The organism is Streptomyces sp. NPDC005435, from assembly GCF_040703155.1.
Classification (GTDB): Bacteria; Actinomycetota; Actinomycetes; order Streptomycetales; family Streptomycetaceae; genus Streptomyces.
The window spans coordinates 57,672-167,901 of record NZ_JBEXEQ010000011.1; the positions used below are offsets into that span (position 1 = coordinate 57,672).

At 72.2% G+C, this 110,230-nt stretch carries 113 protein-coding genes, 1 tRNA gene and 3 riboswitches (2 of these 117 only partly in view); of the genes, 57 read left to right on the top strand and 57 right to left on the bottom strand.

Annotation, left to right across the window (positions count from 1 at the left end):
• The 4 genes from AB0898_RS15705 to AB0898_RS15720 form a co-directional block, all read left to right on the top strand.
• Positions 1-104, top strand: the final stretch of a protein-coding gene (locus AB0898_RS15705; RefSeq protein ID WP_366803473.1) for an NADP-dependent isocitrate dehydrogenase. Its footprint begins 2,116 nt before the window's first position; only the last 104 of its 2,220 coding nucleotides appear in the window; its start codon lies off the left edge, out of view; the stop codon is at positions 102-104.
• Between the two features lie 207 nt (positions 105-311).
• Positions 312-1,676, top strand: a complete 1,365-nt coding sequence (locus AB0898_RS15710; protein ID WP_366803474.1) for a bifunctional o-acetylhomoserine/o-acetylserine sulfhydrylase — start codon at positions 312-314, stop codon at positions 1,674-1,676.
• On the top strand, positions 1,673-2,860 hold the full coding sequence (locus tag AB0898_RS15715; protein ID WP_366803667.1) for a homoserine O-acetyltransferase: 1,188 nt from the start codon (positions 1,673-1,675) through the stop codon (positions 2,858-2,860). The genes AB0898_RS15710 and AB0898_RS15715 overlap by 4 nt, the downstream gene beginning before the upstream one ends.
• On the top strand, positions 2,857-3,654 hold the full coding sequence (locus AB0898_RS15720; protein ID WP_366803475.1) for an N-formylglutamate amidohydrolase: 798 nt from the start codon (positions 2,857-2,859) through the stop codon (positions 3,652-3,654). The genes AB0898_RS15715 and AB0898_RS15720 overlap by 4 nt, the downstream gene beginning before the upstream one ends.
• A gap of 188 nt (positions 3,655-3,842) precedes the next feature.
• On the opposite strand, the gene AB0898_RS15725 is transcribed toward AB0898_RS15720, so the two are convergent.
• The 9 genes from AB0898_RS15725 to AB0898_RS15765 form a co-directional block, all read right to left on the bottom strand.
• Positions 3,843-5,219, bottom strand: coding sequence for an NtaA/DmoA family FMN-dependent monooxygenase (locus tag AB0898_RS15725; RefSeq protein WP_366803476.1), 1,377 nt, complete (start codon positions 5,217-5,219; stop codon positions 3,843-3,845).
• Positions 5,220-5,244: 25 nt separating this feature from the next.
• On the bottom strand, positions 5,245-6,492 hold the full coding sequence (locus AB0898_RS15730) for an LLM class flavin-dependent oxidoreductase (protein ID WP_407078347.1): 1,248 nt from the start codon (positions 6,490-6,492) through the stop codon (positions 5,245-5,247).
• A 127-nt stretch (positions 6,493-6,619) separates the two neighbouring features.
• Positions 6,620-6,832 carry a putative leader peptide gene (locus AB0898_RS15735; protein ID WP_366803478.1) on the bottom strand — a complete coding sequence of 71 codons (213 nt, stop codon included), beginning with the start codon at positions 6,830-6,832 and terminating at the stop codon, positions 6,620-6,622.
• A gap of 47 nt (positions 6,833-6,879) precedes the next feature.
• Positions 6,880-7,902: an ABC transporter substrate-binding protein gene (locus tag AB0898_RS15740; RefSeq protein WP_366803479.1), complete on the bottom strand. Its 1,023-nt coding sequence runs from the start codon at positions 7,900-7,902 to the stop codon at positions 6,880-6,882.
• Between the two features lie 62 nt (positions 7,903-7,964).
• The gene (locus AB0898_RS15745; protein ID WP_366803480.1) at positions 7,965-8,774 is read right to left on the bottom strand and encodes an amino acid ABC transporter ATP-binding protein; all 810 of its coding nucleotides are present in this window, start codon (positions 8,772-8,774) and stop codon (positions 7,965-7,967) included.
• Positions 8,771-9,745, bottom strand: a complete 975-nt coding sequence (locus AB0898_RS15750) for an amino acid ABC transporter permease (protein WP_366803481.1) — start codon at positions 9,743-9,745, stop codon at positions 8,771-8,773. Before AB0898_RS15750 ends, AB0898_RS15745 begins: the two co-directional genes overlap by 4 nt.
• 146 nt (positions 9,746-9,891) lie before the next feature.
• Positions 9,892-10,038 (bottom strand): hypothetical protein, encoded by a 147-nt coding sequence (locus tag AB0898_RS15755; RefSeq protein ID WP_366803482.1) that lies wholly within the window; start codon positions 10,036-10,038, stop codon positions 9,892-9,894.
• A gap of 35 nt (positions 10,039-10,073) precedes the next feature.
• Positions 10,074-10,183: riboswitch (SAM riboswitch) on the bottom strand.
• Positions 10,184-10,260: 77 nt separating this feature from the next.
• Positions 10,261-11,163: a glutathione S-transferase C-terminal domain-containing protein gene (locus tag AB0898_RS15760; RefSeq protein ID WP_366803483.1), complete on the bottom strand. Its 903-nt coding sequence runs from the start codon at positions 11,161-11,163 to the stop codon at positions 10,261-10,263.
• 91 nt (positions 11,164-11,254) lie between these two features.
• On the bottom strand, positions 11,255-11,395 hold the full coding sequence (locus tag AB0898_RS15765; protein WP_366803484.1) for a putative leader peptide: 141 nt from the start codon (positions 11,393-11,395) through the stop codon (positions 11,255-11,257).
• 200 nt (positions 11,396-11,595) lie between these two features.
• On the opposite strand from AB0898_RS15765, the gene AB0898_RS15770 reads away from it, so the two are divergent.
• Positions 11,596-12,450, top strand: coding sequence for an alpha/beta hydrolase (locus AB0898_RS15770; protein ID WP_366803485.1), 855 nt, complete (start codon positions 11,596-11,598; stop codon positions 12,448-12,450).
• Between the two features lie 38 nt (positions 12,451-12,488).
• Here AB0898_RS15770 and AB0898_RS15775 read toward each other — a convergent pair whose 3' ends face one another.
• From AB0898_RS15775 to AB0898_RS15815, 9 genes are all read right to left on the bottom strand, one after another.
• The gene (locus AB0898_RS15775; RefSeq protein ID WP_366803486.1) at positions 12,489-13,502 is read right to left on the bottom strand and encodes an SDR family NAD(P)-dependent oxidoreductase; all 1,014 of its coding nucleotides are present in this window, start codon (positions 13,500-13,502) and stop codon (positions 12,489-12,491) included.
• A 90-nt stretch (positions 13,503-13,592) separates the two neighbouring features.
• Positions 13,593-14,024: a gas vesicle protein K gene (locus AB0898_RS15780; RefSeq protein ID WP_366803487.1), complete on the bottom strand. Its 432-nt coding sequence runs from the start codon at positions 14,022-14,024 to the stop codon at positions 13,593-13,595.
• Positions 14,014-14,289: a gas vesicle protein gene (locus AB0898_RS15785; RefSeq protein WP_366803488.1), complete on the bottom strand. Its 276-nt coding sequence runs from the start codon at positions 14,287-14,289 to the stop codon at positions 14,014-14,016. The genes AB0898_RS15780 and AB0898_RS15785 overlap by 11 nt, the downstream gene beginning before the upstream one ends.
• The gene (locus AB0898_RS15790; protein WP_366803489.1) at positions 14,286-15,098 is read right to left on the bottom strand and encodes a GvpL/GvpF family gas vesicle protein; all 813 of its coding nucleotides are present in this window, start codon (positions 15,096-15,098) and stop codon (positions 14,286-14,288) included. Before AB0898_RS15790 ends, AB0898_RS15785 begins: the two co-directional genes overlap by 4 nt.
• Complete coding sequence (locus tag AB0898_RS15795; protein WP_407078348.1) at positions 15,091-15,702, bottom strand: gas vesicle protein; 612 nt, start codon at positions 15,700-15,702, stop codon at positions 15,091-15,093. The genes AB0898_RS15790 and AB0898_RS15795 overlap by 8 nt, the downstream gene beginning before the upstream one ends.
• A gap of 66 nt (positions 15,703-15,768) precedes the next feature.
• A complete protein-coding gene (locus tag AB0898_RS15800) occupies positions 15,769-16,020 on the bottom strand; it encodes a gas vesicle protein GvpG (RefSeq protein WP_366803490.1) in 252 nt (83 codons plus the stop codon).
• Positions 16,021-16,030: 10 nt separating this feature from the next.
• On the bottom strand, positions 16,031-16,744 hold the full coding sequence (locus AB0898_RS15805; protein ID WP_366803491.1) for a GvpL/GvpF family gas vesicle protein: 714 nt from the start codon (positions 16,742-16,744) through the stop codon (positions 16,031-16,033).
• A 3-nt stretch (positions 16,745-16,747) separates the two neighbouring features.
• Positions 16,748-17,215 (bottom strand): gas vesicle structural protein GvpA, encoded by a 468-nt coding sequence (locus AB0898_RS15810; protein WP_366803492.1) that lies wholly within the window; start codon positions 17,213-17,215, stop codon positions 16,748-16,750.
• A gap of 38 nt (positions 17,216-17,253) precedes the next feature.
• Complete coding sequence (locus tag AB0898_RS15815; RefSeq protein ID WP_366803493.1) at positions 17,254-17,571, bottom strand: gas vesicle protein; 318 nt, start codon at positions 17,569-17,571, stop codon at positions 17,254-17,256.
• A 274-nt stretch (positions 17,572-17,845) separates the two neighbouring features.
• Between AB0898_RS15815 and AB0898_RS15820 the strand changes: the two genes are divergently transcribed.
• The gene (locus AB0898_RS15820) at positions 17,846-18,685 is read left to right on the top strand and encodes a histone protein (protein ID WP_366803494.1); all 840 of its coding nucleotides are present in this window, start codon (positions 17,846-17,848) and stop codon (positions 18,683-18,685) included.
• Positions 18,686-18,688: 3 nt separating this feature from the next.
• Positions 18,689-19,624, top strand: coding sequence for an SRPBCC family protein (locus AB0898_RS15825; RefSeq protein ID WP_366803495.1), 936 nt, complete (start codon positions 18,689-18,691; stop codon positions 19,622-19,624).
• Positions 19,625-19,661: 37 nt separating this feature from the next.
• Here the strand turns inward: AB0898_RS15825 and AB0898_RS15830 are convergent, their stop codons facing one another.
• Positions 19,662-19,919, bottom strand: a complete 258-nt coding sequence (locus tag AB0898_RS15830) for a DUF6221 family protein (RefSeq protein WP_366803496.1) — start codon at positions 19,917-19,919, stop codon at positions 19,662-19,664.
• Positions 19,920-20,038: 119 nt separating this feature from the next.
• Between AB0898_RS15830 and AB0898_RS15835 the strand changes: the two genes are divergently transcribed.
• Positions 20,039-20,254, top strand: a complete 216-nt coding sequence (locus AB0898_RS15835) for a hypothetical protein (protein WP_366803497.1) — start codon at positions 20,039-20,041, stop codon at positions 20,252-20,254.
• 19 nt (positions 20,255-20,273) lie between these two features.
• Here AB0898_RS15835 and AB0898_RS15840 read toward each other — a convergent pair whose 3' ends face one another.
• From AB0898_RS15840 to AB0898_RS15850, 3 genes are all read right to left on the bottom strand, one after another.
• Entirely contained in the window at positions 20,274-20,696 is a 423-nt protein-coding gene (locus tag AB0898_RS15840) for a hypothetical protein (RefSeq protein ID WP_366803498.1), read from the bottom strand.
• 118 nt (positions 20,697-20,814) lie between these two features.
• Positions 20,815-21,732, bottom strand: a complete 918-nt coding sequence (locus tag AB0898_RS15845; RefSeq protein ID WP_366803499.1) for an aminoglycoside phosphotransferase family protein — start codon at positions 21,730-21,732, stop codon at positions 20,815-20,817.
• Positions 21,733-21,819: 87 nt separating this feature from the next.
• Positions 21,820-22,413: a TetR/AcrR family transcriptional regulator gene (locus AB0898_RS15850; RefSeq protein ID WP_366803500.1), complete on the bottom strand. Its 594-nt coding sequence runs from the start codon at positions 22,411-22,413 to the stop codon at positions 21,820-21,822.
• Between the two features lie 48 nt (positions 22,414-22,461).
• On the opposite strand from AB0898_RS15850, the gene AB0898_RS15855 reads away from it, so the two are divergent.
• The gene (locus AB0898_RS15855; protein WP_366803501.1) at positions 22,462-23,049 is read left to right on the top strand and encodes a GNAT family protein; all 588 of its coding nucleotides are present in this window, start codon (positions 22,462-22,464) and stop codon (positions 23,047-23,049) included.
• A gap of 53 nt (positions 23,050-23,102) precedes the next feature.
• On the opposite strand, the gene AB0898_RS15860 is transcribed toward AB0898_RS15855, so the two are convergent.
• Positions 23,103-23,600: an inorganic diphosphatase gene (locus tag AB0898_RS15860; RefSeq protein WP_366803502.1), complete on the bottom strand. Its 498-nt coding sequence runs from the start codon at positions 23,598-23,600 to the stop codon at positions 23,103-23,105.
• Between the two features lie 467 nt (positions 23,601-24,067).
• On the opposite strand from AB0898_RS15860, the gene AB0898_RS15865 reads away from it, so the two are divergent.
• Positions 24,068-24,559 (top strand): inorganic diphosphatase, encoded by a 492-nt coding sequence (locus AB0898_RS15865; protein WP_366803503.1) that lies wholly within the window; start codon positions 24,068-24,070, stop codon positions 24,557-24,559.
• A 41-nt stretch (positions 24,560-24,600) separates the two neighbouring features.
• On the opposite strand, the gene AB0898_RS15870 is transcribed toward AB0898_RS15865, so the two are convergent.
• Both AB0898_RS15870 and AB0898_RS15875 read right to left on the bottom strand, forming a co-directional pair.
• Positions 24,601-25,167, bottom strand: a complete 567-nt coding sequence (locus tag AB0898_RS15870) for a hypothetical protein (protein ID WP_366803504.1) — start codon at positions 25,165-25,167, stop codon at positions 24,601-24,603.
• Complete coding sequence (locus AB0898_RS15875) at positions 25,164-25,448, bottom strand: DUF211 domain-containing protein (protein WP_366803505.1); 285 nt, start codon at positions 25,446-25,448, stop codon at positions 25,164-25,166. Before AB0898_RS15875 ends, AB0898_RS15870 begins: the two co-directional genes overlap by 4 nt.
• A gap of 85 nt (positions 25,449-25,533) precedes the next feature.
• Positions 25,534-25,596: riboswitch (Fluoride riboswitch) on the bottom strand.
• Between the two features lie 191 nt (positions 25,597-25,787).
• Between AB0898_RS15875 and AB0898_RS15880 the strand changes: the two genes are divergently transcribed.
• Positions 25,788-27,110: a GAF domain-containing SpoIIE family protein phosphatase gene (locus tag AB0898_RS15880; protein WP_366803506.1), complete on the top strand. Its 1,323-nt coding sequence runs from the start codon at positions 25,788-25,790 to the stop codon at positions 27,108-27,110.
• A gap of 119 nt (positions 27,111-27,229) precedes the next feature.
• Positions 27,230-27,308: riboswitch (Fluoride riboswitch) on the top strand.
• A 127-nt stretch (positions 27,309-27,435) separates the two neighbouring features.
• Positions 27,436-27,642, top strand: a complete 207-nt coding sequence (locus AB0898_RS15885; protein WP_366803507.1) for a DUF2180 family protein — start codon at positions 27,436-27,438, stop codon at positions 27,640-27,642.
• Positions 27,643-27,798: 156 nt separating this feature from the next.
• On the opposite strand, the gene AB0898_RS15890 is transcribed toward AB0898_RS15885, so the two are convergent.
• Together AB0898_RS15890 and AB0898_RS15895 are read right to left on the bottom strand one after the other, a co-directional pair.
• A complete protein-coding gene (locus tag AB0898_RS15890) occupies positions 27,799-27,942 on the bottom strand; it encodes a hypothetical protein (RefSeq protein WP_366803508.1) in 144 nt (47 codons plus the stop codon).
• A gap of 365 nt (positions 27,943-28,307) precedes the next feature.
• The gene (locus AB0898_RS15895) at positions 28,308-28,976 is read right to left on the bottom strand and encodes a helix-turn-helix domain-containing protein (protein ID WP_366803509.1); all 669 of its coding nucleotides are present in this window, start codon (positions 28,974-28,976) and stop codon (positions 28,308-28,310) included.
• A 215-nt stretch (positions 28,977-29,191) separates the two neighbouring features.
• Here AB0898_RS15895 and AB0898_RS15900 point away from each other — a divergent pair, with 215 nt between their 5' ends.
• From AB0898_RS15900 to AB0898_RS15915, 4 genes are all read left to right on the top strand, one after another.
• Positions 29,192-29,956, top strand: a complete 765-nt coding sequence (locus tag AB0898_RS15900) for an SDR family NAD(P)-dependent oxidoreductase (protein ID WP_366803510.1) — start codon at positions 29,192-29,194, stop codon at positions 29,954-29,956.
• A gap of 164 nt (positions 29,957-30,120) precedes the next feature.
• Complete coding sequence (locus tag AB0898_RS15905; RefSeq protein ID WP_366803511.1) at positions 30,121-31,044, top strand: LLM class F420-dependent oxidoreductase; 924 nt, start codon at positions 30,121-30,123, stop codon at positions 31,042-31,044.
• A gap of 50 nt (positions 31,045-31,094) precedes the next feature.
• Positions 31,095-31,919: a DUF1684 domain-containing protein gene (locus tag AB0898_RS15910; RefSeq protein ID WP_366803512.1), complete on the top strand. Its 825-nt coding sequence runs from the start codon at positions 31,095-31,097 to the stop codon at positions 31,917-31,919.
• Between the two features lie 362 nt (positions 31,920-32,281).
• Complete coding sequence (locus AB0898_RS15915) at positions 32,282-32,737, top strand: hypothetical protein (RefSeq protein WP_366803513.1); 456 nt, start codon at positions 32,282-32,284, stop codon at positions 32,735-32,737.
• Between the two features lie 905 nt (positions 32,738-33,642).
• On the opposite strand, the gene AB0898_RS15920 is transcribed toward AB0898_RS15915, so the two are convergent.
• On the bottom strand, positions 33,643-35,271 hold the full coding sequence (locus AB0898_RS15920) for a cation acetate symporter (RefSeq protein ID WP_366803514.1): 1,629 nt from the start codon (positions 35,269-35,271) through the stop codon (positions 33,643-33,645).
• On the bottom strand, positions 35,268-35,546 hold the full coding sequence (locus AB0898_RS31870) for a DUF485 domain-containing protein (protein WP_407078349.1): 279 nt from the start codon (positions 35,544-35,546) through the stop codon (positions 35,268-35,270). Before AB0898_RS31870 ends, AB0898_RS15920 begins: the two co-directional genes overlap by 4 nt.
• Positions 35,547-36,014: 468 nt before the next feature.
• On the opposite strand from AB0898_RS31870, the gene AB0898_RS15930 reads away from it, so the two are divergent.
• The 11 genes from AB0898_RS15930 to AB0898_RS15980 all read left to right on the top strand — a co-directional run bounded on the left by AB0898_RS15930 (position 36,015) and on the right by AB0898_RS15980 (position 53,384).
• Positions 36,015-38,897 carry a toll/interleukin-1 receptor domain-containing protein gene (locus AB0898_RS15930; protein WP_366803516.1) on the top strand — a complete coding sequence of 961 codons (2,883 nt, stop codon included), beginning with the start codon at positions 36,015-36,017 and terminating at the stop codon, positions 38,895-38,897.
• 124 nt (positions 38,898-39,021) lie between these two features.
• The gene (locus AB0898_RS15935) at positions 39,022-39,507 is read left to right on the top strand and encodes a hypothetical protein (RefSeq protein WP_366803517.1); all 486 of its coding nucleotides are present in this window, start codon (positions 39,022-39,024) and stop codon (positions 39,505-39,507) included.
• Positions 39,504-41,672 (top strand): tetratricopeptide repeat protein, encoded by a 2,169-nt coding sequence (locus AB0898_RS15940; protein WP_366803518.1) that lies wholly within the window; start codon positions 39,504-39,506, stop codon positions 41,670-41,672. The genes AB0898_RS15935 and AB0898_RS15940 overlap by 4 nt, the downstream gene beginning before the upstream one ends.
• A gap of 80 nt (positions 41,673-41,752) precedes the next feature.
• Positions 41,753-42,487, top strand: coding sequence for a hypothetical protein (locus AB0898_RS15945; protein WP_366803519.1), 735 nt, complete (start codon positions 41,753-41,755; stop codon positions 42,485-42,487).
• A gap of 238 nt (positions 42,488-42,725) precedes the next feature.
• Positions 42,726-43,652, top strand: coding sequence for a protein phosphatase 2C domain-containing protein (locus AB0898_RS15950; protein WP_366803520.1), 927 nt, complete (start codon positions 42,726-42,728; stop codon positions 43,650-43,652).
• 1 nt (position 43,653) lies between these two features.
• Positions 43,654-44,745: a hypothetical protein gene (locus tag AB0898_RS15955; protein ID WP_366803521.1), complete on the top strand. Its 1,092-nt coding sequence runs from the start codon at positions 43,654-43,656 to the stop codon at positions 44,743-44,745.
• A gap of 38 nt (positions 44,746-44,783) precedes the next feature.
• A complete protein-coding gene (locus tag AB0898_RS15960) occupies positions 44,784-47,258 on the top strand; it encodes an ATP-binding cassette domain-containing protein (protein ID WP_366803522.1) in 2,475 nt (824 codons plus the stop codon).
• Positions 47,259-47,323: 65 nt separating this feature from the next.
• Positions 47,324-48,388 (top strand): toll/interleukin-1 receptor domain-containing protein, encoded by a 1,065-nt coding sequence (locus AB0898_RS15965; protein WP_366803523.1) that lies wholly within the window; start codon positions 47,324-47,326, stop codon positions 48,386-48,388.
• Positions 48,385-51,723 (top strand): tetratricopeptide repeat protein, encoded by a 3,339-nt coding sequence (locus AB0898_RS15970; protein WP_366803524.1) that lies wholly within the window; start codon positions 48,385-48,387, stop codon positions 51,721-51,723. Before AB0898_RS15965 ends, AB0898_RS15970 begins: the two co-directional genes overlap by 4 nt.
• 105 nt (positions 51,724-51,828) lie before the next feature.
• Positions 51,829-52,782, top strand: a complete 954-nt coding sequence (locus AB0898_RS15975) for an SDR family NAD(P)-dependent oxidoreductase (protein WP_366803525.1) — start codon at positions 51,829-51,831, stop codon at positions 52,780-52,782.
• Entirely contained in the window at positions 52,779-53,384 is a 606-nt protein-coding gene (locus AB0898_RS15980) for a TetR/AcrR family transcriptional regulator (RefSeq protein ID WP_366803527.1), read from the top strand. Before AB0898_RS15975 ends, AB0898_RS15980 begins: the two co-directional genes overlap by 4 nt.
• Before the next feature lie 24 nt (positions 53,385-53,408).
• Here the strand turns inward: AB0898_RS15980 and AB0898_RS15985 are convergent, their stop codons facing one another.
• Both AB0898_RS15985 and AB0898_RS15990 read right to left on the bottom strand, forming a co-directional pair.
• Positions 53,409-54,065 (bottom strand): hypothetical protein, encoded by a 657-nt coding sequence (locus AB0898_RS15985; protein WP_366803528.1) that lies wholly within the window; start codon positions 54,063-54,065, stop codon positions 53,409-53,411.
• 315 nt (positions 54,066-54,380) lie between these two features.
• Positions 54,381-54,956, bottom strand: coding sequence for a DUF6461 domain-containing protein (locus tag AB0898_RS15990; protein WP_366803529.1), 576 nt, complete (start codon positions 54,954-54,956; stop codon positions 54,381-54,383).
• Between the two features lie 219 nt (positions 54,957-55,175).
• Between AB0898_RS15990 and AB0898_RS15995 the strand changes: the two genes are divergently transcribed.
• The gene (locus AB0898_RS15995) at positions 55,176-55,532 is read left to right on the top strand and encodes a helix-turn-helix transcriptional regulator (RefSeq protein WP_366803530.1); all 357 of its coding nucleotides are present in this window, start codon (positions 55,176-55,178) and stop codon (positions 55,530-55,532) included.
• Between the two features lie 13 nt (positions 55,533-55,545).
• On the opposite strand, the gene AB0898_RS16000 is transcribed toward AB0898_RS15995, so the two are convergent.
• The 3 genes from AB0898_RS16000 to AB0898_RS16010 all read right to left on the bottom strand — a co-directional run bounded on the left by AB0898_RS16000 (position 55,546) and on the right by AB0898_RS16010 (position 56,468).
• Complete coding sequence (locus AB0898_RS16000) at positions 55,546-55,713, bottom strand: hypothetical protein (RefSeq protein WP_366803531.1); 168 nt, start codon at positions 55,711-55,713, stop codon at positions 55,546-55,548.
• 80 nt (positions 55,714-55,793) lie between these two features.
• Positions 55,794-55,867: transfer RNA gene (locus tag AB0898_RS16005), tRNA-Pro, on the bottom strand.
• A gap of 79 nt (positions 55,868-55,946) precedes the next feature.
• Entirely contained in the window at positions 55,947-56,468 is a 522-nt protein-coding gene (locus AB0898_RS16010; protein WP_366803532.1) for a hypothetical protein, read from the bottom strand.
• Positions 56,469-56,652: 184 nt separating this feature from the next.
• Between AB0898_RS16010 and AB0898_RS16015 the strand changes: the two genes are divergently transcribed.
• Positions 56,653-57,813 carry a Gfo/Idh/MocA family oxidoreductase gene (locus AB0898_RS16015; protein WP_366803533.1) on the top strand — a complete coding sequence of 387 codons (1,161 nt, stop codon included), beginning with the start codon at positions 56,653-56,655 and terminating at the stop codon, positions 57,811-57,813.
• Positions 57,814-57,984: 171 nt separating this feature from the next.
• A complete protein-coding gene (locus tag AB0898_RS16020; protein ID WP_366803534.1) occupies positions 57,985-58,992 on the top strand; it encodes a Gfo/Idh/MocA family oxidoreductase in 1,008 nt (335 codons plus the stop codon).
• A gap of 42 nt (positions 58,993-59,034) precedes the next feature.
• Here the strand turns inward: AB0898_RS16020 and AB0898_RS16025 are convergent, their stop codons facing one another.
• The gene (locus tag AB0898_RS16025) at positions 59,035-59,592 is read right to left on the bottom strand and encodes a TetR/AcrR family transcriptional regulator (protein ID WP_366803535.1); all 558 of its coding nucleotides are present in this window, start codon (positions 59,590-59,592) and stop codon (positions 59,035-59,037) included.
• A gap of 155 nt (positions 59,593-59,747) precedes the next feature.
• Here AB0898_RS16025 and AB0898_RS16030 point away from each other — a divergent pair, with 155 nt between their 5' ends.
• Positions 59,748-60,794, top strand: coding sequence for an NAD-dependent epimerase/dehydratase family protein (locus AB0898_RS16030; protein ID WP_366803537.1), 1,047 nt, complete (start codon positions 59,748-59,750; stop codon positions 60,792-60,794).
• On the opposite strand, the gene AB0898_RS16035 is transcribed toward AB0898_RS16030, so the two are convergent.
• The 7 genes from AB0898_RS16035 to AB0898_RS16065 form a co-directional block, all read right to left on the bottom strand.
• Positions 60,782-60,988 (bottom strand): hypothetical protein, encoded by a 207-nt coding sequence (locus AB0898_RS16035; protein WP_366803539.1) that lies wholly within the window; start codon positions 60,986-60,988, stop codon positions 60,782-60,784. The genes AB0898_RS16030 and AB0898_RS16035 overlap by 13 nt on opposite strands.
• A gap of 170 nt (positions 60,989-61,158) precedes the next feature.
• Positions 61,159-62,040, bottom strand: coding sequence for an ATP-binding cassette domain-containing protein (locus AB0898_RS16040; protein WP_366803540.1), 882 nt, complete (start codon positions 62,038-62,040; stop codon positions 61,159-61,161).
• 5 nt (positions 62,041-62,045) lie between these two features.
• Complete coding sequence (locus AB0898_RS16045; RefSeq protein WP_366803669.1) at positions 62,046-63,119, bottom strand: ABC transporter permease; 1,074 nt, start codon at positions 63,117-63,119, stop codon at positions 62,046-62,048.
• A 38-nt stretch (positions 63,120-63,157) separates the two neighbouring features.
• Positions 63,158-64,177, bottom strand: a complete 1,020-nt coding sequence (locus tag AB0898_RS16050) for a sugar ABC transporter substrate-binding protein (protein ID WP_366803541.1) — start codon at positions 64,175-64,177, stop codon at positions 63,158-63,160.
• A 98-nt stretch (positions 64,178-64,275) separates the two neighbouring features.
• Positions 64,276-65,139, bottom strand: coding sequence for an alpha/beta hydrolase (locus AB0898_RS16055; RefSeq protein ID WP_366803670.1), 864 nt, complete (start codon positions 65,137-65,139; stop codon positions 64,276-64,278).
• A gap of 212 nt (positions 65,140-65,351) precedes the next feature.
• Positions 65,352-66,773: an amino acid permease gene (locus tag AB0898_RS16060; protein ID WP_366803542.1), complete on the bottom strand. Its 1,422-nt coding sequence runs from the start codon at positions 66,771-66,773 to the stop codon at positions 65,352-65,354.
• Between the two features lie 328 nt (positions 66,774-67,101).
• Complete coding sequence (locus tag AB0898_RS16065) at positions 67,102-68,943, bottom strand: FAD-binding dehydrogenase (RefSeq protein ID WP_366803543.1); 1,842 nt, start codon at positions 68,941-68,943, stop codon at positions 67,102-67,104.
• A gap of 381 nt (positions 68,944-69,324) precedes the next feature.
• Between AB0898_RS16065 and AB0898_RS16070 the strand changes: the two genes are divergently transcribed.
• The 3 genes from AB0898_RS16070 (at position 69,325) to AB0898_RS16080 (ending at position 72,243) form a co-directional block, all read left to right on the top strand.
• The gene (locus AB0898_RS16070; protein ID WP_366803544.1) at positions 69,325-70,563 is read left to right on the top strand and encodes a macrolide family glycosyltransferase; all 1,239 of its coding nucleotides are present in this window, start codon (positions 69,325-69,327) and stop codon (positions 70,561-70,563) included.
• 116 nt (positions 70,564-70,679) lie between these two features.
• Complete coding sequence (locus tag AB0898_RS16075; RefSeq protein ID WP_366803545.1) at positions 70,680-71,711, top strand: sporulation protein; 1,032 nt, start codon at positions 70,680-70,682, stop codon at positions 71,709-71,711.
• A gap of 76 nt (positions 71,712-71,787) precedes the next feature.
• Positions 71,788-72,243 (top strand): TerB family tellurite resistance protein, encoded by a 456-nt coding sequence (locus AB0898_RS16080; protein WP_366803546.1) that lies wholly within the window; start codon positions 71,788-71,790, stop codon positions 72,241-72,243.
• A gap of 54 nt (positions 72,244-72,297) precedes the next feature.
• Here the strand turns inward: AB0898_RS16080 and AB0898_RS16085 are convergent, their stop codons facing one another.
• From AB0898_RS16085 to AB0898_RS16095, 3 genes are all read right to left on the bottom strand, one after another.
• The gene (locus AB0898_RS16085) at positions 72,298-73,254 is read right to left on the bottom strand and encodes a M56 family metallopeptidase (protein ID WP_366803547.1); all 957 of its coding nucleotides are present in this window, start codon (positions 73,252-73,254) and stop codon (positions 72,298-72,300) included.
• 6 nt (positions 73,255-73,260) lie between these two features.
• Positions 73,261-73,647 (bottom strand): BlaI/MecI/CopY family transcriptional regulator, encoded by a 387-nt coding sequence (locus tag AB0898_RS16090; RefSeq protein WP_366803548.1) that lies wholly within the window; start codon positions 73,645-73,647, stop codon positions 73,261-73,263.
• A 121-nt stretch (positions 73,648-73,768) separates the two neighbouring features.
• A complete protein-coding gene (locus AB0898_RS16095; protein WP_366803549.1) occupies positions 73,769-73,987 on the bottom strand; it encodes a twin-arginine translocase TatA/TatE family subunit in 219 nt (72 codons plus the stop codon).
• Positions 73,988-74,153: 166 nt separating this feature from the next.
• On the opposite strand from AB0898_RS16095, the gene AB0898_RS16100 reads away from it, so the two are divergent.
• The 5 genes from AB0898_RS16100 (at position 74,154) to AB0898_RS16120 (ending at position 79,869) form a co-directional block, all read left to right on the top strand.
• The gene (locus AB0898_RS16100; RefSeq protein ID WP_366803550.1) at positions 74,154-75,131 is read left to right on the top strand and encodes an ion transporter; all 978 of its coding nucleotides are present in this window, start codon (positions 74,154-74,156) and stop codon (positions 75,129-75,131) included.
• 103 nt (positions 75,132-75,234) lie between these two features.
• Entirely contained in the window at positions 75,235-77,115 is a 1,881-nt protein-coding gene (locus AB0898_RS16105) for a hypothetical protein (RefSeq protein WP_366803551.1), read from the top strand.
• Between the two features lie 10 nt (positions 77,116-77,125).
• On the top strand, positions 77,126-77,758 hold the full coding sequence (locus AB0898_RS16110; RefSeq protein WP_366803552.1) for an AAA family ATPase: 633 nt from the start codon (positions 77,126-77,128) through the stop codon (positions 77,756-77,758).
• 182 nt (positions 77,759-77,940) lie between these two features.
• Positions 77,941-78,144 carry a cold-shock protein gene (locus AB0898_RS16115; protein ID WP_007502648.1) on the top strand — a complete coding sequence of 68 codons (204 nt, stop codon included), beginning with the start codon at positions 77,941-77,943 and terminating at the stop codon, positions 78,142-78,144.
• Positions 78,145-78,231: 87 nt separating this feature from the next.
• Positions 78,232-79,869: a DEAD/DEAH box helicase gene (locus AB0898_RS16120; RefSeq protein ID WP_366803553.1), complete on the top strand. Its 1,638-nt coding sequence runs from the start codon at positions 78,232-78,234 to the stop codon at positions 79,867-79,869.
• A gap of 96 nt (positions 79,870-79,965) precedes the next feature.
• Here AB0898_RS16120 and AB0898_RS16125 read toward each other — a convergent pair whose 3' ends face one another.
• Positions 79,966-81,876 carry a GAF domain-containing protein gene (locus AB0898_RS16125; RefSeq protein ID WP_366803554.1) on the bottom strand — a complete coding sequence of 637 codons (1,911 nt, stop codon included), beginning with the start codon at positions 81,874-81,876 and terminating at the stop codon, positions 79,966-79,968.
• Positions 81,877-82,048: 172 nt separating this feature from the next.
• Here AB0898_RS16125 and AB0898_RS16130 point away from each other — a divergent pair, with 172 nt between their 5' ends.
• A complete protein-coding gene (locus AB0898_RS16130; RefSeq protein ID WP_366803555.1) occupies positions 82,049-83,434 on the top strand; it encodes an MFS transporter in 1,386 nt (461 codons plus the stop codon).
• A 73-nt stretch (positions 83,435-83,507) separates the two neighbouring features.
• Positions 83,508-85,019, top strand: coding sequence for an AMP-binding protein (locus tag AB0898_RS16135; protein ID WP_366803556.1), 1,512 nt, complete (start codon positions 83,508-83,510; stop codon positions 85,017-85,019).
• A 19-nt stretch (positions 85,020-85,038) separates the two neighbouring features.
• Here the strand turns inward: AB0898_RS16135 and AB0898_RS16140 are convergent, their stop codons facing one another.
• The 4 genes from AB0898_RS16140 to AB0898_RS16155 form a co-directional block, all read right to left on the bottom strand.
• Positions 85,039-85,632 (bottom strand): TetR/AcrR family transcriptional regulator, encoded by a 594-nt coding sequence (locus AB0898_RS16140; RefSeq protein ID WP_366803557.1) that lies wholly within the window; start codon positions 85,630-85,632, stop codon positions 85,039-85,041.
• A 118-nt stretch (positions 85,633-85,750) separates the two neighbouring features.
• Positions 85,751-86,242 carry a hypothetical protein gene (locus AB0898_RS16145; protein ID WP_366803558.1) on the bottom strand — a complete coding sequence of 164 codons (492 nt, stop codon included), beginning with the start codon at positions 86,240-86,242 and terminating at the stop codon, positions 85,751-85,753.
• Between the two features lie 44 nt (positions 86,243-86,286).
• Positions 86,287-86,787, bottom strand: coding sequence for a permease (locus AB0898_RS16150; RefSeq protein WP_366803560.1), 501 nt, complete (start codon positions 86,785-86,787; stop codon positions 86,287-86,289).
• A gap of 16 nt (positions 86,788-86,803) precedes the next feature.
• Positions 86,804-87,292, bottom strand: coding sequence for a permease (locus AB0898_RS16155; protein WP_366803561.1), 489 nt, complete (start codon positions 87,290-87,292; stop codon positions 86,804-86,806).
• Between the two features lie 69 nt (positions 87,293-87,361).
• Between AB0898_RS16155 and AB0898_RS16160 the strand changes: the two genes are divergently transcribed.
• Together AB0898_RS16160 and AB0898_RS16165 are read left to right on the top strand one after the other, a co-directional pair.
• Complete coding sequence (locus AB0898_RS16160) at positions 87,362-87,685, top strand: hypothetical protein (RefSeq protein WP_366803562.1); 324 nt, start codon at positions 87,362-87,364, stop codon at positions 87,683-87,685.
• 67 nt (positions 87,686-87,752) lie between these two features.
• Entirely contained in the window at positions 87,753-88,292 is a 540-nt protein-coding gene (locus AB0898_RS16165; RefSeq protein ID WP_407078355.1) for an AAA family ATPase, read from the top strand.
• Positions 88,293-88,334: 42 nt separating this feature from the next.
• On the opposite strand, the gene AB0898_RS16170 is transcribed toward AB0898_RS16165, so the two are convergent.
• Together AB0898_RS16170 and AB0898_RS16175 are read right to left on the bottom strand one after the other, a co-directional pair.
• On the bottom strand, positions 88,335-89,516 hold the full coding sequence (locus AB0898_RS16170; protein ID WP_366803564.1) for a 4-hydroxybenzoate 3-monooxygenase: 1,182 nt from the start codon (positions 89,514-89,516) through the stop codon (positions 88,335-88,337).
• Between the two features lie 129 nt (positions 89,517-89,645).
• Entirely contained in the window at positions 89,646-90,431 is a 786-nt protein-coding gene (locus tag AB0898_RS16175; protein WP_366803565.1) for an AraC family transcriptional regulator, read from the bottom strand.
• A gap of 414 nt (positions 90,432-90,845) precedes the next feature.
• Between AB0898_RS16175 and AB0898_RS16180 the strand changes: the two genes are divergently transcribed.
• The 4 genes from AB0898_RS16180 to AB0898_RS16195 all read left to right on the top strand — a co-directional run bounded on the left by AB0898_RS16180 (position 90,846) and on the right by AB0898_RS16195 (position 94,346).
• Entirely contained in the window at positions 90,846-91,583 is a 738-nt protein-coding gene (locus AB0898_RS16180) for a CDP-diacylglycerol diphosphatase (RefSeq protein ID WP_366803566.1), read from the top strand.
• Between the two features lie 182 nt (positions 91,584-91,765).
• Positions 91,766-92,179: a BatC protein gene (locus AB0898_RS16185; RefSeq protein ID WP_366803567.1), complete on the top strand. Its 414-nt coding sequence runs from the start codon at positions 91,766-91,768 to the stop codon at positions 92,177-92,179.
• 110 nt (positions 92,180-92,289) lie between these two features.
• The gene (locus AB0898_RS16190; RefSeq protein ID WP_366803671.1) at positions 92,290-93,441 is read left to right on the top strand and encodes a JmjC domain-containing protein; all 1,152 of its coding nucleotides are present in this window, start codon (positions 92,290-92,292) and stop codon (positions 93,439-93,441) included.
• Between the two features lie 8 nt (positions 93,442-93,449).
• Positions 93,450-94,346: a sucrase ferredoxin gene (locus AB0898_RS16195; RefSeq protein ID WP_366803568.1), complete on the top strand. Its 897-nt coding sequence runs from the start codon at positions 93,450-93,452 to the stop codon at positions 94,344-94,346.
• 15 nt (positions 94,347-94,361) lie between these two features.
• Here the strand turns inward: AB0898_RS16195 and AB0898_RS16200 are convergent, their stop codons facing one another.
• Positions 94,362-96,686 carry an FdhF/YdeP family oxidoreductase gene (locus AB0898_RS16200; protein WP_366803569.1) on the bottom strand — a complete coding sequence of 775 codons (2,325 nt, stop codon included), beginning with the start codon at positions 96,684-96,686 and terminating at the stop codon, positions 94,362-94,364.
• Positions 96,687-96,797: 111 nt separating this feature from the next.
• The gene (locus AB0898_RS16205) at positions 96,798-97,316 is read right to left on the bottom strand and encodes an SRPBCC family protein (protein ID WP_366803570.1); all 519 of its coding nucleotides are present in this window, start codon (positions 97,314-97,316) and stop codon (positions 96,798-96,800) included.
• A gap of 341 nt (positions 97,317-97,657) precedes the next feature.
• Between AB0898_RS16205 and AB0898_RS16210 the strand changes: the two genes are divergently transcribed.
• Positions 97,658-98,659, top strand: coding sequence for an aminoglycoside phosphotransferase family protein (locus AB0898_RS16210; RefSeq protein WP_366803571.1), 1,002 nt, complete (start codon positions 97,658-97,660; stop codon positions 98,657-98,659).
• A gap of 2 nt (positions 98,660-98,661) precedes the next feature.
• The gene (locus AB0898_RS16215; protein WP_366803572.1) at positions 98,662-99,066 is read left to right on the top strand and encodes a hypothetical protein; all 405 of its coding nucleotides are present in this window, start codon (positions 98,662-98,664) and stop codon (positions 99,064-99,066) included.
• Positions 99,067-99,084: 18 nt separating this feature from the next.
• Here the strand turns inward: AB0898_RS16215 and AB0898_RS16220 are convergent, their stop codons facing one another.
• Positions 99,085-99,726: a TetR/AcrR family transcriptional regulator gene (locus tag AB0898_RS16220; protein WP_407078350.1), complete on the bottom strand. Its 642-nt coding sequence runs from the start codon at positions 99,724-99,726 to the stop codon at positions 99,085-99,087.
• A gap of 64 nt (positions 99,727-99,790) precedes the next feature.
• On the opposite strand from AB0898_RS16220, the gene AB0898_RS16225 reads away from it, so the two are divergent.
• The 5 genes from AB0898_RS16225 to AB0898_RS16245 all read left to right on the top strand — a co-directional run bounded on the left by AB0898_RS16225 (position 99,791) and on the right by AB0898_RS16245 (position 106,400).
• Positions 99,791-100,336: a DUF6232 family protein gene (locus AB0898_RS16225; protein ID WP_366803573.1), complete on the top strand. Its 546-nt coding sequence runs from the start codon at positions 99,791-99,793 to the stop codon at positions 100,334-100,336.
• Positions 100,333-100,695: a hypothetical protein gene (locus AB0898_RS16230; protein WP_366803574.1), complete on the top strand. Its 363-nt coding sequence runs from the start codon at positions 100,333-100,335 to the stop codon at positions 100,693-100,695. The genes AB0898_RS16225 and AB0898_RS16230 overlap by 4 nt, the downstream gene beginning before the upstream one ends.
• A gap of 145 nt (positions 100,696-100,840) precedes the next feature.
• The gene (locus AB0898_RS16235) at positions 100,841-105,520 is read left to right on the top strand and encodes a CHAT domain-containing protein (RefSeq protein WP_366803575.1); all 4,680 of its coding nucleotides are present in this window, start codon (positions 100,841-100,843) and stop codon (positions 105,518-105,520) included.
• A complete protein-coding gene (locus AB0898_RS16240; protein ID WP_366803576.1) occupies positions 105,517-105,891 on the top strand; it encodes a hypothetical protein in 375 nt (124 codons plus the stop codon). Before AB0898_RS16235 ends, AB0898_RS16240 begins: the two co-directional genes overlap by 4 nt.
• A gap of 218 nt (positions 105,892-106,109) precedes the next feature.
• Positions 106,110-106,400 carry a hypothetical protein gene (locus tag AB0898_RS16245; RefSeq protein WP_366803577.1) on the top strand — a complete coding sequence of 97 codons (291 nt, stop codon included), beginning with the start codon at positions 106,110-106,112 and terminating at the stop codon, positions 106,398-106,400.
• An 867-nt stretch (positions 106,401-107,267) separates the two neighbouring features.
• On the opposite strand, the gene AB0898_RS16255 is transcribed toward AB0898_RS16245, so the two are convergent.
• Entirely contained in the window at positions 107,268-107,792 is a 525-nt protein-coding gene (locus AB0898_RS16255) for a PaaI family thioesterase (protein ID WP_366803578.1), read from the bottom strand.
• 53 nt (positions 107,793-107,845) lie between these two features.
• On the opposite strand from AB0898_RS16255, the gene AB0898_RS16260 reads away from it, so the two are divergent.
• Complete coding sequence (locus AB0898_RS16260; RefSeq protein ID WP_366803579.1) at positions 107,846-108,280, top strand: helix-turn-helix domain-containing protein; 435 nt, start codon at positions 107,846-107,848, stop codon at positions 108,278-108,280.
• A gap of 66 nt (positions 108,281-108,346) precedes the next feature.
• On the opposite strand, the gene AB0898_RS16265 is transcribed toward AB0898_RS16260, so the two are convergent.
• Positions 108,347-108,925: a TetR/AcrR family transcriptional regulator gene (locus AB0898_RS16265; RefSeq protein ID WP_366803580.1), complete on the bottom strand. Its 579-nt coding sequence runs from the start codon at positions 108,923-108,925 to the stop codon at positions 108,347-108,349.
• A gap of 115 nt (positions 108,926-109,040) precedes the next feature.
• On the opposite strand from AB0898_RS16265, the gene AB0898_RS16270 reads away from it, so the two are divergent.
• The gene (locus AB0898_RS16270) at positions 109,041-110,111 is read left to right on the top strand and encodes an alpha/beta hydrolase (protein WP_366803581.1); all 1,071 of its coding nucleotides are present in this window, start codon (positions 109,041-109,043) and stop codon (positions 110,109-110,111) included.
• 94 nt (positions 110,112-110,205) lie between these two features.
• Positions 110,206-110,230 carry the 5' end (the start) of a hypothetical protein gene (locus AB0898_RS16275; protein ID WP_366803582.1) on the top strand. 485 nt of this gene lie beyond the right edge of the window, so the window shows 25 of its 510 coding nt (coding positions 1-25); its start codon is at positions 110,206-110,208; its stop codon lies beyond the right edge, outside the window.

Genomic DNA, 110,230 nt, shown 5'->3' on the forward strand with positions numbered 1-110,230 from the left:
CCCCGGCCGACATCGGCGGCTACTACAAGCCGGACGCGGCCAAGGCGGACGCGGTCATGCGCCCGTCGGCCACCTGGAACGCGGCGCTCGCGTCCCTGAGCTGATCAAGGCGTAGTGCCACCGTGCCCCGGCCGGGCTCTCCGGCCGGGGCACGGTCGTACCTGTCGGTAGTACTTCCACGGCATTGCCCCGTGTTGCGCCGCCGTGCCGAACATGAAGTCCTCGTGTCACGGTTCACGCCGGACTGTCCGTTACCGGCCACCCGTGTTCTTCTCGTCGCGAGTCCGCGCCCGACCCGCACGAGGAGCACCATGAGCAGGCAGCCCATCGACTCGGTCACCGCAGGCCACACCCCCGACGAGAGCCCCACGGGACCCGACACCTCGGCCTGGTCCTTCGAGACCCGGCAGATTCACGCGGGTGCCGTGCCCGACCCGGCGACCGGGGCGCGGGCCACGCCGATCTACCAGACGACGTCCTTCGTCTTCGAGGACACCCGGCACGCGGCCGGCCTGTTCTCGCTCGCGGAGCCCGGCAACATCTACACCCGCATCCACAACCCCACCCAGGACGTGTTCGAGCAGCGCGTCGCCGCCCTGGAGGGCGGGGTCGCGGCCGTCGCGCTCGCGTCCGGGCAGGCCGCCGAGACGCTGGCGATCCTCACGCTGGCGGGCGCGGGCGACCACATCGTCTCCAGCACCTCGCTGTACGGCGGGACGTACAACCTGTTCCGGCACACCCTGCCGAGGCTCGGCATCGAGGTGTCGTTCGTGGACGACCCCGACGACCTGGACGCCTGGCGGGCGGCGGTCCGGCCGAACACCAAGGCGCTGTTCGCGGAGACCCTCGGCAATCCGCGCGGAAACGTCCTCGACGTACGCGGCGTCGCGGACGTCGCGCACGACGCGGGCGTGCCGCTGATCGTGGACAACACGGTCCCGACGCCCTATCTGCTGCGGCCGATCGAGCACGGCGCGGACATCGTGGTGCACTCCGCGACCAAGTTCCTCGGCGGGCACGGCACGACCATCGCGGGTGTCGTGGTGGACGGCGGGACCTTCGACTTCGGCGCCCACCCGGAGCGGTTCCCGGACTTCAGCGAGCCCGACCCGAGCTACCACGGGCTGCGCTACTGGCCCGCGCTCGGACCCGGCGCCTTCGCGGTCAAGCTGCGGGTGCAGCTGCTGCGCGACCTCGGCCCGGCGCTCTCCCCGCACTCGGCGTTCCTGCTGCTCCAGGGCGTGGAGACGCTGAGCCTGCGCCTGGAGCGGCACTCCTCCAACGCACTCGCGCTGGCCGAGTGGCTCCAGGGCCGCGACGAGGTGGCCGCCGTCCACTACCCGGGCCTTGAGTCCAGCCCGTGGTACGAGGCCGGACGGAAGTACCTCCCGCGCGGCTCGGGCGCGGTCGTCTCCTTCGAGCTGCGGGACGGGGTGGAGGCGGGCAAGCGGTTCGTGGACGCGGTGGAGCTGTTCAGCCATCTCGCCAACATCGGTGACGTGCGCAGCCTGATCATCCACCCCGCCTCCACCACCCACAGCCAGCTGGACGAGGAGCAGCTGGCGGCGACGGGCACCTCGCCGGGGCTGGTGCGCCTCTCGGTGGGTCTGGAGAGCGTGGCCGACCTGAAGGCGGACCTGGAGGCCGGGTTCCGCGCGGCCAAGGGCGCCTCCTGAGCACGGTCCCGGCGACGCCGGACCACGCCCTCCCGCCGGCCGCCGCCACCGGCGCCTGGCGGGAGGGCGATCCCGTCGGACGACGGCGGTGGTACGCGGCGGGGGCTCCGCTGCCTTTGGAGGCGGGCGGTGAACTGCCCGGTGTGCGGCTGGCGTTCGAGACCTGGGGACGGCTCGCCCCGGACCGCTCCAACGCCGTGCTGGTGCTGCACGCGCTGACCGGGGACAGCCATGTGGCGGGTCCCGCGGAGCCCGGGCATCCCTCCCCCGGCTGGTGGGACGCGCTGGTCGGGCCCGGCCGGGCGCTGGACACCGACCGCTGGTTCGTCGTCGCGCCGAACGTGCTCGGCGGCTGCCAGGGCAGCACGGGACCGGCCTCCGTACGGCCCGGCGCCGGGCGGCCCTGGGGCGGGGCGTTCCCGTTCCTGACCCAGCGGGACCAGGTGGCGGCGGAGGCGGGCCTCGCGGACGCGCTCGGGATCGGCCGGTGGGCGCTGGTCGTCGGCGGCTCGATGGGCGGGATGCGCGCGGTGGAGTGGGCGGTCTCGCATCCTGGGCGCACGGGTGCCCTGCTGCTGCTCGCCACCTCGGCGGAGGCGAGCGCGGAGCACATAGCCTGGGCGGACATCCAGCTCCGGGCCATCCGCGACGACCCGCACTGGCAGGGCGGCGACTACCACGACACCGGGCGTGGCCCGCTCGCCGGGCTCGGCCTGGCCCGCCGGGTCGCCCACGTCACCTACCGCGCCGAGCCGGAGCTCCAGGCCCGCTTCGGACGCCTCCCGCAGGGCGCGGAGGACCCCTGGCACGGCGGCCGCTACCGGGTGGCGTCCTACCTCGACCACCACGCCGACAAGCTCAACCGCCGCTTCGACGCGGCCAGTTACGTGGTGCTGACCGAGGCGATGAACGCCCACGATGTGGGCCGGGGCCGCGGGGGTACACGGGCCGCGCTCGCCAGGGTGAGCGCGCCCACCCTGGTCGCCGGGGTGGACTCCGACCGGCTCTACCCCCTGGCCCAGCAGGAGCGGCTGGCCGCGCTGATCCCCTCGGCGGACCGGGTCCGGGTGGTGGAGTCGGCGTACGGACACGACGGCTTCCTGATCGAGACGGAGCAAGTGGGCACAATGGTGCGGGAATTGCTCGCATCATCCGCGCCGACCCGTCCCGGGAGTGATCCGTGACCCCACGCCCGTTCGCCCTGCTGCCCGGCGCCGCCGCCTCGCCCGTGCTGCTGCACGTCCCGCACGCGGCGCGGGCGATCCCGGACGACGCGCGCGCGGGCCTCGTCCTCGACGACACGGCACTGGCACGCGAGCTGGACCACATCACCGACGCCCACACCGACACCCTCGCGGAACGGGCCGCCGCGCTGGCGGGTCTGCGGCCCTGGCGGTTCGTCAACCGGCTCTCCCGGCTGGTCGTGGACCCGGAGCGGTTCCCGGACGAGCGCGAGGAGATGCTCGCCGTGGGCATGGGCGCGGTGTACACCCGGACCACGCACCACGAGCCGCTGCGCCCCGAGCCCGCCGACGCCGGTCCCCTGGTCGGGCGGTACTTCGAGCCGTACGCCGAGGCGATGACCCGTGCGGTGGCCGGACGCCTCGCCGCGACCGGCCGGGCCGTCGTCATCGACGTGCACTCCTATCCGGCGAAGCCGCTCCCCTACGAGCTGCACCAGGACGCCCCGCGCCCCGCCGTCTGCCTCGGCACGGACCCCTTCCACACCCCGCCGGAGCTGACCGGGGCGGCCCGGGCCGCGTTCGCGCGCTGCGGCGACATCGGCCTGGACAGCCCGTTCAGCGGAACCTATGTACCGCTCGCCCACTACGGCGTGGACCGGCGGGTGAGCGCCCTGATGGTGGAGATCCGCCGGGACACCTACATGACCGAGCCGGGCGGCCCGGCGGGACCGGACCTGGAGCAGCTGGCCGCCGCCTTGGCGGAACTGGTGGACACGGTGAGCGGCGGAGCCTGAGGACCGGATCGGGGTGGAGGGCGCCCCGGCCTTCGGTGTCACCAACCGGTCGCCGCGCCGGCGGACCTGCGGGGCGCGGTGGGTCCGCGCCGCCCAAAGCTCGCAGCGAGGTGGTCGGCACCGTCCGACGGCCGGAACCCGGCAGGGCGGCACCCCCTGCCTCGCGGACCGCCGGACGGCACTCCCGTTCAGGACGCGGCCCGCTCCGTCCCCGCACCGGCGTCCGGGTGGGCCAGCCCCAGGTGTTCGCGCAGGGTCGTCCCCTCGTACTCGGTGCGGTACACGCCCCGTTCCTGGAGCAGCGGCACCACCCGGTCGGCGAACGGGTCGAGCCCGCCCGGGGTGATGTGCGGGACGAGGATGAAGCCGTCGGAGGCGTCGGCCTGCACGAACTCGTCGATGGTGCGGGCGACGGTGGCCGGGGAGCCCACGAAGGTCTGCCGGTTGCCGGTGTTGATCACCAGGTCGCGGAGGGACCAGCCGTTGGTCTCGGCCAGCTCGCGCCACTCACGGGCGATGGCCACCGGGTCGCGGTACATCCGCACCTGGGCCCGCCCCCGGGATATGTGCTCCTCGCTCACCACCGGGTCCACCTCGGGCAGCGGTCCCTCCGGGTCGTAGGCGGACAGGTCGCGGTTCCAGACGAACTCCAGGTGCTTGAGGGCGGTGGCCCCGCTGACCTGCTGCCGGCGCACCTCGCGGGCCAGCTCGGCGGCCTCCTCGTCGGTGTCGCCGAGCACGAAGGTCGCGGCGGGCAGGATGAGCAACTGGTCCGGCGTACGGCCGTACTTGGCGAGGCGCCCCTTGACGTCGGCGTAGAAGCGGCGGCCCTCCTCCAGGGTGGCGTAGCGGCTGAAGATGGCGTCGGCGTCGGAGGCGGCGAACTCGCGGCCCTCGTCGGAGTCGCCGGCCTGGAAGATCACCGGGCGGCCCTGCGGGGAGCGGGGCACGTTGAAGCGGCCGTGGATGTCGAAGTGCTGCCCCTGGTGGGTGAAGGCACCGGCCTTGGCGTCCCGGAGGAAGGCGCCGGTGGCGGGGTCGGCGAGGATCTCGTCGCCGTGCCAGGAGTCGAAGAGTTCGTTCGCGGTGGCCAGGAACTCCTTGGCGCGGGAGTAGCGCTCCTCCTGCGGCAGGAAGCCGCCCCGGCGGAAGTTCTCGCCGGTGAAGGCGTCCCAGGAGGTGACCACGTTCCAGGCGGCGCGGCCCGCCGAGAGGTGGTCGAGGGAGGCGAACTGGCGGGCCACCTCGTACGGCTCGTTGAAGGTGGAGTTGATGGTGCCGGTCAGGCCGAGCCGGTCGGTGACGGCGGCGAGCGCGGCGAGGACGGTGAAGGTGTCGGGGCGGCCCACCACGTCCAGGTCGTATATCTCGCCGCCCTGTTCGCGCAGCCGCAGTCCCTCCGCGAGGAAGAGGAAGTCGAACTTGGCGCGCTCGGCGGTGCGGGCGAAGTGTGCGAAGGAGCTGAACTCGATGTGGCTGCCGGCCTCCGGGTCGCTCCACACGGTGGTGTTGTTGACCCCGGGGAAGTGCGCGGCCAGGTGCACCTGCTTCTTGGGCTTGCTCATGGCGTCGGGTCTCCTCTCCGGTGGCTCAGGCGGCGTAACGGTTGGCGGGGCGGTCCAGGCCGAGGAGACCGCGCAGGGTGCGGGCCTCGTAGGCCGTGCGGAAGCGGCCGCGGCGTTGCAGCTCGGGCACCAGGCCGTGGCTGATCCGGGGCAGGTCGTGCCCGGTGACGGCGGGCCGCAGCCGGAACCCGGTGAGCCCGCTCGCGGCCAGCTCCTCCAGCAGATCGGCGAGTTGGACGGCCGTCCCGGTGAAGACACGGGCGTCGCTGGTGTACGGCTCGCCCGCGAGGTCGTCCAGGCGTCCGCGCCGGTCCCGTGCCTCGGCCTCCGTGTCGCCGAGGAAGACGACGAGGTCGCCGAAGACGTGCAGGGGCTCCCCGGCACGCCCCGCCGCGTCCTGCTCGGCGCGTATCTCGGCGACTGTCCCCCGCGCGTCGGCCGCGTCGTACGGGGTGACGTAGCCGATGTCGGCCTGGCGGGCGACCAGCCGGTAGGGCACGGTCTGGTGGGCCAGGGCCGTGACCAGGGGCTGCCCCTGGGGCGGACGCGGGGTGATGGAGGGACCCTTGACGCTGAAGTGGCGGCCCTCGAAGTCGATGTAGTGCAGCTTCTCGCGGTCGATGAAGCGGCCGGTGGCCGTGTCCCGGATCTCGGCGTCGTCCTCCCAGCTGTCCCAGAGCCTGCGGATCACCTCCACGTAGTCGGCGGCCTCGTCGAACAGGGGCGTCACCGCCTCCTGGGCGGCGGGGGTGTCGTAGGCGTCGAGGGGGTCGAAGACCCGGCGGCCGAAGTGGCCGGCCTCGTCGGGGCGGGCGCTGATCCGCACCCGGACGCCCGCGCGGCCGGTGCTGACGTAGTCGAGGGTGGCGATCGCCTTGGAGATGTGGAACGGCTCCGTGTGCGTGACCACCACCGTCGGGACCAGACCTATGTGCTGGGTGAGGGGGGCGACGCGCGCGGCGATGAGGACGGCGTCGAGCCTGCCGCGCACCTGGTCGGTGCGGTCGTCGGGCCGGAGGGGGTGCGCGGACTGCGGGGCGAGGCCGTCCTCGATGGTGACGAAGTCGAGGAGTCCGGCCTCGGCCTCGGCGACCTGGCCGGCCCAGTACGCGGCGGTGAACAGCTCGCCGGGGCGGGCGGCCGGGTCGCGCCAGGAGGCGGGATGCCAGCCGGTGCCGTCGAGGGCGACGGCGAGATGCAGTCGGGAAGCGGGGGATGCGGAGACAGAGGGCACGAGGAACGCCTTCCTTGAGGGTCCTTGCGTGGGCGGCATGAGAAGTGCGGGGGCGGCGCGGGTGGCTGAGCACGGGACGCCCCGGCCCGTGCGCGGCGGGTGCGCGGTGCGTGGTGCGCGGTGGACGCCGAAGCGCGTGGCGGGACCGGGGTCCGGCAGGTGCGGGTCAGGCGCGACAGAGCGCGCCGGCCACCCGCTGCAGGTCTATGTGCGGCCGGGAGTGCAGCAGGACGGAACGGGCGGTCCTCAGCAGGCGCGGGCACGGCACACGGTCGAGTCCTCGCGGCATCTCCCCCACCCCCTCCGGCTGTGTCTCCTCGCGTCCCGTCATGAGGGCCAACGCCCGGTCGGCGGAACGTGTTCCCGACACGCCGAACATCACCCGTTCGCTTTTCCGCAGCAGGTCAGCAGCGTGTCCGTGGCACGTCAGGAGTTGTCCAGCGGCAGTCCGGGCGGGTTGATCTCGGCCTTGGTGACCGCCTCGTTGGTCAGGTTGTAGGCGGCGAGCCACTTGGCGTACTGCCCCGAGTCGATCAGATGGTTCAGGGCGTCCGCGATGGGCTTCACGAGCCCGCTGTCCTTCTTGGTGGTGGCCGCGATCAGCCCCTGGAGCCGGGCGCCCGCGCCGGAGTAGGTGCCCGCGCCGCGGGTCGGGGAGGGCGACCCGGCGGACCTCTTGACGTGGTAGGCGATCCCGGGGTTGGCCGCGAAGTAGGCGTCGATGCGGCCGCCGGTCAGCGCGAGGTAGGTGGCGTTCTTGCTGGCGAAGTTCTTGACGGTGAGGGTCTTGCCCTCCTTCTTCAGCTTGTCCCGCCATTCGAGGAGGATCTTCTCCTGGTTGGTGCCGTTGTCCACGGCGACCGTCTTCCCGGCCAGGGTGCGGTAGTCGCCGCCGAAGTTCCAGGTGCTCTTCTTCAGCACCTCGAAGCCGACGTTGTCCTTGCGGTAGGAGGCGAAGTCGTACTTCCGCTTGCGTTCCTCGGTGTCGGTGATGTTGGCGAAGCCGACGTCGGCCTTGCCGCTGTCGATGCCGACGAACATGTTCTCCCAGGTGTAGTTGCCGATCTCGGGCCGCAGGCCGAGCACGGCGGCGACCAGCCGGGCGAGGTCGGGCTCGGCGCCGGTCAGCGTCTTCTGGTCGGAGCCGACGAAGGCGAGCGGCGGGAAGCCGTCGGGCAGTGCGCCGACCGCGACCTTCAGCGTGCCGTTCTTCCGTACGGCGGCGGGGAGTTCGGCGCTGATCGACTTCACCTCGGCGACCTTGAGCCGGGTCTCGGTGGCGGCGCCGTTGGACACCTTCCCCACGGTGACGGTGCCCCGCGCGTCGGTCGTGGTCGCGGCGTCGCTCCGGCCACCGCAGGCGGCGAGCAGAGTGGCGAGGAGGGCGGCGGTGGTCGCCGCGACGGTACCGCGCACCGCATGGCGCCGGGTGAGAGGGTGACGGGGCATGGCTGTCCTTGTCCTTGGTGTCAACAGGGGTTTCCGCAAGAGGAGTTACCGCGTGGGGGAGGTCAGAGGACCTTGCTCAGGAAGTCGCGGGTGCGTTCGTGCCGGGGCTTGTCCAGCACCTCGGAGGGCGGCCCCTGTTCGACGATGCGGCCGTCGTCGATGAAGACGACCCGGTCGGCGACCTCGCGGGCGAAGCCGATCTCGTGGGTGACGATGACGAGCGTGGTGCCGCCGAAGGCCAAGTCCTTGATGACGGCGAGGACTTCGCCGACGAGTTCGGGGTCGAGCGCGGAGGTCGGCTCGTCGAAGAGGATGATGCCGGGCCGCAGCGCGAGGGCCCGTGCGATGGCCACCCGCTGCTGCTGGCCTCCGGACAACTGGCGCGGATAGGCGCCGGCGCGGTCCGCGAGCCCCACCCGGCCGAGGAGTTCGCGGGCGAGTTCCCTCGCCTCGGTCCTGCCGAGCCGGCCGGTGGCGACGGGCGCGGCGGCGACGTTGTCGAGGGCGGTCAGATGCGGGAACAGGTTGAAGTTCTGGAAGACGAACCCGATCCGGCCGCGCTGCGCGAGGATCGCCCGCTCGCTCAGCTCCTTGAGCCGGCCCCGGCTTCCGCGCCGTACGCCGATCAGCTCGCCGCCGACGCTGACGTGGCCGATCTCGGGCTTCTCCAGATGGTTGACGACGCGCAGCAGCGTGGACTTGCCCGAGCCGGAGGGGCCGAGGATGACGGTGACCTCGCCGGGCCGCACGGTCAAGTCGATGCCGTCGAGGACGCGTTGGGCCCCGTACCACTTGTGCACGCCGTGGATCTCCAGCGCGGCGGGGGCGGTGTCCTGGGCGGCGGGGGCGGTGTCGTGTGCGGCGGGGGTCATACGGCGCTCTCCTCACGCAGCCGGGCGCGGAGTCCGGCGAGGGCGGTGCGGGCTCTGCGCAGCGGGGTCGGGGGCAGGGCGCGGGTGGCGCCGCGTGCGAAGTACCGCTCGACGTAGTACTGCACGACGGACACGGCGCTGGTCAGGATCAGGTACCAGACGGTGGCGACGAGCAGCAGCGGCACGATGTCGCCGGGGTAGGTGCTGCCCATGCTCTGCACGGTGCCGAAGAGGTCGAGCAGGGAGACGTAGAAGACCAGGGACGTGCTCTTGACCAGGCCGATGAGCTGGTTGACGTAGTTCGGCACGATGGACCGCAGCGCCTGCGGGAGGACGATCCGGGTGAACTGGTAGCGCCGGGGCAGGCCGAGGGCGGCGGCCGCCTCGTGCTGGCCCTGGTCGACGGAGAGCAGCCCGCCGCGCACGACCTCGGCGGCGTAGGCGGCCTCGTTGAGGGCGAGCCCGATCACGGCGACCGTCATGTCGGTGGCGAGCCGGGACTCGTCGAAGGTGACGAACGCGGGCCCGAAGGGGACGCCGAGGCTCACAGTGCGGTACAGGGCGCTGAAGTTGTAGAGGAAGATCAGGACGACGATCAGCGGCACCGAGCGGAACAGCCAGACGTACGTCCAGCTCACCACCCGCAGCACCGGGCTCCCGGAGAGCCGTCCGAGGGCGAGCACGATACCGCCCAACAGCCCGAGCACGGCGGCCAGTCCGGTCACCTCAAGGGTGACGAGGAGTCCGTCGAGGACGGCGGGCCGCAGGAACCAGTAGCGGAAACGGCCCCATTGGTAGAAGGGGTTGGTGGCGAGCCCATGCCCGATCTGGGCGACCAGCACGAGGACGACGGCGGTGGTGATCCAGCGTCCGGGCCTGCGCAGGGGCTGAACTCGCTGTGCTCTCAGTTGTTTTGACGGTGTGTCGGATATGGGCGCGGCGGTGACGACGACGCCTGGTGGTTCGCTCATGGGAGGGCGGCTCCGGCGGATTTCGGTGTCCCGGGGATGCGCGGGGCCGTACGGCGGTCACGACGGCGTACGGCACACGGCGCGCGGCGGACGGCACACCGCTGGGCGGGGTGCGTCGCGAACCAGCGTGAGAGAGAAGGGGGCTGTCAGCCCTGACAGCGGCCCGGCGCCGTACACAGCGCGCTGCTGACCCGGAGCAGATCGACGGCGCGGTCGGCGACGAGGAGCCCGGCGTACGCCGGCACGCGACGGCCGTGGGAGCGGCGTTCGGCCGTCCTGGGGGTCGCGTTCATGGCGTCACCTGTTCACTGTCCAGGCCCCGCGGGGCCCCTCGCGCTTACCGAAGTCGTCGTCGGTCCGGTCGTCACCTGGGGCACCCCACCGCGATGCGAGGGTTGCCGGTCAGCGAGCCAGGGCTTGGCGCTGACGCTCATGACCGTTCTGTGCGGCAAGTAAGGCATTCGGCCGCTCGAATGTCAACGGTTGTCCGGCAGTTGGACCCTGCCGGACCGCTCTCACCTGCGCGGAGTGTGCGGGAGGGCGGTGGCGTGCGCGGCCCAGTCCAGGATCTGGACGGCCGCGCCGGCCGCTTCGAGACCCTGGCAGTGGCCGTGGTGCCGGCGGGCGATGCCGTCGAGGTCGAGGTGGGTGCCGAAGGCGGGGTGGGCGGCGAGCCGGCGGGCGTACGCCCACAGGGCCGGGTGGTCCGCGATGCGGTGGACGGCGGAGGCGTCGAGGTGGCAGCGGTGCACGGTGTCGAGCTGGACCAGGCAGACCCAGAGGTGGAGGTCGGCGGCCGTGATCCTGCCGTCGACCAGGAAGTCCTCGCCGGTCAGCCAGCGCTCCAGGCGGCCCAGGGCGTTCAGCAGCGCGTCGAGCGCGGCGGCGCGTGCGGCGGGGTCGGTGTCGGCGGCGCCGGCGTACTGCGCGTTCTGCTCGATCTCCTCGGCGCAGAGGCGTTCGACGGCCTCGATGGTGGACTCCCAGCCCGTGGGGTGGAGGGGCTCGCCGCGGTGCGGGAGGTGGTCGAGGTCGCGCAGGATGCCGGGGGCGTGGACGCTGACGATGCGGCCGGACCAGTCGTCGCTGAGCACGGGGGCGTGCGCGGGCCCGGTGTAGTGGTGGGCGCTCGCCTCGTACAGCGGGCGCAGCGCGGCGTGGCCGCCGGCGGGACAGTCGGGGACGGCGGGCAGCAGGGTGACCGGACAGGCGTCGCCGAGGCCGAGGAGGCTGTGGCCGATGGCGAGCCGGAGGCCGTCGGCGCAGGCGGTGGAGAGGTGGAGCCGGTAGCGGTGGGCGACGGCGTAGTGGCCGCTGCCCGTGTCCCGGCCGATGCGGCCCCGGAAGGGCGCGGCGGGGGTGCGGTGCGCGGAGGTGACGGCGGCGAACGGGGTGGCGGAAAGCGGAGTGATGGACATACGTCTCCCCTGGGTGGACGGGCACGCGGAGAATGCGCGCGACGGCGGAAACGGCGTCGGTGGGGGCGTCGTCGCCCCGACTGAAAAGGCCTCAGACCCGGCTGACAGCGCTGGAGACGCGCAGGAGGTCGATGTGCCGACGGGAGGTGAGCAGGGGGGAGTCGACGATCCGGAGCGGCACGCACGACGCCCCGCGGCCCACCGGGCCGGAGACCGTCACCAGGCGCACCATGTTTCCCTACCTGTTCACTAGGCTTCCCTATGGCGAGTGTCGGGGCGCCCCGGCGCAACGTCAAGAGGGCGTTCACACCCGATGACCGCTTTCCCCATCGGCGGCTTCGCGGCGACGGCGTGAGCGGCCCACAGCCCACGGAGGACACCGAGGGGCACACTCATGACGCCCACCGCCGGAGGCTTACGTAGCATCGCCCCATGAGCCAAGTCCTCACCATCGCCCGCCCGCCCGGCGTCCAGGGAGTCCGGCTGGAGACCGGGCGGGGTGCTTTCGCCGCGCTCGCCGCCGTGCCGGACGGGGCCGCTCGGCGGGGCACCGCGCTGCTCGTGCCGGGGTTCAACGGCAGCAAGGAGGACTTCCTGCCGTTGCTGCCGGGGCTGAGCGAGGCGGGGTACGCGGTGTACGCCGTGGACCAGCGCGGGCAGTACGAGACGGGTCCGGCGTCCGCCGCCCCGGCCTACGACAGTGACTCCGCCGCCGCGGACGCGACGGCACTCGCCGAAGCCCTCGACGCCGGTCCGGTGCATCTGGTGGGGCACTCCTACGGCGGCCTGGTGTCCCGCCTGGCCGTACTCAACAGCACCGCCCCCGAGGCGACCTGGGTCTCGCTCACGCTGATGAACTTCGGCCCGGCCGAGGTCGGGACGCCCACGCGGGAACGCCTTGAGCTGCTGCTCGACGCGCTCGGCAGCATGGCCGTACCCGACCTGTGGCCGTATCTGCGCCCCGCCGAGGACGGCATCCCCGCGGACGTGCTGGCGTTCCTCTCCGAGCGCTGGGCGCGCAACGAACCCGAGGCCCTGCGGCTCGCGGCACGGCAGCTGCTGACCGAGCCCGACCGCACAACCGGCCTCAAGGACAAGGGAGTTCCGCTCTCCGTCGTCTTCGGCACCCCGGACGACACCTGGTCGGAGCGGGAGGCGGCGGCCATGGCGGACGCCCTCGGCGCACCGTTCACGGAGATCCCGGAGGGCGGCCACTCCCCCAACGTGCGGCGCCCGGCGGCGGTGATCGAGGCGCTGACGGGCTTCTGGTCGTCGCTCGCGCCGTAGGGACCCGCAGAACACCCCTCAACCAAGCAGAGCACCCTTCACGCACTCGTCGGCGGCCCCGGGCGCCCCTGGTTGTACCTCCGTGCCGCCCGGTCGTTTAGCGCGCTCCCGGCGGCCCGCGCCGCCCGCGCCCACACGGGACCGCGCCGGACCCGCAGCACGTGCCCCTGCCACATCGTCCCGCGCGCGGCGGCCCCCGCGTCCACCGGCGCCGCGGGCAGCACGCGGGCCGCGAGGCCGCTCGCCCGGGTCGTGAGGTCGGGCGCCACTCCGTGCGCGAGGGAGGCGAGGCGGGCGGCGGGGGTGAGCACCAGCCGGGGGCGGCGGCGCTCGACGGCCCGTACGATCCGCCGCGCCGCCCGCTCCGCGTCCATGGACAGCAGGGGCGCGCCGGCGAGGGCGGAGAACCAGGCGTATTCCGCCTCCGCCCGGCCGCCGAACTCCGCCTGGAGGTGCGAGCCGGTGCGCATCAGCCCGGGGTGCACGGTCGTCACGCTCACCGCGCTGCCCGCCGTCTCGGCGCGCAGCCCCTCGCCCAGCGCGCGTACGGCCGCCTTGGCGCACGAGTACGGCACCATGTGCGGCACCGACAGCAGCCCGCCGACCGAGCCGACGAGCCCGAGCCGGCCGCCGACCGGACTGCGGCGCAGATACGGAAGGGCGGCCAGGGACGTGTTCAGGGCGCCCTCGAAGATGGTGGCGGAGGCGTCGCGGAAGGCCCGGTTCCCGGCGATCTCGGCGGGGGCGACCTGGATGACACCGGCGTTGGCGATCACCACGTCGAGCCCGCCGGACGCCTCGGCCGTTCTCCGCAGCGCGTCCGCCACCGCGTCCGGGTCCCGTACGTCGCACGGGACGAGACCCACCCGGCGCCCGGTCCGCTCCCGCATCCAGTGCGCGGCCCGCACCAGTTCGTCGGTGTCCCGGGCGAGCAGGGTGACCCGGCAGCCCCGCCGGACCAGGCACTCGGCCATCAGCAGCCCGAGTCCCCGGGACGAGCCGGTCACCAGGGCCGACAGGCCATGGGGCATGGTGTACCGGGGAACCGCCATGTCCTCACCTCTTCCCCGCGCCGCGCGCACCGGGACGCCCGGGCGCGGCACGCCCGCCGAGTACCCGCACACCGGGACGTCAACAGGGGCTCAGTCGCCCGGCGGCAGCAGCGGCCCCAGCGGGCCGAGGTCGAGGTTGAGGTCCTCCATGGTGAGCCCGTACCGCGCGCACAGGCCGTTCATCCGGTCGTGCAGGATCATCAGCGTGGCCCCGAGCCGCTCCTCCTGCTCCTCGGTGAGGTCCCCCTGGTCGACGCGGTGCAGCGCCTGCCGCTCCATGAGCTGGCGCAGCAGTTCGACCAGGGTGAGGACCAGCCGGACGAGGTCCCGCTCGACGGTGTCGGGGTCGGAGCTGATCCGGCGCGCCGGTGCGGGGTCCCGGCCGCCGGAGGGGGGCAGGTCGCCGGGTGCGGCGGGCAGCAGCCGGAAGGCACGCGCGGCGGCCTCGGCCACCTCGGCGAACCGGTCCCGGGCGGCCTCGCCGGAACGCCCTTCGGCGCCGCCCGTCTCCTCAGCCGCCATGCTCGTCCCCCGGCCCCGCCGGCAGCGCGAACGGCGACGGGCTGCCCTCCCCGATGGACACGATCAGCGCCCGCAGCGACACCCGCACCAGGTCGATGTCGGCGATGGACAGCACCACGTCCCCGGTGATGACGACCCCGCCGCTCAGCAGCCGGTCCAGCAGGTCGATGAGCGCGACCTGCCGCTGCGCCGGCGGATCGCCCGAGGACGAAGACGAAAACGGCGACGGCGACGGCGACGGCGACGGTACGGATGACGCGCTCACGGCACCGCACCCGCCGACGCGTCCTCGTGCCCGGCGGGCATGGCGAAGGAGTACGGCACCCAGGGCCCCGTGACCTCCACCCGCACACCCGGCAGCCCCTCGGCGGCGCGCCCCGCCTCGGCGCGGAACTCCTCGGAGTCCTCGCGCGCCACGAGATAGGCGTCGTTGACGACGTTCTCGCCCGCCCCGCCCGCCAGGGCGCCCTGCTGCACCCGGTGCCGGGCCCGCTCGACGGCGTACCGCCGCCCGGCCGTCTCGACCGCGGCCGCGGCCTGGTGCGCGGCCCGGTGCACGCTGTCGCGGTGGGTCTGCTGCCGTCTGCGTCCGCGCAGGTACGAGCGGCCGGGGCTCAGCTCCGCCGCCTGTCCGTCCTCGGGTTCGGGCGCGGCCGACGCGGGGTCGGCGTAGACCTTCACGCCCCACTCGACGTGCCCGGCCAGCAGACCGAGCCGGGACGCGAACAGCTCCCGTCCCTCGTCGAGGACGTCCCGCGCCCGCGCGTCGTCCAGGTACACGGTCGCCAGGCGCAGCGGCAGTACGGTCGTACGGGCGCCCAGGGTCTCGATCACCCGGTGGTGGGCGCGGGCGACGGCCTCCAGCCAGTCCAGGTCCTCCAGATGCCGGGCGAGGGCGTCCTCGCGGAAGTCCTCGGCGGGCACCCGCCCGGTCACGAGCCGCAGTGTGTCGTCGTGGGCGCAGGTCAGCAGCCGTACGGGAGCCCCGGCCACCCCGTCGAGCGCGGCGGCGGTCTCGTCCAGACCGTCGGCGGCGCGGGCCACGGCGTACGCGTAGGTGAGGAGGTCACTCATCGCGGGTCCGCCGGCGGGTACGGGTCGTACGCGGTCGCTCCGCGCGCGAGCGTTCGGTGCGGGAACGTTCCGTCCGCGAGCGTGACCTCTTCGGACGCGGTTTCTCCTCGGGCTCGGCCGGCTCCTCGGGCTCGGCCGGCTCCTCGGCCTCCTCCGGCTCTTCGATGTCGGCCGGTTCCTCCTCGTCGGCTTCGTCGTCGGCCGGCTCGTCGGCCTCGACGAGTTCGCCGACCGCGACCGTCTCACCGGTCCCGGCGAGTTCGCGCTCCTGCCGCAGCACGTCGATCTCCTCGCGCAGCCGCCGGTTCTCCTCGGCCAGCGAGCGCTGTCCCTCGCCCCGGCTGCGCGAGGACAGCGCGGGATCGTGCTCCCACCAGTCGATGCCCATCTCCTTCGCCTTGTCGACGGAGGCGACGAGCAGCCGGAGTTTGATCGTGAGCAGTTCGATGTCGAGCAGATTGATCTGGATGTCGCCCGCGATGACGATGCCCTTGTCGAGCACCCGTTCCAGGATGTCGGCGAGGTTGGCGGAGGAGCCCTGCCCGTACGGCGGCGCCGCCCGCGAGGGGTAGGAGCCGAGCCGGCTGGCCATGGGGTCGGTCACGGTGATGCCTCGTGTTCCGTCGGTGCCGGGTGCCGGGTGCGGGAGCCCCGGGTGCCGGGTGCCGGGTCAGGCCTGTCCGGCCTGCCGGTGGGCGCGGATCTCCTCCAGCCGGTCCAGGAGTTCGTCCTCGCGCCGGTCGAAGGTCTCCTCGTCGATCTCCCCGGCGACCAGCCGCCGTTCCAGGTCGGCGAGTTCACGCTTGACGGGCGTCGGGTCGTAGTACTCGTTCTCCGCCGCCTCCAGGACGCGCTCCATCACCCAGCCGACACCGCGCACCGGCGCGAGCGGCAGGGTCGCGAGCTGTGTGAAGAGACCCATGGGGCTGTCCTCATACGAAGCTGTAAGGGGGAAGGGGGCCGTGCAGCCGCAGGTCGAGGTCGTCGCCCAGCTGATGCGCGACGCTCAACTCGGTGGTCAGGAAGGCCTCTTCCTGATCTTCGGGCACCAGGAAGGACACGCTGAGGAAGTCCTCGCCGGTCGGCTGGGTGGAGTCCACGTCCCGCGCGAACGGGCGCAGCGCCTCGACCACTCCGGTGGCCAGCGCCTCCTGCCGCGCCTGCACCTCCCGCGCGACCATCTCGCCCAGCCGCACGGGCGCGCCGACATCGGCCGTACCGGCGCGGATCGCGTCGTTCAGCTCCCGGGCCTCGCTCGACTCCTCGAGGATCAGCCGCAGCAGGCTGTCCTCGTCCTGCGTCGCCTTCAGGTGATATTCGGAGCACCCTTCGAGTGCCCGCAGCCGCTCGGTGTATTCGTCGGCGCGCTCCTCAAGGGCGGCCCGTACAGCGTCGTCGTCCTCCGCGACCAGCCCGAAGCGCAGCGGCAGTACGGTGCCGTCGGCCATGAGGCGTTCCTGCACCTCCTGGTGCGCGCCGATGTCACGCCGCTTGGGGCGCAGGTTCTCGGGCGCGTCGCTGACGACGGCACACAGCGCGCCCGCGGTCACGGCGCGCAGGCCGGACGGGTCCTCGCCGACGCCGCGCAGCCCGTCGAGCCGCAGCGGGTGCTGTTTTCCGGTGACGGAGTAGATGTATACGGCCATGGCTCATTCCTTCTCGCGGGCCGAACTCCGCTCCCGCCGGGAGGACCGCCGGGCCGGGCGCCGCTTCCTCTCCACGGGCTCCTCCTCTTCCTCCTCGTCCTCGTCACCGCCGGCCGTGCCCTTCAAGGAGTCGGTGACCGCCTCGACGGCACCGGTGATCGCGCCCTTGGACTTGCCCTGGGCGCCGCTCTCCATCGAGTCCCCGACGATGTCGGTCAGCTGGGCGGGGGCCTTCCGGCCGGATTCGAGGTCGAGCCGGTTGCATGCCTCCGCGAACCGCAGATACGTGTCGACGCTGGCCACGACCACGCGGGCGTCGATCTTCAGAATCTCGATCCCGACCAGGGACACCCGGACGAACACGTCGATGACGAGTCCCCGGTCGAGGATGAGCTCCAGGACGTCGTAGAGGTTTCCGCCACCGCCGCCGCCCTGGGCGACCGGTCCTCCGCCTTGTGGCACCAGGCTCATGGCGCCTCTCCCTTCACCGGCCGCCCGGGCGCCTCGCCTCAGCCTCGCCGGTCGATCTGTCCTCGGGTGTAGCGGCGGGTCCTCTCGTACGCCATGAGGTCGCCCTCCTTGTCGAGGGTGACCCGGTATGTGGCCATCACACTGGTGGTCTCGGGGACTCGCTCCAGTTCGAGTACCTCGACATCGGCTTCCCACCCGTCATCGGTGGGTTTCAGTGCGGAAACCGACTCCGGGGAGCGGCCGAGCAGCTCCTGCAGCTGCTCGGCGGCGGTGCGCATGGCCCACGCGGCGTTGCCCTTGCCGGAGGCGCGGCCGCCGCCGGCACGGCGCTTGGCGGGTTCTTCTGCTGCGGCCATGGTCTCTCCGTGATCGGATCTCTCCGCGGGTTCGGAGCGGGCGCCATAATCCACGCGCGAACATACAATTTCATCATAACGGCGTATATGCCGCATGAAGGTCGGCCGGTGCCGCACCAGCGCACCGCGGCGGACACGTGCGGCGCGTGCGCGCATCCGTCTGCGCCGTTCGCTGTCCGTCTATGTCTACGTCTACGTCTCATGATCGCGGGCTGGGCCCGGGGCTGTCGCCGGGAGAGCGGGCACCCGTCCTGCCGCTCTGGAGGACCGTTTCATGAACGACACGACCAAGATCGCTCTCGCCGCCGCGGTCGCGGGTGGCTATGTGCTGGGGCGCACCAAGAAGGCGCGGCTCGCCTTCGGCCTCGCGACGTATCTCGCGGGGCGCCGCTTCGGCCTCAACCCCCAGCAGTTGCTGACCGAGGGCCTGGGACGTCTCGGCGAGGTACCGGGCGTCTCCGAGCTGAACGAGCAGGTGCGCGGCGAGCTGCTGAGCGCGGGCCGCAAGGCCCTGGCCGCCACCGCCGACCGCCGGCTGGCCGACCTCGCCGACTCCCTGCACGAGCGCACGCGGCGCATCGGGGAGAAGGACGAGGAGGAGGAAGAAGAGGAGTACGACGAGGAGGAGCCCGGCGAGGAGGAGCCGGAAGAGGAGTTCGAGGAGGCGGAGTTCGAGGAGGAGGAAGAGGAGCCCGAGGAGGACGAGGAGGAGGAACCGGAAGAGCCGGAGGAGCCGGAGGCCGAGGAAGAGGAGCCCGGCGAGGAGGAAGAAGAGGAAGAGGAGGAACCGGAAGAGCCGGAACCGCCGCGCCGGCGCCGTCCGGCCGCGAAGAAGCAGGCCGCGCCGTCCCGCAAGGCGGCCCCCGCGAAGAAGGCCCCGGCCAAGAAGCCACCCGCCGCGAAGAAGGCTCCGGCGAAGAAGGCGCCCGCCAAGAAGGCGCCGGAGAAGAAGGCGGCGAAGAAGTCCGCCCCCGCCGCGAAGAAGCAGGCACCGAAGAAGGCGGCGGCCAAGAAGGCGCCCGCGAAGAAGGCCCCGGCCAAGAAGGCGGCTCCCGCGAAGAAGAGCGCGGCGAAGAAGACGTCCGCCAAGAAGACCGCCGGGCGGGGGAGGTAGGCCATGGCTGCCAAGGAAGGCGTCAAGGACAAGGCACCGGACTCGGGCCTGGACATGCTGCGCGACGAACTCGTCGACTACCTCGGCGCCCAGGCGGAGCACCTCGTCGAGAAGACCGGCGACCGGCTGGCCGATCTGACGGAGCAACTGCTCGACACCGCCGACAACGGCGGCTTCCTCACCGGAGTGGGCGGCCGCCTCCTCCAGGGCGAGTCACCGCTGAAGGCGATCGTCGGCGAGAAGGCCTCGAACCTCAAGGACAGCCTGCTCGGCAAGGCGAAGGACGTGTTCGGCAACGGGAAGGGCAAGGGCAAGTCGGGGACTACCAAGGTCATGAACATGATCGAGGTCCTCGATGTGGGCGTGCCGCTCCGCAAGGCCTACGACCACTGGACGGAGTACGGCGAGTTCAGCGGCTTCACCAAGGGCGTCCGCAGTGTCAGCCAGCACGGCGAGGTCGACAGCGACTGGAAGGTGAAGGTAGGCCCTTCGACCCGCGGCTGGAAGGCCACCGTGGAGACGCAGATCCCCGACGACCGCATCGTCTGGAGCTCCGAGGGCGCCAAGGGCACCACGCGCGGCTGCGTCAGCTTCCACGAACTCGCGCCCAGTCTCACCCGCATCGTCCTGGTCGTCGAGTACTACCCCTCCGGCTTCTTCGAGAAGACCGGCAACATCTGGCGAGCCCAAGGCCGCCGCCTCCGCCTGGACTTCAAGAACTTCCAGCGCTACGTGACCTTCACCGACAAGGACGCCGAAGGCTGGCGCGGCGAAATCCGCGACGGCGAGGTGGTCCGCACCCACGAGGAGGCGCTGGAGGAGGAAGAGGAGGAGGAGTACGAGGACGAGGAGTCCCCGGAGGAGGAAGAGGACGAGGACGACGGCGAATACGAGGACGAGGACGAGGAGTTCGAGGACGAGGAGGAAGAGGAGGCCTGAACGGACCGCCACCGGACGGGGAACGAACCCGGCCTCCCTACGGGCGCCACTCCCGGCGGTAATCAGGGTGCTCGGCGTACGACTGCGTGAGCACCCTGAGCGCGTACGTCAGCCCTTCGTGACGTGCATCCGCCGGGTCCATCGCCTCGTACTCCCCGGCCAGCATGTCGATCAGGTCGAGCATCGGCAGATGGCTGTCCAAGAGGGCGTCGCCGCCGAAGAGTTGGGCCACGTACGCATAGGCGTGGCCGTCGGCCATGTTCCGCTCCCGCAGGAACCTGATGAAGTCGCTCACGAGGTCATCCTGACCCATCGGCCCCCTCCGGACCGGCCGCGGCCGCCGCAGGCAACACTCGGAGGTCGCTTACGGGACAGCCCGCGAGGGCGAGTTGGCCGACTCTGTAGCATCGGGGCATGCCCACGGGACCTTTGCACGACCGCGCCGTCAACAGCATCGTCAACGGTGACCTCACGCAGGAGCTGTTCCCCTGCCGGTGCACGATCGGCGACGATCACATCGAGGGGCCGGACTCGATCGACTACGACGAGGATCCCGAGGACTACTCGTTCGCCGGAGCCGAGGAAATCTGGCTCTCCAGTGGCATGGACGAGGACTACGACTTCCGCTGACGGCCTCGCCCGAAGCGCGTCACCGCGCACCGCTCGACGGTGACCGGAAGCCGGCCACGAGCTGGTGCGCGTACTGATGGTCCGGGCCGAGGTCCTGGACCGCCCGCTCGGCCTCCCGGATCCGGCTCGTCTCGCACAGCAGCCGCACCAGGGCGTACAGGGCACCCCGGTCACCGCCCTCGGCCCGGTCGCGCAGCGCCGCCTCCATCCCCCGCTCACGCAGGGCGGTGTTGAGTCTCCGGCGTGCGTGGACATCCGTGAGAGCGCGCTCGGTGAGTTCCGGGAACCGTTCCGCGGAGACGAGCAGATCCATGTGCCACAGATGGTTGTTGTGCCGACAGGGATCGATGGAATGGCACTCGGCGTGTGCGCTTACCAGCGCGATCGCCGCATCCCAGTCCCGCCGCTGCTCCGCTGCCCGAACCTGCTCGAACCACTCCACGGGTCGAGTGTCTCAGAGCGGCCTCCAGGACCAGCGCGCCGCCACATGGGCTCGGCGCACATGCCCCTGACGCCCGAGGAGTCCCCGACCGGACAACTCCCAGCTCACGAGGCCCGACTCACCGACGCACCGTCGCGATGAGCCGCTCCAGCGACGCCCGCCCCGGCGGCCCCCAGGTCGGTTTGCCCCCGGGCCGCCCCTCATCCCCCGCGTGCCCGATGTGGAGGCCGGCCAGCGCCCGCAGCACCGCCCAGCCACGGGCGCGGCGGAGGGTCGCGGCGTCCGGAGCGGGGCGGTAGGCGGCGTGAAAGAGATCGACGGCGCCGTCCGGCAGCAGGATCCACCCGGCGGCGAGGTCGAAGGCCGGGTCGCCCGCGAAGAGGTCGCCGAAGTCGATGACACCGCAGAAACTGCCGTTGGCGGTGAGGACGTTGGCCGGATGGAGGTCGCCGTGGAGCCAGAGGCGGGGGCCCGTCCAGACGGGCGCGTCGGCGGCGTCCTCCCAGACGGCGCGGACGGCGTCCGGGTCGGGGACCAGGCCCAGGTCGGCGGCGGAGTCGAGTGCCCCGGTGAAGTGCTCGGCGGTGTCGGCCAGTACGCCGCCCCGGTCACGGCCGACGGGCGCGTCCTCGGGGGCCGGGCGGTGGAGCGCGGTCAGGAAGGCGGCCAGAGTGGCGGCCGCCTCCGCCGGGCGCGTCGCGGGGGCGCGGTCGGCGGGCTCGCCCGGTACCCAGGTGGTGACGAGCCAGGGGCGTGGGAACCGTTCCGAGGGCTCACCGAGCCGCTGCGGTACGGGAATCGGCAGCGGAAGACGCGGGGCGAGCCCCGGCAGCCAGGTGTGTTCCTTGCGCAACAGCGCGTCCGCCGACCGCGTCGCCCAGGGCATCCGGACCGCGAGATCGTCGCCGAGCCGCCACACCTGGTTGTCCCAGCCGAGCGCCCCGAGCTGGAGAGGGCGCTCCGCGAGATCGGGACACTGCTCACGCAGCAGCTCCCGGATCAGGTCCTCGGTGATGTCAATCTGAGTGTCCGTCATACGGAGCAACGCTAGCGGGGCGCCGACCGCTCCGGGCGCCACTCGCGGTGCCACGACGCCCCCTTGACCGGTACCGGAGCCCCGGGTTCAGTCCGTCGCGAGAGAGGCGAGGAACCCGTCGAGCATCGCGGTCTGGACGTCCTCCGGGAACCGGGCGGGGTCGAAGAGCGCCTGGACGACCAGCCCGTGGATGAACGCGACCGCCGTGGCGGCGAGTTGGTCCGGGTCTGCACCGGCGGGGAGTTCTCCCGCGTCACGGGCGGCCGCGAGGTGCGGGCTCAGGGTCGCGCGCAACCGCGTGTAACGGTCGGCCTGTTCGGCGGCGAGGGCGTCGTCGGCCAGGGACAGGTCCCAGGAGCTGACCCAGATGCGGTTGCGGGCGGTGTCGTCGGGGGTCAGCGGCAGGATGTCGAGGAGCATGACCCGGACGGTGGCGAGACCGGGGGCGGGGTGCTCGCGGCGCGGCCGCCCCGCCGTGTTGCTCTCCAGCAGGCTCAGGGCGTGCGCGATGAGGGCGCGCTTGGCCGGGAAGTAGTGCATGAGCAGCCCGGTGGAGACACCCATCTCGGCGGCGACGGCACGCAGGGTCAGCCCGCCGAACCCCTTCTCCGCGAGCACCTGCCACACGGCACGGCTCACGTCCTCACGGCGGGATTCATGGTCGACGGGTGCGGGCGGCATGCTGCTACCTTACGTACCGAACGCTTGTTACGTACCCAGGAGGCGCCCGTGTTCGCCCTGCCGCTCACCGACGACGCCCAGCTCCGCCCGCTGGAGCCCTGGCAGGCCGAGGAGTTCCTGGCGCACATCGACCGCGCCCGGCCCACGGTGGACCCGTGGATACCCTGGGCCGGCTTCAGCACGGACCTCGCAACCGCCACCGCCACGCTCCAGCGGTACGCCGACCGCCAGGCCGCGGACTCCGGCCGGATCTACGGCATCTGGCTGGAGGGCACCCTGGTCGGCGGTGTCATGTTCACCCACTTCGACACCGCCTCCGGGGTGTGCGAGATCGGCTGCTGGCTGGAGGCCGCCGGCGAGGGACGCGGTCTGGTGAACCGGGCCTGCCGGGTCCTGATCGACTGGGCCTTCCGCGAGCGCGGGATGAACCGCGTCGAGTGGATGGCCGCGTCGGGCAACACCCGCAGCACCGAGGCCGCGCGCCGCCTCGGCCTGACCCGCGAGGGCGTGCTGCGGCAGCGCTATCCGCACCGGGGCGTGCGGCTCGACAAGGAGGTGTGGGCCGTCCTCGCCGAGGAGTGGCCCGCCACCGCGCCCGACGCGAGCCCGGCACCGGAGGGAGCCATCCGCGCCTGAACGAGTGGAGCGCGAACAGTACGCGCACACCCCGGAGTTGGGCGCGCGAAGGCTCAGGCCCCCTGCCGGGCCGGTTCGGCCGCGCGGGCACGGGAGGCGGCGATCTCCGCGTACGCCTGCTCGCGGCCCTCCCAGTGCGAACCCTCGACGGACTTGCCGGGCTCCAGGTCCTTGTAGACCTCGAAGAAGTGGGTGATCTCCATCCGGTCGAAGTCGGGGATGTCACCGATGTCCTGCACGTCGGCGTAGCGCGGGTCGTGCGCGGGGACGCAGAGGATCTTCTCGTCGGGGCCGTGCTCGTCGCGCATGACGAACATGCCGACCGCCCGGCACTCCACGACACAGCCGGGAAACGTCGGCTCGCCGGTCAGCACGAGCGCGTCCAGCGGGTCGCCGTCGCCGCCGAGGGTGCCGTCGATGTAGCCGTAGTCGGCCGGGTACTGCGTGGAGGTGAACAGCATCCGGTCCAGACGGATGCGGTGCAGTTCGTGGTCCATCTCGTACTTGTTGCGCGACCCCTGAGGGATTTCCACGATCACGTCGAGTTCCATCGGTTCTCCTGGTGGCGGGTGTCGTCGCCCGGCGTGCGCGTACGGCCGGGCATGGGCGCGGGTCCGTACGGCGCGGGCGGATGGCGGCCGCGGCGGGGAGTCTCACCGAAGGGCGGCAAAGCGGCGGGTACGGGCATCGTTCCTCCTGGTCACAGCGTTGGACCAGGGACCGTCAGCGGCGGATGCCGCGGTTCACGGTGAGCCCCATCACCGGCGCGCTCGGCGCATTCGCAGTATGCCCGGCATGACGCCGCGGCAGGCATCCAGCGTACGCCGAACGGGGCATGCGAGCCGTACGGCACCGGTCACGACAGATCCCCTCCACATGGTTGCCGCCCACCCCCTCGTGGGAAGAATGGTGGTGCCGGGGGCGATGGGGCTCGCCCTGTGACCGCACGGCCGGGCGTACGACGACCGTGCTGATGGCCTCTGCGTGGAGGGTGTGCGCACCACGGGAGGTGACTGCGATGGAGTTCCTGGTCACGGTGGACGCGACGATCGGCTCGCCGTTCGCCCCGCCCGACGGCTCGGACGGCCACGACCTGATGAGCGCGGGCTCGACCCGGGTGACCGGATACCCGGTCGGCTCGGGCAGCGCCGGCGGCACCCTCACCGGCCAGGGCGGTACGGTCCCGGTCCTGCTGCTCATGGAGGAACCCGCCCTGCCGGACCGTACCGTACGGGCCCGCCCCGTGGCCCTGCTGCACGCGCTGGTGGACGGCCGCCCGGAGACCCGCGTGCTGTGCGTGCCCGCGCACGACGCGAACTTCGCGTCCCTCGCCGACGTGAGCGCCCTGCGCGTCTGGCACGCCGACGAGGACACCGTCGCCACCGTGCTGCGCCGCTTCGACCGCTCCCACCGCTGGCGCGTCATGGACTTCGAGGGGGCCGCGGCGGCGGAGGAGTTCCTGACGGAGGCACGACGGGCGTACGAACGGCTGACGGGGTGCCCGGGGTGAGCGGCCGATCGGCCGGCCGCCGCCCGTGACTTCGGGGCGCCTCACGCGATGTGCAGCCACACCCCGATCCACGTCACCGCCACCCCGCCCGCCCCCAGCACCCCCGCCCACCGCACCACGCTCCCCGCGAACAGGCGCCCCAGCGCCGCCCCCAGCACCGCGAGCGCGACGACGGCCAGCACGGCCACGACCCAGGAGAAGCCGGGCAGCGCGGCACCGGCCAGCAGCGGAAGCGTGGCCCCCGCGAAACTCGCCGTGCAGGCGATCACGGTGGCCAGCAGGGAGCGCAGGGTCGCGAGGCGGCCGAGCCGGGTGGTGGCCAGCTGGCCCCGGCGGGTGAGGTTCAACTGCCGTGAGGCGCGCATGAGATACGCCCGCCGGTCGGCGTAGTCGGCGACGAAGACCGCGAACGCGGCGGTCGTGAGCGCCGCCAGCCCCACCCGGACTGCGAGCCCGGCAGTGACGGGCGCGCCGGAACCGACCAGCGAGGCCGCGGCGAGGGTGAGGGCGTTGAGGAGGCCGTCCACCAGGCCGAGCACGAGCGGCAGGGTGGACTGCGCCGCCAGTTCACGGAACTTCCGCTCCACACTGCCCAGTTGGCCGGTCATCGCGACCGGGGCTTGTTCTCCACCGTGTACACACCGGCCACGACCTCGTCGATGCTGTGCACCACGGCGCCGGTCCGCTCGATGGCCCGGGTGAGCGCCGCGACGTCGATGTCGTCGCCCTCCACGGTGACGTTGGTGCCGACGGTCTCGATGTCGATCTCCGTGACCGCGATGTTCACGGCCTGGACGCCGGGCGCGGCCTCGATGACGAGGGCGAGGTGGATCAGATCGGGTTCGGCGATCGTCTTGTCCACGTCGAGGACGAGTCTGCGGACGGGCATGACGGGCTCCTTGACAGCCAGGGGGCCGGCGAGGGCACCTCCCGGGTCGTGACGGTCGGCGGGCGGGCGCGGTGGCGTCCGTCGCCGTTCGGTAGAGGCCATCAGCACGGGAGTGCGGTCAAGGGCGAGCCTCATCGCCTCTTCCATCATGCGCCCGGCGCGGAGGACCGGCGAGGGCTGGGCACATGGCACCGAGCCCGCCGAGCCACCGAGCCGCCGGGCTGCAGAGCGGTCGAGCCGTCGAGCCGTCGAGCCGCCAACCCGCCGGAGGCCAACACGCTGAGGTTTCCGAACCACGGACGACAAAGGTTACAAAGGAGACAGGACGGAGGGAGTGCGATGAAGCGGGACGATCCACCACAGCCGGAGGCCGGGTCCGACGCGTCCGCCCCCGAGGCACCGGAGGCCTCGGCGGCGCGGCTGCGGCTGCTGGCCGAGGCGAGCCGCGCGCTGGCGTCCAGTCTGGACGCCGGGGAGGCGCTGCGCCGGCTGGCCCGGGTGGTGGTGCCCAATCTGGCCGACGCCTGCGTCATCGACGTGATCGAGGGCGACGGCCTGCGGCGGCTGACCGTCACGGACCGTGACCCGGAGCGGGCGGTACGGGTGCTGCCGGGCGCCTCCCTGCCGGCGCCGGGCGAGTCGGCGGCCGAACTGGCCAAGGTGCTGCGCGGCGCGGGCCCCGTGGTGGTCGACCGCTTCGGCGGCCCGGAGCCGGACGACCCGCTGCGTGCCGCGCAGTGGCGGCTGTACCGCAGCCTGGGCGCGGAAACCGCGCTGATCGTGCCCCTGCGCGCCCGCCGGCAGGCGCTCGGCGCGCTGACCTTCGTCCGGCGCGCCCCGGCGACCCGCTTCGACGAGCAGGAACAGGCGCTCGCGGCCGACCTCGGCCACCGGGCGGGCCTCGCGCTGGACAACGCCCGGCTCTACGCGCTCCAGCAGCACACCGCCGAGCAGTTGCAGCTCTCCCTGCTGCCGGACCTGTCCGGCGTCGGCGACGTCGAGCTGGCCGCGCGCTATGTGGCCGCGCGGGAGCGGGCGGAGGTGGGCGGCGACTGGTACGACGCGTTCCGGCTGCCCGACGGCTCGCTGATCCTCGCCGTCGGCGACGTCGTCGGCCACGATCTGACCGCCGCCGTCCGCATGGGCCAGCTGCGCAACATGCTGCGGGCGCTGGCCTACGACAGCGGGGACGACCCGGCCGGCACGATGGGCCGGCTGGACCGGGTGATGCAGGGTCTGACCGCCGTCGAGCTGGTCACGGCGGTCATCGCCCGCGTGGAGACGCCCCCGGACGCGCCCTGGCTGCTGCACTGGACCAACGCCGGGCATCTGCCGCCCCTGCTGGTCTGCCCCGACGGCCGCAGCGACCTCCTGGAGGAGGGGCACGCCCCCATCCTCGGCGTGGATCCCGGCCTCGACCGCGACACCGCGACCGTCACGCTGCCGCCCGGCTGCACGTTCCTCCTGTACACGGACGGGCTCGTGGAACGTCCCGGCGAGGACATCGGGCGCGGGCTGACCCGGCTGCGCCAGTGCGCGACCGCGTTCGCGGGCGAGCCGCTGGAGGTCTTCCTGGACGAGCTGCTGGCCCGGATGGGCGACGACCGCCAGGACGACATCGCCGTCCTGGCCATGCGGGTTCCCTCCGCTCCGTCCGGCTGATCCCTACGGGCCGCCCCGCACGGTCGCTCGCCGGTCCCTCTTGATCCGCGCTGCCGACTGGTCCGTCCCGCCGACTTGTCCGCCCTGCCGACTTGACCGCCGCCGCGCGGGGCGGTTCACTCGACATCGGCGATGGAGCCCGCCTGGACCCCCTCCGGTCCGAACCGCCCACCCCGGGCTGATGGTTCCTGACTCCGTCAGGAAACCCATGCCCTCGGGAGGTACGCAGGGTGAACACATCGTCGGCCCCCATCACGCGACGCGCACTCGCGCCGCTGTCCGACTCCGCCCGCCCGTCCGTCCGTTGCCGGAACGGAGCGCGGCGATGAACTGCTTCGACTGCCAGGACCTGGACGTCACCACCGCCGCGGTCGCGGTCTGCCGCTCGTGCGGTGCGGGCATCTGCGGCCGGCACGCGCACCCGTACGCCCAAGTCCTCCACCGGGCGGCCGGCATGGGCACCGCGACCAGGCGCCGGGCGGCACGGCGCCTGCTGTGCGAGACCTGCGCGGCGGCCGAACGCAGCGACTGACCCCCGCCCCGAGACGGCCGCGGCAGCCTCTCCCGCCTGCCCGGCCTCCCCACCCTTCCGGCGCGCGTCCCTCCGAGCCGTACACCCGCACGGCCCGGGCGCCCGGAAGGCGACGTCCGGGGTGTGCGGCCCGGCTGGGCCGCACACCCCGGCTCGTCAACGCCCTTGCCGCTGGGGGTAGTCGCCGCAGCCCTCCCCCGCGACCAGCACCGAGGTGACGCACGCCGGCAGACCGTCGGCGCCCCGCCCGGTCTCCCGCGAGGTCTGCCGGGTGAAGCCGAGCGAGGCTTTGGGGATCACCGGGTACTTGGGCTGCGCCGCATCGACCGTCCACCGCTCGCCCCGGCCTGCTGGTAGAGCTCGTCGGCGGGGGTGGTGAAGACTTCGCGACCCCAAAGCTGCACGCGCGTACCGGACTTGCATCCCTTCCCGGCCCACCGCACCTCGATCGCGGGCACCCGTTCGCCGCCCTCGGCCAGGGCCTGCACACGGACGAGGTCCAAACTCCATTACGCCTTGGCCGAGTTGCGGGCCGGCCGTCGCAGCACCCGTGGCTCACCCCACCCGGGAACCGGGGCGGGCGCCTCGCCAAGGATCGTCCCGAGCAGAAGCGGTGCGACTCCGTGCGGCGGGTCGGGTACGAGGTCCATCGACAACTCCCGCTCTCAGTCGCCGCGTTCCGCACGCCGGGCGTCGTTCGCGAGGCTGCGGGCGATGGCGGCGGCGTCGGAGGCCACGTCCTCCACGGTCGCGTGACGTCGCGCGAGGAAGTCGCTGCGCAGCAGTGTGGCGTAGCCGTGGGCTGCCGCGATCTGACGCTCCAACAACTGGAGGGCACTCTTGGCGTCCTCACCGGTGACGGCCAGGGCCGCGGGCAACAGGGCGTCCATGACGGCGCGTCCGGCCTCCATCAGCTCCTGACTCCCGGCGTCCCGGAGTTCCTCGGCGTAGATGAGGTCGAAGCCCGAGCCGTGCTCGGCCGCGAAGCGGGTGTAGACGGCCGCGGCGGCGGCCATGGCCTCGACGGGGTCACCGGATCGGCCGGGGGCGTCACCGAGGCCGCCGGGGTCACCGGGGTCACCGGGGTCACCCAACGCCGCCTGCGCGGCCCGCAGTTCGCCGGTCAGCCGGTGCGCGGCGGTGATCGCGCACGCGATCAGCAGATCCTTGCGGCTCGCGAAGTGGCGGTAGGGGGCCGCGCTGCTCACCCCGGCCCGGCGGGCGACCTCGGCGACCGAGAGGGCGCCGACGCCCTGTTCCGCGATGACGTCGAGGGCGGTCGTGACCAGCGTGGCCTTGAGATCGCCATGGTGATACGTGCTGCGCCGAGGCATTCGCCGACCCTCCCTCGCTGAATGTAAGGGACATCTTACATCAAGCCACTCCAAGCCGGTCCGGCACACAGGGGCGCGAGTGCGGGTGCAGGTGCGGGCGCGCCCATGATCCCACCCCCTCCATGTTTGACTCGATGAAAGAGGGCTCTTACATTGATGTGATAGGCCATTTACATGGGCCACTGAACTGCCCTCATTCCCAGAAGGAGCGAAATATGTCCGCGAAGCTGGAGACAACGGTCGCGGTCGTCACCGGCGCCAGCAGCGGCATCGGCCGCGCCACCGCCGTACGGCTCGCCGAGGAAGGCGCCGCCGTGGCGCTGGTCGCGCGCCGCCGTGAGCGGGTGGAGGAACTCGCCCGGACCATCGAGGCGAAGGGCGGCCGGGCCCTCGCGGTGGAGGCCGACCTCACCGGCGCCGACGCCGCGAACGGGGTCGTCGAACAGGTCGTCGGCCACTTCGGACGGCTCGACATCCTGGTCAACGCGGCCGGTGTCATGCTCAACGGCGACACCCTGCGCGCCCGGACCGACGAGTGGGACCAGATGGTGGACATCAACCTCAAGGGGCTGCTGTACCTCACCAAGGCCGCGCTCCCCCACTTGCTGGAGGCCGCGCAGACCGCCGATCGCCGGGTCGCCGACGTGGTCAACATCAGCTCCGTCGCGGGCCGCCAGGCCCACCCCACCGTGGCCGTCTACAACGCCACCAAGTTCGGCGTCACCGCCGTCACCGAGGCCTGGCGCCAGGAGTTCACCAGCCGCGGCGTCCGCTTCTGCGTGATCGGCCCCGGCGCCGTCGACACCGAGCTCTTCGGCCATCAGCAGCCGCAGGTCCAGGAAAGTGACGAGCGGTTCTTCGCCGGCATCGAGAAACTGCACCCCGAGGACATCGCGGACGCGGTCGCCTACGTCACCACCAGCCCGCGCCGACGCGCCATCAACGAGATCGTCGTCCGCCCGACGGACCAGACGGTCTGAGCGCCCTTCCCCATGTGGCCGGCGCACATGTGCGAGCCGCACACACGACCGCCCCGTACAGACGGCTGCACGCGGCCGCACATGGCTGATCCGTACACACGACTGACAAGAAGCTGTCACAAAAGAACCGGAATGCGGTCCCCGCGAGGACCGTTTTCACTGGCATGACTGTGGGAGTAGCGCTCAACGCGGCCGACGCGCCGAATCAGGTCGACGCCACCGTGCGGCTGGCCCAGGAGGCCGCGGCCGCCGGTCTGCGGTCGGCGTGGTTCGGCCAGACCTTCGGCGCGGACTCGCCCCAGCTCGCGGCGATCGTCGGGCGCGAGGTGCCCGGGCTGCAGGTGGGCACCTCCGCGATCCCCGTCTTCGGCCGCCATCCGCTGCCCGTCGCCGGCCAGGCCCTGACCGCCCAGGCGGCGACGCACGGCCGCTACCACCTCGGCCTGGCCCTGGGTACCAAGCTGCTGACCGAGACCGGCTTCGGTCTGCCCTTCGAACGCCCCATCGCCAGGCTGCGTGAATTCCTCACCGTGCTGCGGCAGTTGACCCAGACCGGAACGGCCGACTTCCACGGTGAACTGCTGACCGCCACCACCCCGGTCCCCGCGCGCGTGTCCGGCGCCGAGGACGGCGTACCCATCCTGGTCGCCGCGATGGGGCCACAGGCGCTGCGGGTCAGCGGCGAACTGGCGGACGGCATCCTGCCGTACCTCGCCGGACCCCGCGCCCTCGCGGACCACATCGTCCCCGCCCTGACCGCCGCGGCCGAGGCCGCAGGGCGTCCCGCGCCCCGGGTCGTGGCCCTCGTGCCCGGCGTGGTCACGGACGACGTGGACGCGGTGCGGCGGAAGGCCACCGAGTACCTCGCCTTCTACGAGCGGATCCCGTCCTACGCGCGGGTCATCGAGCTCTCCGGCGGTCGCCGCGCCTCCGACCTGGCCGTGATCGGCGACGAGAAGACGGTCGCGGCGCAGGTACGGCGCTACCGCGACGCCGGTGCGACCGAGGTCGTGTTCTCCGGCACGGAGATGGCGGGCGACGAGGACCGGCGCCGTACCTGGGCCCTCCTCGGCGAACTGGCCTCCTGACGTCCGCCAGTCCAACTCCCTTTGAAAACTCGCGTATTGAAGGAGTTCACATGACCACCGAGGCGACCACGACGGACCTGCGGGCCTTCACCGAGGACTGGCTGGAGTGGTACCGCGCCCACGAGGCCCGGCTCGCCGGCCCGCACGGCTTCCTGGCGATCACCGGCCTGCACTGGCTGGACGACCGCCCGCAGCGCTTCCCGGACGCGCCGGGCACGTGGCACACCGGCGCCGAGGGTGTCGTGGTGCGGCTGGACGAGGGCGAGGAACTGCTGGTGGACGGCGTGCCGGTCCGGGGCGAACACCGCTTCGGCGTCCTCCCCGAACGCGGCGGTGTCGACGCCGTCTGGGGCGACGCCGTCATCGAGATCGCCAAGCGCGGCGGCCACGACATCGTCCGCCCCCGCCACCCGGACGCCCCGCTGCGTACGGCCTTCACCGGCACCCCCGCCTACGCCCCCGACCCCCGCTGGGCCGTCACCGGCCGCTACGTCCCCTTCGACACACCCCGCCCCACCACCGTGGGCGCGGCGGTCGAGGGCCTTGAGCACGTGTACGACGCGCCGGGCCGGGTCGAGTTCGAACTCGACGGCCACGCCCTCGCCTTGACCGCGTTCCCGGGTGCGGGCGAGGGCGGTCTGACGGTCCTGTTCACCGACGCCACCTCCGGCGTCACCACCTACGCCGCCAACCGCGCCCTTGCCATCGCCCCGCCCGCCCCCGACGGCACCGTCCTCCTGGACTTCAACCGCGCCGCCAACCTGCCGTGCGCGTACACCGACCTCGCCACCTGCCCGCTGCCTCCGGCGGAGAACCGGCTGCCGGTGCCGATCGAGGCGGGCCAGAAGCTTCCCCGGGAACGCGGGGGCGCGTGAACCCGGCCGCACTCCACGTAGCGGGCATCTTCAGCTGGTCGGCGCGGCGATCAGAGCGGGCTGCCGTAACCGCCCACCGTGTCGGGGAGGTCGGCGTCGTGAGTGTCGGCTACCAGCTCGGCGAGGGTGAAGTGGGCTTCCACTCCGTGAGGCACGCGAACCGGGAGGCCATGGCCTAGCCTCCCATCGGGCCTGGCCCATGACACCGGGCCCGCCGGCCTCGGCGCGGGGAGATCATCGGACAGGGCGGCGCCCGCAGGAGACACGGCGCAGACCGCTGAGCCACGGTCGGCCGGGCGGGGTCTCGAAGCTCCGGCGGGGGCCGAGGGGCCCGGCCGGTTCCGAGGCGGCACAATGCGGCCGTGGACCTGAGACCGGAACTGTCACCCCCGCCCGTCAGCCGGCAGCGGCTGGCGGAGCTCTGCGACGACATCGAGCGGATCGCCGGCCTGCTGCTTCGCGGAGACGAGAGCGCGGAGGACGAGATCAGGGGCTTCAACGCGAAGACGGGCCACGCCTACGTGGCCCTGGACTTCACCGCGTACGAAGGCAGCCGGAGTCTGCGCGAGTTCGCGTCCGAGGCCGGGCGTCCGGCCCGCCCTCGGATCGCGGACATCGTCACGGACGAACTCGTCGAGGTGGTCCGCAGAATCCTCGCCGGCAGCCCGGAGACCGGCTACTACCTGCGCCTCCTCCAGGCCAACGTCCCGCATCCCCGGGTCGGCGACCTGATCTTCCATCCCCCGGCCGGCCTGCGCGGCGCCTCGCCCGAGCAGCTCGTCGACGAGGCGCTCGGGTACCGGCCGATAGCGCTGTGAACGAGAGGGCTGCTCGGGTACGTCGAGGGCGGCTGCGAGCGCGGGGCCCCGGGGCGACCGTGGTGCCGCCGAGGGCTACGAACTGCGCGGGGGGATGTTCTTCATCGCCGCGATGCCCACGCCTTCGTCCTGCTCACCGGCCTGGACACCGCCCAATGGCCGCCCCCGCCGGGCGTCGCCGTCGGCGGCTTGAGCTACACGCCCTACACACTCACGCAGGGCCGAACGCCTCACCTGATCACGATCACGGCCCTGCTCGCCCTGGCCGTCCTCGCTCCGGCGCTGTCCTGGCAACGCCGACGGGCTGCGCGGGCGCGGTGCGAGCGGAGCGCGTGGACGCATGGGCAGCCACGCCACGGACTCTCCGCCGCTCACGGCGCTCTCCGCGTAGGCGGCCCTCGCCTGCCCGCTGATCCTCATCAGGTGCCCGGACACCGCATGCCGCGACAGGCTGCCGGGCAACTGCGTGACCCGGCGGTTCCCGGGCGAGTACCCGGAGGTCGTACTCGTAGCCGACCACATGCCCGGCCACGACGATCCACGGCTTCAACGGCGTCACGAACAGCCGTAGTTGACGCCGGTCCAGCGTGGCCAGGATGCGGGTGCCGATGGTGACGTCCGAACGGTCGCCGTGGCCGGAGGCAGGGGACGCGACCCGCTGACCGCATGCCGCTTGCGCCGCACGAACGACCCCTGGATCTCGTCCTCCGTCACCGACACGTCCGCCGGCACGGTGGGCACGGAAGCGGGCACGGCCACAAGCACGGCCACAGGCCAGGGGCCGTCCCGTCGCCACGCCCTGCCCCCCGTCCCCCCACGGGCAACACCACTCCACCGCACCCCCGAGCGAGACAAAACAGACTCTCACACGCCACTGACACCCACCCGAACCCGCAGGCCGGAGTTCACGGCGTCCGGTCGGACGGTGGCGGTGGCGGTGGCGGTCCCGCCAGCAGGCGGCGTTCGGCGGACTCGTAGCGGCCGCGTTCCCGGTCGGCGGCCTTGCGGCCGGAGAGCAGGGTGGTGAGCCAGCCGGCGAGGAAGCCCGCGGGGACGGAGGCGAGGGCGGGGGTGTTGTACGGGAACCAGTCGAAGTCGGCTTCCGGGAAGGCGGAGAGGGGGGAGCCGGAGACGAGGGTGGTGCCCGGGGTCAGGACGAGGACGGTGAGGGTGCCGACGACGAGCGTGGCGAGCAGACCCGCGCGGGTGTAGCGGCGCCAGAAGAGGGTGTAGAGCAGCGCGGGCGCGATGGCCGAGGCGCCGAGGGTGAAGGAGAGGGTCGCCAGGGGCTGGAGGCTGCGGTGCTGGGCGAGAGCAGCGGCCAGGATGACGGGGATGCCCACCAGCAGGGCGCACGAGCGGGCGAGGGTGAGTTCGCGCGCCGGGGGCAGCGGGGTGGGGCGGGAGGCCGTCAGGTCGTGGGCGAGGGCGTTGGCGCAGGCGAGCGTCATGCTCGCCACGGAGGCGAGGAGGGTGAGGAAGACGGCGGTGGTGACGGTGGCGAAGAGCAGGCTCTCGGAGCGGGAGAGGCCGGTGCCGAACGCGGCGCGGGCGCCGAGCAGATAGGCGGTGGTGCCGTGCGGATCGGCTCCGGCGATACGCGCGCGGCCGAGAAGGGCGGTGGCCCCGGTGCAGATCAGTACGAGCATCAGGATGAACAGGGTGACCGAGGAGACCGCCCAGGACATGGCCCGGCGGACCTGGCGCGGTGTTCCGGCGGTGTACATGCGCATGGTGACGTGCGGCAGGCAGGCGGCGCCCAGCACGATGGCGCACTGGGTGCTCGCCATGTCGAGGGCGGGGTGCGGACTGCTGGAGTACTGGAGCCCCCAGCGCAGATAGGCGGGCCCGGCTCCGCTCTGGCGTTCGGCGGTGCGGAACAGCGTCTCGGTGCTCCAGCCGAAGGTGTGCAGGATCAGTCCGCTGACGACGAGACCGGAGGCGAGGAGCATCACCGTCTTGAAGATCTGGACGAGCGCGGTGCCGCGCATCCCGCCGAGCGCCGCGTAGCTGATCATGAGTATCCCGGCGCCCACCACGCAGCCGTTCTTCATGGCGGGTTCGGTGAACCCCATGACGTAGGCGAGGAGTTCACCCACACCGGCGAGCTGAACGATCATCATCGGGACGAGTGCGACGAGGGTGACGGCGCAGGCCGCGACGCGGACGCTGCGCGCGGGATGGCGGTGGCCGAGAACATCGCCCATGGTGTAGCGGCCGGTGTTGTGCAGCGGCTCGGCGAGCAGGAACATCAGCAGGAGCAGGGACAGTACGGCGCTGAGGGCGAGGACCACCCCGTCGTAGCCGCACAGCGCGATGATGCCGCCGATGGTGAGCACGGTGGCGGCGGAGATGTAGTCCCCGGCGATGGCGAGGCCGTTGCGCAGGGGCGAGAGGGACTTGTAGCCGGTGTAGAACTCGGCGAGGTCGTCCGCGTCCGGGCCGGTGAGGACGCAGAGCAGCAGGGTCAGCGCGACGACGGAGCAGAAGGCGGCCAGGGACCAGGACTGCGCGGGACCGCTGAACTCCGTCACCGGGCCCCTTTCCGGTGCGTGGGCGCCGGGTACGCCTGGCGGGCGCGGCGGATCAGCGGGTCGACGACGGAGCGCGCGGAGACTTCGTAGAGCAGGACGGCCAGCCAGGTGACGGGGATCTGCGCGAGGGCCAGTACCAGCCCGGTGGGCAGGCCGCCGGGCCCCGGACGGGTCATCAGCCCCGGCGCCTTGACCGTCAGTAAGAGGAACCCGGCGAAGTAGCCGAGCGCGGTAAGGGACGGCACGCGCCGCTGCCAGCGGTAGGCGCGGCGCAACAGGCGCAGGGTGCGGACCGGACCGGACCGCCACCCCGCGGGCTCCGGCCCGGACGCCCCCTGCTCCGTCGACCAACCGGGCGTACTGCGGGGCGTTCCGTCGGCTTCTGAGTCGTCGGACTGCGGTCGGCCGGGGGAAAACCCGGAGCTGTCGTAGGACATGTCGGAATCTCCTGGCGGGGACTGGGCCCGGAAAGAGACGGACCGCGTGCACGGGCGGCGGCTCGGGGTTCGCTTACGTGGTGTTCGTCGCGGATCGGAGGTGCCGTACGGGTGGGTCGATCACCCACTGTGCGGGGCGATTTCATGGTGCGCGCGAATATGTCGGCCGACAGGGACAGTTACCCCTGACCTCATGTCGACATGTCCACTGCCGACGATCGTTCTCGGCCAGAGTGCGGGGGCGTCGCGTACCGTGAAGTGCTGGGCGTGCTGGGTTCCGGGGGCGGGCGGAGCGAGGAGACCTGGGTGGACGAGTACGACGTCTTTCTCTCGTTCGGCGGTCACGACCGGCTCATGGCCGAGCGGACCGCGAAGGAACTGCACGCCAGAGGCCTGCGCGTCTTTCTCGACGAAGGCATCCGCACCGGCCAGGGCGTGACGGCGGCCATCGAGAGGGCGCTGGCGGCGTCCCGCCTGCTGCTCGTGTACTTCTCGGCGGGCTACCCGATCCGGTACGCCTGCCAGTTCGAGCTGACAGCCGCGTTGCTGGCCGGTCAGCGGGAGGGGAATCCCGCCGGGCGCATCGTCGTGATCAACCCGGAGCCGGACGAGGATCACCTGTTCCCGGTGGAGCTGGCCGACGCCTCCTTCGCCCGCGCGCCGAAGTACGGGGACAAGGCCGCGTACGCCGCGCTGGAGGCCGCGATCCGGGAGCGGCTGCGGTCCGTGCGGGGCACCATCGGCGAGCCCCGGTTCACCGAGCGGCCTCGCTGGATCGCGAACCGCGTCGCGGGCGAGTACGGCTTCGTCGGCCGTTACCGCGAACAGTGGCAGCTGCACTCCCGGCTCCGTGAGGCCGGCTATCCGCTGGTCCGGCAGGTGACGTCCGGTCCCGTGGTGGCGCTGCTCGGCGTCGCCGGTGCGGGCAAGTCCGCCCTCGCCGCCGCCTACTCCTGGCAGTTCGGGGCGGCGTACCCCGGCGGGGTGCACTGGCTGGACCTGTCGGGCACCACACGGTCGGACATGACGGACCGTTACCACGCCGAGGTGCGCCGGATCGCGCGCACGCTCCAGGCCGGTCCGGACACCGGCCGAGCCGACGCCGCGGAGCTGACCGCCGCCGTAGCGAACCGTCTCCACACGGCGCGGGAGGCGGCCCTGTGGGTGGTCGACGACCTGCCGCCCGGCCTGGAGTGGCGGGAGGTCGAGCCGCTCCTGCTGCCGGCGGAACCGTGGCTGCACACGGTGCTGATCAGCCGCCACGGCCCCTACGCCGAGACGATGCCGACCGTGGAGCTCGGGCCGATGAGCGCCGAGGACGCGCGGGCGCTGCTGCTCAGGTACCGTCCGGTGGACACCGAGGACGAGGCGCGGGCCCTGGACGTCCTCGTCGACCGGCTGGGCGGCCACGCCATGGGCCTGCGGCTGACCGGACGCCGGCTGCGCGACAGGCAGGGGCTGCTCTCCGTCGCCGGCCAGGTCCGCCACCTCGCCGACGAACCGGGCGCCCTCGACGCCGCGACGGTCCTGGTCCGCGAGAGCTTCCGGACGCTCACCGAGCGGCAGCGGCTCGTTCTCCAGCTCACGGAGGTGTGCGCGGGCGCGTCCCTGCCCGCCCGGTTCATCGCCGACGTGGTCACCGAGGTGCGGCCCGCCGGGGACGATCCGGGCGACGCGCTCACCGGTCTGCGCGACCTCATGCTGGCGGCCCGGACCGAGGACCGCTGGGAGTTCCACTCCATCGTCCGGGAAGCGGCGCGGCGCTTTCTGCCTCCCGTCGTTCCCCCGTCCCTGCTCGCCCGGACCGCCGCCGGACTGCTGCTGCGGCAGGCCGAGTCGCCCGGCGGCGTACCGGAGGAGCTGATGCCGCACGCCGCCGCCCTCGCCCGCCGCTCCGACGTGCCCGCCGGCACCGCTCACACGCTGCACCGCGTGCTGAGCGTCTTCCACGAGGACCGCGGCGAGCCGGTCGCGGCCGCCCGGCACTGGGATCTGGCCCTGGCGTCGGCTATGGGGACGGCACCGGAGCTGCTCCGGGCCGCGCAGGCCCATCTGGACGCGGGCGGGTACGAAAGGGCCGGACACTACGCCGGCCTCGCGCGCCGGGCCGCACCGGCCGGTTCGCCGGCCGGGACCGCCGCCGTGACCGTGCTGGCCCAGGCCCTCGACTCGCTCGGCCGGATCAAGGCGGCGGACCCCTGCTGGGACACCGTACGAGCGGCGCTCCCGCCGCTGTCGGACGTCCGGCCGGCCGGGACGGGGACGGCCGGTGACGGGCAGGCCGTCGATGAGGCCACGACGGAACTGTGGCTGGGCTACCTGAAGAGCCGCCGGCTCCGCGGCGACATGCGCACCGCTCTGACGTACGCCGAAGCCCTCGTCGCCCTCCTCTCCCGTGAGCCGGCCGAGACCGCCGGACACCGCCTCCAGGCCGCGCGGATCGAGCTGGCCGTCGTCCAGCTGTCCACGAACGCCCAGCGCGAGGCCCGGCAGACCGCGGAGACCGTCCGGAACTGGTACCGCGAACAGGGCCTTCCCGAGCACATGCACTCCGTGGCGGCCCAGTCCGTGCTGGCGCAGGCCTGGCTGACCCTGCATCTGCTGGAGCTCGGCCCCGATCCGGCGAACTGGCGGGAGGCCGCCGAGTCATTGGCCCGGCTCCGGGAGCAACTGCGCTCCCGGCACGGACCGTTGAACGGCGCCACGCTCGCCGCCGACGTGGAGTACGGCTACGCCCTGCTGTGTCTGGGGCGTCCACACAAGGCCCGCACGCACCTGGTGGAGACGATCTCCCGGCTCGACCGCCGGTACGGCCCCCGGCACCCGCTGACGCTCCGCGCCCGGCTGATGCTGGGCCGCTCGCACGCCCAGCTGCGCGAGTACCGGCAGGCGGCGGAACTGCACGAGCACGCCTACGACGGCCTGTCGGCCACCCTCGGCCCCCGGCACCCCGACACGCTGCACGCGCAGTACGGGCTCGGGGTGGCGCTGGTGCTCACCGGTAACCGGAGCCGGGGCCGGCGCATGCTGAGAGAGGTGCGCCGCACCGCGCCGTCCTCCGTGGGACGCAAGAGCGACCTGTACGCGCAGAGCGTCGCCGCGACGGCCCTGTTCGTCCTCCCGTCCGGGCTCTGGCGCCAGGTCGACCGCATGACCAACGACCGGCCCGGCCCCGACGACGAGCCGTAGACTGCTCGGGTGAGGGAAGCCTCCGGGTGAAGTAAGTGGTGGTGGACGGCCGTTACGGCGCCGACGCCTCTGCTCACCGCGCACGGGAGGCGCGTTCCCGAGGATGTCGACAACAGGGGGGCACATGGATCCGGTGTCTGTGGCACTGCTGGTCTCGCTGGCCGGCGGGGCCGGAGGGGAACTCGGCAAGCAGGCCTGGGCAGGGCTCTCGGCGCTGGTGCGGCGGCCCTTCCGCCGAGGCGGCGCGGACGGGGACGGTGACGCGGGCGCCCCCGATCCCGCGCTCCCGACCGGCGAGGCGGAACTGGCCCGGCTGGACCGCAACCCCGACGATCAGAACGCCGCGCACGCCCTGAGCACGGCGCTGGCGGTACGGTCCGCCCTGGACACGGAGTTCCGGGCCGCGCTCACCACCTGGCAGGAGCAGGCCAACCAGGTGCGCGTGGAAGGCGATTCGATCCACAACTCCATCAGCGGGGGCGTCCAGCACGCACCGGTGCTGCAGGGCCGGGACTTCTCGGGCCTCACCGTCAACCACACCCCGACGCCGCCGCCTCCGGCGCAGGACGGCGGCCGTTCCGGGGACGGCCGGCCGTCGGGGTGGGCGTGACCGGAGAATCCGTCGCCCGCGTCGGCAACGCCATCAGCGGCGGCACCTTCATGGGTACGGTCGTCCAGGCGGCCAACGTCACCATGACCCTGTCACCGGCCCCCGTGCGGCCGTTGGGCGTCCCGCACGCGCCGTCCTCCGTGTTCGTCGGCCGGGACGAGGAGACGCGCACACTCCTGGACGTCCTCGCCCCGGACGACGGAAGCGTCCCGCGCCGGCGAGTTGCCCTGGTGACCGGTCCGGCGGGTGTCGGAAAGAGCGAACTGCTGCTGCAGAACGCCCACTTCGCCCACCGGCGCGGCTGGTTCCCCGGCGGTGTCCTCGCCATCGACCTGCAGGGGTACGCGGCCGACCTGCCCCCGCTGACGCCAGGCGAAGCGCTGGGCCGGCTGCTGTACCGGCTGGGGCTGCCGCTCGACGCCGTCCCCGAGCACGCCGAGGACCGCGCCGCCGCCTTCCGGGAGTACCTCAGGGACCGCTCGGTGCTCGTCCTCCTCGACAACGCCCACGACAGCGCACAGGTCCGCCCGCTGCTGCCCCCCGAGGGCTGCGCGGCCCTGGTGTCCAGCCGCCACCGGCTGCCCGCGCTGGACGACGTGCACCGTCTCGGCCTGGCCGCCCTGCCACCGGAGCGCTCCTGCGAGCTGATCCTCGCCGCGGCGGCCCTGCGCGAGGAGGGCGCCGGGGAGCACGTACGCCGGATCGCCGCCCAGTGCGGCGGACTGCCCCTCGCGCTGCGGGTCGCGGCCGCCCGGGTACGCGGGGAGACAGCCGAAGAACTGGCCGACTTCGCGGGCCGGCTGGACGACGAAAGGAACGGACTGATGGAGCTGGACGACGGAGAGCGTGCCGTCACCGCGTCCTTCCACGCCTCGTACGACCGCCTCGACGACGGCCCGCGTCTGCTGTTCGCGCTGTGGGGATTGCACCCCGGCACCCGCCTCGACGTGCACGGCGTCGCGGCCCTGGCGGACCTGCCGCAGCCGGACGTGCGCCGTGCGCTGCGGGCGCTGCGCGACGCGCACCTCGTGGACGCGGACGGCGCCGGCCGGTACACGATGCACGACCTGCTCCACGCCTACGCCCGGACCCGGGCGCACGACGACCTGACCGAGGCGAGGGTCCAGGCCGCCCTTGACCGGCTGATCGACTACTACCTGTACACCGCCGACCGTGCCGACGCGGCCGTGGCGCCCGGGCGTTACCGTCTCCCCCACACGGTGGCCCGGCCGCCCCGGAGCACACCCGACGTCGCCGCACGAGAGGCCGCGCTCGCCTGGTTCGCCGACGAACTGCCCCATCTGACCGCCCTGTTGAAAGTGGCCGCCGGCAGTCCGGATCCCTCCCGGTGCTGGTTCCTGGCCGACGCGATGCGCGGTTTCTTCTTCCACGCGAAGGCGTGGGACACCTGGCTGGAGACCCTCCAGGTGGCGATGGAGGCGGCGGTCGTCGCCGGTGAGCCCCGGGTGCAGGGCATCCTGCACAACAGCATGGGCGTCGCGCTCATCGAACTGGGGCGACCGCGGGAAGCGGCCCGGCACTACGACGAGGCGCGCGCCCGGTTCGAGTCGGCGGGCGACGCCCACGGAGTGGCCGCCTCGGTGGAGAACCGCGCCTGGGTGCACCAGTACGCCGGGGACCACGAGGCCGCCCTCGCGGACCACCGCAGGGCCCTCGGTCTCTACCGGTCCCTCGACGCCCCGCGCAACGTCGCGATCGTCCAACGGGGCATGGCACTCGCCGAGATGGAGCTCGGACGGTACGAGGAGGCGGCCGCCCGTCTGGCCGAGGCGCTGGAGACGTTCCTGGCGCTGGGACTCGAACTCGACGCCGCGATGGCCCTGAACGGGCTGGGCGAGGTGCATGCGAAGGCCGGGGACACGGCGTCGGCGCGCCGGTACTTCCTGCGGGCGCTGCGCCGGAGCCGGGCCTGCGGCAGCTCCTTCGAGGAGGCCCGGGCGCGCGACGGGCTCGGCACCGTCCTCGCGGCCACCGACCCCCGGCGCGCGGCCCACCACTGGCGGTACGCGCTGGCGCGGTACCGGGCTCTGCGCTCCCCTCACACCGACCGCGTCCTCGCACAATTGTCCGCACTGGGGGCTACGTCCGGCAACCTGCCCGATCCTCCCGCCATGGGTATACAAACGAGGGAAGTTGGGCAATAGGAAAGTTGTCGGCTTGTGGGGAGCAAGCCGCGACATTGCCGCTCCCGTGACCTGTGGGGGGCGTCGGACGGGGGGAAGACGTGCCGTTGCAGGAGTCGCTCGATCTGGGCGCGAGTTACGAGGCCTGGCCGTTCTACGTGGTGTGCGACGTCTCGCAGTCCATGTGGCACCAGCGCTGGCATCCGAACGAGTCGCTGAGCCCGCACTACGTCATGAACACGTCCTTCGCGGGGATGCTGGAGGCCATCGACAAGGACATCTCGGCGCGGCACATCGCGCATCTGTCCGTGATCGCCTTCCACGACTCGGCCGAGGTCGTCACGCCCCTGTGCGAGGTCGCGGACGGTGCACCGGCCGCCCCCATCTACACGCTGCCCAAGGGCAACCAGACCAACTACGCCGGTGTCTTCAAGAAGCTGGCGACCGTCATCCGGGAGGACACCCGGCGCCTGACCGAGCAGAGACGGCATGTGAAGGGGCCCGCGGTCTTCTTCATCACCGACGGCCAGCCGGAGGTCGGCGGCAGCAGACAGGCCGACGAGGTCTGGCTGCCCGAGCGCGACAAGCTCGTGGACCCCGGGTTCGCGTACCGGCCCCGGATCATCGCGCTGGGCCTGGGCACCGTGGACGAGCGCACTCTGCGCCGGGTCGCGACCACCGATCCGCCGGGCGCCGCCTGTATCGCCGATCCGGGTACGACGCCCGCCGATCTGCTGCGCTCGATCATCGACATCATCGTCTTCTCCGTCACCCACTCCTCGGCCAGCGGCTCCTTCGTCTTCGAGACCCCCCGGGGGATGCGCCGTGTCGCCTGAGCCGTCCAGGGAGACACAGCCCCGTCACGGGCGTACCGCTCCGTCGTTCGTGCAAAGGCTCGCGCGGGCGCTTCGGGAAGCGCTCCGCGGCGGGAGCACGGCGGCGGACCAGAGGCCCCGGGACCTCGTCCGTCAGGACACGGGGAACCCCTCGCACTCCGGGGAAGCGGCGACGCACGGCGACGAGAGCCCGGAACGGGCCGGGCGGTGGAGCGAGAGCCCCCGCGAGCAGCCCCGCATGACGGCCCCCGCCCCCTACACCGGCCCGGCGCTGCCGGCGGCCTCCTACGAGGGGCACCGGGTGGAGCTTCCGCTGCGGACCGGCTCGGGCAGCGCGGGAGTGGTCGCCGACCGGGGCAACTGGGGTCCGTTCACGGTCTACGCGGCCTCGCAGGCGGGCGCCGACCACGAGGTACGCGGCCGGTACCGGGAGGACGCCTACGCCTTCTCCGGCTGCTCCACCACGTCGTCCGTGGTCGTGATCGCCGTGGCGGACGGGGTCTCCAGCTCCTGGGCCGCGCACGCGGCGGCCGGGGTCGGCGCCTCCCAGATCGTGCGGACGCTCAGCGAGGACGTCGGGCGCAACGGCCCGCCCGTCCCGGATAACTGGGACAAACGGGCCCGGCGGGCGGTGCATCGCGTGGGGCGGCTCCTTGAACCGCCCGCGCTCAAACGCCAGGCGGCGGCCGCCGGCTACCAACTGCCCGCCGACACCTCCCCGCAGGGACCGCGACCGCCCGCCGCCACGCTGGCCTTCGCCGTCTGCCACCGCTCCGAGCTGGGCTTCGAGGTGTACTACGGCGGGGTCGGGGACGCCCGGATCGACGTACTGAACCTGACCCGCCTGTCCTGGCGCCCGCTCTACCCCCCGGAGAGCTCCGCCCCGGCACACGACAACCGCACGAAGGCGATGCCCCGCGACGCGGACAGCGTGCGCACGGGCTGCGCGGTCCTCGCGGACGACGACGTGACCGCCCTGGCGAGCGACGGCTTCGGCAAGGGGCTCGACGCGCAGCCGGAGATTCTGGGCAAGGTGATCGCCTCCGTCGTCGAGCAGCCGCCGAAGGCGTCCGACTTCCTCCGCACGGTCGACTGGAAGATGCGCGGCAACAACGACGACCGCACCGTAGCCGTCGTGTGGTCGCGTCCGCCGCGCGAGGCCTGACATGGGCCCGTACTCGGAAGTGGAGCTGGGACGGCTGCGCGTGGAGCGGTCGGGCTCCCTGAGCGGCGGGGGCACCACCCATGGGGTGTTCCGGTGCCGGGCACCGGACGGCGAGGCGCTGCTGTTCAAGGAGTACCGGCCCGGCACCCGCGGGGAGGTGGACCCTTCGGTCCTGCGGGCACATGTGCGCTGGCGGCAGCAGCTGTCGCCCGCCGACAGGCGTCGGCTGGACGCCCTGGCGGCCTGGCCCACGGCCGTGGTCCGCGAGGGACGCACGGTGGCCGGGGTCCTGATGAACGAGGCTCCGCGCGAGTTCTTCGAGGACAAAGAGCCCGGAGCGGTCCGCGACCTGACCGCGCTCGCCCGCGACCCCGACTACAGCGCCCGCTACCACGCGCCCCATTTCCCGGCGCCGCGCAAGCTGGCCGCCCTGGGCCATCTCCTGCAGAGCCTGGCGTTCCTGCACGGGCTGGACGTGGTGGTCGGCGACCTGCAGCCCCGCAACGTGCTCACCACGGGCACCACCGGTGTCCCGCGGGTGTACTTCCTGGACTGCGACGCCTACCTCGTCGAGGGCAAGAACCCCTTCCGCGTCGTACGGGAACCGGAGCCGTGGCGGGTGCCGGGGGCGAAGACGTTCACCGAGCGGACCGACCTGTACAAGGCCGCGCTGCTGGTGGCCCGTTGCCTCGCCGAGAACCTGGCGCTGCACGATCTGCGCCCGCGCATGTTCGCGGACGTGCTCCCGTCGGTGGACGTGGACGTCCTCCGCGCGCTCACCGCGCCCGACCGGCCGGGCCGTCCGGCGATGCGCGCCGCCGAGCTGCGGCCGATGGCCCAGGCGTGGCAGGCACTGGTGCGGGAGGACGGCGCCATGTACGTGCGCAACGACACCTACGCCATGGCGCGGTGGCCGGTGCCGACCGGCCCCGGTACGGCCCGCCCGAGCCGGGGCACGCCGCCGCACCACACCCGCACGGGGGAACCGGCCCGCTCCACCGTACGGCGGCCCGACACCGCCGCGACCCCCCGGAAGGGATGGCTGCGACGGTTCCTCGACTTCTTCCGCGGCTCCCCCGCGAACCGCCGCTGACCGTCCCCGCCCTCCTTGCCGAGCCGTGAGGAATCGCCATGACCTTCCTGTCCGATGGCAGCGCGCCGCCGGCATTGCTGGTACGGATCGACGGGATGGAGCGCAGCCTGTCCGCCGCCCGGCAGCCCTGGCGGTTCGGCAGCACGCCGGCCAGCACGCTGCCGGTGCCGCCGGGCGCGCCGGAGCTCTGGTTCACCCTGATGTTCGCGGCCGTGTGGGCGCTGCGCCTGCACGACGAGCGGACCGAGGTCTGGCTGGACGGCACGCCGATGACGGGGCGGCTGACGGTGCCGCTGCCCCGCGCCGGATCGGCACCCTGCCGCATCGTGCTGCGCCGCGAGGGCGTCGGCGTCGACATCGTCCTCGGGGACGGCGCTGTCGGCCCAGCAGACCGGCGGCGTACGGCGGACACCACGCCGCGCCCCCGCCCGGCCCCGAGCGCCGCACCGGTACCCGCACCCCCGCCCGTACCCACGCCCGCACCCGCACCCACGCCTCCCCGCGCCGACGGCCCCCGGACCCGGTGGCACCCGCGTGACGATCACGAAATGACGATCGGGCGGTCGGGAACGGGCGCCGACATCGAGCTCCCCGGCCCCAACGTGGCCCGGCGGCACGCCGTCGTCCGCCGCACGGCCCGGGGGAACGTCGTACTGCGCGACACCAGCGGCCACCTCGGCACGTACGTCAACGGGCGCAGGATGCTCGTGACGACCCTCGCTCCGGGGGCCGGTTTCACCATCGGCTCGCACATCCTGGAAGTCGGCCCCGAGGGCGAGCTGTCGACCCGTGCGCTCACCCCGCCCGACGCCCTGACCTGCCACGGTCTGAACGCGCGGTATCGCGGCGCCGACCGGCCGACACTGGCCGGCGTGGACTTCTCGCTGCCCGTCGGACAGGTGATGGCGGTCATCGGTCCTTCCGGCGCGGGCAAGTCCACGCTGTGCCGGGCCCTGCTCGGGGAGATGGCCGGGGCCGACGGGGAGGTACGGCTCGCGGGCAGGCCGCTGGTGGCGAACGGAAGCCGGCCGAGCCATCTGGTGAGCTTCGTCCCCCAGACGTCCGGCCTCCACGCCGACCTCACCGCCCGCGAGACCCTTCTCATGGCCGCCCGGCTGCGTCTGGCCCGCGACCTGAGCCCGGCCGGCCGCGCCGAGCATGTCGACCGTGTGCTGCGGGATCTGCGTCTCGCGCAGGACGGCGTCGCGGACAAACCCGTGGCCGGTCTGTCGGGCGGTCAGCTCAGGCGGGTCTCCATCGGCCTTGAGCTCCTGAGCGATCCGGCCCTGCTGATCCTGGACGAGCCGACCTCCGGCCTCGACGAGGGCCTCGACCGGGACATCATGACGCTGCTGCGCAGGTTCGCCTCGTCGCGCGGCTGCGCCGTCGTCGTGGTCACCCACTCCATGGCCAACCTGGAGCTGGCGGACACGGTCCTGGCCGTCACCGGCGACCGGGACGGCGGCAGGGTGGGGTACTTCGGGCCGCCGGACGGACTGTGCGCGGCCTTCGGCGCCGCCCATCACGCCGAGGTGATGGACCGGCTGAGGCAGGGACAGGTGACATCGCACCGCGCTCCGGCGACCGCCCGTCCCGCACGGGCGTCGGGTCCCCGCACGGACCCGGCCGGCTCGGACGGACCGCGCGCCCACCCGGCCAGGAACACCCGCCACGCGAAGGTCGGCCGGACGACGGCACTTCTGACCCTGCGTGAGATGAAACGGCTGCGAGCACGGCCGTACCGGCTGCTGCAGCCCCTGGTCCTCTACCCCTGCCTGACCGTCCTGCTGGCCGGCTGGGCCGCCTCCCCCGGACTCGGCGGCACCCCCGAGACCAACCACAGCGTGCCGACGGCCCTGTCGGTGATCACGATCTGCACGGCGTTCTTCGCGATGGCGCTGTCGTTCTCGTCGGTGGTCGGCGACCGCGATCTCATCGAACGGGAGATCCGGTGGGGGGTGCCCGCACGGGCGGCGGTGGTCTCGAAAGCGCTGGTCGCCGCCGCCCTCACGGTCCTCCAGGCCGGGCTGACCCTCGTGGGGTACGCGTGGTGGAAGAATCCGCCGGGCACGCCGGCACTGGACAGCCCCCTGTGGCCGCACGCCTGGAGCGGCCCGGCCCTCACCCTGCCCGTGCTGGCACTTGCCTCGACGGGCCTCGGGCTGCTGATCTCGGCCACCTCACGGCAGCTGGAACGGGTGACGTTCACGCTCATGGGCATCGTGGCCGTACTCGTGGTGCTCACCGGCCTGCTCATCCCCCTCGGGGACACCTCCGCGCCGGGCACCGCCCTGATGTCCGCCGTCTCCTTCGCCACCCCCACGCGCTGGGGTGTCGCCGCGCTCGGTGCGGACGTCGGCCTCAACCGGTTCCAGAACCGGCCGCCGGACGCGATGTGGACCCACGACGCGTCCCACGTGCTCGTCTCCTGCGCCGCCCTCGGCCTCCTGGCCCTGGCCTTCGTCGCGTTCGCCTCGTTCGTCCTCACCCGGCAGACACGGCGGCGGCTCTGAGGGCGCCCGGAGTCCCGCGTACGGAACACGGCCCCGCCACGGATCCCGGACCGTAAGCTCGCCTCATGAGCGATGGCGACTCTGTCTACGATCTTGCCGTGTCGTTCGCCGGCGAGCAGCGTGACTACGTCGAACAAGTGGTACGGGCCTGCCAGGAGCGCGGTCTGCGCGTCGCCTACGACGCCGATCTCACGGTCGACCTGTGGGGCCGCAACCTCGTCCAGGAGTTCCGCAAGGTGTACGGCGGGGCTCGCTACGTCGCGCCCTTCATCTCGCGCGACTACCTGGCCAAGCCCTACCCGATGGACGAGTTCAGGTCCATGCTGCTGCCCGCCATGGACCGGCCCGACGACTACATGCTCCCGGTGCTGATGGGAGACGTCAGCGTGCCCCCGGAACTCCTGAACCCGGCGGTGGCGGTGCTCCGGAGCGAGGACTACACCGCGGGGGAACTGGCGGACGCGTTCGCGCAGCGGATCAAGGGGGTGCGTCTTCGGCAGCGGGGTGAGACCCCGGGGGACGGGATGCCGAAGCTGCGGATGCCGAACGTGCGGATGCCCGCCACAATCCCCGGGAATTACAGCGCGAACCGTGAACTCCGCTCCGCCTTCCGCTACTTGGCCGAACAGTTCGAGGCGGCGGCGGTGCGGATGAACGAGTCCGGCCTCGTGTGCACGGCCGACTGTTCCGACTCGGTGCTGAGCGTGCGGGTCGAACAGCGCGGGAGAAGGCTGTACACGATCAGCATCTCGGTCGGCCGTGCGGGACGCGGCGAAGAGGTGCTGTACTTCGCGCTCTCGCCGCGTGGGCGGCCGGTCAGGGGAAACCGCGACAACGGCATGGCCTCGCAGGTGTTCGACCTCGAAGCGGGAGTACCGAAACTGAGAATGACGGACGCCTCCGTCTTCGGTGCGTCCGAGGGCCTCATGCTGTACACGAAGCAGGAACTGTTCCAGGCGCTGTGGGACCGTCTGGTGGACGAGGTGGAGCGGCGCGCCGACCACGGCGACGTCCGGCACCCCGCGTTCCCGCCACCGCCCTCGACCGGTTCGGTGCGGCAGTCCGGCGGTGGCACGTTCATCGCCAACACCGGGTCGGTCGGCGGTGACATCGTAGTGCGGGAACCGTGAGCCCGGAGCCCCCCGCCGGCGTCCTCGGCCCCACCGGTGACGTCCATCAGTCCCATGCGCGACTGGCGGTCGCCGTCACGGGGTCGGTGGCGGGTGACGTCAACGTCAACTTCCTTGCCGACGAGGCCTTCTGGCTGGAACCGTTCCCGCTCGACGACCCCGGCCCACCGGACGTACGGCGGTCGGGACCGAGCAGTCTGCTCTCCACCGCCGCCCGGGCCGTGCCTTTCGTCGGCCGGCAGGATGAACTGGCCCGTTTGCGAAGCTGGTTGGAGCAGGAGGACGACTTCTCGGTCCTGCTGCTCCACGGACCGGGCGGCCAGGGCAAGACACGGCTCGCGGCACAGTGCGCGGCGCGGGCGGCGGCCGAGGAGTGGGCGGTCGCGCAGGCGCACCACCACACCGATCCCGGCCGGGCGGTGGGAGAACTCGAGGACCGGACGGTCCGCGGTGCGCGCGGTCTGCTGGTGGTGGCCGACTACGCCGAGAGGTGGCCGCGCGTCCACCTGGAGCGCCTGTTCCGCTCACCGGCTCTCCGGCAGGGCGTACCCGTCAGACTGCTCCTGCTGGCGCGGCCGGCGGGCTACTGGTGGCAGTCCCTGCGGAACCCCCTGAGCAAGCTCCGTGCCACCACCGAGGCGCTGGCGCTCGGCCCGCTGGCGCACACGGTCGACGACAGACGTCTCATGTTCACCGTCGCGCGCAACAGGTTCGGCGCCCTGCTCGACGCGGGTGTGGTGACCGCGTTGGAACCCGCGGGCTCCCTCACCGACGACCGCTACGCGCTGGCCCTCACCCTGCACATGGCGGCCCTGGTCGCCGTGGACGCCCACCGCCGGGGCGTGCGCGCCCCCGAGGATCCGGCGGAACTGTCCGCGTATCTGCTCGCCAGGGAGACCGACCACTGGGCGACCATGCGGGCCAACGGGCGCGTGGATCTCCCGGAGCGCACCATGGCCCGGATGGCCGGGCTCGCCACGCTGACCCGGCCGCTGCCCAACGCGGCGGCCGCGACGGTGGTGACCACGGTGGGTCTGGCGGCGGACGGCACCGCCGCACAGCACCTGCTGGACGACCACGCCGTGTGTTACCCGCCTTCCGAGCCCGGGACCATGCTGGAGCCGCTGCACCCGGACCGGCTGGGTGAGGACCACGTGGCGGCTCTGCTGTCGGGCGAGGACGGCTGGGCCTGGGATCTGCCGGGCAGGCTTCTGGGCACCGGCCCGGACGGCACCCGCCCGCCGTACACCGGCGCGGTCCTCGGCGTACTCGTGGAGACGGCGCAGCGCTGGGAGCGGCTGCGCCGCGACCATCTGTACCCGCTGCTGCTCGCCCACCCGGAACTCGTCGAGCACGCCGTCGGCGCCAGTCTGGTGACCCTCGCCGAGTACGCCGACCCGGACGTGCTGGCGGCGCTCGAAGCCCACTTGCCGCAGGACGCCAACGTCGAACTGGACACCAGTATCGCCGTACTCACCCGGCGGCTGACCGAATACGGGCTGGCCGCGACGGACGACGCGGCGGCCCGGGCGACACTCCACCACAGGCTGGCCGTCCGTTCCCTGCACGCGGGCCTGTACGCGGAGGCGGTGACGGCCGCGCGGGAGGCCGTCCGGCTGCGGGACCGGCTCGCGGCCGAGGACCACCGGCACGCTGCGGACCTCGCGGCGGCACTGACCAATCTGGCCATCGCCCTGTCCGAGTCCGACGACGCCTCGGGCGCGGCCGAAGCGGCGCGGAGGTCGGTGGCCCTCCGCCGACGGCTGGCCGAGGAGAACTCTGTCGTCCACGAGCCGGATCTGGCCCTGTCGCTGGCGAACCTGAGCGTCTTTCTGACCGGCGTGGCACCGGACGAGGCGGCCGGGGCCGCGCGGGAGGCCGTGTCCCTCTACCAGCGGCTGGCCACGGCCGAACCGCAGACCTACCGGCCCGACCTCGGCAGGGCGTGGGCCGGCCTCGGCCGCGCGCTCAACACGACGGGCGACCTCCGCGGCGGGGTCGCCGCGGCGCGCGAGGCCGTGGCCGTCTTCCGGCCGCTGGCAGCGGACAGTCCGGCGGTCCATGAACCCTCCCTGGCACGGTCGTTGACGAACCTGCGGATCAACCTCTCCGGCCTGGACGAGCGGGAGGAGACGTTCGCGCTGGCCGTCGAGGCGGCGGCCCTCTACCGGAGACTGGCCGCCGCCAACCCGGCGGTCTTCTCAAGGGAGTCGGTGGAAGCGCTGTCCGCTCTCGCGGTCCATCTGGTCGACCACGGACGCACCGACGAGGCGCTGGCCACCGCTCAGGAAGCGGTCGACCGGTGCCGCGACCTCGTCGCCGCGGAAGGGGCCGTGTACGAACCCCTGTTGGCGAACGGCCTGTCCCGACTGGCCGCCGCCCTCCGGGAAGGGAGGCATCTCCGGCAGGCGCTGGCCGCGGACACGGAAGCGGTGGCCGTCCACCGGCGGCTGGCGCCGGGCGGCAGCCGCCGGCTGGCCGCCTGTCTGGAGGGCCTGGCGGAGAGCCTGCTGGCGGCGGCGAGGCCCCGCCGGGCCGTCTCCGCACTCCATGAGGCCGTCGCCCTGCACCGGCGCTTCGGCGCGGACGATGTCGCGGTGGCGGGCTCACTCGTAAGCCTCTACAGCGCGTTGTCGGCACTGGACCACGGCGAGGAGGCCCGCCAGGCCCTGAGGGAAGCGGTCACCGCCTTCCGGGCGGCCGCGCGGCGAGAACCGCTCTACCGGATCGACCTCGCGGAGGCCCTCGGCGCGCTCGCGGACGGTCTGCTCGCCGCGGACGACCCCGGCGGGGCGGCGGCCGCGGCCGGGGAAGCGGCGGCGATCTGGCGGAGTGAGCTCGACGGCGAACCGGACGCCTGGCTGCCGTTCGCCGGCTGCCTCGGCGTCCGGGCGGATGCCCTGGTGGCGCTCGGCCGCCCGGCCGAGGCACTGGGCTGCGCGGAGGAGCGGGTGGCGGTCTGCCGCCGGGCGGATCCCCTCGGCGAGGACCTCTGTGCCGCCCTGAACCAGGAGGTGGCTCTCCGAGCGGATCTGGGCCGGCCCGAACAGGCCCTGCCCCCGAGCGCGGAGGCCGTGGCCGGATGGCGCGCGCTCGCCGACACCGACCCGGCGGCCCACGATCTCTCCCTGGCGACCGCTCTGACGACGCACGCGGAACTGCTCCGCGAGACCGGCGACCCCGGCGAGGCGCTCAGGGCCGCGGAGGAGGCGGAGGCCCTGTGGAGCACGCTCGCCGAAGAGTGGCCGGACATCGACGAGTTCACCGCGGAACTGGCCGGGACGCGGGAGACGCTGAAGCTGATCCGCGCGGACTTGTCACCGGGCGGCGGATGAGGGACCGCCTGCCGCGCCGGCAGGTCCATCGGAGCCCCCCGACCGGCGAACCCGGCATGTTACGGTACTGAGTACCATGTGGAACTCGATATCGAGGAGCCTGCCATGGACAGCCGGACCATCGTGTTGACCGGAGTGACCCGCGGCTTCGGCCGCGAGGCCGTCGAGTCGCTGATCCGAGGACGGCCGCAGGACCACTACGTCGTGCTGGCCCGCCGGGGCGGCGAGCGTCTCGCGGCGGAGCTCGCCGAGGCCACCGGGGTCACGGGTGCTGCCGGGGTCACCGGCGTGGACTGTGACCTCGCTTCGCTCGCCGAGGTCAGGCGCGCGGTGGAGGTGATCGCGCGCGGGCTCGACACCGGGCACCTCCCGCCGCTCGGCGGCTATCTCGGCAACGCCGGCCTGACCCTCACGACGACCGGGAAACGCACCGCGGACGGGTACGAGATGACGTTCGGGGTCAATGTGCTCTCCCACTACCTGCTCGTCAGGGAGCTGCTGCCCCGCTTCACCGGCCCGGGCTGGATCGTGCTCACGTCGAGCGACTGCCACTTCGGGCAGTTCCGCTACACGCTGGGCGCCACGGCGGCGCCACGCTGGGAAGCGCCGGAACGACTGGCGGCACCTCGCCCCGGTGGCGCGCGGGAGGCCGGGCGGGCGTACGCGACCAGCAAACTGGGCGTCATCCACCTGACCCACGCCCTGGCCCGCCGCCTGCCCGACAGCGTCGGCGTCCACTCCTACAACCCGGCGCTCGTCGCGGGCACCGATTTCTTCCGTCACGCCCCGGGGCCCGTGCGGGGCGTGCTCGACGGCTTCTTCCGGCTTCAGCGGTTCCTCGGCCGGGGCATGACGCCGCGGCAGGCGGGCACCCGGCTCGCCGAGACGATCCTGGCCGGACCGGCCGCCCCGACCGGGTCCTACCTCGACCGCGGCCGCGCCGTCCCGTCGTCGCCGGAGTCGTACGACGAGGCCCGCGAGGAGGAGCTGTGGCGCGAGGCCGGCCGCCTCGTCGACGCCGGCCGCCGGGTGGAAGGGGCGGATATCCTGGCCGAATGAGCGTGGACAAGTCTCCGGTGGAGTCATTGCGGGACCGCAAACGCCGCCGGACCCGGGAACGGATCATCGAGACGGCCTTCGCGCTCTTCATGGAGCGGGGGTTCGACGTCGTCACCGTGGACGAGATCGCCCAGCACGCCGAGATCGGCCGCACCACGTTCTTCCGCTACTTCGGCGACAAGCAGGAGGTCGTCTTCTCCACCGAGGACGACTTCCTGCGCGCGCTCACCGAGGCCATGCGCGACGCGCCCGCCGAGCCGCTCCAGGATCTCGCGCGGGCACTGGACACCTCCCGGCGGCTCCTGCTCGCGCTCTGCGCCGAGGCCGCCCGCGACCCCGGCCACTACGCGGTGTACCACCGCCTGGTCACACACCACCCCGAGCTCGAAGACCGCCACACCCGCAAGACCCGGCACTACGCCGGCCTCCTCGAAAATCACCTGCTCGACCACGGCACCCCGCCGGCCACCGCCGTCCTGGCCGCCCAACTGACCCTCGCCTGCTACCAGACGGCATGGCGCCTCGGCGGCCACGACGCGACGGCGGTACTCCGCGAGGCGGACAACGCCTTCGACCTCCTCCTGGGCGCCGCCACCGCATGACCGCTCATCTCCGAGCGTGATCGGCTATCGAGACACGCCGGCGCGGGGCAAGGTGGTGAACCTCCGCCAGACCGGTGCGGTGTCGACGCCGAGGAAGTCCTGGAACTCCCAGTAGACGCCGCCTTCGAGGCGGCCGAACGCGTCGCCCGGACGAACGGGAGTGTTGCGGGGGTCGTTGTCGTCCTCCCAGTCGATGCCCCCGTACCCGGGGTCGTGAATGCTGTAGTGGGTCAGATAGCCCCGGGCATGCTCGATGTCCAGGTCCAGAGCCGGGAACCGGGCCAGCAGAAGGTCGGGGCGCCCCTGGCACGGAAGATCGCCGAAGAACGAGCCCACGACGTCGGTCTCCTGCTGGAACTGGTCGATCACCGTGCCGCGGTGGAACAGCTCGTAGCCCCAGAAGTCGTCGTCGTAGATGAAGACCAGCAGCCCCGGGCAGTCGTGGACGCGTGAAACATGCAGCTGGGCACGCCGCCGCAGATCCCACTCCCAGCCCCGGGTCCATCTCAGCACGGTCCAGTCGCCACGCCTCTCGTGCAGGGCGTACGAGTCGAGGTTGACGTCGTGAACGTCCTCCGCTTCGAGCGCGCACCCCTCCTGGCGCCAGAACTCCTCCAACGCGGCGTACACCTGCTGATGCCCGACGCCGTAGAACAGGTTGACGCGCTCGAACGTGCCCATCTACGCCCCCAGAAACATGTGCCCGACACCGCCGTCAGGCGCTTGCGCCTCGCAGTGTCGCAGCCACACCTATGAAGCCGGTGACCGGGCCGCCGGCGACATGGACCAACGCGACGGGATTCCCAGACGCGTACCCGTCCTGCTCCCGCGTACTACGGCCGAGGGCATCTCCCCTGGCCACCCGTGCACCTCCAAATCCGCCCACCCGACCGGCGGCCAACGCCGCCCCGAGACGCGGGCCGCGCCCGGGAGAAGTCCGCGACGCTGACACGCACCTGCGGCGTCGGGGCACCGCATCCGCTGCACGACGGACCGTCAGGGGAGGAGCACGGCGTCAAGGGCTCCGTGCTCCAGTTCCTGTCGCGGCAGGGACAGCCCGAAGGCCCGTTCGGCGAGCCGGAGCATCCAGGACTCCTCGTCCGCCTCCCCCAGCACCGAGCACTCGTCGCCGTCGAAGAAGTCCGTATCGCCGAGGAGGGGCACCAAACGCTCGTCGGCCGAGACATTCATGTCCGCGGCGGATACACCGGGCTCGAAGTCGGCCACCACCAGGCCGTCCACGGCATGAAGAAAACGCGTCGTTCCAACGCCCCCGTTGACCATCACGACCGCCTCCGTCCCGCCGGACAGCCTGGCCAGGACGTCGGCCTGCGCCGCCTGCTCACTCCAGTGCTCCAGCGAAAACGCCCATCCTTGAGCGGTACCGAGCAGGGAAACCGCGCCCTCGTTCATCGCCGACGTGAAGGCCGCTTGTCCGGTCACCCCCTCCCGTACCGCTGCCGGGTCCGCCCCCAGCCTTCTCACCAGCTCGCCGACCGTGACCCCCCGGACGAACGCCAGGCAATAGGCATCGAAGACATCTGGAACCCACCGCAATCCGCCGTTGGCCATACGCCATCCTCTCGAGTGACCGCCGGTACACCGGGTCATGACCGTGTCACCGGCCGCGTCACGGGCCGCCGCTGGGGGAGAGTGTGGCCATGGAGACTGCCGACCGTGCGCTGACGGAGGACGTGATCGCGGCACTGAGGTACTGGCTCGGTGTCGTATGGGCAGGTTAGAAGAATCCTCCGGGCCCGGTGGACATGACCGTCCTGCCGCCCTTCTTCAATGAGGTGCTGCAGGATCTTCCGTGGTGGAACCGCGACTGGAGAGTCGACCACGTCCAGCCGGCTGATCCGCTTCCAGGCCAAGATCGGTGACGTTGTCATCGACCCGGCCGTTGCCCCTGCCGGGCGGCCGGAGCCGTATCCGTTCGGACGGATGCTCACCGGGTTGACGGACCTGCGCGGGATTCCGGTCAGGGCCATGGCCAGGGCCGCCGGACTGTCGATGTCGACCATCCACATGCTCCGCCGCGGGCACAACCCGAATGTGCCGCAGGCCCGCCTGATCGCCAGGACCCTGGACATGTCCGAAGCGGACGTCAGAGTCATCGCCGGCCTGGACGACGGCAGCACGCAGTAGCTGACAGGCGGCGTCACCATACGGCCTCGGCGCTGCGTCGAGCGACGTTCGTCCTGGTGACGACTGCGTGGAGAATCACGTCGCGGACCCGGACCGCGCTGGTGAACGTCACCTCGACGGTCTTCGCCACGGGCCTGCCCTGCGCGGACAGCAGCGCCTTCTTGGCCCGCCGCCAGGTCACCACCGACCCGGTGCCCGGGAACGGCTGAGGGCCGGTTTCGGATTGCTCTGAAACCGGCCCTCGGCTGCGACTCTCACGAGTCGGGACGACAGGATTTGAACCTGCGACCCCTTGACCCCCAGTCAAGTGCGCTACCAAGCTGCGCCACGTCCCGGTGCGGTCACACGCGGAGTGGTTCCGTGTGTTCGTGCAGGTCAAACCCTACCGTACCGGCGGGGATGCCTGGGGCCCGGCTACTTGATGAGCGCGTTCGCCACCACGACGATCACGCCGAGCAGAGCGTCGACCATGCCCATCAGAAGGGCCGCGTACCAGCGGCGGCGGGCGCCCCGGGCCGTGACCACGCCCAGGGTGAAGAGGATCGCGATGTTGAGGAGGAACGCCGGCTCCTCGACCTCGGTGGGCGGCCACCAGCCCCAGCCCGCGCCCGCCAGCAGGAACACCGTCGGCAGGACGGCGACGACCAGGGGCCATTCGTCGGCGAGGGCGCGCAGGGAGGCCCAGCGGCGGCGGGGGCCGCGTTCGGCGATGTAGTGGGCGTAGCCGTGGGCGAGGGCGGAGGCGAAGGCGGTGACGAGGACCCAGAGGGCGTCGTAGCGGCGGCTGGCGGCGGAGCTGTGGCCGTGCTGGGTGAGGGCGGCGACCAGGGAGCTGGCGAGGACCGCGCCGTAGACACCGCCGAACAGGACGGCCTCGCGTGTGCCGTGCCGCCGGTGCGGTACGCCGGGTGCCGCCTCCACCGTGCTGTCAGCCATGCCTCTCACGATCACCCGGGTGTGCGGCGGCCGCCACCCTGGCGGGCAGTCGGGCAACACCACACGCCCCGGCGGCAACCCTGGCGACAAGATCGGGAAAGAGCGCGCCGGACGGTTGACGCGTCAGCCATGTCCGTACAAAGGTGGCCGCGACAGGTGTGGGCCGGTCCGACGAGGGGCTGTCATGGTGGATGCGCTGGGGATCGCCGTCATCGGGTTCGGCTGGATGGGGCGGGTGCACACCCAGGCGTACAGCAGGGTCCGGCACCACTTTCCGCGGCTGCCCCTGCGCCCCGAACTGGTGACGGTGGCCGAGGACGTGCCGGGGCGGGCCGAGGAGGCCGCCGAGCGGTACGGGTTCGCGCACGCCACCCGCGACTGGCGGGAGGTCGCCGCCGACCCGCGCGTACACGCCGTCAGCATCACCGCGCCGAACTTCCTGCACCGCGAGATCGGCGTGGCCATGGCCGAGGCGGGCAAGCACGTCTGGGTCGAGAAGCCGGTCGGGCTGAGCGGCGCGGACGCCCGCGCCGTGGCCGACGCGGTGGCCGAGGCGGGCGTCCGGAGCGCGGTCGGCTTCAACTACCGCTGCGCGCCCGCCGTGGAGGCCGCCCGTGACCTGATCGCCGCCGGGGAACTGGGCACGGTCACCCATGTGCGCGTGCGCCTGTTCAGCGACTACGCGGCGCACCCGGACGGCGCGCTGACCTGGCGTTACGAGCGGGCCCGGGGCGGCAGCGGGGTGCTCGGGGACCTCGCCTCGCACGGCGCCGACCTGGCGCGTTTCCTGGCCGGTGACATCGCCTCGCTCGTCGCCGACACGGCCGTCTTCGTGCCCGAGCGCGCCCGCCCGGCCGGGGCCACCGCCGGTCACGCGCTGGCGTCCGGGGGCGAGCCGGGGCCGGTGGAGAACGAGGACTACGTCAACTGTCTGCTGCGCTTCGCCTCCGGCGCGCGGGGCGTGCTGGAGGCCTGCCGGGTCTCGGTCGGCGAGCAGAACAACTACGGCTTCGAGGTGCACGGCACCCGGGGCGCGGTGTTCTGGGACTTCCGCCGGATGAACGAACTGCGCGTCAGCCGGGGCACGAGCTACCAGGACCAGCCGGTGAGCACGGTGTACGTCGGTCCGGGTGACGGTGAGTTCGCCGCGTTCCAGCCGGGCGCGGCCAACGCCATGGGGTACGACGATCTGAAGGTCATCGAGGCGTACCGGTTCCTGCGCTCGGTCGCGGAGGGCGAGCCGTACGGCGCGACGCTCGCGGACGCGGTACGCGCCGCCGCCGCGCTGGACGCCATGGCAGAGTCGGCGGAGCGGCGGGGGTGGGTCGAGCTGCCGGCCACATAGGTGCAGCGCACCTATCGCAGCGCGCTCAACCATCGCGTCGCACATGTCGTAGGCCCACATGTGGCGCCTCCACATGTGGCGCCTCCACATGTAGCGCCACCACATGTAGCGCCACCACATGGCGTACGCCCACATGGAACAACCGCACACAGAAGAGGAGCAGCCCCGCACATGCGCATCGGAATCCTCGGCCTCGGCCGCATCGGCGCCTTTCACGCCGAGACCCTCTCCGCGCTGGACGCCGTCGAGTCGCTGGTCGTCGCGGACCCGGTGGCCGACGCGGCCAAGGCGGCCGCCGAGCGGTTCGGGGCGCGGGTGGCGGACTCGCCGGAGGCGCTGCTCGCCGCCGGGGTGGACGGGCTGGTGATCGCGGCGGCCACGGACGCGCACCCCGAGCTGATCCGGGCCGGAGTGGCGGCGGGGGTGCCGGTGTTCTGCGAGAAGCCGGTGGCCCGCACCATGGCGGAGGGTGTCGGGGTGCTGGGGGACGTGCGCGAGGGCGGGGTGCCGGTCCAGATCGGCTACCAGCGCAGGTTCGACGCGGGGTACGCCGCCGCGCGGGACGCCGTGCGCGCGGGCGAGCTGGGCGCGTTGCACACCGTCCGGTGTGTGGGGCTGGACCCGGCGCCGCCGCCCGCCGCGTACATCGCCGGTTCCGGCGGCATCTTCCGGGACTGTTCCGTGCACGACTTCGACATCCTGCGCTGGGTGACCGGACGCGAGGTGGCCGAGGTCTACGCGGTGGGCGGCAACCGGGGCGCCGGCTACATCCGCGAGGCCGGCGACGCCGACACCACGGGCGCGGTCCTCACCCTGGACGACGGCACGCTCGTGACGGTCTCCAACTCCCGTCACAACGCGCGCGGTTACGACGTACGGATGGAGCTGCACGGCTTCACCGACTCCCTCGCGGTCGGTCTGGACGACAAGTTGCCGATCCGCTCGGCCGAACCGGGCGTCACCTTCCCCGAAGGCACTCCGCACGGCTTCTTCATGGACCGCTTCGCCGCCGCCTACCGCGCCGAACTCACCGCGTTCACCGAGGTCGTGGCGGGCACCCGCCCCTCCCCCTGCACGATCGCCGACGCCCTGGAGGCGGGCTGGATCGCCGAGGCGTGCACGCTCTCGCTGCGCGAGCACCGGCCGGTGACGCTCGACGAGGTCCGTACGGCGGTCTGAGCGCTTACGGCGCCGTAGAACTCGCCCTTCCAGGGCGTCCGTTCAGGCCCGCAGGCCGTCCACGATCAGGCCCAGGATCCGTTCCGCCCGCGCCTCCCCGTCCCGCGCCGGGTCGATGCGCCACAGCACGCTGAGCTGGAGCAGGACGTCCTCCGGGTCGACCCCGGACTTGAGGGAGCCGTCCGCCGCGCCCGCGTCCAGGAGTACGCCGATCGCCCCCAGGAAGGGGTCGTAGAACTCGTCCTCGCGGCCCGCGCCCGTCGCCGCGTGGATGACCTCGGCCACGCCGAACTTGAGGCGGCCGTAGCGCGCGACCTCCGCGAACCACAGGCGCAGGGCGGTCAACGGCGGGTGGGTGTCGCGCAGTTGGGGGGCGAGGTCGATGAGGTGCTGGAGGTCGTTGCGGTACAGCTCCATGATCAGCGCCTCCCGGGTCGGGAAGTGCCGGTAGAGCGTGCCGATGCCGACGCCCGCCTTCCTGGCGATGGCCGTGAGGGAGGCGGCGGGCGACGCGGCGATCTCCTCGCGGGCTACGGCGAGGATGCGCGCGCGGTTGTCGCGGGCGTCTTTCCGGGTGGGCTTGGCGGGCTGCGCGTTCACGGATGCGGTTTCCGTCCGGTCTCGGATTGCTAAGCGGAGGGGCCTCCGGTACGTTGGGAGACAGAGCCGGAGGGCCCTCCGTTTTCTGTCATTCTGGCACACCCCTTTCCCGCGCCCCCTCTTCCCGCACACCCCTTTCCTCCGTGAGGACAGTCATGCCCGAACTCGTCCTGGTCACCGGCGGCACCGGCTACATCGCCGGCTGGTGCGTCGCCGAACTGCTCCGCCGTGGCCACTCCGTACGCGCCACGATCCGTACCCCCGGCCGCGAACAGGCCGTCGTCGACGCGGTCGCCCCCGAGGTCCGCCCCGGCGACACCGGCCGGCTGAGCTTCGCCGTCGCCGATCTCACCGCCGACGCGGGCTGGGACGAGGCGATGGCCGGTGTCGACCGCGTCCTGCACGTGGCCTCGCCGCTGGGCGCCACGGAGTCGGGTGACCTCGTCACCCCGGCCCGCGACGGCACGCTGCGGGTGCTGCGCGCCGCGACCCGGGCCGGGGTCGCCCGCGTCGTGATGACCTCCGCCGCGAACGCCGCGAGCCCCTCCTCGTACGCCACCGACGGCGTCACCGACGAGACGCTCTGGACCGACCCCGACGACCCCTCGCTCATCCCCTACCGGCGCGCCAAGACCCTGGCCGAGCGGGCGGCCTGGGACTTCATGGCCGGCCACGACGGCCCGACCGAGCTGACCACCGTGCTGCCCGGTGCCGTCTTCGGCCCCGTCCTCACCGCGGACGCCCAGGGTTCCGTCGGCATCATCGCCCGGATGCTCTCCGGGAAGATGCCCGGCGTGCCCAGGATCGGGCTGGAGATCGTGGACGTGCGCGACCTGGTCGACGTCCATCTGCGGGCCATGACCGCGCCGGCCGCCGCGGGCCAGCGCTTCCTCGCGACCGGCGAGTTCCTGTGGATGGCGGACATGGCACGCGTGCTGCGGGACGGGCTCGGCAGCCCCTGGGCGGGGCGGGTGCCGGCCCGTAGGCTGCCCGACTTCGCCGTACGCCTCGCCGCCCGGTTCGGCGACCCCACGCTGCGCGAGATCACGCCCGCGCTCGGCCGCCGCAACCGGCACTCCACCGAGAAGGCCCACCGGCTGCTCGGCTGGCAGCCCCGGCCCGCCGCGCAGGCCGTGCTGGACTGCGCGGAGAGCCTGATCGCGCACGGTGCCGTACGGATCGAGGCGGCTCAGCCGCAGTAACGCACCAGCCACTCGTCGGCGTGGTAGCGGTCGCGCGCCGGGTCCGGCGCGGTCGCGGGCCTGGTCTCGACCGTGTCCTCGGGGCGTATCCGCTCGGGCAGCGCGCCGAAGCGGTCGTGGCGGCGCTCCGCCTCCGCCTCCGCCGAGGTGGTGTCATGGGGTGTGCGCCGGAGCCGTGTGGTGCGGTGCGTCATGCCGTCCTCCCGTCCTCCGCCCTCGCGGGCGTCCCCTGCCATCGGTCACAGCGCTGTCACCGGTCATAACGCCCACCCGCGCCCGGCAGTTCCCGGCCGCACCCCTCCGTTTCCGGAGAACGCGACGATGCCCGGGCAACCCCACGCGGGGCCGCCCGGGCATCACCCGCTCAGGCATCCACCTCCGAGGACCCGGACCGCTCCGGCGCCCCGGCCGACGGCACCGCCCCGTCCCCCACGGGCAGCCCCTCCACATCGACCCCTCGCACCTGCGCCAGCTCATGCCGCAGCGCGGCGAGTTCCGCGCCGCCCGCCATGTGGTTGGTGAGGTCCTCCAGCGTGATGTCCCCGCGCGCCGCGCTCAGTTCGAGCGTGCCGAGGCGCAGCACGCTGAAGTGGTCGCCGACCATATAGGCGTGGTGCGGATTGTGGGTGATGAAGATGACGCCGAGCCCCCGTTCACGGGCGGCGGCGATGTACTTCAGCACCACACCGGACTGCTTGACGCCGAGCGCGGCGGTCGGCTCGTCCAGGATGAGCACGCGGGCGCCGAAGTGGACCGCGCGGGCGATCGCCACGCACTGGCGCTGGCCGCCGGAGAGCGTGCCGATGGGCTGTTCCAGGTCGTCCAGGGCGATGCCCATGGCGCGCAGTTCGCGGTCGGCGGTCTCCTTCATGCGGGCGATGTCCAGGCGCCGCAACGGCCAGGGCCCCTGGGTGAGTTCGGAGCCGAGGAAGAAGTTACGCCAGACCGGCATGAGGGGGACGGTGGCGAGGTCCTGGTAGACGGCGGCGATGCCCCGGGCGAGGGCGTCGCGCGGGCTGTCGAAGCGCACCGGCTCGCCGTCCACGAGGAATTCACCCTCGGAGTGCCGGTGCAGCCCCGAGATGATCTTGATCAGGGTGGACTTGCCCGCGCCGTTGTCGCCGAGGACGCAGGTGACCCGGCCCGCCTCGACCGTCAGGTCCACTCCGTGCAGGGCGCGTACATTGCCGTACGACTTTCCCGTGTCGCGCAACTCCACCAGCGGGGCGGTGTCTTGACCGGTCATCGTCTTCACCTCCGCGTCGCCGTGCGCTGGACCCACAGATTGATCAGGACGGCGCCGAGCAGCATCACGCCGAGGAAGGCCTTGAACCAGTCGGGGTTCCAGCCGGCGAAGACGATGCCCTGGTTGACCATGCCGAACATGAACGCGCCGAAGACGGGCCCGATCGCGGAGCCGGAGCCGCCGGTGAGCAGACAGCCGCCGATGACCGCCGCCGCGATGTAGATCAGCTCCTGGCCGACGCCCTCGCCGGACTGCACGGTGTTGAAGGAGAACAGGTTGTGCATCCCGGTGAACCAGGCACCGAAGCCCACCAGCATGAACAGCGTGATCTTGGTGAAGTCGACCCGTACGCCCACCGCGCGGGCGCTCTCCTGGCTGCCGCCGACGGCGAAGATCCAGTTGCCGTACCTGGTGCGCAGCAGCACCCAGGTGGCCAGCGCGGCGAACGCCAGCCAGTAGAAGACGGTGATCTTCACCTGGACCCCGCCGATGCCGACGGAGGACGCGAAGACCGCCTTGGCCTGGGAGAAGCCCTCCATGTCGCTGACGTCGTCGGTCGCGACGTTCCCGGTGACCAGCTTTGTCACCGCCAGGTTGACGCCCTGGAGGATCAGGAAGGTGCCGAGGGTGACGAGGAAGCTGGGCAGCTTGGTCCTGACCACCATCCAGCCGTTGAAGGCGCCGATCGCGAGGGAGAGGACGAGGGAGACGAGCACCCCGGTCCACACGTTCACGGTCAGCTGGTAGCTGATCATGCTCGCGGTGAGCGCGGAGGTGATCACCGCGACGCCGGACGAGAGGTCGAACTCCCCACCGATCATGAGGAGCGCGACCGGGAGGGCCATGATGCCGATGGTCGAGCACTGGTAGAGGACCGTGGCCATCGAGTCGCCCTGGCGCAGCGAGGGCGCGGCGATCAGGAAGAACACGAAGACGGCGGCGGCACCGAGGAAGACCCCCGTCTCGGGGCGGGCGAGCAGCCTGAGCGCCAGGGGGCGCCGGGCGCCGCGGCCGTCCGCCGGGGCGGGGCCGGGAGCCGGCGGCGCGGCCGCCGGACCCACCTGCGCCTCAGCGCTCACCAGCTGCCCCTCGGCACTCACCGGCTGCCCCTCGCGGCTCACCGCGTCCCCTTCGCCGCGAACGCCGCGACCCGGTCCACGTTGGACTTGTCCACGAAGGCCGGCCCGGTCAGCACGGGCTGCTCACCGCCGCCGCTGTAGTTGCCGTTGTTCTTGTACAGCCACAGGGAGTCGACGGCCAGATAGCCCTGGAGGTACGGCTGCTGGTCGACGGCGAACTGGATGGTGCCCTTCTTGATGGCGCCGGTCAGGTCCTTGTTGAGGTCGAAGGTGGCGATCTTGGCCTTGCTGCCCGCGTCGGCGGCGGACTGCACGGCGGTCAGCGCGAAGGGGGCGCCGAGGGTGACGATGTAGTCGAGGGACTTGTCCTGCTTGAGCTTGGCGGTGATCGTCGACTTCACGGACGGCATGTCGGTGCCGGTCACGTACAGCGTCTGGAGCTTGCCGGAGAAGGTCTTCTTCACGCCGTCGCAGCGCTGGGTGAGGCCGACGTTGCCCTGCTCGTGGATCACGCAGACGGCGTTCTTGGCGCCGACCTCGTTCAGCTTCTTGCCGAGGGCCTCGCCCGCGACCGACTCGTCCTGGCCGAAGAACTGCAGAAGGCCGAGCTTCTTCCAGTCGGCGAGCCCGGAGTTGAGGCCGACGACGGGGATCTTGGCCGCGTTCGCCTTGGCTATGACGTCCTTCATGGCGCCGGGCTTGGCCAGGGTGACCGCGATGCCGTCCACCTTGCGGTCGACGGCGCTCTGCACGTAGTTGGCCTGGGTGCCCGCGCTGGGGTCGGCGGAGTAGCTCAGCTCGATGTTGTCCTTGGCGGCTGCGGCCTCGGCGCCCTTGCGGACGATGTCCCAGAAGGTGTCGCCAGGGCCCTGGTGGGTGATGAGCGCGACCTTCATACGGGGGGTGTCGGCCTTGCCCGCCGAGGTGCCCGTCCCTCCCCCTTCGGCCTTCTTCCCGCCCGAGCTGCTGGAGCAGCCGGCGAGGGTGAGGGCGGCCGCGGCGGCCACCGCGACGACCTGGGCCAGTCCGCGCGAACGCGAGCGAGAAGAGCGGTCCATCTTTCCTGCACCTCACTGTGCTACGGAGGGGAACTGCTGTTGCGTCGGCCGCGATACAAGTCCCTGCGCGGGCCACTGTCAATACTTTGTAAGGACATTTACGGGTTCGACACCGTCGCCCCGGCGATCTCCGCGAGCAGACGGGCCGCCGGTTCCGGACGGACCATCCACAGCAAATGGCCGCTGTCGAGGGTGCGTACGTCGAAGGGGTTGTCCGGGACGAGCGCGTCGCCCTCGCGGATCAGGCGGTCCTGGAGGGCGAGCGGCAGGCTCGCGTCGCCGGTGAGGCGGATGTACGTCCTCGGGACACGGCCCCAGGTCGCGGCGCGTGCCCGGTCGTCCGGGCCGCCCGCGTCGAGGCTCTCGTCGGGCTGGAGCGTGGCGAGGAACGCCAGCAGCTCGTCGTCGGTGCCGTCCGCGAGGAAGGCGGCCCTGAGCCCGGCGAGGGCGCGGTCGTCGGCGGTGCGGAAGTTGCCGCGGATCAGGCCCAGCTCGGCCGGGTTCCCGGCCAGGACGAGGCCGAGCATGTCGGGATCGACCGTGGCCATCTCGGGCTCGGCGTAGTAGGCGGCGACCTCCAGGCCGACCGGGCACCAGGCGGCGACGTAGACGAGGCGGTCGATCAGGTCGGGCCGGGTGTTGGCCACGGCGGTGGCGACGACGCCGCCCCGGCTGTGCGCCACGAGCACGACGGGACCGTTCGCCCTGGCCCGCTCCAGGACCGCGGTCAGGTGGGCGATGTTGTCCGCGTGGCTCACGCCCTTGAGCGCGCCGGGCGTGGTGGCGAGCCCTTCGGGGTCCTGCGGGGCCTGGTAGGCGCGCGGGTACGTCGCGCCGAAGCCGTGTCCCGGCAGGTCGACGGCGACCGAGCGGTGCCCGAGCAGGCCCAGCTCGGCCTGGAGCGGCGCGAAGGAGAAGGAGTTGGCGAAGGCTCCGTGGAGCAGTACGACCGTCGGCTGCATCTCGCTGTCCGCCTTCCGCCCCGTGGGCCCCGTGGTCCGGGGTGCCACGCTACGCAGCGGAAGATCACCGGCACTAGTGGTGGGAGGCGCTCCGGTTGTGCAGTTCGCCGGTACGGCGGGGGCGGTGCGTTTGTACGGCGAGTGCGGTGCGCCGGTACGACAGAGCCCGGCGGTCCCTTCCAGGACCACCGGGCTCTCCTGCGAAATACGAATCAGACCTCGGCCCGACGCCGCCGTCCCGCCATCACGGCGTAGACGAGGATGCCGACGAAGAGGAACAGCACGCCCTGGTAGACCGCCGCGTAGCCCGCGCCCGCGACGAGCCAGATCGAGAATCCGGCGGCCACCGAGGCGATCACCGCGTCGCGGATCAGCCGGCGCTTGTCGACGGCCTCGTGGCGCCCGGAGGCCAGGTGGTAGAGCTGCGCGGCCGTGGCCAGGAGGTACGGCACGGTCGCGGTGAAGGTGGTGACCAGGACCAGGACCTCGAAGACGTGCGCGGAGCCCGCCATGAAGTTGTAGACGGTGAGCAGCGAGGAGAGGACGACGGTCACGCCGACGCCGACGGTCGGCACGCCCCGGCGGCGCCGGGTGAAGGCGGCCGGGAAGAGGCCGTCGCGGGCGGCGGCGTACGGGGTCTGCGCGCTGAGCAGGGTCCAGCCGTTGAGGCAGCCGGTCATCGAGACCAGCGCGGCGAGGGCCACGGCCCAGCCGCCCCAGGTGCCGCCGAACATCGCGTTCACGGCGTCGGAGAACGGCGCGGTCGACTTCACCAGGTGGCTGTGGGAGACGGTGCCGAAGACGGACACCGTGCCGAGGAGGTAGACCAGCGCGGCGCCGACGGTGCCGATGACGGTGGCGCGGCCCACGTTGCGGCGGGCGTCGCGGACCTCGCCGGCGCTGACGGCGGCGGACTCGACGCCCAGGTAGGAGTAGAGCAGCAGGGCCGCGGAGGCAGAGACGGCGCCGATCGCGCTGCCGCCGCCCGCGTTGAACGAGCCGAGCTTGGAGGGGTCGAAGAAGAACAGTCCGCCGACCGCGACGAGCAGCAGCGGGAGGAACTTCAGCACGGTGGAGACGAGCTGTACGGCGCCGACCCAGCGGGTGCCCGCGAAGTTGGCGAGGGCCGGGAGCCACTGGATGACCAGGGCGGCCAGGCACGCGGTCCAGCGGTGGTGGCTGACCGGGATCAGTACGTCGAGGTAGCCGACGGCGGCGACGGCGAGCGCGGCGTTGGACACCCAGGTGGTGATCCAGTACGCCCAGGCCGCGAGGAAGCCCGCGAAGTCGCCGAACGCCTCGCGGGCGTAGACGTAGGGGCCGCCGGTGCGCGGGTCGCGCTCGGCGAGGCGGCCGAAGACCAGGGCGAGCGCGATGGCGCCGACGGTCAGGACGCCGAGGGCGACCAGGCTGACCGTGCCGTAGGGGGCGACGGAGGCGGGGAGCAGGAAGATGCCGCCGCCGATGATGTTGCCCATGACCAGGGCGGTGGCGACGGGGAGCCCGAAGCGGCGGGCGTGCTTGCTCGCGCCGCCGCCCGGTTCCCCGGCCGGGGCGTCGGCAAGGGCTCCGGCGGGGGCTCCGGCAGGGTCGGCCGCCGGAGCCGGCGGCGGGACGGTCCCGGTGACGTGCATGGCGGGGTGTTACCTCTCGGGGAACCGGCCGTGACCGGAGCGGGGACGGGTGGCGACCGGGCTCACGGAGCGGACCCAGGGGACTGACGTCCTCGGAGCGCGGGACCGAGGACAATGGTCGGTGATGCCCCGAGTCGTCGCCAAATCGCCGCTTCTTGTCCCGCCCCGTCAGCATGATCACGCAAAAACCACGCTTACGGGGCGTTGACACCGGCAGATGTTTACCCGGCTCGTCGGCCGCCGGTCCGGCGCCCGGCCGGTCCGATACGGCCTTTCGGCCTCGGCCGACCCCTCCGACCTCGGCCGATGCGCCTCTGCAAGACCTCCCTCAGGTCGCCGTCGCCGCGGCCGCCGCGCGTCCCGCCTGGCGGCCGGAGAAGAGGCAGCCGCCGAGGAAGGTGCCCTCCAGGGAGCGGTAGCCGTGCACCCCGCCGCCGCCGAAGCCCGCGACCTCGCCGGCCGCGTACAGCCCGGGGACCGGTTCGCCTGAGGCGTTCAGCACCCGCCCGGACAGGTCGGTCTGGAGTCCGCCGAGGGTCTTGCGGGTGAGGATGTTGAGCCGCACGGCGATCAGCGGCCCGGCGGAGGGGTCGAGGATCCTGTGCGCGGAGGCGGTGCGGCTGAGCGAGTCGCCGATGTAGGTGAGGGCATTGCGGATGCCCATGACCTGGGTGTCCTTGGTGTACGGGTTGTCGATCTCGCGGTCGCGGGCCTCGATCTGCCGTTTCAGGTCCGCGAGGTCGATCAGGTTGTCGCCGGTGAGCTTGTTCATGCCCGCGACCAGTTCCGAGAGGCTGGTCGCGACCACGAAGTCCGCGCCGTTCTTCTTGAACTTCTCGATCGGCTCCGGGGTCTGCCAGATCCGGGAGAGCAGCTGCCAGACGTTCTTGTTGGTGAGGTCCGGGTTCTGCTCGGAGCCGGACAGCGCGAACTCCTTGGCGATGATCTTCTGTGTGGTGACGAACCACGAGTAGTCGTACCCGCTCGCGGTGATCGACCCGAGGGTGTGCAGGGTGTCGTAGCCGGGGATGTCGGGCGCGCCGAAGCGGCGGCCTGTGGCGTCGAACCACATGGAGGACGGCCCCGGGAGGATGCGGATGCCATGACCGGGCCAGATGGGGGCGTAGTTGCGCAGCCCCTCGGTGTAGTGCCACATGCGGTCCGGGTTGACGATACGGCCGCCCGCGCGCTCGGTGATGGCGAGCATCCGCCCGTCCACATGTGCGGGCACACCAGTGACCATGAATTTCGGTGGGGTGCCGAGCCGTGTGGGCCAGTTCTGGCGCACGAGGTCGTGGTTGGCGCCGATGCCGCCGGAGGTGACGACCACGACCGGGGCGCGCAGTTCGAAGTCGCCGACGACGGTGCGGGAGCTGGGCGTGCCCCGGGCCGCGCTGCTGGGTTCCAGGACCGCGCCGCGCACTCCGGTGACCGTGCCGCCGGTGGTGACGATGCCGTCGACTCTGTGTCTGAACTTGAAGGTGACCTTCCCGGCCGCGACCGCCGCCCGCACCTTCTTCTCGAACGGCTCGACGACGGCCGGGCCCGTTCCCCAGGTGACATGGAAGCGGGGCACCGAGTTGCCGTGCCCGTCCGCGAGTCCGCCGCCGCGCTCGGCCCAGCCGACGATCGGGAACCACTGCACGCCGAGCCCGGACAGCCACGACCGCTTCTCGCCGGACGCGAAGTCCACATACGCCTCGGCCCACTTGTAGGCCCAGTGGTCCTGCCCCTTGGGGTCGTCCACGTCCCGGTCGAAGCCCGCGCTGCCGAGCCAGTCCTGCCAGGCCAGGTCGTGGGTGTCCTTGACGCCCATGAGCCTTTGTTCGTCGGAGTTCACGAAGAACAGTCCGCCGAACGACCAGAACGCCTGGCCGCCGATGCTCGCCTCGGGTTCCTGGTCGAGGAGCAGCACCTTGCGTCCGGCGGCGGCGAGTTCGGCCGTCGCGACGAGTCCGGCGAGCCCGTGTCCGACGACGATCGCGTCCGCGTCCTGCGACTCGGCGGCGAAGGCGGGGAACGCGTGCGAGACCAGCGCGGCGCCCGCGAGCACTCCGCCGGTGACGGTGAGGGCGCGGCGACGGGTGATCCCGCCGGGGTCGGTGGAACTGGTGGGGCTGGTGGGGCTCGTGGAGCTGGTGGGATCGACGGGAGCGGTGGGGTGGTCCATGGCTGCCTTTCGTCAGGGGGGTGCTGACGGCGCGGGAGGGCATGGTGGAACGCGGTCGGCGCGGCCTGGGGAAGGACGGCGAGCGCTGGCGACAGGTGTTACCGACGGTAGCTCACGGGGATTCCGGCGAACAGGGTGTTGCACGAGGGTTCCGTACGGCGCACGCGGAACGCCCTCAGGAGCCGTCGGAACCCCTCGGAAATCGAGGTGCCCGGCGACACCCGGGCAGCTAGGGTCGCGGACATGCGTCCTCAGATCTACGGCTGAGCGGTTCGGGGCAGCGCCCCGGCCCACCCCCGGCATGTCCCCGTGTGCACCCTCACCGAGGCCCGCACACCGGCTCGCCGCGTCCTCCCCCCTCGTAGAAATGAGTGAACTTCCATGTTCCCCGCGCCTTCCGCGCCCCGTCGCCGTGCCCACATCGCGATGGTCGGCATCCCCGCCGTCAGCCATGTCCTGCCGAGCCTTGAGATCATCCGTGAACTGGTGGCCCGCGGCCACCGGGTGACCTACGCCAACGACCCGTCCGCGGCCGGTCTGATCACCCCCACCGGCGCCGAACTCGTGCCCTGCGCTTCGACGTTGCCGGTCGCCGACAACGAGTGGCCCGAGGACGCCATCGGCGCGATGAGCCTCTTCCTGGACGACGCGATCCAGGCACTCCCCCAACTCCGCGCCGCCTACGACCCGGACCCGGCCGACCTCTATCTCTACGACATCGGCGCCTACGCGGCACGCGCCCTCGCGGAGTCGCAGGGCCGGCCTCTCCTCCAGCTCTCCCCCACCTTCGTGGCCTGGGACGGCTACGAGGAGGAAGTCGCCTCGCAGCTCCGGCAGTTGCCGGGCGCCGATGCCTACCAGGCACGGTTCGCGCGGTGGCTCGCCGGCTGCGGGGCGTCCACGACCGACGTGGACACCTTCTCCGGCCGGCCGGAGCGGGCCCTCGCGCTGATCTCCCGGGCGATGCAGCCGCACGCCGAGCGGGTCGACACCGAGGCCGTGACGTTCGTCGGGCCCTGCTTCGACCTGAGCGCGGGCACGGGGGACACAGCGGGCATGGTGGGCGCGGCGGACACGGCGGGCTCCGACGGCTGGGCCCGCCCCGCAGACGCCGAGAACGTGCTGCTGGTCTCGCTCGGCTCGGCCTTCACCCGCCGGCCCGAGTTCTACCGCCAATGCCTGGCCGCCTACGGCGAGTTGCCCGGCTGGCACATCGTCCTCCAGATCGGCAAGTACACCGACCCGGCCGAACTGGGCACCCTCCCCTCCAACGTCGAGGTGCACTCCTGGGTGCCGCAGCGGGCGATCCTGGAGCAGGCGGACGCCTTCGTCACGCACGCCGGCATGGGCGGCTGCGGCGAGGGGCTGCTGGCGGGCGTTCCGATGATCGCCGTACCGCAGGGCGCCGAACAGTTCATGAACGCCGACCGGCTCGTGGAGCTGGGCGTGGCACGTCGCATCGACACCGCCGAGGCCACCGGTGAGCGGCTGCGGGCGGCACTGCTCGAACTGGTCGCCGATCCCGAAGTCGCCCGTCGTTCGGCGCGGTTGAGTGCCGAGGCGCGGTCCGAGGGCGGCACCCGGCGCGCCGCCGATCTCATCGAGGACATGCTGCCCTGAGACCGTGTTCCTCGCCTCCGGGTCCGTATCCGGCGCTATGCTTCTACAAGCTTGTAGAAAAAACGGTGGTCACCGCCGTTCCGCCGGTGACGCGCACGTAAAGGAGTGAACGCCGGATGGTGTTCAAGAAGCTGCTCGGTTCGCTCGGTGTGGGAGGGCCCACCGTGGACACGGTGCTGGACCCCGGCCCCGCGCTGCCCGGCGGCGCGCTGTCGGGGCAGGTCCATCTCCGGGGCGGGCAGGCCGACTTCGACATCGACCACATCACCCTGGAGCTCGTGGCCCGTGTCGAGGCCGAGCACGAGCACGGGGAGAGCGAGGGCGCGGTCGTCTTCGGCCGGTTCACGGTGGGCGGCGGCTTCCGGCTGCGCGAGGGCGAGAACCGCAGCGTGCCGTTCAGTGTGACGCTGCCGTGGGAGACGCCGGTCACGGAGCTGTACGGCCAGCCGCTCGGCATCGTGCTCGGTGTGCGTACCGAACTGGCCGTCGCCGGGGCCAGGGACAAGGGCGACCTCGACCCGCTCGCGGTCCGTCCGCTGCCCCTCCAGGAGGCGGTGCTGGAGGCGCTGGGCCAACTGGGCTTCGGATTCCGTTCGGCCGACCTGGAGTCGGGGCGCATCGGCGGCACCGGGCAGCAACTCCCCTTCTACCAGGAGATCGAGCTGACCCCGGCGCCGCAGTACGCCCACCAGGTGCGGGAGTTCGAGCTGACCTTCCTCGCCGATCCCGCCGGCATGGAGGTCGTCCTGGAGGCCGACAAGCGCGGCGGCTTCCTCCCCTCCGGGCACGACGCGCTCGCCCGGTTCACCGTCGCCCACGGCGACGCGGACCGGCCGGACTGGAACACCCTGGTCGACGGCTGGTTCCGCCAACTCGCCGAGCGCCACGCGTCGTACGGGACGCCCGGCCCGTACGGCCACGACGCCTCGTACGGGCACGGACCTTCGTACGGCCACGAGCACGCGCACGGGCACGGGCACGGGCACGGGCACGGGCACGACGGCGGTCACCACCGCGCCGGCCCCGGCATGGGCACCGCCATCGCGGCGGGCGCGGCGGGTCTCGCCGTCGGTGTCGTGGGCGGGATGGTCGCGGCCGAAGTCGTCGACGAGGTGGGTGACTTCTTCGAGGGCGACGAAGAGGACTGAACAAGCGTCTTACGACGGGGGACACTTGGGAGCCGCGCACGGCACGGCTCCTCAAACCTTAGAGACTGGAGTGCTCATGGCCCTGTGGGACCGCATCAAGGAATCCGCCGCCGGCATGCAGACGCAGCTGGTGGCGAAGAAGAACGACCTGAAGAGCGGCGCCTTCCGTGACGCCTCGATGGCGATGTGCGCGCTGGTGGCCGCCGCCGACGGCACGGTGGACCCCTCCGAGCGGCGCCGGGTGGCGCAACTCATCGCGGGGAACGAGGTGTTGCAGAACTTCGACGCGATGGACCTCCAGCGCCGGTTCGAGGCCAACCTCGACAAGCTGACCGCCGACTTCGACTTCGGCAAGGTCAGCGTGCTCCAGGAGGTCGCCAAGGCGAAGAAGAAGCCCGCCGAGGCGCGTGCCGTCGTCCAGATCGGCATCGTGATCGGCGGCGCGGACGGCAACTTCGACAAGGACGAGCAGGCCGTGGTGCGCGAGGCGTGTTACACCCTCGACCTGCCGCCGCACGAGTTCGACCTCTGATCCGACCCCTGATCCGACCTCTGACGGCGCGACGCGCGCCACGGGCGGCCATCCCTACAGTGGGGTGGCCGCCTTCAGTACGAGGAACAGCGTCACCGCCGAATTGGCCGAGGACAGTGCGGAGACGGCCGTCCCGGCCGCGGCCGTCCACACCGCCACGCCCGCGGCCGTGAACAGCGACGGCCACGCGTGCGCGGTGGGCGCCGGATGCAGCAGCGCCGCCACCCGGCGCGGGACGGGCCCGGGAGCCGCGAACCCGGCCAGGGCGGCCCCCGGTCCGGCACCGGGTGCGGTGCCCGCGATCAGCGCGGCCCTGCCGATGGCCCGCGCCACCGTACGGCGGCTGCGCACCACCCCGGCCGCCTCCTCGTCCGCCCACCGCTCCACGGTGTAGGACACCGCCGTGCGCAGCGGGCGCAGGAACGGGTTGGCGCGGGCGGCGAGTTGGACGAGCAGCAGGAACCTGTGGTGACGTGCCGTCAGATGCGCCCGCTCGTGCGCGAACAGCGCCCGCCGCTCCGGGGAGGTCAGCCGGGACAGCATCCCGGTGGAGACCACGACCCGGCCGCGCCCACGGCCTCGCCGGTGTTCCGGCAGGGCGTACGCGTAAGGCACGGGGTCGGGCAGTACGGCGACCGTACGCCGGGGCAGCCCGGCGAGACTCCGCCCGGCCCGTCGCCGTACCCGGTGATGCCGCCACAGCAGCCGCCCGCAGCCGGAGACCACGGCGAGCAGGGCGGGGATGGCGGCCTGGCCCGCGATCTCGTCGTACGGCACGGCCTCGCGGACCTCGTCGTCGGACCAGCCGTCCGGCAGTGGGTTGCCCGGGAGTTGGGCGGTGCCCACCACCATGAGCAGGGCGAGGCACACCGTGCTGCACAGGCCCAGCACCGCCGCCGTCACGGTCAACAGCCAGGTGGCGGTGCGCGGATGGAGCCGCTGCTCGGCCAGTCGCGCCACCGGCCACGCCGTCAGCGGCAGCACCAGCGGCAGGAGGACGAACACTCCCATGGGGCTTCAGTCTTCTCCCTCCGGGCCCAGGCGGCCCAGCAGTTGACGCAGTACGCGTTCGTCGTCGGGCTCCAGGGAGGTGACGAAGCGGGACAGCACGGCCTCCCGGTCGCTCTCACCGTCCAGCACCTTGCGCATCCGGTGCGCGGCGAGGCCCGCCTGGTCCGAGACCGGCGTCCAGACGAAGGAGCGGCCCGCGCGCTCACGGGTGACCGCGCCCTTGGCCAGCAGCCGGGTCAGGATGGTGATCACGGTCGTGTAGGCGAGGTCGTCGCCCAGGCGTTCCTGCACCCAGCCCGCCGACGCGGGGGCGCGCGCCTCGCGCAGGGCCGAGAGCACCAGCCCCTCCAGCTCGCCCTGTCCCCGCCGCCGGGGACGCCGCTCGTCGTTCACGCCCGCTCCCTTCCGCCCCCACCGGGCCGCCGCTGTCGCCGCCGTCCGGCCGCCGGACACGACGGAAGCCGGACCGCGCCGCCGGGTCCCGGGCATGACAGAGGTGCGGGGCGGCCGGCGCTCAGGGCCGTGGCCCGTCGCCGCGCCCGACGATCTTCCCCTCCACGACATCGCCGGCGGCGGGTCCCGGCGCGGCGTCCTGCGCCTTGAGGGCGCGGGCCTCGCTCTTGAAGATCCGGACCGCCTTTCCCGTGGCGCGGGTCAGCTCCGGCAGCTTTTTGATGCCGAGGACCACTGCCAGCACAAGGAGAACCAGGGCCAGTTCACTCAGGCCGAACATCGTTTCCACTCCCTTCGGGCGGGTGGCGGACACCCGGCTCACCCTTCATGTCTACATTGCTGTAGAAGTCTTGCGTAGAGCATGATCGCTCAACAAGCCCGCCGTCCGCTCCGGACCGCCGGAAGGGGGGCGGGGCAGGCATCGCGTCGCACGGAGGAACAGAGCAGTGACCGGCACCACCCCCTCGATCCGGCCGGCCGCCCGGGTCTCCCTCGCCTCATGGTGTCGCGGCGTCACCGAGGCGCGCTGGTTCGCGGTCACCGTGGTCGGGCTGATCCTGACCAACGCGGGGCTGCTCGGCGCGGAGACCTATCCCGGTCTGGCCGGCGAGTGGCACGGCGCGTTACGACTGGCCGAGCGCGCGTGCGTGGCCGGGTTCACGGTGGAGATCCTGCTGCGCCTGGGCGCCCACGCCGACCGTCCCCGCGGCTTCTTCCGCGATCCGTGGAACCTCTTCGACCTGGCCGTCGTCCTCAGCGCCTTCCTGCCGGTCGTCCGCGAGAACACCACCATCCTGCGGCTGCTGCGCCTGGCCCGTGTCCTGCGCACCGCCCGCTTCCTGCCCCAGCTGCGCATCGTGCTGGTCGCGGTCGCCCGCAGCCTGCCCGGCACGGTGAGCTTCCTGCTGGTCGGCGCACTGCTGCTGTACGTGTACGCGATGGTCGGCTGGGTCTTCTTCGCCCGCGCCGATCCCGGGCACTACGGCTCGATCGGGCGCGCCGTCCTCACCCTGTTCCTGCTGATGACCCTGGACGGCATCGGCGACGCCGTCCACGCGGGCCTGGAGATCTCCCGCTGGAGCCTCCTCTACTACGCCTCGTATGTGCTGCTCGCCTCGTTCGTCCTGGTCAACGTGCTGATCGGGGTCGTCCTGACCTCGCTCGAAGAGGCCCGCGAGATGGAACAGGCCCGGCCGGAGCCGCCCGCCGCCCCCGGCGACGCGCAGCCACCCGCCGCCCCCGGGCCCGCACAGCCGTCCGCCGCCGCCCCCGCCGCCGCCCCCGCCCGGACCGAACTCCTCGACCGCATCGCGACGGCCCGCCGGGCGCTGGACGACCTGGAGGAGAGCCTGTCGGCCGAGGAGAACCCGTCGGCCGCGGCACCGGAGCCGAGCCCCCGGGAACCGGCGCGGACAACGCTCTGACCAGGCCCGATCCCTCGCCCCGGCCCCATTGTCAGAGGCGGCCGATACCGTCGGGACGACGCGACGATCACCCGCGTCGCGGGCGGACACGAGGAGCGCGGAGATGAGATCACCGGCCGAGCTGGACCAGGTCCCGTGGCACGAGCTCACGCACGCGTACGGCACCGCCGACGACGTACCCGATCTCCTCCTGGCGCTCTACCGGCACGACGCGCAGGAGGCCGACGAGACGATCGGCGAGCTGTTCGGCACCATCTGCCACCAGGGCACGGTCTCCCCGGCGGCCGCGCCCGCCGTCCCCTTCCTGACCCACGCCGTGCACCACGCGTCCGCCCGGCGCGACCACCTGCTGATGCTGCTGGCCTCCCTCGCCGGCCACCCCCCGGAACGGCCCGCGTCACCGGGGGCGCCCGGCAGCCCGGCCGCGGCGGCGCGCACGGAAGTGTGCCGGGTCCTCCCGGAGCTGGTCCCCTGTCTCGCGGACGGCGAGCGCGCGGTACGGCGCGCCGCGCTCCGCGTGATCGCGGCCGTGGCCGCGCTGCTGCCGCCCGAGGCGCGTGCCACCGTGACCACCCGGGTGGAGGCGCTGTACGCCGGCGACCCGGTGCCCTCGGTCCGGGCGGACGCGCTGGTCGTCCTGAACCTCCTCGGCCGCGAACTGCTGCCGCTGGACAGCGAGTTGCCCGCATGCCGGCTGGCGGCCGCCGTGCTGGCCGCCGAACGGTCCGGGCCGCCGTACGCGGCCGGGCTGGTGGAGATCTTCGCGCGGGACCGCGCCGCCACCGCCCCGGACGCCTTCCCGTGGCCGGGCCGCCCCACCCCCGACGAGCAGCTGACCCGGCTGCTCGCGCGTGATCCCGATGCCGCTCTCACGGTGGCGGCCCGCTGGATCACGGACGGAGATACCGGCTCGTGCGGCTCCTGGCTCGCCCAGCGGGTCATCACGACATGGCGCGACCGCGAACCCGAGGTGCTCGGCCTGCTGCACGCCTCGCTGCCCCACCGCAAGGAGACCCGCGCGCTCGCCCACGGCCTGTCCGTGATCGGTGACTGGATCGACCGGCTCCCCGAGCCGGACCCCGCCCTCCTGGACACCCTGTACGCCCACGCCCGCGCCGGGGACCCGGAGATCGCCCGGCCCGCCCTCCTGGCCCTGGTGCGGGCCCGCGACCCCCGCGCCCTGGAGCTCGTGCTCCGTACCCCCGAGGCGGACGCGCTCGCGTCGGCGGCCACGTCCTTCCCCGAGGCGGCCGGCCGGCTGATACCGGCACTCAGAGCGCAACTGGCCGCCGCCGAGACGGTGTTCACCTGCGTCACCCTGATCGACGCCCTGGAGTCCTTCGGTCCCGCCGCCGCGCAGGCCGGGCCCGAGCTGCTCGACTGTCTCCGTACCGGACGTGCCGCACACGCGGCCGCCCGCCTGCTCGGACTCCACGCCGTCCCGACACCGCGGCTCGTCGCGCTGCTGCGCGAGGCCGTACGCGACGGTGACGACCTGACGAGGGCGGCCGCCGCCGCGGCCCACCACCGGCTCACCGGCGAACCCGGCCTGGCGCTGGGCGTGTTCGCTGAGCTGCTCTCGTCCGGGGAACCGGTCCACCGGCTGCTGGACGCCACCGAACCCCTCGGCACGGCGGCCGCGCCGCTGCTCCCTCTCGTGGAACCCCTGCCGGCCGCCGGCCACGACGGGACGCGGATGGCGGCCGCCGAGGCCCACCTCCGGATCTCCGGCTCGCCGGACCGCGCGCTGCCCGTCATCACCGCACTGGCCGGCCCCACCCCGGCCGGCGTCCGTGCCCTGCGCGCGCTCACCGCCCTCGGCGAGGTCCCCGAGGAGATACGCCCCGTCCTGCGCGGCCTCGCCTTCTCCCCGGTCCGCCTGATCAGCGACCCCCTGTTCGAGCCGCCGGGCCGCCCCGACCACGAACTGCGCACCCTCGCCTGGAACCTGCTCACCACCGGACAGCGGCCTCCCACCCCATAGGCTCAACCCCATGCTCCTCTGGCTCAACGGCCCCTTCGGCGGCGGCAAGACCCAGACCGCCCACGAGCTTCACCACCGCCTGCCGGACAGCGTGGTGTGCGACCCCGAACACCTCGGATTCGGACTGCACCGGATGACACCCCCGGCGCTGCGCGGCGACTTCCAGGACATCGGCGCCTGGCGGCAAGGGGTGTTCGAGGTGCTGGACCACGCCCTCGGCGCGTACGAGGGGACGGTGATCGTGCCGATGACGGTCGTGGAGCCCGCGTATTTCCGGGAGACGGTCGGGCGGCTGCGCGAACGCGGGCACGACGTACGGCACTTCGCGCTGATGGCGGAGCGCCGGACCGTGCTGCGCCGGTTGCGTGAGCGTGGTTTCGGGCGTGCGGTGCGGTTCCTCGCGGGCGAGAAGTCGGCGCTGCGCGGGGAGAGTTTCGCCGTCGCCAAGCTCGGCCTGTGTCTGGAGCGGCTGCGCGGCGAGGAGTTCGCGGAGCACGTGTGGACCGACCGGCTCACGGTTCCCGAGGTCGCCGAGCACATCGCCACGCGCGTGTGGCTGCCGCTCGCGGTGGCCCGGGACGGCGCGCTGCGCGGGGGGCTGCGGCGGGCCTGGACGGGGGTCAGACACATCAGGTTCGACTGAGATGTCCGAGGTCGGAGCGGCTCTGGGCTGTCGCGCGAGGCGGATGTGTGCTAGTTTTATGGCGTTGCAGTTGTGGTACCCATGAACCTATGTGCGCCTGACGGGAATGTATCCTTCGGGCGCATTAGTTGTTTTACCGGTCATCTCCGGATGGGGCCTCTGCCTACCAGAAGGAGAAAATCATGGCTCAGGGAACCGTGAAGTGGTTCAACTCTGAGAAGGGCTTCGGCTTCATCGAGCAGGACGGTGGCGGCCCCGACGTCTTCGCCCACTACTCGAACATCGCGACGCAGGGCTTCCGTGAGCTCCAGGAGGGCCAGCGCGTGTCCTTCGACGTCACGCAGGGCCAGAAGGGCCCGCAGGCGGAGAACATCGTCCCCGCCTGATCGCCGGACGCGTCATCCGCTCACCGGGGTTCGCACCATCACGGTGCGAACCCCGGTTTGCTGTTCCCAGGAAGGCACACACACCGCATGTCCCGCAGGCCGCAGAAGCCGACCCGCCGCGCCGCCCCCTCCTCTCCCGTGTCTCCGCCCCAGGAATTCCGGCTCCCCGAGACCCGGACGCCCGCACTGGCGCCCGTCGCGGAATTCGCCGACATGGAGCTGCCGCCCGCACTGCTGAAGTGCCTGGCCGCGCAGGGCGTGACCACCCCGTTCCCCATCCAGGCCGCCACGCTGCCCAACGGGCTGGCCGGCCGTGACCTGCTGGGACGGGGCCGTACCGGTTCCGGAAAGACCCTCGCGTTCGGACTCGCGGTGCTGGCGCGTACCGCCGGGCTGCGGGCGCAGCCGAAGGCTCCCCTCGCGCTCGTCCTGGTGCCCACCCGTGAGCTGGCCCAGCAGGTGACGGACGCGCTGACCCCGTACGCGACGGCGGTCAACCTGCGCATGGCCACCGTCGTCGGCGGCCTCTCCATCACCAAGCAGGCCGCCACGCTGCGCCGCGGTGTCGAGGTGCTCGTGGCCTGCCCCGGCCGCCTCAACGACCTCGTGGAACGCGGTGACTGCGTCCTGGAGGACATCCGGATCACGGTGCTCGACGAGGCCGACCAGATGACCGACATGGGCTTCCTGCCGCAGATCACCCGGGTGATCCAGCGGGTGCGCCCGGGCGGGCAGCACATGCTCTTCTCGGCCACCCTGGACCGGAACATCGACCGGCTGGTGCAGCGCTTCCTGGACGACCCGGTCGTGCACTCGGTGGACCCGTCCGCCGGCGCCGTGTCCACCATGGAGCACCACGTCCTCCACCTCCAGGACGAGACCGACAAGAAGGCGGTCACGACCCGTATCGCGGCCCGTGACGGCCGGGTCATCCTCTTCCTGGACACCAAGCGGTCGGCCGACCGTCTCGCCAAGCGGCTGCTGTCCGTCGGCGTGCGCGCGGCCGCCCTGCACGGCGGCCGCAGCCAGCCGCAGCGCAACCGTGCCCTGGAGCAGTTCAAGGACGGCCGGATCACCGCGCTGGTGGCGACGAACGTGGCCGCGCGCGGCATCCACGTCGACGACCTCGACCTCGTCGTCAACGTCGATCCCCCCACCGACCACAAGGACTACCTGCACCGGGGTGGCCGCACCGCCCGCGCGGGCGGCTCCGGCAGCGTGGTCACCCTGGTCCTGCCCGAGCAGAAGCGGGACGTCACCCAGCTGATGTCGGCGGCGGGCATCCGCCCCCGTACGACCCGGGTCACCTCCTCGGCCCCGGAGCTGACCGCCATCACCGGCGCGCGCGAGCCGTCGGGTGTGGCCGTCGTCCTGGAGCCGGCACAGCCGGAGCAGCCCGCGGCGAAGCCGAAGAGCCGGCCCTCCCGCAGGTCCCGTGCCGGCGGCGGAAACGCCGGCGGCAGCCGGGGCACCCGGACCGGCGCGCAGTCCCCGGCCAAGGAGACCGCCCGCCCGTCCCGCCGCACCGGCAGCGCCGAGGGCGGCACCGGCACGGCGGCCAGGACCGGCGGCGGCAGGACGGGCGCGAAGTCCGCGGCCAAGCCCGTCGGCCGTACCGGCGGGAAGCCCGCCGGCCGCACCGGCGCCACCCCTGCGGCGAAGTCCGGCCGCCCCGCGGCGAGCCGACGCCGCAGCGGCACCAGGACGGCCGGCGACCAGGGCTGACCCGCCCCCGAAGCCGACCCGCCGCACCCGGGCCCTCCCCGAGATCCGTCTCGGGGAGGGCCCGCGCGCGTGGTGGGCAGGACACCTCGCGCCGGATCAGCTCCCCTCCCCCACCGGCCCGTCCAGCACCCCCCGCAGCTGATGCAGCCGCACCGCGAGATGCACCCGCAGCCCCGTGTCCGCCGAGCGCCAGTCCTGCCCCAGTACCGCCCCGATGCGGTCCAGGCGTTTCAGGAGGGTGTTCGGGTGGACGTGGAGGGTGCGGGCCGTGGCGGTGAGGTTGCCTGAGTGGGTGAAGTAGGCGGCGGCGGTGGTCACGAGGCCGGTGGCGCGGCGCTGGTCGTAGTCGAGGAGGGGGCCGAGGGTGTCGGTGATGAAGCCTTCGAGTTCGTGGGCGCGCCGGGGGTCGAAGACGAGGGCGTACATGGCGTAGTGGCGGGTGGTGGAGCCGCGGTCGGTGTCGCCGAGGGAGCGCATGACGTCGAGGCAGCGCTGGGCCAGGGTGAAGGAGTGGGCGCGGTCGTGGCCGGTGACGCGGTCGGCGACGACGAGGGTGGGGGCGCCGAGGCGGCGGCGGAGCCGGTGGTGCAGGGTGCGGGCCGCCGCGTCCGGGTCGTCCGTGTGCAGCAGCATCGTCGCCCGGCCCAGATATTCGCCCGCGAGCCCGGACCACTCGGGCGAGGCGGCGTGCAGTTCGCGGACGATGTCGGCGGCGGGGCGTCCGGGACAGTCGGCCGCGACGAGGACGTCCAGGCGGTCGACGTCCACGCCCCGGGCGAGCGCGCGGTCGCGCAGGGCCGGGTGGACGGGGTGGAGCGGGGGGTGGGACAGCAGCTCCATGAGGAGTTCGCCCCGTACCCGCTCCTCCGCCTCGACCCGGGCGTCGCGCAGCAGCACGAGCAGCCCCGTGATCTGCGCGGAGCGCTCCAGCATCCGTACGTCCGCCGACTCGGTGGCGGCCCGCCGCCGCAGGGACAGGGAGCCGAGGTGGCTGCCGCCGGCCTGGATGGCGGCCACGCTGAGGACCGTACCGTCGTCGTTCCCGCCATGGACGCACCGTCCGGTCCGTCGCGCCTCCTCCAGCAACTCCCGCTCCAGTGACGCGTCGACGGCCGGCGTCACCGTCCCGGGGCAGCGCGTCGCGACGACCTTGTCGTCCCGGTCCCGGATGGTGACCGCGCCCTGCAGATGGTCCACCAGCGACTGCGCGATGTCGCCGGGCCCGCCCCCGGTGAGCACCACGTGCGTGAGCGCCTCGTGCACCGCCGCGGCCAGTTCCATCGTGGCGACCTGGTCCTCGATGACGCGGTACGCGTCCCGCAGCCGGCGCAGCGCCACCCGGCTCTCCTCGTAGAGCCGGGCGTTGTGCAGGGCGATGGCGGCGTGGTCGGCGAAGGCGCTGAGGAGGGCCACCTCGTCCTTCTCGAAGGGGCGCTCGGTGCGGTCGGCGGCGAAGAGGACGCCGATCACCCGGTCGCCGACCAGGAGCGGTACGCCGAGCAGGGCGACGAGTCCCTCGCGGGAGACGAGGAGGTCGAAGGCGGAATTGTGGTCGAGGCCGTCGGCCGCGCGGTAGTCGCTGACCCAGTAGGGCGCCCTGGTCTCGATCACCCGGCCGCCCAGACCGGCCCCCGGGGGCATCCGCGCGGACGAGAACTCCGGCGAGATGGTGCCCGCCGTCGCCCTGAGCATGAGGTTGCCGTCCGCGTCCAGGAGCGAGAGGTAGGCGAAGTCGCTGCCGATCAGCTCATGCGCCTCCCTGACGATCGCCGGGAGCACCACGTCGACCTCGCCGAGCACGGCCAGCGAACGGGCCGTGGCGTACAGGCTGCTCAACTCGCGTTCGCGGCGCAGCCGGTAGGCGGCCAGTTCGCCGTGCTCGCTGCGCTCGGCGTGATCGCTGCGCTCGGCGTGATCGCTGCGCTCGCGGGGCTCGTCGGGGGCATGGTGCTCGCCGGGGGCACGGTGTGCGCGGGCGCCCCGCGCGTCGGAGTCGGTGCGTGGCATCGGTCGCCCTCCACGGGAAGCGAGCGGCGGAGGTGGTGATTTCCTCCACCGTCAAAGCGCCAGGAGTGTATCCCCGTCCCATCCTGCAAAGCGCTTGCTCAGCTCTACTCTCACCGCACGACACAGAGCTGTGACGCAGGTCGCGGCCCTACCCAGAACCGAGGGATGCCCCATGGCCTCTTCCGCGCAGGCCCCCATCCAGGGCAGCGGCTCCGACCCCGCCACGGCCCCCGAGCGCCGCACCGGCTGGAAGCTGCTCGCGGCCGGACTGATCGGCAGCTCGATCGAGTGGTACGACTTCTTCCTCTACGGCACGGCGGCGGCCCTGGTCTTCCCGCACGTCTTCTTCCCGCACTCCTCCGCCTTCATGGGCACGCTGCTGTCCTTCAGCACCTTCTGGGCGGGCTTCGTGGCCCGGCCGCTCGGCGGGCTGCTCGCCGGTCACTTCGGTGACAAGTACGGCCGCAAGCCCACGGTCGTCGCGTGTCTGATCGGCATGGCGACCGCGACGTTCCTCATCGGCTGTCTGCCGAGCGCCGCGAGCGTCGGTGTGCTCGCCCCGACGCTGCTGGTGCTGCTGCGGTTCGTCCAGGGCGCGGCGGCGGGCGGCCAGTGGGGCGGCATCGCGCTCCTCCTCACGGAGTCGGCGCACCCCAAACGCCGTGGTTTCGCGGGCACGTTCGGCCAGACGAGCGTCCCGGTCGCGGTCATCATCGTGAACCTGATCTTCACCACGACCGGCACCGTCGTCTCGAACGACACCTTCCTGAACTGGGGCTGGCGCGTCCCGTTCCTGCTGAGCGCGGTCATGTTCCCGGTCGTGCTGCACATCCAGCGCAAGGTCGAGGACACCCCGGACTTCCGCGAGTTGCAGAAGGCGGCGACCAAGAAGCCCGAGGCGACCGTGGTCCGGGCCCCGCTGACCGAGGCCGTACGCCGCAACTGGCGTACCATCCTGCTCGGTTGCGGCACCCTCTCCGCCACGAACAGCCTCTTCTACGTGAGCATCACCGGCCTGCTCAGCTACGGCACGACCACGCTGCACATGGAGCGCAACTCCCTGCTGACCGTCACCCTGCTCAGCTCGGCCCTGATGGCGGGGATACTCCCCTACGCGGGCCATCTGTCGGACCGGTTCGGCCGGCGCAACCTGATCCTCGTCGGCGGACTCGGCGTGGCGGCCTGGGCGTTCCCCTACTTCGCGCTGGTGGACACCGCCTCGGCGCCACTGGTCTTCGTCGCGATCACCGTCGGGTTCCTCTTCCAGGGGCTGACCTACGGCCCGATGGCCGCCTTCCTCGGCGAGCTGTTCGCCCCCAACGTCCGTTATTCCGGGGCTTCTCTGGCCTACCAGCTGTCCGCGATCATCGTCAGCGGCGGCACGCCGATCCTGATGACCACCATCATCGCCAAGACCGGGTCGACCACGCTCGTCGCGGCCTACATCGCGCTGATGGGTCTGATCACCTTCGTCAGCGCCTGGTTCCTGCCCGAGACGAACCCGGCCGAGGTGCGGGCCGATCCGGAGACGCTGCCCGGAACGCAGCTGTACGCCTGAGCGGTTCACCCCGCCGGTTTACCCCGCCGGCGCCGGACCTCCCGAACTTCCCGAACCACGAGGAGAGATGGTCATGTTCACCCCCGAACCGGGGTTCCCGCTCGGTGACATCCCCCAGGCGTACGCGGCCGAGCACCCCGACACCGTCGCGGTCCGCGCCGGCGACGAGCGGCTGACCTGGGCGGAGTTGCACCGGGCGGCCGATGAAGTCGCCTGCGGTCTACGGCTGTCGGGTGTCGGGCGCGGCCGCATCGTCCCCCTCATGCTGCCGAACGGTGTGGACGTCGTGGTCGCGGCCTTCGCCTGCCTCAAGCTCGGCGCCGTACCGCAGCCGCTGTCGACACGGCTCGCGCCGCGCGAGGAGGAGGCGATCCTCGCGCTGTCGGACCCGGCGGTGGTCGTAGGCCTTGAGGAGGGGGCGCCGGTGGGCGACGGCCGGTTCCGGTCGACGACGGTCGCCGAACTCCGGTGCCGCGCGGGCGAGTTCGAGGGAGACCTCGCCACGGAGATCGGCCCCTCGTGGAAGGCCCCGACCTCGGGAGGTTCGACCGGCAGGCCGAAGATCATCCTGTCCGGGGCCGCGGGGGCGTTCAACCCGTTCGACATGGAGGCGTGGGGGCTCAGGCCCGGCGAGCGGTCGCTCGTCACCGCGCCGGTGCACCACAACGCCCCCTTCTCCACGGCCATGACGACCCTGTTCAACGGCGGCACGGTCACGCTCCTGGAGCGGTTCGACGCCGAGCGGGTCCTCGCCGAGATCCAACGGCACGCGATCACCTGGGTGTATCTGGTACCGACGATGATGCGGCGCATCCTGGCCCTGCCCGAGAAGACCCGCGAGCGCTACGACCTCTCCTCGCTGGTCTCGGTGTGGCACTGCGCCGAACCGTGCCCGCCCGCGACCAAGCAGGCGTGGATCGACTGGCTCGGCCCGGAGCGGATCCGGGAGCTGTACGCCGGGACGGAGGCCCAGGCCGGCTGCACGATCTCCGGCACCGAGTGGCTGGCGCACCGGGGTTCGGTGGGCCGTACCACCTGGGGCGACATCAAGATCGTGGCGCTCGACGGCACGCCGGTCACCGAACCCGGTGTCCCCGGCGAGGTCTTCATGCGCGTCGGTGAGGGCAAGCCGCCCGCCTTCCGCTATCTCGGCGCCGAACTCCACGAGGTGGACGGCTGGTCCACCCTGGGCGACATCGGCGAGTTCGACGCGGACGGCTACCTCTATCTCCACGACCGCCGCTCGGACATGCTCCTGGTCGGCGGGGTCAACGTCTATCCCGCCGAGATCGAGGCCGCCCTCACCGAGCACCCGTACGTCCTGTCCGGCGCGGTCATCGGGCTGCCGGACCCGGACCGCGGCAACCGTGTCCACGCCATCGTCCAGATCGAGGAGGGCCGCCCCATCACGGCCGAGGAGATCGACGCGTTCCTGGCCACCCGGCTGTCACCCCACAAACGGCCCCGGTCCATCGAGCTGGTCACGGCTCCGCTGCGCAGCGCGGCGGGCAAGCTGCGCCGCTCCGCGCTGCGGGCGGAGCGGCTGTCCGACAGTACGACCGGGCCGGGCGGCACGGTGGGCTGAGGCGCCTTGAGGCGCCCTGTCACGCCCTGACCCGCTCCGGTGTGGCGGTGAGCACCGCGTGGACGGCCGCCCTGACCTGGCCGTCCACCACCTCGGGCGCGGACGCGTCCAGCTTGCCGTCCAGGTGGAGGAAGGCCAGGCCGTGCACGAGGGCCCACACCGCCGTCGACAGGGCGTCCTGGTCGGCGTCGGGGAAGACGTCGTGGACGATGCCGCGCACGTACTGCGAGATGGCGATGGTCGCCTCAAGCCGTTCCTCACTGGCCGGATCGCAGGGTTCCGCGAACATCACGCGGAACAGCGCGGGGTGGTCGAGGGCGAAACGTACGTATGCCACGGCGATCTCGGCGAGGTCGTCGGCGGTGACGGGAGCGGGGTGCGCGGCGGCGAGATACGCGCCCAGCTCCCGGTACCCCTCGGCCCCGACCGCGGTGAGCAGCGCCTCCCGGTCCGCGAAGTGGCGGTAGGGCGCCGTGGCGGACACCCCCGCCCGCCGCGCGACGGCCCGCAGGGACAGTCCGGCGCTGCCGTCCTCCTCCAGCAGCTCGCGCGCGGCGCGCAGACAGGCGGCGCGCAGGTCGCCGTGGTGGTAGGAGCGGTTCGCCTGGGACATGGGAGACCTCCGTGAGGTGGGCACCGCGCACATCGCCTCGCGCTGCCGCGCGGATGTGAACGATGCATACACCGTAATCGAGGAGCGCGCCGCCCGCACGGGCGGCGAGGGGTTGCGGCTATTCGGCGGTGCGCCGCTGGGTCCGGTCCCGTTCCCCAAGGAGCCGGATGCGCCAGGCCGGCAGCGGATGCCGGGCCTCCGTGGTGAGGTAGCGCATCATGTCGATCAGCATGCGCCGGACGTCCGCGAGGGGCACGACCAGCTCGTCCCACTGGCCGTAGTGGGCGCGCAGCCGGATCCGGTCGTCCGCGACGCGCTCCAGCAGGCAGCTCTCCACCCCCAGCGACACCTCGTCACCGGCCTCGACCTGGAGCCATTGCAGCAGAACAGCCGCCGGCATGAACTCGGGCCCGCACTGGGCGACGATCTCCTCCGCCGCCCAGCGCAGCTGATCCGGCGTGCCCTCGGGAGCGCGGATGACGGTGCTGTGGAAGGCGGGGGCGACCCGGTGCATCCCGCCGTCCCCGCCCTCGTGGAACGCGGGTATCTCCTCCAGACCGAAGACCCAGTGGTCCTTCGGGGCGTCATGGCAGTCGTTCGTCTCGCGCATCCGTGTGAGGCTGCCAGAGCGGCCGTGTCCGCGCCAACACACTTTCACAGGACGGCCAGCGGCACCCCGCCCAGCAGCCCCGCCAGCACCACCAGGACGGTCGTGGCCGTGGTCAGCCGCCGGCCGAAGGTCCGGCCGACCATGGCCATGCTCGGCAGGCTGATGGCGGGCAGGGTGATCAGCAGGGCACCGAGGACACCCGCCGGGAGGCCGAGGACCGCCAGGCCCTGGACGATCGGGATCTCGCCGGCGGTGGGGATCACGAAGAGCGTCCCCAGCATCGCGGCGATCACCGTGGCGGCCACCACCGTCGCCGTACCGTGCCCGACGGCGTCCCGCGTCAGCGGCAGCATCCAGCCCCGGAAGGCGCCGATCAGCAGCACCCCGAGCAGATACTCGGGGATGAGCACGAGCGTCATCCGGGTCAGCGTCCGCGGGAACCGCAGCGCCACGTCGCCGGGCCCGGCGGGCTTGTTCGGCGCGGACGCGGACGCCTCGGGCGCGCCGGCCGGCCTGCTCTGACCTGCGGCTTCGGGCGCGCGCACCAGCTGGCTCCGCCCCTCAGTCCCGGGCGCGCGCACCGGCCGGCTCCGCCCCGCGGCCCCGGCCACCCCCACCCCCCCGTGCCGTACGGCGGCGATCCGCGAGGTGGCTCACCAGCACCGCCCCGGCGACCACCGTGAGCACCCCGGCCACCACCCGCACCGCGGTCCACTGCCAGGGCGCGACAAGCAGCGGGAACACCACGACGGCGGGGTTGAGCAGCGGGTTGCCCAGCCAGTACGCCACCGTCGCGGCGGTCGAGGCGCCGCTGCGCCGCAGGCTGACCGCCACCGGGGCCGTACAGCAGGTACACCTCATCGACGGCGTGCTCAGCAGCCCGCCCGCGACCGCGCCGGACCACCGCCCGCGCCGGTCGAGCACGCGCACCAGCCAGTCCCGGGGGATCAGGGCCTGGAGTGCCGCGCTGATCAGCAGGACGACGAAGACGACGACCGCGAGGAGGGACGCTCGCCACCGGGGTACCGGCGGGTATACAAAGATGATCACCTGAATCGCCCGGTGTTTCCCGTGGTCCGAGCGCCCGTGTTTCCCCTGGTCCGAGCAATGGAGACCCTCATGACGGAGACCGCGCTCCGGCGTCGCCTTCCCTCCCGCAGCCGGCTACCCCTGGGCGCGGAGACACTGCTGACGCTGGCGACCGCGGTCTTCCTCCACGCGCTCAGCGGGCACGAGTACTGCGACCAGGCCACGCAGGACAGCCGGGTCTGGATGGCCGGCGGGATACTGCTGTCCCTGGCGCCGACCTGGCTCCTGGCCGGCCGTACGAACTGGCCCGCCAGATCCGTCACCTGGCTCCTGATCGCGGTACGGCTCCTGATCGCGGCCTTCGTCCTCCTGGTGCTCCAGCCCTTCGCCGCGACCTGGTACCTGGAGTGCTGAAGGGGAAGAACCCGTTCTCGGGCAGCCCCGGGGCGGAGGTCTGCCCGCTATCGTGCCCGTCGTGACGGTGGGAACCGGAGAAACGCGGCTGGTCGTCCTGCGGGGGAACAGCGCCTCGGGCAAGTCCTCGGTCGCGGCCGGGCTGCGCGAACGCTTCGGCCGCAACCTGGCCCTGGTCGGACAGGACAACCTGCGCCGCGTCGTCCTGCGCGAACGGGACCGCCCCGGCGCGGCCAACATCGGCCTGATCGGCATGACGGCCCGCTACGCCCTGGACGCCGGGTTCCACACGGTCGTCGAGGGCATCCTCTACGCCGACCGGTACGCCACGATGCTGGAGGACCTCGTACGCGACCACCTCGGCGTCACCCGCTGCTACTACCTCGACGTCCCCCTCCAGGAGACCCTGCTCCGCCACGCGACGAAGCCCGACCCCGCACTCCAGGCCGCGGTCACCCACGCCCACCTGCGCGACTGGTACCGCGAACGCGACCTGCTCCCCGGCGGCATCGAGACCGTCGTCCCCGCCGACAGCACCCTGGAGGACACGGTGACACGCGTCCTGCGCGAGACGGGGCTGGCCGGCGTGGCGCCCGTCGACCGCTGAGGAGGGGCACGCCGTCGAGGAGCAACGCCGTTACGGCGCCGCCTAGTTGGTCCCGGCCGTGAGTTCCCCGAACAGCCTGCTCGCCGCCTCGGAGGTGAACTGGCGCCGGAGTTCGGCCCGGGCGACCTGCTTGCGGAACTCTCCCTCGTGGGTGGTGTCACCGGCGTTGTGCATGACGTCGGTGACCCAGGTCGCGAAGGCCTGGTAGTTCCAGATGTGGGGCAGACAGGTGTCCGAGTAGCCGTCGAGCAGGCTCGAATCGCCGTGCTCCGCCCGGCGGATGACGGCACGGGCGAAGATCTCGGCGTCGTGGAGGGCGAGATGGATGCCCTTCGCGCTCATCGGGGGAACGATGTGGGCGGCGTCGCCGAGGAGGTACAGCCTGCCGTGGCTCATCGGCTCGAAGACCACGCTGCGCAGCGGGACGATCTGCTTGGAGACGATCTCGCCGCTCGGCACCGCGATGCCGAACCGGGCCTCCAGTTCGCTCCAGACCCGCTGGTCCGGCCACTGCTCGGGGGTGTCGTCCACGGCGCACTGAAGGTAGACACGGCTGGCCCGCGCACCGCGCGGAATCATCCCGGCGAGGCCGCGCTCGTGGATCGCCATGCCGGACGGGTTCGCCGGGACGGCGGCCAGGACGCTGAGCCAGGAGTAGCCGTACTGGTGGGAGTACTCGGTGAGGGCGCCGGCCGGGACGGAACGCCGGCTGACGCCGTGGAAACCGTCGCAGCCCGCGATGTAGTCGCAGTCGAGGACCCTCCACGTGCCGTCGGCATCGCGGTAACGGACCTGCGGACGCCCGCCGTTGACACCCTCCAGGTTCTCCAGCGCCACATCGGCGGCCTCGTACCGCAGATCGCCGCCGTCGCGCAGGAAGACGTCGGTGAGGTTGCGCACGAGGACCTGCTGCGGGCAGTACAGGCTCTCGTTGTCGTCGTCCACCTCGATCGGCATCGCCTCCCCGTCGATGAAGAAGGCGCCCTCGCTCTCGGGGACGGAGTCGCCCTCCAGCACCTCTTCGAGCCCCCACTCACGGAACATGCGCACCCCGAAACCGTCGATGGTTCCGGCCCGTTGGCGCTGCTCGACGTAGGCACGGCTGTGCTTCTCCAGTACGACGCAGCCGACGCCGTTGCGCAGCAGGAAGTTGCCGAGCGCCAGGCCGGCGACGCCGGCTCCGACGATGACGACGGTGGTGGTCTGTTCGTGTGTCGCGGTCATGTGTGTACGAGCCTCCGTGCTCAGAGCGGTCGATCCGCCACCACTCTGGAGCCCGCCCTCGACCGTCAACCACCGGTGAAGGGACAGCGGATACCGAAAACCCGCCAACTCTCGCAGGAGGGCCAGGGGCTACTTCGTACCGCCGCGAAGATCCGCCTGATAGCGCCCCGGCGTCTGCCCCACCACCTCGGTGAACGCGTCGATGAAGCTGGACGGGTTGGACCATCCGCACACCATCGCCGTGTCGGTGACCGAGAGGCCGTTGGTAAGGTGGGCCAGGGCGTGGTGGATGCGCAGGGTCGTGCGCCAGCGGTGGAAGCTCATCCCCAGTTCGGCGTGGAAGAGGCGGCTCAGGGTGCGCTCACTGGCCCCCGCCCTGCGGCCCAGCTCGGCGAGGGTGGCGGTCCGGGCGGGGTCGGCGTGCAGGAGGTCGGTGACGGCGCGGAGCCGGTCGTCGCGGGGTTCGGGCAGGTGCAGTGACTGTTCGGGGGTGTCGGACAGCTCGTCCACGACGACGGCGAGCAGCCGGGCGTGGGCGCCGGGGCGGCTCTCGGGCCGGTCGCCGGTCAGCGTCAGGACCGCCTCGCGCAGCAGCGGGCTGACCGCGAACACGCTGGGCTGGTCGACGAGTTCGCCGCACAGTCCGAGGGGGACGGTGAGCAGGCGTACGTCGGTGCGGCCGTAGAAGCGGTGGGAGTGGGCGAATCCCGGTGGCGTCCAGGTCACGCGGTGGGCCGGGGCGACCCAGGTGCCGCGCTCGGTCGTGGTGGCCAGCGTGCCGGCGGCGGCGTAGACGAGCTGCCCGTGCTCGTGCGCGTGCGGGCCGAGGTGGAAGCCGTGCGGCAGCCAGCCGGCGCCTTGCGCGGGCACCCGCACCGGCTCGGAGGGCTCCAGGGGCTGGCGGTTCTTCGGCATCGGACGGCACTTTACCGGCGACCGGAGATGCGCGATTCCCCACCGCACGGTCCACGGAATACAACAAATGGAATACCGCTCAATGGCGCAACACGTGACACCAACCCGTTCAGCCGATGGGAAATCCCTTTCTCCATCCCTACCCTGTGAGCGGATCGGCGACAAAAAGAAAGCCGGGACGGAAATCCCCTCTCTCGCTCCAGGAGTTCACGCGTGAATGACCACATGAATGACCAGAGGAATGCGGACGAAGTACCCCGGCGGAAATTCGTCGCCCTCTCCGGTGCCGTCGGCGCCACCGCGCTCCTGACCGGCGCGGCGGCGACGGTGAGCACGCCCGCGGCGGCGGGACCGGCACCCGGCGGCGGCCCCTCGCCCCACCCGTCGTGCTCCACGGCCCCTCCCGGAGGGCCCGTGGCCTGCCCGCCTGCCTCGCTCCAGGGCATCTGCGGCAGCCCCACCGACGACGACCCGCTGTGGCACGACGTCCAGTACTGCACGCAGGGGATCGTCCCTCCGCCGCCGCAGCCCAGGCCCGACTGCCTGGCGATGACCCCGCATTACATCATTCTGCACGGCGCGCCCCGGAACACGCACAACTATCTCACGCTGCCCACCTGCCGGATCACCGGTATCGAATGCCCGTTTATCCACACCGACGCGGCGCCGAACTACTGGCACGAGGCATGGGAGAACGCGCGAAGCGGCGGAAACGTCCCCGTGCAGGCCCCGTATATCGGGCTCGGAATCAACTCCCAGGGCGCCCGCCGCCTCCAGCAGCTGCACATTCACATGGCCGCCGTCCGGGAAAGCACCCAGCGGCGGCTGCAGCAGCTCGAAACGGACGGCCGCATGGCCACCCAGCCCTCCGCCTGGGCCGACCCGGCCAACCAGTCCCCCGTCTCGGGCCCCGCCGGCAGCGGCGACCGCGTGTACCGCATCCTCCGCCTCCCCAACCTCCGCGACAACCTCTTCACCCTCCTCTACCGGAACGTGGTACGCCCGAACTCCCTGAACATGGCGGACCAGACCCTGATCGTGGTCCCCAAGATGACCACCTCCGGCTTCGCGGGCTCCTTCTACATCCTCAACAGCGACACGTCGATCCACGACGGCACGAGCACATGCGACTACCTGCTCGTCTACAGCTGACGCAGCTGCGGCCGGCGCAGCCGCCGGTCTCCGGCCCGGGCCCGGATGCCACCGGATGCAGGCCGCCCGTTTCTGGGTGACCGTGGTCGGAGTGCCGTCGTCGTACCGCCGGAGGGCCATGTGTGGTGCCGTCGGGCGGGTGGCGGGGCACACCATGTCGATGCCGAGGAGGAACTGTGGCCATGTCCAAGGATCCGAACGAGCACGAAGGCCCTGCGGACGGCGGCGCGGCGGGTGAGCCGGGCGTGCACGACGGGGGCGCGGACGGCAGCGCCGAAGGTCCCGCCGACGGCGGCGCGGCGGGCGAGCCCGGCGTGCACGACGGCGGAGCGGACGGCAGCGCGGACAGCGGGGCCGAGGGGCCGGCGGACGGTGGCGCGGCCGGGGTACCGGGCGTGCACGACGGCGGTGCCGATGGCGGGGCCGAGGGCCCGGCGGACGGCGGTGCGGCCGGTGAGCCCGGTGTCCACGACGGTGGCGCCGACGGCAGCGCGGACAGCGGAGCCGAGGGGCCCGCCGACGGTGGCGCCGCGGGTGAGCCCGGCGTGCACGACGGCGGTGCCGACGGCAGCGCGGACGGCGGCGCCGGCTCTTGACCGACTCACGGACCGGCTCCCGAACCGGATCTCGACCCGGCACACGGACCGGCTCACGGACCGGCTCACAGACCGGCTCACGGAATCCCGGCACCCCCACGGGCGCCGGGATTCTGGAGCGCCGGCTGACCGGCCTCGGCTTCGAGGACTTCGCGCGGGACGTGTGGTCGCGGACCGCGCTGCTCACGCGGGGCGCGAGCGACTTCTCGGACGTGTTCGACGCCGGTGCCGTGGACGAGCTCGTCGCGCGCCGGGGGCTGCGCACGCCCTTTTTCCGGGTCGCCAAGGACGGCGCCGTGGTGCCCGAGTCGTCCTTCACCTCGCCCGGCGGCGTGGGTGCCACGATCGCCGACCAGCTCGACGACACGGCGCTGTGGCGGCTGTTCGCGGACGGCGCCACGCTCGTCCTCCAGGCACTGCACCGCACATGGGAGCCGGTCGGCGGCCTGTGCGCCGCGCTGAGCGCGGAGCTGGGCCACCCGGTGCAGGCCAACGCCTACGTCACTCCCCCGCAGAACCAGGGCTTCGACGATCACTACGACGTCCACGACGTCTTCGTCCTCCAGATCCAGGGCAGCAAGCGCTGGCTCGTCCACGAGCCCGTCCACCCGGACCCGCTGCGCGAGCAGCCCTGGACCGAGCACCGGGCGGCCGTGGCCGAGGCCGCGAAGGGGCCCGCGTACATCGACACCGTGCTCGAACCGGGGGACGTGCTCTACCTCCCGCGCGGCTGGCTGCACGCCGCCCGGGCGAAGGGCGAGGTGTCGATCCACCTGACGCTCGGCGTCCACGTGTGGACGCGCCACGCGCTGGCCGAGCAGCTCGCCGAGGCCGCGCTGACGGCGTTGCGCGAGGACCCCGGGATGCGCGCCTCGCTGCCGCTCGGCCCCCATGGGACGGCGGAGGCGATCGACGAAGTCCGCGAGCACCTCGCGGCCGCCGTCGCCGGGGCCGACTCCGCGCCCCTGTTCCACCGCGGCCGCCGGGCCCAGGGGCGCCCGGCCCCGCTCGGGCCGCTGTCCCAGCTCGCCGCCGTGGACGGCCTCGCCCCCGGCTCACCGCTGCGGCTGCGCGAGGCGCTGGAAGCCCGGCTGGAGGGGGCACGTCTGATGACACGGGTCGGCTGGCTCGACTTCCCGGAGACCGACCTGCCCGCGGTGACCCGCCTGCTCGACGGCGAGGTCCACGCGGCCGGTGAACTCGGCCTCGCGCTCGCCGGGAGGCTGCTGCGAGCGGGCGTACTGGTGCCCGCCGGACAGTAGCCGCTCCGGTGACCACCACAGACCGCTTCTTCTGCGCGGACGCCGCCCGGATACGCGGCGACTCGCTCGCGGGCACGGCCCCGCGCGGTGCCGTGTGGGTGCTGATCGAGTACCGCGGCGGCTGGCCCTCCAACGGCTTCGACGGCCTCGGTCTCGCCCCGGAGGTCAAGGCCCTCGTCTGGTCCGCCGCCCACGCCGTCCGCGCCCGCATCCTCCTGATCAGGCGCACCGCCCGGCCCCGGCCCGCCGGTCCCGGCCGGTGGGCGGTCCTGCACTACGAGCGCTCCGGCGCGTACCGCCAGCGCTGGGGCACGTGGACGAGCGACGAGGACCTGGTGGAGATCGCCGACGCCCTCCAGTCCCCCGGCGGGCTCGGCCAGCCGCCCGTCGTCCTGGTCTGCGTCCACGGCCGGCACGACATCTGCTGCGCCGTACGCGGCCGGCCCGTGGCGCGGGTGCTCGGCGAGCGCTGGCCGAACCTGGTGTGGGAGTGCACGCACGTCGGCGGTGACCGGTTCGCCGCCAACGTCGTCGTCCTGCCCGACGGCGTGTACTACGGCCGCCTCGACGCCGCATCCGCCGTCGGGGTGATCGAGGAGCACTTGGCGGGGCGCATCCAGGCGGAGCATCTGAGGGGTTACACCGACCTCGCTCCCGTGCAGCAGGTCGCGGTGGCGGCCCTCCTCGAACGCTTCGGCCCGGCCGCCCGGCACGCCTACACCGTCACCGACACGGTCCGCGACGGCGACGACTGGCGCGTCCGCGTCGAACTCCACGCGCCGCGCCCCACGGCCTTCGACGTCACCCTGCGCGCCCGGCGCACGGGGCCGTACCGGCTGACGTGCAGCGGGCCGGTACCGAGTCCCGCGGTCGTCTACGCGGTGACATCGGTCCGGCCCGTCTGACCCGGCCTGCGTGCCTCAGTCGCGGAACTCGGTGGGCTTGGTGCCGGGAGGCGCGGTGCCCGGTTCGAGCCGGACCACGATCCCCTTGGACGTGGGCTGCCTGCTGATGTCGGCGATGCTGTTCAGCGGCACCAGCGGCTGCACCTCGGGGTAGTAGGCCGCCGCGCACCCCTTGGTGGTGGGGTACGGGATGACCTCGTAGCCGTCGACCCGGCGCTCCACGCCGTCGTCCCAGACGCCGATGATGTTCACGAACTCACCCCTGGACAGGCCGAGTTCTGCCATATCGTCCGGGTTGATCATGATGATGTTCCGGCGCCCGTGGATGCCGCGGTAGCGGTCGTTGTCGGTGTACGGGATGGTGTTCCACTGGTCGTGCGAGCGCATGCTCTGGAGCACCAGATGGCCGGGCGGCGCCGTGGACATGTCCCAGTCGTTGCAGGTGAACATGGCCTTGCCGCTGGCGGTGGCGTAGACGCCCTCGTTGACCGGGTTCGGCAGCTTGATGCCGCCGGGGCGGGCGACGCGCCGGTTGAAGTCGTAGAAGCCCGGGATGATCTGGGCCACCCGGTCGCGGATGTTGCCGTAGTCCGACTCGAAGTCCCGCCAGGGGATGGTGGACTTGCCGTCGAAGTAGCGGTCGGCGAGCCGGCACAGGATGGCGACCTCGCTGAGCAGCAGCCGGGAGGCGGGGCGGAGCTTGCCGAAGGAGGTGTGCACCTCGCTGGAGGTGTTCTCCACGGTGACGAACTGCACGCCGCTCGCCTGGATGTCGATCTCGGTGCGGCCCAGGCAGGGCAGGATCAGCGCGGTGTCGCCGGTGACGGTGTGCGCCTTGCTGAGCTTGGTGGAGATCTGCGCGGTGAGGCGGCACTTGCGCATCGCGTCGTCGGTGACGTGGGTGTCGGGGGCGGCACGGACGAAGTTGCCCGCGAGCGACAGGAACACCTTGACCTTGCCCTCGCCCATGGCCTGGATGGCCTTGACGGAGTCCATGCCGTGGTGGCGGGGCGGATCGAAGCCGAACTCGGCCTTGAGGGCGTCCAGGAACTCGTCGGGCATCTGCTCCCACACGCCCATGGTGCGGTCGCCCTGGACGTTGCTGTGCCCGCGCACCGGGCTCGCGCCGCAGCCGACCCGGCCCAGATTGCCGCGCAGCATCAGGAAGTTGACGATCTCCCGGACGGTCGGCACGCCGTGCCGCTGCTGGGTGACGCCCATGGCCCAGCACACGATGACGCGCTTGGCGCGCAGGACGTAGTCCCGTACCTCCTCGATCTGCTCCTTGGTGAGCTGGGTGGCGGTGAGGATGTCGTCCCACGAGACGGTGCGGGCGTGCCGGCTGAACTCCTCGAAGCCGGAGGTGTGGTCGTTGATGAAGTCGTGGTCGAGCACGGTGCCGGGGGCCGCGTCCTCGGCCTCCAGGAGCAGCCGGTTGATGCCCTGGAACAGGGCGAGGTCGCCGCCGCTGCGGATGTGCAGGAACAGGTCGGAGATCTTGACGCCGTCGCCGATGACGCCCCGGATCTGCTGCGGGTTCTTGAACCGCATCAGGCCCGCCTCGGGCAGCGTGTTCACCGAGATGATCTTGCCGCCGTTGTCCTTGGTCTTCTCCAGCGCGGACAGCTGGCGGGGGTGATTGGTCGCCGGGTTCTGGCCGACCAGGAAGACCAGGTCGGACTGGTAGAAGTCCTCGAGCGCGACCGTGCCCTTGCCGGTGCCCAGGGTCTCGTGCAGCCCGAAGCCGCTGGTCTCGTGGCACAGGTTGCTGCAGTCGGGCAGGTTGTTGGTGCCAAGGGCGCGGGCGAAGAGCTGCAGCAGGAAGGCCGACTCGTTGCTGGCCCGTCCCGAGGTGTAGAAGACGGCCTCGTCGGGGTGGTCGAGCGCCTTCAGCTCGTCGGCGACCAGGCCCAGCGCGTCGTGCCAGCTGATCGGCTCGTAGTAGTCGGAGCCGGGGCGCTTGACCATGGGCTCGGTGAGCCGGCCCTGCTGGTTCAGCCACAGGTCCGACTGCTCGTTCAGCCAGGACACCGGGTGCGCGCGGAAGAAGTCGCGGGTGATCCGGCGCGCGGTGGCCTCGTCGTTGATGTGCTTGGCGCCGTTCTCGCAGTACTCGTTCATGTGCCGGTGGCCCGGCGCGGGGTCGGACCAGGCGCAGCCGGGGCAGTCGATGCCGCCGACCTGGTTCATCGTCAGCAGGGTGGTGGCGGTGGTGCGCAGCGTCGTCTCGTCGAGGGAGTACTCCAGGGCGTGCGTCACCGCGGGCACGCCCGCGGCCCATTTCTTGGGCGGGGTGACGACCAGCGGCTCATCGGGTTCGTGCTTCGGCGCCTTCTTCATGGGAACTGCCTCTCGCTGTGTCCGGCGGAACGTGCGCGCCCCCCTTCTGACCGGCCCGTGGTCTCCGGTTCCGGCCGGCCCCTGATCCCCGGCCGGCCTGTCGCCCGGAGGTCAGCCCACGGGCCACTTGGGCACCCGGCTCCTGGGCGGGTTCGGCTCCGACGGGGTCACCCGGCCGTGGTGGATGGAGCCGCGCCAGGCACCGTTCGCGGCCCCCAGCCCCTCGATGACTTCCTTGAAGTTGTCGAGCGCCTCGCGGACGGCCTGACTCACCCGGTTGGCCGAGCCGGGCAGCCGGTCCAGCAGGCCGTGCGGCTCGATGTGCAGATGCACCTCGATCACCGCCCGGTCCGGTCCGGCCGCGCGGAAGTACACCTCGCCCCAGTGCCTGGGGTGCCGCTCCGCATCGCGCCAGGCGATCAGCGAGTCCGGCCGCTGCTCGACGATCTCGGCCATGAACTCCTGGGGAAACAGCCCGACCCGCACCTTCCAGCGCGTCATCGCGGGCCCCACCTGATCCACCCGCAGCACGGGTTTCATCATCCGGGGAAAGCTCTTGAACTGCGTCCATTGGTCGTACGCCGTACGCACCGGCACCTTGACCTCGACGGACTGTTCGATGGCACTCATGATCCACCCGCCTCCAGGCACGATTCCCTCAAGTCTTGCGGGGACGACGATCCGTCGCCACAGCGGCAAACCGCCGCTCAACCGGGCATCTGCGAGCCTTTCCGCCTCAAGGCATGGCATCCGCCACAAACGGCCACCGCCGACGGACAGGCGTCCCAGCCGGTCGGTGCGCCGCTCCGAAGCACCGGCCCTGCCGCGAGAGGCGCTACGGCCGGGCTCGCAGATGCGAGGCGGCGAGAATTCTCCCGACGCCCGCATACGGCTGGACCTACGGCTGGACCGCATACTGCCGACGGCCGCACCCGCCGGCCCGGCCGCCCCCGCCTCCCCCGGAGCCACCCGTGATCCACCGCCGAGACGTCGACTACATCACCGCCGAGGCGGAGACCGAACTCCTCTCCGCCCACGGTCTCGATCACAGCCGCCTGATCGCCACGGGCACCGAGGCCAAGGTGTACGGCCTCGGCCCCCGGCGAGTCCTCAAGGTGTACGCCGACCCGGACGGCACACAGCGAGCCCGCCTGGAGACACTGCGCGGCTTCTACGACCGCCTCGACCGCGGTGCCGTGCCCTACGCCCTGCCCCGCATCCACGCCGTCGAGCCGCACGGCCCCCTGCTCGCCGCTCTCGAAACCCGGCTGCCGGGAAGGCCCATGGGAGAGGCCTGCGACCTGACCGCGTCCCGGTCGAAGGACGTCTACCTGGACGCCGTCCACGCGCTCGGCGCGCTGTCCGCCCCGGCCGGGTCCGGCCACCGGATGCTCCTGACCGCCCCCGGCGAACCGTCCGCCCCCGACTGGCACCGCTTCCTCGACCGGCTGCTGACCGATAAACTCCCGTCCGTAGCCGACACGTTGGCCGAAGACATCCCCAACTTCCCCACCCTGGTGGACGATCTCCGCGCCGCCCTGGCCAACCCCTACGCGGGCCCCGAAGCCGTCATCCACGGCGACCTGTACCCGGACAACATCCTCATGCTCGACGGGACAACCGTCGGCGCCGTCATCGACTTCGGCACCTTCACCATGACCGGCGACCCGCTCTACGACATGGCCGGCGCCTGCGTCTCCTACCGGCAGTACGACCCCGACCGCCTCACGGTCTGGCGCGAACTGCTGGACCGGGCCGCCGAACGAACTTCCCGCCCACGCGCCCAACTGCTGCGCGCCTACGCCGAGATCATCGCCATCCTCACCTGCGACCTGTACGCGCGGGAGGGCGAGCCGATCCGGGCGAACGGTCACTATCAGTGGGCCGTGGCGGTTCTCCGCGACCTGAAGTGGCGGCCCGCCGGTCCGGCCCCGGGTCCCACCGACCGCCGTATCTCACCCGAAGGACCGTAGCGATGCACTCCGATCGGCAACTGCCCCGTACGGTAAAGGCCATTGACTCCGCCTCGCTGTCGCGGCTGGAGGAACGCGCACTTGCCCTCGGGCTGAGCCAGCGCCTGGACCCGGCGTGGGTACGGGCGAACGCGGCGCCCGACGGAGTCCACTACCTGTGGCCGGTCATGTGGCACAGCCTGTCCCACCGCCCGGAACTGCCGGACCACCTGCGGTGCATGCTGTTGATCGGTCTGCGTACGGGAGAACACGTACTGAGCCTGCTGGACGTACTTCCCGACGACTTCACCCCGCTGCCGAGGGTGACCACGCGCGGGGAGGCCATGCGGGTCGGCCAACTGCACGACCGTGCTCTTTCGGTCAGGGAATGGCAGTTGAGAGAGGAGGAGGGGGCGGACCTGTCGTGAGGTGCGGGGCCGTACTCCTCATCCCTGCCCGGGGCCTCGTAGCAGACCGAGCCCGGCGAGGAGGTCGTCCAGCATGTGGTCGAACAGCGCGATGAAGTCGTCGAAGGCGGTGGCCATGTGGCCGTACACCGCCATGCATGTCAGACCGTAGATCTGCCGCCAGCATGTGATCATCGTGAGCACCACGCCGAGCGGAAAGTCCTCCGCCGCTCCCATGAGCTGCCGGTACGCGGTGAGGTTCCGCGCGAGCGAGGGGTCGAGCCGGTCGTCCTCCGGATACTCAAGTCCCGTCCGGTTCAGCAGTTCCGTGAAGAGTGAGACGTAGAGCCGGCCCAACTCCCGTACGAAGACCGGTTCGAACGCCTCCACGAAGGAGGCCGGCCGGGCGTAGCCGGCCCCCATCAGCAGGTCGAACTCGGCCGGGTGCGCGATCGACCAGTCGAAGAACGCCCGCGTGGCGGCGTACAGACAGGCGCCGAGATCCTCACGGCCCGCGCGGTCCACGGCGCCGGAGACGACCGCGACGCGTTCCGCCGTCACGTCCTCGCAGACGGCGAGCGCGAGCCCCTTCCGGCCGTCGAAGTAGCGGTAGAGGGCAGGCGGGGTGACGCCCACGGCGCGGGCCACGGCCGACAGACTCAGCCCCTCCACGCCGTTCACGGCGGTCTGCCTCCGCGCCTCCTCCGTGCCGCACCAGCCCCCTTCACCGCCTCCCCTGGCACCGATGGCCGGGGCCCGGCTGGAACTGCGGGTGAGCAAACGGCTGTTGTGGATCGGCACGGCGGCCTATCCGCTGCACAACATCACCCGCGTCCGCACCTCGATGCCGCAACCCCGGCGACGGGAGGCGGTGACGCGGTGGCTCACGTACACGGCGGGGACCGCGGTCGTCGCCTTCCTCAGCACCCTCCCCGCGCTGCCCTTCCTGATCGGCACCGGAGGACAGACGGGTCTCGGCTACCTCGGGTTCGTGTGGCTCATCGCCTTCTCCGCCGCGGTGTACTTCTTCATCGAGGCGATGCGGATCTGGACCGCGCCGCCCCAGTACGTCCTGGCCGTCCAGACCAACAGCGCCTCCGCCGCGGTCGTCACCAGCCCGAACCCGCGGTACCCGGACCAGCTCGTCGGCCAGATCTCCTACGCCATCGAGCACCCCGAGACGGAGTTCCAGGTCGTGGAGGAACGGCTGACGGTCTCACCGGCCAGCTATCACTTCGGCGACAACGTGAACATGTACGGCGGGATCGGAAACGTGGGGATCGCGACATGAGCGGGAACAGCTACCACTACGGCGACAGCGTCACCATCCACGGCGGCCAGGGCCACCAGGGCATCGTCAAGACCCGGATCGGCACCGACGCATCCGGGCGACTCGACCCCGCCGTCATCGCGGCCCTCGCCGAACTACACGCCCAGATCCTGGAGTTGCGCGCCCAGCCGCAGATCCTCCGGAGCAGCGCGGCCCTCCTGGACGAGGCGCTGCCCGCCGTCAGCCACACCACCCCCGTCCCGCCACAGGAGCGGCACCGGGCACTGATGGCCATCGCCGGGGTCGCCGCGACGGTGGGCGCGGTGGGGCAACCGGTCGCGCAGGCCGTGCGGGCTGTGATCGGGATGCCGGGCGGCTGAAGGGTACGGCCGTCGAGGATCAGACGGCGGCTCTCCTCCGAGTCCTCCTCCGCGCTCCTTTCTGCGTGCAGTTCAGTGTCGGGAGTGCCGCGCGGTCCGGTGGAAGAACCTGGAGTGGCGGCGCTCAGCAACGGTAGGATGACGCATGGTCACCGGGCTGGTCGTGGACGACAACGGGTTTGAGCTGGTCGTTGATGGCCGGCGGGTCGGACCCCGTAGGACGCTGCGGACTCCCGACGTCGACCTGCTCAACTCCGTCGCCGGCCAGTACGTGGACGCCGTGCGCAACGGCTCCAGGGATCAGGCGCTGCTCGCGGTGGGACGCGCGTTGTACCGGTGGCTCGACGGCGACCTCGGCCAGTTGACGCGCCTGCTCGACGAGGCGCCGACGCCGCTGGTGTTCGAGGTCCGGGCGCCGGCGAGACCGTCCGTGGCGGCGTGGGCGCTGCTGCGGGCACCGTACGAGCTGCTGGCCGCCCCCGAGGGCGGATTCCTCGCCGCGGCATCGAAGTCGTTCGCCGCGGCGCGTCGGCTCGGTGCCCCGAGCCCGGCGCAGGACGTGGACGGGTACCGGCTCGGGGTGGCGTTCATGGCCTCGGCACCCCGGGACCAGCACGAGCTGGACTTCGAGGCCGAGGAGACGGCCATCCTCAACGCCGTCGGGGAGACGAGTCTCGATCTCGTGGTCGAGGACTCCGGCAACCCGGAGCATCTCGGCCTGCGGCTGTCCGAGATCGGCGGGATGCCGGTGGTTCATCTGTCGTGTCACGGGCTGCACAACTGGCGCCCGGGTCCTGACGGGCCCGCCACCCCGGTCCTGCTGATGGAGGACGATCTCGGGAACGGGCGTCCGACGACCGCCGAGGCGCTGGTGGGCCTGTTGACCCCCCGGCCGCGGCTCGCCTTCGTGTCGGCCTGCCTGACCGCCACCGGCGCCGATGTGACCGGACATGTTCCGGCCGGAGCCGGCCGCCGAGGCGGTCCGACGGCCGATCCCGGCGTGTCGGTGGCGCACTCGATGGCCACCGGGCTGGTGTCCGCCGGGATTCCCGCCGTCATCGGCTGGGACGGCTCGGTCAGCGACCAGGCCGCAACTCTTTTCGCCGAGCACCTGTACCGGCTGCTCAGCCGCCGTGTCGACGTGGCCGAGGCCGTCGCGGGCGCCCGCAGCCAACTGCTGGCGTGTTCCGATGAGTACGTGCGCGCCGACTGGCATCTGGCGCGGCTGTGGCTGGGGCCGACCGGTGGCGGCCGGCTGGTCGCGGGCAACCGCAAACGGCAGATGGTTCCCCCGCATCATGTCACCAAGACGTTCCTGGACCGCAAGCATCAACTGCCGGTCGCGGCGGCGGAGATGTTCGTGGGCCGCCGCCCGGAGATGCAGCACGCGCTGCGGGCCCTGCGCGGCGGGCAGAAGGCCGGGGTCCTGCTCCGCGGGCAGGGCCGGCTGGGCAAGTCGAGCCTGGCCGCCCGGATCGCCGACCGTCACCCCAACCGGTCCGTCGCGGTCGTCTTCGGCGACTACACCCCGGCGGCGATCCTCGACGCGATCGCCGACGCCGTCGCCGCCAACCCGGACGCCCGCACCCTCGTCGAAGACAGGCGCGCCGAGGTCCGCCAGCACCCGGAGCGCCTCAAACCGCTGCTGATCGACCTGCTGGCCGGACCATGCGCCCAGGAACTCGACGCCGTTCGCAAGCCCCTCCTCCTGATCATCGACGATCTCGAACAGATCCTGATTCCCGCCCCCGAGGGCCCGCACCGGGTCGACCCCGAGTACGCCACCGTGCTCGCCGACGTGCTCTCCGCGTTCGAGCCGGCCCTCACCGACAGCCGAATACTGGTCACCAGCCGCTACACCTTCACTCTCGGCGGCCTGGAAACCCGCCTGGAACCGGTCCAGTTGCGGCCCCTGTCCTCGGCGGCCCGGCGCAAACTCCAGCGCCGTCAGCAGGACCTCGCCCCGCCCGAGTACCTGACCCAGCGCGCCGATCTGGCCCGGCGGGCCCTGGACGTCAGCCGCGGCAACCCCGGGCTGCAGGACCTCATCGGGCTGCGCCTGGTCTACGGCAGCGAGGTCGACCAGGAACACGCCGAGGCCGCCGTCGCCGGCATGGAGGCCTACCTTCAACAGGGTGACCTCCCGGCCGACAACTCCGACATCCGCGCGTTCCTGGAGAACCTGGCCCTCGACACCCTCCTCGACCAGGCCGGACCCACCCACCGCGACCTGCTCCGCGCCTGCACCCTGTTCACCGTCCCGGTACCGGTACCCGTCATCGACGTACTCGCCGCCGCCGTCGGCGGCTCGGCCTCCCGCCTGTGCGGCCTCGGACTCCTCGACACCTTCCCCGACCAGCACCGCCCCGACGTCCCGGCCCTGGCCGTCAACGCCCTTGCGGCCGGCCGCCTGACGCCCCTCACTGCCGACGAGCGGGCCGCCCTCGCCGGCGTGGTGGCCGAGCCCCTGTACGCCCAGTGGGGCGGTGCGACACCTCAACCCGCCCGCGCCGGCGACCTGGACCTGCAACTGACCCAACTCGCCCTGGCCGCCGACAATCCGAGCATCGCCGCCGACTGCGCCGCTGCGGCTGTGTCCGCCCTGCGGCAAGGCCCGGCCTCCATCGCCGCCGAGCTCGGCCACCAAGCGATCGCGCTCCTCGACCGCCACAACCACGAGATTTCCATCGCCCTGCTACGAGCCGTCGCCGACGCGACCGTCACCAGCGGCGACGGCGACCAGGCCGATGCACTACTCCACCGTGCCGTCGAGCAGACCCTGTCCAGCGACCGGCAGACCGACCCTGCAGACCGTGCCGCAGTCCTCTACGACCACGCCAACCGCCTGATCACCCGTGGCGAGGTCGACCGGGCCGAGAACCTGCTTCATCAGGCCCGCGAACTGTTCACCGACGCCGGTGACACCCGCTCGATCGCGGTCACCTGGGGCCAGATCGCCGACATCTACCTGCAACGGGGCGACGTCGACGAGGCATTGCGGATCCGCCGCGAGGTCGAACTGCCGGTGTACGAGCGGATCAATGACACCCGCTCGGCCGCGGTCACCTGGGGCCAGATCGCCGACATCCTCGAACAGCGGGGCGAGGTCGACGAGGCATTGCGGATCCGCCGCAAGGTCACCTTGCCGGTGTACGAACGGATCGGTGACACCCGCGAAGCTGCGATCACCTGGGGAAAGATCGCCGACATCCTCGAACAGCGGGGCGAGGTCGACGAGGCATTGCGGATCCGCCGCGAGGTGGAACTGCCGGTGTACGAACGGATCGGTGACACCCGCTCGATCGCGGTCACCTGGGGCCAGATCGCCGACATCTACCTGCAACGGGGCGAGGTCGACGAGGCATTGCGGATCCGCCGCAAGGTCACCTTGCCGGTGTACGAACGGATCAATGACACCCGCTCGATCGCGGTCACCTGGGGAAAGATCGCCGACATCCTCGAACAGCGGGGCGAGGTCGACGAGGCATTGCGGATCCGCCGCGAGGTCGAACTGCCGGTGTACGAACGGATCAATGACACCCGCTCGATCGCGGTCACCTGGGGCCAGATCGCCGACATCTACCTGCAACGGGGCGAGGTCGACGAGGCATTGCGGATCCGCCGCAAGGTCACCTTGCCGGTGTACGAACGGATCAATGACACCCGCTCGATCGCGGTCACCTGGGGAAAGATCGCCGACATCCTCGAACAGCGGGGCGACGTCGACGAGGCATTGCGGATCCGCCGCGAGGTCGAACTGCCGGTGTACGAACGGATCGGTGACACCCGCTCGATCGCGGTCACCTGGGGCCAGATCGCCGACATCTACCTGCAACGGGGCGAGGTCGACGAGGCATTGCGGATCCGCCGCGAGGTCGAACTGCCGGTGTACGAGCGGATCAATGACACCCGCTCGGCCGCGGTCACCTGGGGAAAGATCGCCGACATCCTCGAACAGCGGGGCGACGTCGACGAGGCATTGCGGATCCGCCGCAAGGTCACCTTGCCGGTGTACGAACGGATCAATGACACCCGCTCGATCGCGGTCACGTGGGGAAAGATCGCCGACATCCTCGAACAGCGGGGCGAGGTCGACGAGGCATTGCGGATCCGCCGCAAGGTCACCTTGCCGGTGTACGAACGGATCGGTGACACCCGCGAAGCTGCGATCACCTGGGGAAAGATCGCCGACATCCTCGAACAGCGGGGCGACGTCGACGAGGCATTGCGGATCCGCCGCGAGGTCGAACTGCCGGTGTACGAGCGGATCAATGACACCCGCTCGATCGCGGTCACCTGGGGAAAGATCGCCGACATCCATCAGCAGCGGGGCAACGTCGACGAGGCATTGCGGATCCGCCATGAGATCGCCCTGCCGGTGTACGAACGGATCGGTGACACCCGCTCGATCGCGGTCACCTGGGGAAAGATCGCCGACATCCATCAGCAGCGGGGCAACGTCGACGAGGCTCTCGAACTGCACCTCAAGCGTTTGGAGGTCCATGAGCGACTCAGTGATATGGAGGGCATCGCGGCAGCCAACTGGGACCTTGCGCAAATCGATCTGAGTCGCCAGGATCTCAGCGCGGCGACACCGCGGCTGGTCACCTCGTTTGGGCTCCTTCTGAAGCTTCAACGGCCGGACGGCATTACGGTCGTCGGGGCTACCTTGGGGCAACTTCTGCTGGCCGGGGGCGAACGCGGCCAGGCCCGACAGGTGTTTCAGGCAAGTCGATCCGCTGCCGACAAGATCGGTGCCGCAGACATTGTTGACCGGCTCGATGAGCTACTCAAAGCCACTGACGACGAAAACGAGGAATCATGATCATCGAACTTGTCGGAGCGAACGTCGAAGCCGCCGAGAAGAGCGTCGCCGAGTTGACCTCGGCCTGGGGCTACCAACTCGAACCGGCTCCGACAGCGGAGCCGACGAACGACCCGGGCACCAAGGGCGTCGATCCCATCGCGGTGACATCCTTGGTGCTGTCCATCCCATCGGCCATGCTCGCGGTCGCGGACATCACCGACCGTATCCTCAAACGGCGCCGCGCCGGCGAGCTCATCGAGCGCGCCCGACAACTCGACGCTCAGCAGACGTCGACACGGCTCGTACTCGAAAACCGCTCCGTCGATCTCACCACTCTCACCCCCGACCAGCTTCTGGACCTCATCGCCGACGAGCCTCCGGCGAGCTGAGTCGACTTGAGGGCGGATACATCCCCCTAATCTCACTCAACCGCCGCCACGACCTCGTGAAAGAACCGGATCAGTGCACAGCCAGACGTTCTGTTCCACGGCCGAACGCAGAAGGTCGGCGGCCCCTGGCTCGTTCGCAAGACGGTCTCGCGCCCCCGAAGAAACGCCGTCGGATGTTCCAGCCGTGGAACGTGACCACGCGGCAGAAAGGATGTGCCGTGATCCGTACGGCAGTTGCCGACTTCACCGCCCTGGGCAAACTCCCCGCCGAGGACGGCGAGCCCGACGAGGCCCTGGAGAAGGCCGTCGAACACGCGGCAGCTCTCCTGGATCTCATTGAGCGCCCCGTGACCGACGAGGAGGCCCACGCCTTGGCGGACTGCTTCGGCGACGACGAATGCTTCGGCGTGGCCTGGTCCCTGCTGCATCTCATCGAGACGGCACCTCGCGCACGCGAGGACCAGCCTGAAGCCGCTCGACGATGGCGCGACGGTCTGACCGGCCAGTAGGACTCCAGGCGTTGAGGTCCGGAAACACCTACCTCCAGCACCCTTCCGCGCCAACCCGATCCCGCCGTACGAACTGGAACGGATACCGCCGATTCCCTGGCCTGGATCTCCTGCCCTGGAGCCCCCGCCGGCCTCGACCAGCTGACCTCCAGCCGCTCGCGTCGGCCGTACACAAGATCACGGCCGCTGCTGGAGCTAATTCCGCGCCAGTCCTTGCAGTTCGTGAGACCTGTGTGAGACGGCCGCGAGATGACGAAGCTCCAGCTTGGTGGAGTTCACTCGCCGCGCCCTGGGTCGATCAGTTCTGCTCGTCGTCCTCGGGCTCTCTGCCAACGGCGGGCGAGTCGGGTTCGGTTGGGACGGAGTTGGTCCGCAGGCGCCCATCCGTGCCCAGTGGACGCCCAGCGCCCCCGCAAGACGCAGGCCGCACCCGCGCGGCGTCGCGGCGGTCGATGACGGCTCGGATGGACTCCCGCCGGGCGTGCTGCACGACGTTGGCCGCCAGCCCGGAGCCGATCAGCGCCCCGTCCTGGGCCAACTCCGTCCAGCCCCAGACAGCACAGGCGGTACGAAGAAGACGCCGGGCGGTGGCCACGCTCTCGGGCTGCCTCGGCAGCAGGGTCTCGCTGTACCCGGGGTGCCCGGTCGGCCGGACCCCTGGATTGCAGGGCGCGGGTTCTGTCGAGGGTGTCGCCGGGACGACCTCGGCTCGACGAAGTCCGGACTGCCAGGCTGGAACGGGAGTTGGAGCGTGGTCCACCGGCTCGCGGTTGGACGGACCAACGGTGGACGCCGGCCCGGCCGTGCCGGTGTACCGGCGCCGGACCCCGACGGTGTGGGCGGAGGCCGCTGGGTCCGAGAGGGCTGTCAAGCCGGGATGATCAGACAACTGCTGGTGGCGGTGGCGAGGACGTTGCCCGCCGAGTCGCGCAGGTCGGACTCGGCGAAGCAGACACGCTTACCGGCCTTGGTGACGCGACCTCGCGCGAAGATCTCGCCGGTGTGCGCATGGATGGGGCGCAGGAAGTTGACCTTGATCTCGATGGAGCTGTAGCCGACACCGGCGGGGAGGGTGGTGTGCACGGCGCAGCCCGCCGCGGAGTCCAGCATGGCGCAGGCCATGCCGCCGTGCACCATCCCGATGGGGTTGTAGACGGATTCGTCCGGGGTCGAGGCGAAGACGACTGCACCCTCCTCGACGTCGATCAATGTGAAGCCCATCAACTCGCAGATCGGGGCTCCGGCTCGTTCCCCGCGCATCCATTGGGAGAGGAACTCGATCCCGGGCAGGTCGCGGCTGCTCTCGGCCGTGACCTCCGGGTTGCTCCACGTGACCGTCTTGGAGCGGCTGGTGGTCGAGAGCGGGGCAGGAGGAGGGGTCTGAGGCGACATGGCGGCACGCTAACAGGCTGAGTTCATTTCGTAAACGCAGGTATGCTGTCGGCATGGCACGGGAATGCTCCATCGCAGCGGCCCTGGCGGTCGTGGGTGAACAGTGGTCGCTTCTCGTCCTGCGGGAAGTGGCTCTGGGCGTAAGGCGCTTCGACGCGATCCAGGCGGCGACAGGCGCTTCTCGGGCGACTCTGGGGGCCCGGCTGCGCTCACTCACCGACTCCGGGCTCCTTGAGCGGATCGAGTACCGCGAACCGGGCTCACGGGCACGCCACGAGTACCGGCTCACTCCCGCCGGCCGCGAACTGCAACCGGTACTCACCGCTCTCATGCAGTGGGGGGACCGGCATCTGGCCGGCGCGGAGGGCCCGCCCCTGACGGTCACTCACTCGGGGTGTGGGGCAGCGGTCCGCGCGAGCCTCCGCTGCGAACGGGGACACGTACTGCCGGACACAGGCCACGAACTCACGGTCCAGCACCACCGGTAGCAGCCCCGCACCCGACCTTCCGGGAGCCCCGCTGCCCGCAGCACACGACGACTCGCTGAACCCCGCTCAGCCGATGGCCGCGACGGCGGCCCGGGCAAGCCGCGCGGGCAGCGCGTCGTCCAGCGACCCGTGGCTGAGCAGCAGGCGGAAGTGGATGGGTGCGATCAGCGTTTCGAGCACCCGGGCGGCGTCGGTGTCGGCCGGCACCTCGCCGCGCGCCACCGCGCGACTCACCATCACGCCGGCCGCGGCGACGCGGGACTCCCAGAATTCGAGTCGTGCCTGCTCCAGCGCCGGGTCGTCGGTTGCCGCCATGGTCCGCATCAGGGTCGCGGCCATCGGGTCGCGCACATAGGCGATCACCTCCGCGGCGAACCGCGTCAGGTCCTCGATCAGCGTCCCGGTGTCCGGTACCGGGAGTCGCTCCTCGCTGCGTTCCAGCAGGGCCTCGACCACGATCCGCTCGACCGACCCCCAGCGGCGGTAGATCGATGTCGCGTGGACTCCGGCACGGGCGGCGATCTCGGGGACGGTCAGATCCCGGATTCCGCGCTGCTCAAGCAGTGCCAGACCGGCGTCGTGCACGGCACGGCGCACCCGGCCGGACCGGCCGCCGGGACGAGGACGAGGGTCGGGGGAAGCCACGTGGAGCAGCCTAACGCAGCGACATTGCTTTTGGAGCGCGGGTGGGTCTAGCGTTAACGCAGTTTCACTGCGATAACGAATGTGGCGCGACCGGGCGTCACTCAAGGAGGCAACCATGGGCTACCAGTGGCCGCTCGACCCCGCGATCCTGTTCGAGGAGCGCTCCGCCCAGATGACAGGCGGTGGCCTCGACGCGGCTGATGTCGCCGCCGTCCGTTCCGCCACCGTGGACATGTGGCGCGACGGTGACGGCGGCTGGGTCCGCGAATGGTCCCGGCTCGCCGAGCGGTACGTCGCGTCCGGCCGTCTCGATCTCGCCGCCCTCGCCTACGGCTGGGCCAAGTTCCCGTCGCTCGCCGACGACGCGAAGCGCACCGCCCTGCGGCGTCAGGCCGACGTCTACGCCCAGATGGTTGCCACCGACCCGAAGATCGAGTTCGAGCGACGGGTCCTCGATGTCCCGTTCGCCGGGACCACCACTCCGGTTCCGGTGCACCTGCTCGGCGCACCCGGCCTGGCGGTCGACGTACCGGTGATCCTGGCCAGCGGCGGGGTCGACACCTGGAAGATCGACCTGCACGGGACCTGGGCCGCGCTGGCCCATCTGACCGGTGCCCGCGTCCTCGCCTTCGACATTCCGGGCACCGGGGAGACCCTGGTGCCGCTGTCCCCCGACAGTGTCGAGGTCGTTGACGGCTTGGTCGCGGCCGCCCGCGGGCTCGGCGACGGACGGGTCTTCCACTTCGGCATCTCGATGGGCGGCTACTTCGCCGCGGCGACGGGGCTGAAGGGCACCGTCGACGGCGCTGTCGTCTGCGGCGGACCGGTCGAGGCGGCCTTCGCCCCGGACAGGGAATGGCACGCCGGGATGGCGGACATCGTCGGTAACGCCGCCGGGTTCGACCGCAGTCCGGCGCCCACCGAGCTGAGCCGGCGGCTGCGAGGCATGTCGCTGCGCCCGCTGCTCGACCAGGACACGAACGCCCCGATGCTGGTGATCAACGGCGCCGACGACATCCACGTCCCCCAGGACGACACGGTCGTCTTCACCGGCCGGCGCGACACCCAGGTCACGCTGATCCCGGACAGCGGCCACTGCGCCGCGTCGAAGTTCGAGGAGATGGCCGGGAACGTGATCGCCTGGCTCAACGCCCGCATTGCCGAGAGCAAGGGCGCGGTCGCGTGAGCACGACCGCGCGACCACACCGGTTCGAGCCACCCGGCCGGGCCACCGAGGTGGCCGACGGAATCTTCGCCTACGTGCAACCGGACGGCAGCTGGTGGATCAACAACACCGGCTTCCTG

Excerpts from the sequence above, each read along its gene's own strand:
- AB0898_RS16215 (WP_366803572.1), top strand. The coding sequence starts at position 98,662 with ATGCACTCCGATCGGCAACTGCCCCGTACGGTAAAGGCCATTGACTCC.
- AB0898_RS16230 (WP_366803574.1), top strand. The coding sequence starts at position 100,333 with ATGAGCGGGAACAGCTACCACTACGGCGACAGCGTCACCATCCACGGC.
- AB0898_RS15775 (WP_366803486.1), bottom strand. The coding sequence starts at position 13,502 with ATGGCGGTTCCCCGGTACACCATGCCCCATGGCCTGTCGGCCCTGGTG.
- AB0898_RS15745 (WP_366803480.1), bottom strand. The coding sequence starts at position 8,774 with ATGACCCCCGCCGCACACGACACCGCCCCCGCCGCCCAGGACACCGCC.
- AB0898_RS15815 (WP_366803493.1), bottom strand. The coding sequence starts at position 17,571 with ATGGCCGCAGCAGAAGAACCCGCCAAGCGCCGTGCCGGCGGCGGCCGC.
- AB0898_RS16170 (WP_366803564.1), bottom strand. The coding sequence starts at position 89,516 with ATGACCGCGACACACGAACAGACCACCACCGTCGTCATCGTCGGAGCC.
- AB0898_RS15995 (WP_366803530.1), top strand. The coding sequence starts at position 55,176 with ATGAGGTGCTGCAGGATCTTCCGTGGTGGAACCGCGACTGGAGAGTCG.
- AB0898_RS16235 (WP_366803575.1), top strand. The coding sequence starts at position 100,841 with ATGGTCACCGGGCTGGTCGTGGACGACAACGGGTTTGAGCTGGTCGTT.
- AB0898_RS16040 (WP_366803540.1), bottom strand. The coding sequence starts at position 62,040 with ATGACCGGTCAAGACACCGCCCCGCTGGTGGAGTTGCGCGACACGGGA.
- AB0898_RS15900 (WP_366803510.1), top strand. The coding sequence starts at position 29,192 with ATGTCCGCGAAGCTGGAGACAACGGTCGCGGTCGTCACCGGCGCCAGC.
- AB0898_RS16255 (WP_366803578.1), bottom strand. The coding sequence starts at position 107,792 with ATGTCGCCTCAGACCCCTCCTCCTGCCCCGCTCTCGACCACCAGCCGC.
- AB0898_RS16225 (WP_366803573.1), top strand. The coding sequence starts at position 99,791 with ATGGCCGGGGCCCGGCTGGAACTGCGGGTGAGCAAACGGCTGTTGTGG.
- AB0898_RS16140 (WP_366803557.1), bottom strand. The coding sequence starts at position 85,632 with ATGTCCCAGGCGAACCGCTCCTACCACCACGGCGACCTGCGCGCCGCC.
- AB0898_RS15990 (WP_366803529.1), bottom strand. The coding sequence starts at position 54,956 with ATGGCCAACGGCGGATTGCGGTGGGTTCCAGATGTCTTCGATGCCTAT.
- AB0898_RS15750 (WP_366803481.1), bottom strand. The coding sequence starts at position 9,745 with ATGAGCGAACCACCAGGCGTCGTCGTCACCGCCGCGCCCATATCCGAC.
- AB0898_RS16105 (WP_366803551.1), top strand. The coding sequence starts at position 75,235 with ATGAGATCACCGGCCGAGCTGGACCAGGTCCCGTGGCACGAGCTCACG.
- AB0898_RS16260 (WP_366803579.1), top strand. The coding sequence starts at position 107,846 with ATGGCACGGGAATGCTCCATCGCAGCGGCCCTGGCGGTCGTGGGTGAA.
- AB0898_RS15770 (WP_366803485.1), top strand. The coding sequence starts at position 11,596 with ATGAGCCAAGTCCTCACCATCGCCCGCCCGCCCGGCGTCCAGGGAGTC.
- AB0898_RS15740 (WP_366803479.1), bottom strand. The coding sequence starts at position 7,902 with ATGCCCCGTCACCCTCTCACCCGGCGCCATGCGGTGCGCGGTACCGTC.
- AB0898_RS15960 (WP_366803522.1), top strand. The coding sequence starts at position 44,784 with ATGACCTTCCTGTCCGATGGCAGCGCGCCGCCGGCATTGCTGGTACGG.
- AB0898_RS15895 (WP_366803509.1), bottom strand. The coding sequence starts at position 28,976 with ATGCCTCGGCGCAGCACGTATCACCATGGCGATCTCAAGGCCACGCTG.
- AB0898_RS16060 (WP_366803542.1), bottom strand. The coding sequence starts at position 66,773 with ATGCACGTCACCGGGACCGTCCCGCCGCCGGCTCCGGCGGCCGACCCT.
- AB0898_RS15835 (WP_366803497.1), top strand. The coding sequence starts at position 20,039 with ATGCCCACGGGACCTTTGCACGACCGCGCCGTCAACAGCATCGTCAAC.
- AB0898_RS15810 (WP_366803492.1), bottom strand. The coding sequence starts at position 17,215 with ATGAGCCTGGTGCCACAAGGCGGAGGACCGGTCGCCCAGGGCGGCGGC.
- AB0898_RS15865 (WP_366803503.1), top strand. The coding sequence starts at position 24,068 with ATGGAGTTCCTGGTCACGGTGGACGCGACGATCGGCTCGCCGTTCGCC.
- AB0898_RS15790 (WP_366803489.1), bottom strand. The coding sequence starts at position 15,098 with ATGAGTGACCTCCTCACCTACGCGTACGCCGTGGCCCGCGCCGCCGAC.
- AB0898_RS16160 (WP_366803562.1), top strand. The coding sequence starts at position 87,362 with ATGACGGAGACCGCGCTCCGGCGTCGCCTTCCCTCCCGCAGCCGGCTA.
- AB0898_RS16085 (WP_366803547.1), bottom strand. The coding sequence starts at position 73,254 with ATGGGAGTGTTCGTCCTCCTGCCGCTGGTGCTGCCGCTGACGGCGTGG.
- AB0898_RS16070 (WP_366803544.1), top strand. The coding sequence starts at position 69,325 with ATGTTCCCCGCGCCTTCCGCGCCCCGTCGCCGTGCCCACATCGCGATG.
- AB0898_RS15805 (WP_366803491.1), bottom strand. The coding sequence starts at position 16,744 with ATGGCCGTATACATCTACTCCGTCACCGGAAAACAGCACCCGCTGCGG.
- AB0898_RS15820 (WP_366803494.1), top strand. The coding sequence starts at position 17,846 with ATGAACGACACGACCAAGATCGCTCTCGCCGCCGCGGTCGCGGGTGGC.
- AB0898_RS16010 (WP_366803532.1), bottom strand. The coding sequence starts at position 56,468 with ATGGCTGACAGCACGGTGGAGGCGGCACCCGGCGTACCGCACCGGCGG.
- AB0898_RS16050 (WP_366803541.1), bottom strand. The coding sequence starts at position 64,177 with ATGGACCGCTCTTCTCGCTCGCGTTCGCGCGGACTGGCCCAGGTCGTC.
- AB0898_RS16065 (WP_366803543.1), bottom strand. The coding sequence starts at position 68,943 with ATGGACCACCCCACCGCTCCCGTCGATCCCACCAGCTCCACGAGCCCC.
- AB0898_RS16015 (WP_366803533.1), top strand. The coding sequence starts at position 56,653 with ATGGTGGATGCGCTGGGGATCGCCGTCATCGGGTTCGGCTGGATGGGG.
- AB0898_RS16020 (WP_366803534.1), top strand. The coding sequence starts at position 57,985 with ATGCGCATCGGAATCCTCGGCCTCGGCCGCATCGGCGCCTTTCACGCC.
- AB0898_RS15935 (WP_366803517.1), top strand. The coding sequence starts at position 39,022 with ATGGATCCGGTGTCTGTGGCACTGCTGGTCTCGCTGGCCGGCGGGGCC.
- AB0898_RS16175 (WP_366803565.1), bottom strand. The coding sequence starts at position 90,431 with ATGCCGAAGAACCGCCAGCCCCTGGAGCCCTCCGAGCCGGTGCGGGTG.
- AB0898_RS15725 (WP_366803476.1), bottom strand. The coding sequence starts at position 5,219 with ATGAGCAAGCCCAAGAAGCAGGTGCACCTGGCCGCGCACTTCCCCGGG.
- AB0898_RS16095 (WP_366803549.1), bottom strand. The coding sequence starts at position 73,987 with ATGTTCGGCCTGAGTGAACTGGCCCTGGTTCTCCTTGTGCTGGCAGTG.
- AB0898_RS15710 (WP_366803474.1), top strand. The coding sequence starts at position 312 with ATGAGCAGGCAGCCCATCGACTCGGTCACCGCAGGCCACACCCCCGAC.
- AB0898_RS15765 (WP_366803484.1), bottom strand. The coding sequence starts at position 11,395 with ATGGTGCGCCTGGTGACGGTCTCCGGCCCGGTGGGCCGCGGGGCGTCG.
- AB0898_RS16110 (WP_366803552.1), top strand. The coding sequence starts at position 77,126 with ATGCTCCTCTGGCTCAACGGCCCCTTCGGCGGCGGCAAGACCCAGACC.
- AB0898_RS16075 (WP_366803545.1), top strand. The coding sequence starts at position 70,680 with ATGGTGTTCAAGAAGCTGCTCGGTTCGCTCGGTGTGGGAGGGCCCACC.
- AB0898_RS16200 (WP_366803569.1), bottom strand. The coding sequence starts at position 96,686 with ATGAAGAAGGCGCCGAAGCACGAACCCGATGAGCCGCTGGTCGTCACC.
- AB0898_RS15950 (WP_366803520.1), top strand. The coding sequence starts at position 42,726 with ATGACGGCCCCCGCCCCCTACACCGGCCCGGCGCTGCCGGCGGCCTCC.
- AB0898_RS15985 (WP_366803528.1), bottom strand. The coding sequence starts at position 54,065 with ATGGGCACGTTCGAGCGCGTCAACCTGTTCTACGGCGTCGGGCATCAG.
- AB0898_RS15845 (WP_366803499.1), bottom strand. The coding sequence starts at position 21,732 with ATGACGGACACTCAGATTGACATCACCGAGGACCTGATCCGGGAGCTG.
- AB0898_RS16115 (WP_007502648.1), top strand. The coding sequence starts at position 77,941 with ATGGCTCAGGGAACCGTGAAGTGGTTCAACTCTGAGAAGGGCTTCGGC.
- AB0898_RS16120 (WP_366803553.1), top strand. The coding sequence starts at position 78,232 with ATGTCCCGCAGGCCGCAGAAGCCGACCCGCCGCGCCGCCCCCTCCTCT.
- AB0898_RS15980 (WP_366803527.1), top strand. The coding sequence starts at position 52,779 with ATGAGCGTGGACAAGTCTCCGGTGGAGTCATTGCGGGACCGCAAACGC.
- AB0898_RS16055 (WP_366803670.1), bottom strand. The coding sequence starts at position 65,139 with ATGCAGCCGACGGTCGTACTGCTCCACGGAGCCTTCGCCAACTCCTTC.
- AB0898_RS15780 (WP_366803487.1), bottom strand. The coding sequence starts at position 14,024 with ATGGCGGCTGAGGAGACGGGCGGCGCCGAAGGGCGTTCCGGCGAGGCC.
- AB0898_RS16125 (WP_366803554.1), bottom strand. The coding sequence starts at position 81,876 with ATGCCACGCACCGACTCCGACGCGCGGGGCGCCCGCGCACACCGTGCC.
- AB0898_RS16145 (WP_366803558.1), bottom strand. The coding sequence starts at position 86,242 with ATGCGCGAGACGAACGACTGCCATGACGCCCCGAAGGACCACTGGGTC.
- AB0898_RS16205 (WP_366803570.1), bottom strand. The coding sequence starts at position 97,316 with ATGAGTGCCATCGAACAGTCCGTCGAGGTCAAGGTGCCGGTGCGTACG.
- AB0898_RS15755 (WP_366803482.1), bottom strand. The coding sequence starts at position 10,038 with ATGAACGCGACCCCCAGGACGGCCGAACGCCGCTCCCACGGCCGTCGC.
- AB0898_RS16185 (WP_366803567.1), top strand. The coding sequence starts at position 91,766 with ATGTCCAAGGATCCGAACGAGCACGAAGGCCCTGCGGACGGCGGCGCG.
- AB0898_RS16270 (WP_366803581.1), top strand. The coding sequence starts at position 109,041 with ATGGGCTACCAGTGGCCGCTCGACCCCGCGATCCTGTTCGAGGAGCGC.
- AB0898_RS15905 (WP_366803511.1), top strand. The coding sequence starts at position 30,121 with ATGACTGTGGGAGTAGCGCTCAACGCGGCCGACGCGCCGAATCAGGTC.
- AB0898_RS15880 (WP_366803506.1), top strand. The coding sequence starts at position 25,788 with ATGAAGCGGGACGATCCACCACAGCCGGAGGCCGGGTCCGACGCGTCC.
- AB0898_RS15965 (WP_366803523.1), top strand. The coding sequence starts at position 47,324 with ATGAGCGATGGCGACTCTGTCTACGATCTTGCCGTGTCGTTCGCCGGC.
- AB0898_RS15955 (WP_366803521.1), top strand. The coding sequence starts at position 43,654 with ATGGGCCCGTACTCGGAAGTGGAGCTGGGACGGCTGCGCGTGGAGCGG.
- AB0898_RS16080 (WP_366803546.1), top strand. The coding sequence starts at position 71,788 with ATGGCCCTGTGGGACCGCATCAAGGAATCCGCCGCCGGCATGCAGACG.
- AB0898_RS15850 (WP_366803500.1), bottom strand. The coding sequence starts at position 22,413 with ATGCCGCCCGCACCCGTCGACCATGAATCCCGCCGTGAGGACGTGAGC.
- AB0898_RS15825 (WP_366803495.1), top strand. The coding sequence starts at position 18,689 with ATGGCTGCCAAGGAAGGCGTCAAGGACAAGGCACCGGACTCGGGCCTG.
- AB0898_RS15875 (WP_366803505.1), bottom strand. The coding sequence starts at position 25,448 with ATGCCCGTCCGCAGACTCGTCCTCGACGTGGACAAGACGATCGCCGAA.
- AB0898_RS16135 (WP_366803556.1), top strand. The coding sequence starts at position 83,508 with ATGTTCACCCCCGAACCGGGGTTCCCGCTCGGTGACATCCCCCAGGCG.
- AB0898_RS16240 (WP_366803576.1), top strand. The coding sequence starts at position 105,517 with ATGATCATCGAACTTGTCGGAGCGAACGTCGAAGCCGCCGAGAAGAGC.
- AB0898_RS15860 (WP_366803502.1), bottom strand. The coding sequence starts at position 23,600 with ATGGAACTCGACGTGATCGTGGAAATCCCTCAGGGGTCGCGCAACAAG.
- AB0898_RS15975 (WP_366803525.1), top strand. The coding sequence starts at position 51,829 with ATGGACAGCCGGACCATCGTGTTGACCGGAGTGACCCGCGGCTTCGGC.
- AB0898_RS15910 (WP_366803512.1), top strand. The coding sequence starts at position 31,095 with ATGACCACCGAGGCGACCACGACGGACCTGCGGGCCTTCACCGAGGAC.
- AB0898_RS15870 (WP_366803504.1), bottom strand. The coding sequence starts at position 25,167 with ATGACCGGCCAACTGGGCAGTGTGGAGCGGAAGTTCCGTGAACTGGCG.
- AB0898_RS15800 (WP_366803490.1), bottom strand. The coding sequence starts at position 16,020 with ATGGGTCTCTTCACACAGCTCGCGACCCTGCCGCTCGCGCCGGTGCGC.
- AB0898_RS16130 (WP_366803555.1), top strand. The coding sequence starts at position 82,049 with ATGGCCTCTTCCGCGCAGGCCCCCATCCAGGGCAGCGGCTCCGACCCC.
- AB0898_RS16030 (WP_366803537.1), top strand. The coding sequence starts at position 59,748 with ATGCCCGAACTCGTCCTGGTCACCGGCGGCACCGGCTACATCGCCGGC.
- AB0898_RS16035 (WP_366803539.1), bottom strand. The coding sequence starts at position 60,988 with ATGACGCACCGCACCACACGGCTCCGGCGCACACCCCATGACACCACC.
- AB0898_RS15735 (WP_366803478.1), bottom strand. The coding sequence starts at position 6,832 with ATGTTCGGCGTGTCGGGAACACGTTCCGCCGACCGGGCGTTGGCCCTC.
- AB0898_RS15760 (WP_366803483.1), bottom strand. The coding sequence starts at position 11,163 with ATGTCCATCACTCCGCTTTCCGCCACCCCGTTCGCCGCCGTCACCTCC.
- AB0898_RS15730 (WP_407078347.1), bottom strand. The coding sequence starts at position 6,492 with ATGCCGCCCACGCAAGGACCCTCAAGGAAGGCGTTCCTCGTGCCCTCT.
- AB0898_RS15885 (WP_366803507.1), top strand. The coding sequence starts at position 27,436 with ATGAACTGCTTCGACTGCCAGGACCTGGACGTCACCACCGCCGCGGTC.